At 66.7% G+C, this 113606-nt stretch carries 104 protein-coding genes (2 of these 104 running past the window's edge); 34 read left to right on the top strand and 70 right to left on the bottom strand.

Annotated features, from left to right (window positions below; all coding sequences use genetic code 11):
• Together AC1PLA_RS01465 and AC1PLA_RS01460 are read left to right on the top strand one after the other, a co-directional pair.
• Window positions 1-236: the final stretch of a PepSY-associated TM helix domain-containing protein gene (locus tag AC1PLA_RS01465; protein ID WP_481105423.1), read on the top strand. The gene continues 1381 nt to the left of window position 1, outside the view; only the last 236 of its 1617 coding nucleotides appear in the window; its start codon lies beyond the left edge, outside the window; its stop codon occupies window positions 234-236.
• Window positions 233-568, top strand: a complete 336-nt coding sequence (locus AC1PLA_RS01460) for a DUF3325 domain-containing protein (RefSeq protein WP_016902052.1) — start codon at window positions 233-235, stop codon at window positions 566-568. The genes AC1PLA_RS01465 and AC1PLA_RS01460 overlap by 4 nt, the downstream gene beginning before the upstream one ends.
• 9 nt (window positions 569-577) lie before the next feature.
• On the opposite strand, the gene AC1PLA_RS01455 is transcribed toward AC1PLA_RS01460, so the two are convergent.
• The 3 genes from AC1PLA_RS01455 to AC1PLA_RS01445 all read right to left on the bottom strand — a co-directional run bounded on the left by AC1PLA_RS01455 (window position 578) and on the right by AC1PLA_RS01445 (window position 2183).
• On the bottom strand, window positions 578-1105 hold the full coding sequence (locus AC1PLA_RS01455) for an RES family NAD+ phosphorylase (protein ID WP_104646694.1): 528 nt from the start codon (window positions 1103-1105) through the stop codon (window positions 578-580).
• Window positions 1102-1476, bottom strand: a complete 375-nt coding sequence (locus AC1PLA_RS01450; RefSeq protein ID WP_016902050.1) for a hypothetical protein — start codon at window positions 1474-1476, stop codon at window positions 1102-1104. The genes AC1PLA_RS01455 and AC1PLA_RS01450 overlap by 4 nt, the downstream gene beginning before the upstream one ends.
• Window positions 1477-1562: 86 nt before the next feature.
• Window positions 1563-2183 carry a TetR/AcrR family transcriptional regulator gene (locus AC1PLA_RS01445; RefSeq protein ID WP_481105422.1) on the bottom strand — a complete coding sequence of 207 codons (621 nt, stop codon included), beginning with the start codon at window positions 2181-2183 and terminating at the stop codon, window positions 1563-1565.
• A gap of 128 nt (window positions 2184-2311) precedes the next feature.
• Between AC1PLA_RS01445 and AC1PLA_RS01440 the strand changes: the two genes are divergently transcribed.
• The 4 genes from AC1PLA_RS01440 (at window position 2312) to AC1PLA_RS01425 (ending at window position 9556) form a co-directional block, all read left to right on the top strand.
• Entirely contained in the window at window positions 2312-3475 is a 1164-nt protein-coding gene (locus tag AC1PLA_RS01440; RefSeq protein ID WP_481105421.1) for an isovaleryl-CoA dehydrogenase, read from the top strand.
• A 10-nt stretch (window positions 3476-3485) separates the two neighbouring features.
• The gene (locus AC1PLA_RS01435) at window positions 3486-5096 is read left to right on the top strand and encodes a carboxyl transferase domain-containing protein (RefSeq protein ID WP_481076084.1); all 1611 of its coding nucleotides are present in this window, start codon (window positions 3486-3488) and stop codon (window positions 5094-5096) included.
• A gap of 242 nt (window positions 5097-5338) precedes the next feature.
• The gene (locus tag AC1PLA_RS01430) at window positions 5339-7366 is read left to right on the top strand and encodes an acetyl/propionyl/methylcrotonyl-CoA carboxylase subunit alpha (RefSeq protein WP_481105420.1); all 2028 of its coding nucleotides are present in this window, start codon (window positions 5339-5341) and stop codon (window positions 7364-7366) included.
• Between the two features lie 102 nt (window positions 7367-7468).
• On the top strand, window positions 7469-9556 hold the full coding sequence (locus AC1PLA_RS01425; RefSeq protein WP_481105419.1) for a S9 family peptidase: 2088 nt from the start codon (window positions 7469-7471) through the stop codon (window positions 9554-9556).
• Between the two features lie 149 nt (window positions 9557-9705).
• Here the strand turns inward: AC1PLA_RS01425 and AC1PLA_RS01420 are convergent, their stop codons facing one another.
• On the bottom strand, window positions 9706-10911 hold the full coding sequence (locus AC1PLA_RS01420) for a putative peptide maturation dehydrogenase (protein ID WP_104553344.1): 1206 nt from the start codon (window positions 10909-10911) through the stop codon (window positions 9706-9708).
• A gap of 95 nt (window positions 10912-11006) precedes the next feature.
• On the opposite strand from AC1PLA_RS01420, the gene AC1PLA_RS01415 reads away from it, so the two are divergent.
• Entirely contained in the window at window positions 11007-11345 is a 339-nt protein-coding gene (locus AC1PLA_RS01415; protein ID WP_053051116.1) for an NHLP-related RiPP peptide, read from the top strand.
• Here AC1PLA_RS01415 and AC1PLA_RS01410 read toward each other — a convergent pair.
• The 4 genes from AC1PLA_RS01410 to aceB all read right to left on the bottom strand — a co-directional run bounded on the left by AC1PLA_RS01410 (window position 11285) and on the right by aceB (window position 18430).
• Window positions 11285-13945, bottom strand: a complete 2661-nt coding sequence (locus AC1PLA_RS01410) for a putative peptide modification system cyclase (RefSeq protein ID WP_481105418.1) — start codon at window positions 13943-13945, stop codon at window positions 11285-11287. The two genes, AC1PLA_RS01415 and AC1PLA_RS01410, sit on opposite strands and share 61 nt — an antisense overlap.
• A 3-nt stretch (window positions 13946-13948) precedes the next feature.
• The gene (locus AC1PLA_RS01405) at window positions 13949-15025 is read right to left on the bottom strand and encodes a GGDEF domain-containing protein (protein ID WP_065033135.1); all 1077 of its coding nucleotides are present in this window, start codon (window positions 15023-15025) and stop codon (window positions 13949-13951) included.
• Between the two features lie 313 nt (window positions 15026-15338).
• On the bottom strand, window positions 15339-16634 hold the full coding sequence (gene aceA / locus AC1PLA_RS01400) for an isocitrate lyase (protein WP_481105417.1): 1296 nt from the start codon (window positions 16632-16634) through the stop codon (window positions 15339-15341).
• Window positions 16635-16813: 179 nt separating this feature from the next.
• A complete protein-coding gene (aceB, locus tag AC1PLA_RS01395; RefSeq protein ID WP_481105416.1) occupies window positions 16814-18430 on the bottom strand; it encodes a malate synthase A in 1617 nt (538 codons plus the stop codon).
• Between the two features lie 119 nt (window positions 18431-18549).
• Between aceB and AC1PLA_RS01390 the strand changes: the two genes are divergently transcribed.
• The 4 genes from AC1PLA_RS01390 (at window position 18550) to AC1PLA_RS01375 (ending at window position 22445) form a co-directional block, all read left to right on the top strand.
• Entirely contained in the window at window positions 18550-19506 is a 957-nt protein-coding gene (locus AC1PLA_RS01390; RefSeq protein WP_481105415.1) for a LysR family transcriptional regulator, read from the top strand.
• Between the two features lie 377 nt (window positions 19507-19883).
• Entirely contained in the window at window positions 19884-21146 is a 1263-nt protein-coding gene (locus tag AC1PLA_RS01385; protein WP_481105414.1) for a cation:proton antiporter, read from the top strand.
• A 145-nt stretch (window positions 21147-21291) separates the two neighbouring features.
• The gene (locus AC1PLA_RS01380) at window positions 21292-22020 is read left to right on the top strand and encodes a helix-turn-helix domain-containing protein (protein ID WP_024939022.1); all 729 of its coding nucleotides are present in this window, start codon (window positions 21292-21294) and stop codon (window positions 22018-22020) included.
• Window positions 22021-22097: 77 nt separating this feature from the next.
• Entirely contained in the window at window positions 22098-22445 is a 348-nt protein-coding gene (locus AC1PLA_RS01375; RefSeq protein ID WP_161961376.1) for a VOC family protein, read from the top strand.
• Window positions 22446-22603: 158 nt separating this feature from the next.
• Here the strand turns inward: AC1PLA_RS01375 and AC1PLA_RS01370 are convergent, their stop codons facing one another.
• Window positions 22604-23236 carry a TetR/AcrR family transcriptional regulator gene (locus tag AC1PLA_RS01370; RefSeq protein WP_481105413.1) on the bottom strand — a complete coding sequence of 211 codons (633 nt, stop codon included), beginning with the start codon at window positions 23234-23236 and terminating at the stop codon, window positions 22604-22606.
• Window positions 23237-23337: 101 nt separating this feature from the next.
• On the opposite strand from AC1PLA_RS01370, the gene AC1PLA_RS01365 reads away from it, so the two are divergent.
• The gene (locus tag AC1PLA_RS01365) at window positions 23338-24393 is read left to right on the top strand and encodes an MBL fold metallo-hydrolase (protein WP_104574452.1); all 1056 of its coding nucleotides are present in this window, start codon (window positions 23338-23340) and stop codon (window positions 24391-24393) included.
• Between the two features lie 174 nt (window positions 24394-24567).
• On the opposite strand, the gene lepB is transcribed toward AC1PLA_RS01365, so the two are convergent.
• The 5 genes from lepB to arfB form a co-directional block, all read right to left on the bottom strand.
• A complete protein-coding gene (gene lepB / locus AC1PLA_RS01360) occupies window positions 24568-25194 on the bottom strand; it encodes a signal peptidase I (RefSeq protein WP_047126362.1) in 627 nt (208 codons plus the stop codon).
• A gap of 331 nt (window positions 25195-25525) precedes the next feature.
• A complete protein-coding gene (gene dcp, locus AC1PLA_RS01355; RefSeq protein ID WP_181098372.1) occupies window positions 25526-27694 on the bottom strand; it encodes a peptidyl-dipeptidase Dcp in 2169 nt (722 codons plus the stop codon).
• Between the two features lie 108 nt (window positions 27695-27802).
• Entirely contained in the window at window positions 27803-28819 is a 1017-nt protein-coding gene (locus AC1PLA_RS01350) for an isoaspartyl peptidase/L-asparaginase family protein (RefSeq protein ID WP_481105412.1), read from the bottom strand.
• Between the two features lie 98 nt (window positions 28820-28917).
• The gene (locus AC1PLA_RS01345; protein ID WP_024939028.1) at window positions 28918-29547 is read right to left on the bottom strand and encodes a lysophosphatidylcholine acyltransferase; all 630 of its coding nucleotides are present in this window, start codon (window positions 29545-29547) and stop codon (window positions 28918-28920) included.
• A 2-nt stretch (window positions 29548-29549) separates the two neighbouring features.
• Window positions 29550-29981: an alternative ribosome rescue aminoacyl-tRNA hydrolase ArfB gene (gene arfB / locus AC1PLA_RS01340; protein ID WP_006449817.1), complete on the bottom strand. Its 432-nt coding sequence runs from the start codon at window positions 29979-29981 to the stop codon at window positions 29550-29552.
• 94 nt (window positions 29982-30075) lie between these two features.
• Here arfB and AC1PLA_RS01335 point away from each other — a divergent pair, with 94 nt between their 5' ends.
• On the top strand, window positions 30076-30621 hold the full coding sequence (locus tag AC1PLA_RS01335; protein ID WP_039518342.1) for a DUF2059 domain-containing protein: 546 nt from the start codon (window positions 30076-30078) through the stop codon (window positions 30619-30621).
• A gap of 224 nt (window positions 30622-30845) precedes the next feature.
• On the opposite strand, the gene AC1PLA_RS01330 is transcribed toward AC1PLA_RS01335, so the two are convergent.
• The 4 genes from AC1PLA_RS01330 to AC1PLA_RS01315 all read right to left on the bottom strand — a co-directional run bounded on the left by AC1PLA_RS01330 (window position 30846) and on the right by AC1PLA_RS01315 (window position 34693).
• Window positions 30846-31616: a pseudouridine synthase gene (locus AC1PLA_RS01330; protein ID WP_039517675.1), complete on the bottom strand. Its 771-nt coding sequence runs from the start codon at window positions 31614-31616 to the stop codon at window positions 30846-30848.
• Between the two features lie 76 nt (window positions 31617-31692).
• Window positions 31693-32280, bottom strand: a complete 588-nt coding sequence (locus AC1PLA_RS01325) for an O-methyltransferase (RefSeq protein ID WP_047126715.1) — start codon at window positions 32278-32280, stop codon at window positions 31693-31695.
• Between the two features lie 98 nt (window positions 32281-32378).
• On the bottom strand, window positions 32379-34052 hold the full coding sequence (ubiB, locus tag AC1PLA_RS01320; RefSeq protein WP_024939032.1) for a ubiquinone biosynthesis regulatory protein kinase UbiB: 1674 nt from the start codon (window positions 34050-34052) through the stop codon (window positions 32379-32381).
• Complete coding sequence (locus AC1PLA_RS01315; protein ID WP_046345336.1) at window positions 34049-34693, bottom strand: ubiquinone biosynthesis accessory factor UbiJ; 645 nt, start codon at window positions 34691-34693, stop codon at window positions 34049-34051. Before AC1PLA_RS01315 ends, ubiB begins: the two co-directional genes overlap by 4 nt.
• Window positions 34694-34886: 193 nt before the next feature.
• Here AC1PLA_RS01315 and ddlA point away from each other — a divergent pair, with 193 nt between their 5' ends.
• Entirely contained in the window at window positions 34887-35993 is a 1107-nt protein-coding gene (gene ddlA / locus AC1PLA_RS01310) for a D-alanine--D-alanine ligase (RefSeq protein WP_435003635.1), read from the top strand.
• Window positions 35990-36472 (top strand): GNAT family N-acetyltransferase, encoded by a 483-nt coding sequence (locus AC1PLA_RS01305; RefSeq protein ID WP_440584779.1) that lies wholly within the window; start codon window positions 35990-35992, stop codon window positions 36470-36472. Before ddlA ends, AC1PLA_RS01305 begins: the two co-directional genes overlap by 4 nt.
• A gap of 117 nt (window positions 36473-36589) precedes the next feature.
• Here AC1PLA_RS01305 and AC1PLA_RS01300 read toward each other — a convergent pair whose 3' ends face one another.
• The 3 genes from AC1PLA_RS01300 to oleC form a co-directional block, all read right to left on the bottom strand.
• Window positions 36590-36748 (bottom strand): DUF1328 domain-containing protein, encoded by a 159-nt coding sequence (locus tag AC1PLA_RS01300; protein ID WP_003468167.1) that lies wholly within the window; start codon window positions 36746-36748, stop codon window positions 36590-36592.
• A 64-nt stretch (window positions 36749-36812) separates the two neighbouring features.
• On the bottom strand, window positions 36813-37823 hold the full coding sequence (gene oleD / locus AC1PLA_RS01295; RefSeq protein ID WP_104590710.1) for a 2-alkyl-3-oxoalkanoate reductase: 1011 nt from the start codon (window positions 37821-37823) through the stop codon (window positions 36813-36815).
• Window positions 37824-37913: 90 nt separating this feature from the next.
• On the bottom strand, window positions 37914-39572 hold the full coding sequence (gene oleC, locus AC1PLA_RS01290; protein WP_481105411.1) for an olefin beta-lactone synthetase: 1659 nt from the start codon (window positions 39570-39572) through the stop codon (window positions 37914-37916).
• 311 nt (window positions 39573-39883) lie between these two features.
• On the opposite strand from oleC, the gene AC1PLA_RS01285 reads away from it, so the two are divergent.
• A complete protein-coding gene (locus AC1PLA_RS01285) occupies window positions 39884-40267 on the top strand; it encodes a YkgJ family cysteine cluster protein (RefSeq protein ID WP_039529059.1) in 384 nt (127 codons plus the stop codon).
• A 145-nt stretch (window positions 40268-40412) separates the two neighbouring features.
• Here the strand turns inward: AC1PLA_RS01285 and AC1PLA_RS01280 are convergent, their stop codons facing one another.
• The 4 genes from AC1PLA_RS01280 to AC1PLA_RS01265 all read right to left on the bottom strand — a co-directional run bounded on the left by AC1PLA_RS01280 (window position 40413) and on the right by AC1PLA_RS01265 (window position 44129).
• Window positions 40413-41315 (bottom strand): alpha/beta fold hydrolase, encoded by a 903-nt coding sequence (locus AC1PLA_RS01280; RefSeq protein WP_047127811.1) that lies wholly within the window; start codon window positions 41313-41315, stop codon window positions 40413-40415.
• Between the two features lie 148 nt (window positions 41316-41463).
• Window positions 41464-42603: a protein adenylyltransferase Fic gene (gene fic / locus AC1PLA_RS01275; protein WP_181143323.1), complete on the bottom strand. Its 1140-nt coding sequence runs from the start codon at window positions 42601-42603 to the stop codon at window positions 41464-41466.
• Window positions 42604-42690: 87 nt separating this feature from the next.
• Window positions 42691-43707, bottom strand: coding sequence for a 3-oxoacyl-ACP synthase III (locus tag AC1PLA_RS01270; RefSeq protein WP_016903994.1), 1017 nt, complete (start codon window positions 43705-43707; stop codon window positions 42691-42693).
• A gap of 101 nt (window positions 43708-43808) precedes the next feature.
• Window positions 43809-44129: a DUF4156 domain-containing protein gene (locus AC1PLA_RS01265; RefSeq protein WP_016903993.1), complete on the bottom strand. Its 321-nt coding sequence runs from the start codon at window positions 44127-44129 to the stop codon at window positions 43809-43811.
• A 395-nt stretch (window positions 44130-44524) separates the two neighbouring features.
• On the opposite strand from AC1PLA_RS01265, the gene AC1PLA_RS01260 reads away from it, so the two are divergent.
• Together AC1PLA_RS01260 and AC1PLA_RS01255 are read left to right on the top strand one after the other, a co-directional pair.
• Window positions 44525-44986 (top strand): XAC0231 family protein, encoded by a 462-nt coding sequence (locus AC1PLA_RS01260; protein ID WP_104574456.1) that lies wholly within the window; start codon window positions 44525-44527, stop codon window positions 44984-44986.
• Window positions 44987-45011: 25 nt separating this feature from the next.
• On the top strand, window positions 45012-45488 hold the full coding sequence (locus AC1PLA_RS01255) for a tRNA (cytidine(34)-2'-O)-methyltransferase (protein WP_016903991.1): 477 nt from the start codon (window positions 45012-45014) through the stop codon (window positions 45486-45488).
• Between the two features lie 159 nt (window positions 45489-45647).
• Here AC1PLA_RS01255 and AC1PLA_RS01250 read toward each other — a convergent pair whose 3' ends face one another.
• The 3 genes from AC1PLA_RS01250 to AC1PLA_RS01240 all read right to left on the bottom strand — a co-directional run bounded on the left by AC1PLA_RS01250 (window position 45648) and on the right by AC1PLA_RS01240 (window position 48529).
• Window positions 45648-46871 (bottom strand): MFS transporter, encoded by a 1224-nt coding sequence (locus AC1PLA_RS01250; protein WP_104561102.1) that lies wholly within the window; start codon window positions 46869-46871, stop codon window positions 45648-45650.
• Between the two features lie 104 nt (window positions 46872-46975).
• Complete coding sequence (locus AC1PLA_RS01245) at window positions 46976-47596, bottom strand: hypothetical protein (protein ID WP_104561104.1); 621 nt, start codon at window positions 47594-47596, stop codon at window positions 46976-46978.
• 135 nt (window positions 47597-47731) lie between these two features.
• On the bottom strand, window positions 47732-48529 hold the full coding sequence (locus AC1PLA_RS01240) for a hypothetical protein (RefSeq protein ID WP_481105410.1): 798 nt from the start codon (window positions 48527-48529) through the stop codon (window positions 47732-47734).
• Window positions 48530-48697: 168 nt separating this feature from the next.
• On the opposite strand from AC1PLA_RS01240, the gene AC1PLA_RS01235 reads away from it, so the two are divergent.
• Window positions 48698-48829 carry a hypothetical protein gene (locus AC1PLA_RS01235; protein WP_481105409.1) on the top strand — a complete coding sequence of 44 codons (132 nt, stop codon included), beginning with the start codon at window positions 48698-48700 and terminating at the stop codon, window positions 48827-48829.
• A 135-nt stretch (window positions 48830-48964) separates the two neighbouring features.
• Here the strand turns inward: AC1PLA_RS01235 and AC1PLA_RS01230 are convergent, their stop codons facing one another.
• From AC1PLA_RS01230 to poxB, 3 genes are read right to left on the bottom strand one after another with little or no spacing between them, the layout of a single operon-like run.
• Window positions 48965-50302 carry a sigma-54-dependent transcriptional regulator gene (locus AC1PLA_RS01230; protein ID WP_481105408.1) on the bottom strand — a complete coding sequence of 446 codons (1338 nt, stop codon included), beginning with the start codon at window positions 50300-50302 and terminating at the stop codon, window positions 48965-48967.
• Window positions 50287-51729: a sensor histidine kinase gene (locus AC1PLA_RS01225; RefSeq protein ID WP_481105407.1), complete on the bottom strand. Its 1443-nt coding sequence runs from the start codon at window positions 51727-51729 to the stop codon at window positions 50287-50289. Before AC1PLA_RS01225 ends, AC1PLA_RS01230 begins: the two co-directional genes overlap by 16 nt.
• A 46-nt stretch (window positions 51730-51775) precedes the next feature.
• Window positions 51776-53485 (bottom strand): ubiquinone-dependent pyruvate dehydrogenase, encoded by a 1710-nt coding sequence (gene poxB, locus AC1PLA_RS01220; protein WP_481106139.1) that lies wholly within the window; start codon window positions 53483-53485, stop codon window positions 51776-51778.
• Window positions 53486-53847: 362 nt separating this feature from the next.
• On the opposite strand from poxB, the gene AC1PLA_RS01215 reads away from it, so the two are divergent.
• Window positions 53848-54444, top strand: a complete 597-nt coding sequence (locus AC1PLA_RS01215; protein WP_016904049.1) for an OmpO family porin — start codon at window positions 53848-53850, stop codon at window positions 54442-54444.
• Window positions 54445-54715: 271 nt separating this feature from the next.
• On the opposite strand, the gene AC1PLA_RS01210 is transcribed toward AC1PLA_RS01215, so the two are convergent.
• From AC1PLA_RS01210 to AC1PLA_RS01185, 6 genes are all read right to left on the bottom strand, one after another.
• The gene (locus AC1PLA_RS01210; protein WP_481105406.1) at window positions 54716-55741 is read right to left on the bottom strand and encodes an NAD(P)H-dependent glycerol-3-phosphate dehydrogenase; all 1026 of its coding nucleotides are present in this window, start codon (window positions 55739-55741) and stop codon (window positions 54716-54718) included.
• A 15-nt stretch (window positions 55742-55756) separates the two neighbouring features.
• Window positions 55757-56272: a protein-export chaperone SecB gene (secB, locus tag AC1PLA_RS01205; protein ID WP_016903394.1), complete on the bottom strand. Its 516-nt coding sequence runs from the start codon at window positions 56270-56272 to the stop codon at window positions 55757-55759.
• 110 nt (window positions 56273-56382) lie between these two features.
• Complete coding sequence (locus AC1PLA_RS01200) at window positions 56383-56820, bottom strand: rhodanese-like domain-containing protein (protein WP_016903395.1); 438 nt, start codon at window positions 56818-56820, stop codon at window positions 56383-56385.
• A gap of 76 nt (window positions 56821-56896) precedes the next feature.
• Window positions 56897-57319, bottom strand: a complete 423-nt coding sequence (locus AC1PLA_RS01195; RefSeq protein ID WP_039518349.1) for a hypothetical protein — start codon at window positions 57317-57319, stop codon at window positions 56897-56899.
• Between the two features lie 28 nt (window positions 57320-57347).
• Entirely contained in the window at window positions 57348-57818 is a 471-nt protein-coding gene (locus AC1PLA_RS01190; RefSeq protein WP_026064546.1) for a YiiD C-terminal domain-containing protein, read from the bottom strand.
• 139 nt (window positions 57819-57957) lie between these two features.
• Window positions 57958-58767 carry a glycosyltransferase family 25 protein gene (locus AC1PLA_RS01185; protein WP_102253154.1) on the bottom strand — a complete coding sequence of 270 codons (810 nt, stop codon included), beginning with the start codon at window positions 58765-58767 and terminating at the stop codon, window positions 57958-57960.
• A 212-nt stretch (window positions 58768-58979) separates the two neighbouring features.
• Here AC1PLA_RS01185 and AC1PLA_RS01180 point away from each other — a divergent pair, with 212 nt between their 5' ends.
• From AC1PLA_RS01180 to AC1PLA_RS01170, 3 genes are all read left to right on the top strand, one after another.
• A complete protein-coding gene (locus AC1PLA_RS01180; RefSeq protein WP_481105405.1) occupies window positions 58980-59756 on the top strand; it encodes a uroporphyrinogen-III synthase in 777 nt (258 codons plus the stop codon).
• A 103-nt stretch (window positions 59757-59859) separates the two neighbouring features.
• Window positions 59860-60837, top strand: a complete 978-nt coding sequence (locus AC1PLA_RS01175) for a uroporphyrinogen-III C-methyltransferase (protein ID WP_047126383.1) — start codon at window positions 59860-59862, stop codon at window positions 60835-60837.
• Window positions 60834-62099, top strand: coding sequence for a heme biosynthesis HemY N-terminal domain-containing protein (locus AC1PLA_RS01170; protein WP_481105404.1), 1266 nt, complete (start codon window positions 60834-60836; stop codon window positions 62097-62099). Before AC1PLA_RS01175 ends, AC1PLA_RS01170 begins: the two co-directional genes overlap by 4 nt.
• A gap of 120 nt (window positions 62100-62219) precedes the next feature.
• Here AC1PLA_RS01170 and AC1PLA_RS01165 read toward each other — a convergent pair whose 3' ends face one another.
• Window positions 62220-62825 carry a hypothetical protein gene (locus AC1PLA_RS01165; protein ID WP_260214636.1) on the bottom strand — a complete coding sequence of 202 codons (606 nt, stop codon included), beginning with the start codon at window positions 62823-62825 and terminating at the stop codon, window positions 62220-62222.
• Window positions 62826-62946: 121 nt separating this feature from the next.
• Complete coding sequence (locus AC1PLA_RS01160) at window positions 62947-64242, bottom strand: acetyl-CoA C-acetyltransferase (protein ID WP_104554644.1); 1296 nt, start codon at window positions 64240-64242, stop codon at window positions 62947-62949.
• Window positions 64243-64330: 88 nt separating this feature from the next.
• On the opposite strand from AC1PLA_RS01160, the gene AC1PLA_RS01155 reads away from it, so the two are divergent.
• Complete coding sequence (locus AC1PLA_RS01155) at window positions 64331-65215, top strand: hypothetical protein (RefSeq protein WP_039513967.1); 885 nt, start codon at window positions 64331-64333, stop codon at window positions 65213-65215.
• Window positions 65212-65649: a VOC family protein gene (locus AC1PLA_RS01150; RefSeq protein ID WP_481105403.1), complete on the top strand. Its 438-nt coding sequence runs from the start codon at window positions 65212-65214 to the stop codon at window positions 65647-65649. Before AC1PLA_RS01155 ends, AC1PLA_RS01150 begins: the two co-directional genes overlap by 4 nt.
• A gap of 263 nt (window positions 65650-65912) precedes the next feature.
• Here the strand turns inward: AC1PLA_RS01150 and AC1PLA_RS01145 are convergent, their stop codons facing one another.
• The 7 genes from AC1PLA_RS01145 to glnA all read right to left on the bottom strand — a co-directional run bounded on the left by AC1PLA_RS01145 (window position 65913) and on the right by glnA (window position 73848).
• Complete coding sequence (locus AC1PLA_RS01145) at window positions 65913-66560, bottom strand: superoxide dismutase family protein (RefSeq protein WP_065049999.1); 648 nt, start codon at window positions 66558-66560, stop codon at window positions 65913-65915.
• Between the two features lie 49 nt (window positions 66561-66609).
• On the bottom strand, window positions 66610-67215 hold the full coding sequence (locus AC1PLA_RS01140; protein WP_481105402.1) for a superoxide dismutase family protein: 606 nt from the start codon (window positions 67213-67215) through the stop codon (window positions 66610-66612).
• 401 nt (window positions 67216-67616) lie between these two features.
• Entirely contained in the window at window positions 67617-69047 is a 1431-nt protein-coding gene (ntrC, locus tag AC1PLA_RS01135; RefSeq protein WP_481105401.1) for a nitrogen regulation protein NR(I), read from the bottom strand.
• Entirely contained in the window at window positions 69040-70095 is a 1056-nt protein-coding gene (locus AC1PLA_RS01130) for a two-component system sensor histidine kinase NtrB (protein ID WP_016903409.1), read from the bottom strand. Before AC1PLA_RS01130 ends, ntrC begins: the two co-directional genes overlap by 8 nt.
• Before the next feature lie 263 nt (window positions 70096-70358).
• On the bottom strand, window positions 70359-71801 hold the full coding sequence (locus AC1PLA_RS01125) for an ammonium transporter (protein ID WP_024940499.1): 1443 nt from the start codon (window positions 71799-71801) through the stop codon (window positions 70359-70361).
• 22 nt (window positions 71802-71823) lie between these two features.
• Window positions 71824-72162: a P-II family nitrogen regulator gene (locus AC1PLA_RS01120; RefSeq protein ID WP_002808480.1), complete on the bottom strand. Its 339-nt coding sequence runs from the start codon at window positions 72160-72162 to the stop codon at window positions 71824-71826.
• 276 nt (window positions 72163-72438) lie between these two features.
• Window positions 72439-73848, bottom strand: a complete 1410-nt coding sequence (gene glnA, locus AC1PLA_RS01115) for a type I glutamate--ammonia ligase (RefSeq protein ID WP_016903411.1) — start codon at window positions 73846-73848, stop codon at window positions 72439-72441.
• A gap of 221 nt (window positions 73849-74069) precedes the next feature.
• Here glnA and AC1PLA_RS01110 point away from each other — a divergent pair, with 221 nt between their 5' ends.
• On the top strand, window positions 74070-74864 hold the full coding sequence (locus tag AC1PLA_RS01110; RefSeq protein WP_016903412.1) for an undecaprenyl-diphosphate phosphatase: 795 nt from the start codon (window positions 74070-74072) through the stop codon (window positions 74862-74864).
• A 136-nt stretch (window positions 74865-75000) separates the two neighbouring features.
• Complete coding sequence (locus AC1PLA_RS01105; RefSeq protein WP_481105400.1) at window positions 75001-75813, top strand: META domain-containing protein; 813 nt, start codon at window positions 75001-75003, stop codon at window positions 75811-75813.
• 107 nt (window positions 75814-75920) lie between these two features.
• On the opposite strand, the gene AC1PLA_RS01100 is transcribed toward AC1PLA_RS01105, so the two are convergent.
• The 12 genes from AC1PLA_RS01100 to AC1PLA_RS01045 form a co-directional block, all read right to left on the bottom strand.
• A complete protein-coding gene (locus tag AC1PLA_RS01100) occupies window positions 75921-76532 on the bottom strand; it encodes a YbhB/YbcL family Raf kinase inhibitor-like protein (RefSeq protein WP_047124530.1) in 612 nt (203 codons plus the stop codon).
• A 654-nt stretch (window positions 76533-77186) separates the two neighbouring features.
• Window positions 77187-79259, bottom strand: coding sequence for a tetratricopeptide repeat protein (locus tag AC1PLA_RS01095; protein WP_481105399.1), 2073 nt, complete (start codon window positions 79257-79259; stop codon window positions 77187-77189).
• Between the two features lie 58 nt (window positions 79260-79317).
• Complete coding sequence (locus AC1PLA_RS01090) at window positions 79318-80304, bottom strand: YheT family hydrolase (RefSeq protein ID WP_481105398.1); 987 nt, start codon at window positions 80302-80304, stop codon at window positions 79318-79320.
• A 63-nt stretch (window positions 80305-80367) separates the two neighbouring features.
• Window positions 80368-81267: a lysophospholipid acyltransferase family protein gene (locus AC1PLA_RS01085; RefSeq protein WP_172454346.1), complete on the bottom strand. Its 900-nt coding sequence runs from the start codon at window positions 81265-81267 to the stop codon at window positions 80368-80370.
• A gap of 21 nt (window positions 81268-81288) precedes the next feature.
• Window positions 81289-81717, bottom strand: a complete 429-nt coding sequence (locus tag AC1PLA_RS01080; protein ID WP_016904231.1) for a hotdog fold thioesterase — start codon at window positions 81715-81717, stop codon at window positions 81289-81291.
• Window positions 81718-82045: 328 nt separating this feature from the next.
• Window positions 82046-84067: a phospholipase D family protein gene (locus tag AC1PLA_RS01075; protein WP_126968456.1), complete on the bottom strand. Its 2022-nt coding sequence runs from the start codon at window positions 84065-84067 to the stop codon at window positions 82046-82048.
• A complete protein-coding gene (locus tag AC1PLA_RS01070; RefSeq protein ID WP_039517754.1) occupies window positions 84064-84636 on the bottom strand; it encodes a YceI family protein in 573 nt (190 codons plus the stop codon). Before AC1PLA_RS01070 ends, AC1PLA_RS01075 begins: the two co-directional genes overlap by 4 nt.
• A 3-nt stretch (window positions 84637-84639) precedes the next feature.
• A complete protein-coding gene (locus AC1PLA_RS01065) occupies window positions 84640-85116 on the bottom strand; it encodes a SixA phosphatase family protein (RefSeq protein WP_016904234.1) in 477 nt (158 codons plus the stop codon).
• A 14-nt stretch (window positions 85117-85130) separates the two neighbouring features.
• On the bottom strand, window positions 85131-85763 hold the full coding sequence (locus AC1PLA_RS01060; RefSeq protein WP_016904235.1) for a ParA family protein: 633 nt from the start codon (window positions 85761-85763) through the stop codon (window positions 85131-85133).
• Between the two features lie 152 nt (window positions 85764-85915).
• Entirely contained in the window at window positions 85916-86989 is a 1074-nt protein-coding gene (locus AC1PLA_RS01055) for a hypothetical protein (RefSeq protein ID WP_481105397.1), read from the bottom strand.
• A gap of 66 nt (window positions 86990-87055) precedes the next feature.
• Window positions 87056-87973, bottom strand: a complete 918-nt coding sequence (locus AC1PLA_RS01050) for an AEC family transporter (RefSeq protein WP_481105396.1) — start codon at window positions 87971-87973, stop codon at window positions 87056-87058.
• A 1196-nt stretch (window positions 87974-89169) separates the two neighbouring features.
• The gene (locus tag AC1PLA_RS01045) at window positions 89170-89808 is read right to left on the bottom strand and encodes a tetratricopeptide repeat protein (RefSeq protein ID WP_481105395.1); all 639 of its coding nucleotides are present in this window, start codon (window positions 89806-89808) and stop codon (window positions 89170-89172) included.
• A gap of 193 nt (window positions 89809-90001) precedes the next feature.
• Here AC1PLA_RS01045 and AC1PLA_RS01040 point away from each other — a divergent pair, with 193 nt between their 5' ends.
• Window positions 90002-93709 carry an indolepyruvate ferredoxin oxidoreductase family protein gene (locus AC1PLA_RS01040; protein ID WP_481105394.1) on the top strand — a complete coding sequence of 1236 codons (3708 nt, stop codon included), beginning with the start codon at window positions 90002-90004 and terminating at the stop codon, window positions 93707-93709.
• 255 nt (window positions 93710-93964) lie between these two features.
• Here the strand turns inward: AC1PLA_RS01040 and AC1PLA_RS01035 are convergent, their stop codons facing one another.
• Genes AC1PLA_RS01035 through egtB form a run of 3 tightly spaced genes read right to left on the bottom strand, consistent with a single transcriptional unit; the run spans window position 93965 to window position 96522 of the window.
• Window positions 93965-94234: a DUF3253 domain-containing protein gene (locus AC1PLA_RS01035; protein WP_481105393.1), complete on the bottom strand. Its 270-nt coding sequence runs from the start codon at window positions 94232-94234 to the stop codon at window positions 93965-93967.
• Window positions 94235-94249: 15 nt separating this feature from the next.
• Window positions 94250-95236 (bottom strand): L-histidine N(alpha)-methyltransferase, encoded by a 987-nt coding sequence (gene egtD / locus AC1PLA_RS01030; RefSeq protein WP_481105392.1) that lies wholly within the window; start codon window positions 95234-95236, stop codon window positions 94250-94252.
• Window positions 95233-96522, bottom strand: coding sequence for an ergothioneine biosynthesis protein EgtB (egtB, locus tag AC1PLA_RS01025; RefSeq protein ID WP_481105391.1), 1290 nt, complete (start codon window positions 96520-96522; stop codon window positions 95233-95235). The genes egtD and egtB overlap by 4 nt, the downstream gene beginning before the upstream one ends.
• A 65-nt stretch (window positions 96523-96587) precedes the next feature.
• On the opposite strand from egtB, the gene AC1PLA_RS01020 reads away from it, so the two are divergent.
• Entirely contained in the window at window positions 96588-97769 is a 1182-nt protein-coding gene (locus AC1PLA_RS01020) for an aminotransferase class V-fold PLP-dependent enzyme (RefSeq protein ID WP_481105390.1), read from the top strand.
• Between the two features lie 74 nt (window positions 97770-97843).
• Here the strand turns inward: AC1PLA_RS01020 and AC1PLA_RS01015 are convergent, their stop codons facing one another.
• From AC1PLA_RS01015 to AC1PLA_RS01000, 4 genes are read right to left on the bottom strand one after another with little or no spacing between them, the layout of a single operon-like run.
• Window positions 97844-99316, bottom strand: a complete 1473-nt coding sequence (locus AC1PLA_RS01015) for an ABC transporter permease/substrate-binding protein (protein WP_481105389.1) — start codon at window positions 99314-99316, stop codon at window positions 97844-97846.
• The gene (locus AC1PLA_RS01010) at window positions 99313-100050 is read right to left on the bottom strand and encodes an ATP-binding cassette domain-containing protein (protein ID WP_481105388.1); all 738 of its coding nucleotides are present in this window, start codon (window positions 100048-100050) and stop codon (window positions 99313-99315) included. The genes AC1PLA_RS01015 and AC1PLA_RS01010 overlap by 4 nt, the downstream gene beginning before the upstream one ends.
• A 48-nt stretch (window positions 100051-100098) precedes the next feature.
• Window positions 100099-100443 (bottom strand): EF-hand domain-containing protein, encoded by a 345-nt coding sequence (locus tag AC1PLA_RS01005; protein WP_481105387.1) that lies wholly within the window; start codon window positions 100441-100443, stop codon window positions 100099-100101.
• Between the two features lie 46 nt (window positions 100444-100489).
• Window positions 100490-101695 (bottom strand): DesA family fatty acid desaturase, encoded by a 1206-nt coding sequence (locus tag AC1PLA_RS01000; protein ID WP_016901218.1) that lies wholly within the window; start codon window positions 101693-101695, stop codon window positions 100490-100492.
• Between the two features lie 153 nt (window positions 101696-101848).
• Between AC1PLA_RS01000 and AC1PLA_RS00995 the strand changes: the two genes are divergently transcribed.
• From AC1PLA_RS00995 to AC1PLA_RS00985, 3 genes are all read left to right on the top strand, one after another.
• Window positions 101849-102694 carry an ABC transporter ATP-binding protein gene (locus AC1PLA_RS00995; RefSeq protein ID WP_016901219.1) on the top strand — a complete coding sequence of 282 codons (846 nt, stop codon included), beginning with the start codon at window positions 101849-101851 and terminating at the stop codon, window positions 102692-102694.
• Window positions 102695-102884: 190 nt separating this feature from the next.
• Window positions 102885-103895, top strand: a complete 1011-nt coding sequence (locus tag AC1PLA_RS00990) for a TIGR00266 family protein (protein ID WP_167705013.1) — start codon at window positions 102885-102887, stop codon at window positions 103893-103895.
• Between the two features lie 322 nt (window positions 103896-104217).
• Window positions 104218-105255, top strand: a complete 1038-nt coding sequence (locus tag AC1PLA_RS00985; protein ID WP_481105386.1) for a patatin-like phospholipase family protein — start codon at window positions 104218-104220, stop codon at window positions 105253-105255.
• A gap of 429 nt (window positions 105256-105684) precedes the next feature.
• Here the strand turns inward: AC1PLA_RS00985 and AC1PLA_RS00980 are convergent, their stop codons facing one another.
• Window positions 105685-107901 carry a TonB-dependent siderophore receptor gene (locus AC1PLA_RS00980; protein ID WP_184353010.1) on the bottom strand — a complete coding sequence of 739 codons (2217 nt, stop codon included), beginning with the start codon at window positions 107899-107901 and terminating at the stop codon, window positions 105685-105687.
• A 223-nt stretch (window positions 107902-108124) separates the two neighbouring features.
• Entirely contained in the window at window positions 108125-108607 is a 483-nt protein-coding gene (locus tag AC1PLA_RS00975) for an Lrp/AsnC family transcriptional regulator (RefSeq protein WP_016901223.1), read from the bottom strand.
• Between the two features lie 128 nt (window positions 108608-108735).
• On the opposite strand from AC1PLA_RS00975, the gene phhA reads away from it, so the two are divergent.
• Both phhA and AC1PLA_RS00965 read left to right on the top strand, forming a co-directional pair.
• The gene (gene phhA / locus AC1PLA_RS00970) at window positions 108736-109626 is read left to right on the top strand and encodes a phenylalanine 4-monooxygenase (protein WP_065048170.1); all 891 of its coding nucleotides are present in this window, start codon (window positions 108736-108738) and stop codon (window positions 109624-109626) included.
• A gap of 68 nt (window positions 109627-109694) precedes the next feature.
• Complete coding sequence (locus tag AC1PLA_RS00965; RefSeq protein ID WP_065048172.1) at window positions 109695-110339, top strand: DMP19 family protein; 645 nt, start codon at window positions 109695-109697, stop codon at window positions 110337-110339.
• A 119-nt stretch (window positions 110340-110458) separates the two neighbouring features.
• Here AC1PLA_RS00965 and AC1PLA_RS00960 read toward each other — a convergent pair whose 3' ends face one another.
• The 3 genes in view from AC1PLA_RS00960 to AC1PLA_RS00950 are tightly spaced (at most 2 nt apart) and all read right to left on the bottom strand, a layout consistent with a single transcriptional unit that may run on beyond the window.
• Window positions 110459-112075, bottom strand: a complete 1617-nt coding sequence (locus AC1PLA_RS00960; RefSeq protein ID WP_481105385.1) for a diguanylate cyclase domain-containing protein — start codon at window positions 112073-112075, stop codon at window positions 110459-110461.
• Between the two features lie 2 nt (window positions 112076-112077).
• On the bottom strand, window positions 112078-113544 hold the full coding sequence (locus AC1PLA_RS00955) for an ATPase domain-containing protein (protein WP_047126406.1): 1467 nt from the start codon (window positions 113542-113544) through the stop codon (window positions 112078-112080).
• On the bottom strand, window positions 113541-113606 hold the final stretch of the coding sequence (locus AC1PLA_RS00950; RefSeq protein WP_102583692.1) for a hypothetical protein. The gene runs 369 nt beyond the window's last position; the window shows 66 of its 435 coding nt (coding positions 370-435); its start codon lies off the right edge, out of view — the gene reads right to left on this strand; the stop codon is at window positions 113541-113543. The genes AC1PLA_RS00955 and AC1PLA_RS00950 overlap by 4 nt, the downstream gene beginning before the upstream one ends.

Genomic DNA, 113606 nt, shown 5'->3' with positions numbered 1-113606 from the left:
TGGTGCCGGTGGTCAATGCGATCACCACCGACGTACATCTGGGTGTGACGTTGCCGGCCGGGCAATGGACGCTGGCCGGGGTCGATCTGGTCTGCCTGTTCCTTGGCGTGTCCCTGGGGATCGCGGGATGGCGCCTGCAACACTGGAAGGCGCCGCAACCGGCATCGGCACGACGCGCGCGCGCCACTGCCGCCGCGCCTGCGCAAGGCAGCGTGCCGATGCAGGAGAGCGCATGAGCGTGTGGCTGTTGCTGGCGCTGAATTTTTCCGGATTCGCCGCGCTGTGCCTGGCGATGGACAAGCATCAGCAGGAAGTGCGTGGCCGTACGCTGGGCGCCGCGCGTTCGCGGCAACTGCGCGTGCTGGGTTGGTTGTTGTTGCTGCTCACCTTCGGCCTGGCGGTACACGCGCAAGGCTGGGGCATCGGCCCGGTGTTGTGGCTGGGCACACTGACCGGCGCTGCCGCGCTGCTGTCGCTGTGGCTGCTGCCGTATCGGCGTGGATTGATTCTGCCTACGGCTGTGGCCGCGCCGGTGCTGGCGGGTGCGCTGCAGCTGTTGCTGGGTTGAAGGACCTCGCTACGCCTCGATCGGCGGATCGCCCCAGCTACGCCCGTCGCGCGGCAGGCGGCCATCGTCGAGCACGCGCAACACCTGTTCGGGCTGCAGCATGTCCAGAAACAACACCACGTTGATGCCCTCCGGCAACGCCATGCTGGGAAAGATTACGCCCGGTATCTCCGCCTCGCGCAGCATGTCGCCGAGCACCCAGCTCACCGGTTCGATCTTGTTGACCAGGGCCTTGCGCCAGTCCTCGGTCCAATCGGCCCAGAGCGGATCCCAGCTTGCATCGAGCAGGCGCAGATCGGCCAACGCCGGCAGCTCGGCGGCGTAACTGACCAGGGTCAATGGCGGCAGGAACAGCGCAGCCTGCGCGTATTCGGCGGCAGCGGTTTCCAGCTGCAGCGATAGATACAGCGCCGGCTGCCCGAAACGATTGAAGCGCCCGCCCGAGCGTGCCGCACCGGCGCCGCTCAGCGGTTCGGCGGCCCAGCGTGGGGTGAAGGCGCGATACAGCGCGCAGTGCGCCGGGGCGCTCAGCTTCAACCGGCGGCCCCCGAGGCGACGGTGCGCAGATAGGTCAACGCATCGTCGGTGCGGCCCTGTTTGACCACTTCCAGCAAGGTGGCGAATTCAAACGCGGGGATCGGGGTGTTCTTGAGGTGGAACACCACCTGGCGTTCGTCCGGCTGGAGCTGCGTCATCGCCACCAGCAGGCGCGACAGGTTGCGTAGCAGGTCCTGCACGCGCGGGCTTTCCGGATGCACGCGCAGGCTGTTGCGGTGCACACCGGCCAGCTCGGCCAGCTCCTGCTGCGACAGATCCAGCAGGCCGGCCATGGCCGAGGGCGACAGGATGGTGCGATCCGGCACGCGCAGGCGTTCGGTCAGGGCCAGGGGATTGAGAACGGCGACCATCGCACGACTCCAGCAGGACGAGTGCACAGTATATGCACAGTCAAAAGCATTCATACAGCCCAGCTGGAGGCTTAGTCAGTGCACTGTCAGCCCGTCGGCTGGCGCGCGCCCACCGCGCGCAGGCAGAACCCGCAGATCGCCTCGACCAGTTGCTCGCCCTGCTGCGGATCGCCGCGACTGGGGGCGATCGGTCCCACCAGCGCTTCGGTGAAGGCGCCAACGATGCAGGCCGCCGCCGCGTCCAGCGATTGCGGCGGGAACTCGCCAGCCGCCACGCCTTCGGCGAGCAACTGACGGAACACTTCGCCGAACAGGCGCCGGCCACGGATGCGCTCGGCATCCACCTCGCTTTCCACCGGCTCGGCGATGAAGGCGTACGCCAACGCCGGGCCGGCCAACGCGCGCTGCACAAAGGTGGCGATCGCATTGCGCAGGCGCTCGGCAGCGCTGGCCTGGGTGGTGGTGATGGCGCGCAGGATGGTCATCTCGCGCTGCACTGCCGCGTTGAGAACTTCCACGAAAAGCTCGGCCTTGGACGGGAAGTGGCGGTAAATCTGCCCGGTGGACACGCCGGCGGCAGCGGCGACGGCGGTCACCGGCGCATTGCGGTAGCCGCCTTCGGCGATCAGGGCGCGGGCCGCGTGCAGGATGCGTTCGCGATTGCCGGCCAGGCGTTCTTCCATCAGGGCGGAGCGTCGATAAGCCATGGTGTGATTCTGGGTTCAATAGTTGAATTTTAGTTCACTTTTTCATTGCGGACCGCTAGGCTGCGCACAAACGCCGTGCGGCCTGCCCGCTCCCACCCGGCACATCCCGATCCCTGCGGAGTCGCTCCATGCACGTGCCGTCCCTGAATTTTGCGCTTGGCGAAGACATCGATCTACTGCGCGAAAGCGTGGCAGCCTTCGCCAGCCACCATATTGCCCCGCTCGCCGCTACGGCCGACCAGGACAATGTCTTCCCTGCCCAGCTGTGGCGCCTGTTCGGCGAGCAAGGCCTGCTCGGGCTGACCGTGGAAGAAGAGTACGGCGGCAGCGGCATGGGCTACCTGGCGCACGTGGTGGCGATGGAAGAGATCTCGCGGGCCGGCGGGGCCATCGGCCTGTCGTACGGCGCGCATTCCAACCTGTGCCTCAACCAGCTGCGCAAGAACGCCACACCGGAACAGAAGCAGCGTTACCTGCCCAGGCTGTGCACCGGCGAGCATGTCGGCGCGCTGGCGATGAGCGAGGCCGGCTCCGGCTCGGATGTGGTGTCGATGAAGCTGCGCGCCGATGCGCGCGGCGACCGCTATGTGCTCAACGGCAGCAAGATGTGGATCACCAACGGCCCGGACGCCGATGTGCTGGTGGTGTACGCCAAGACCGACCCGGATGCCGGCGCACGCGGCATCACCGCCTTCATCGTCGAGAAGGGCATGCCGGGATTCTCCACCGCGCAGAAACTCGACAAGCTGGGCATGCGCGGCTCCAACACCTGCGAGCTGGTGTTCACCGATTGCAAAGTGCCGGCCGAGAATGTGCTGGGCACGCTCAACGGCGGCGTGCGCGTGCTGATGTCCGGGCTGGATTTCGAGCGTGTGGTGCTGGCCGGCGGCCCGTTGGGCTTGATGGCCGCGGCGATGGATGTGGTGCTGCCGTACGTGCACGAGCGCAAGCAGTTCGGCGCGCCGATCGGCACCTTCCAGTTGATGCAGGCCAAACTGGCCGACATGTACGTCGGGCTCAACGCCTGCCGCGCGTACGTCTATGCGGTGGCGCGCGCCTGCGATGCCGGGCTGACCACGCGCCAGGATGCGGCCGGCGCGATTCTCTACGCGGCCGAAAAAGCCACCTGGCTCACCGGCCAGGCGATCCAGGTGCTGGGCGGCAACGGCTACATCAACGACTACCCCACCGGGCGCCTGTGGCGCGATGCCAAGCTGTACGAAATCGGCGCGGGCACCTCGGAGATCCGACGCATGCTGATCGGCCGCGAGCTGTTCGAACGCACCGCCTGACGGAGCCACCATGAGCGTGATCACCAGCCAGCTGCAGGTCAGCGGCGAGAGCTTCCAACAAAACGCTGCTGCGATGCGCACCGTGGTGGAGGATCTGCGCCGCACGCTGGCGCAGACCGCGCTGGGCGGCAGTGAGGCTGCGCGTGCCAAGCACAGCGCACGCGGCAAGCTGCTGGTACGCGAGCGAATCGATGCCTTGCTGGATCCGGGCAGCGCCTTGCTGGAGATCGCACCGTTGGCCGCGCACGGCATGTACGACGATCAGGTGCCATGCGCCGGTGTGGTGGCCGGCATCGGGCGTGTGTCCGGGGTGGAATGCGTGATCGTGGCCAACGATGCCACCGTCAAGGGCGGCACCTATTACCCGATGACGGTGAAGAAGCATCTGCGCGCGCAGGAAATCGCGCAGCAGAACCGCTTGCCGTGCATCTACCTGGTCGATTCCGGCGGTGCGTTCCTGCCGCTGCAGGATGAAGTGTTTCCCGACCGCGATCACTTCGGGCGCATCTTCTACAACCAGGCCAACCTCTCGGCCAATGGCATCCCGCAGATCGCCTGCGTGATGGGCTCGTGCACCGCCGGCGGCGCCTACGTACCGGCGATGAGCGATGAAACGGTGATCGTGCGCGAGCAAGGCACGATCTTTCTCGGCGGCCCACCACTGGTCAAGGCGGCCACCGGCGAAGAAGTCAGTGCCGAAGACCTCGGCGGTGCGGATGTGCATACGCGCATCTCCGGCGTGGCCGACCACTTTGCCGACAACGACCTGCAGGCCCTGGCACGCGTGCGCGCCATCATCGCGCAGCTCAACTGGCGCAAGCCGCCTGCGTCGCTGGCGCTGCAGGCACCGCTGCCGCCACGCTACGCTGCCGACGAACTGTATGGCGTGATTCCCGCCGATACGCGCAAGCCCTTCGATGTGCGCGAGGTGATCGCCCGCATCGTCGACGACTCGCAGCTGGACGAATTCAAGCCGCGCTACGGCAGCACCCTGGTCACCGGCTTTGCGCATCTGCATGGCTACCCGGTGGGCATCATCGCCAACAACGGCATCCTGTTTTCCGAGTCCGCGCTCAAGGGCGCGCACTTCATCGAGCTGTGCACGCAACGTGGCATTCCGCTGGTGTTCCTGCAGAACATCACCGGCTTCATGGTCGGGCGCAAGTACGAACATGGCGGCATCGCCAAGGACGGTGCCAAGCTGGTGATGGCGGTGGCCTGCGCCAAGGTGCCCAAGTTCACCGTGGTGATCGGCGGTTCGTTCGGCGCCGGCAATTACGGCATGTGCGGCCGCGCCTACTCGCCGAACTTCCTGTGGATGTGGCCGAATGCGCGCATTGGCGTGATGGGCGGCGAGCAGGCCGCCAGCGTCTTGGCCACGGTGCGCCGCGACGGTATCGAAGCCAAGGGTGGCGCCTGGTCGGGCGAAGAGGAAGCTGCGTTCAAGGCGCCGATCCGTGCGCAGTTCGAGCAGCAGGGGCATCCGTATTACGCCAGTGCACGCCTGTGGGACGACGGCATCATCGACCCGGCCGATACCCGTCGCGTGCTGGGGCTGGGACTGTCGGCCGCATTGAATGCACCGATCGAGACGACACGCTTTGGCGTGTTCCGGATGTGAGGTGGTGATGTCCGCTTGCAGGTGCTGCTCTTCGCTGTCTGGCGGTGCATCCGCACCTGCAAGCAAGGTGTTGCGTGTCGTCTGGAGCATTGCATGAGGGCGCGCGTGTTGCCTGCGTCGAGCAGCGCATCGCGCTGGGGCGCTGCGGCGTCAGCTGTCATCGCACGGCGTGTGGCGCAATCCATGCAACCGTCTTTCCATCGCAGTGCCCGCCAGCATGGCGGCGTGCAGAGAACTTCGTCATGACCCAGCGCGAACTCACCACCGCAGCAAGACCGCCCTATTTCGACAAGATCCTGATCGCCAATCGCGGCGAGATCGCGTGCCGGGTCATCGCCACCTGTCGCAAGCTCGGCATCGCGACCGTGGCGGTGTATTCGGATGCCGACCGCGATGCGCGGCATGTGCGGCTGGCCGATGAGGCGATCCATATCGGCGCCGCACCGGCGCAGCAGAGTTATCTGCGTGGCGATGCGATCCTGGAGGCGGCACGCGCAAGCGGTGCGCAGGCGATCCATCCGGGCTACGGCTTCCTGTCGGAAAACGCGGCGTTTGCCGATGCCTGTTCGCAGGCCGGCATCGTGTTCATCGGCCCACCAGCGGCAGCCATCCGCGCCATGGGCGACAAGAGTGCGGCCAAGGCGCTGATGCAACGCGCCGGCGTGCCGCTGACGCCGGGCTACCACGGCGACGAACAGGCGCCGGCCTTCCTGCGCGCGCAGGCCGATGCGATCGGCTATCCGGTGCTGATCAAGGCCAGCGCCGGCGGTGGCGGCAAGGGCATGCGCCGGGTGGATGCCAGCGCGGCCTTCGAAGAGGCCTTGGCCAGCTGCCAGCGCGAGGCGCAATCGGCGTTCGGCAATGCGCAGGTGCTGGTGGAAAAATACGTCGAGCGGCCGCGCCATATCGAGATCCAGGTGTTTGGTGATACCCGGGGCGAGGTCGTCTATCTATTCGAACGCGATTGTTCGGTGCAGCGCCGGCATCAGAAAGTGCTGGAAGAGGCGCCTGCTCCCGGCATGAGCGAACAACGCCGCGCCGCCATGGGCAAGGCCGCCGTGGATGCCGCGCGCGCTGTGGGTTATGTCGGTGCCGGCACGGTGGAGTTCATCGCCGGCCCGGATGGCGATTTCTATTTCATGGAAATGAACACCCGGCTGCAGGTCGAGCACCCGGTCACCGAGTTGATCACCGGCACCGACCTGGTTGAGTGGCAATTGCATGTCGCCGCGGGAGAGCCGTTGCCACTGCGGCAGCAGGACTTGCGCATCCATGGCCACGCGCTGGAAGCGCGCCTGTATGCCGAAGATGCCGACCGCGGCTTCCTGCCGTCGACCGGCACGCTGCGGCAGCTGCAGTTTCCCGCAGCCGGTGCGCATGTGCGCGTCGATGCCGGGGTGGAGCAAGGCGACAGCATCAGCACGTACTACGACCCGATGATCGCCAAGCTGATCGTATGGGATGTGGATCGCCCCGCTGCACTGGCACGCATGCGCGAGGCGCTGGCGCAATTCCATGCGGTGGGCGTCACCACCAACAGCGCGTTCCTTGCGCGCCTGATCGGCACCGCGTCGTTTGCGTCTGCCGATCTGGATACCGCGCTGATCGAACGCGAGCAGGCCGCGCTGTTTCCCCAGGCGGTCAGTCCGGCCAATGCCTGGTGGTGTCTGGCAGCGGCGTTGAATGCCGACGCGTTGCCGAAGGCCGCCGCCGATCCGGCCGACCCGTTTTCGCCATGGCAACACACCGATGGCTGGCGCATCGGCGCGCATGCGGCGCGCAGCATGACGCTGGAGGCCGCGGGCGAGCGCCGCCAGTTCGGCGTGCGCCCGCTTGGCGATGGCTGGCAGGTCACGACTGCAGGCGATACCCACACGTTGCGCTACCACCTGAAGGGCGATGCGCTGCGCGTGGAAATGGATGGCCGGCAATGGCGCATGCAGGCACTGCGCGACGGCGACACCCTGACGTTGCGCGATGCCACGCAGCGGGCGACCTTCCGCCACCATGACGCGCTGGCCGAAGCAGATCAGCCCGCGCACGACACCGGTGGCCTGACCGCACCGATGCCGGGCCGCATCGTGTCGCTGGTCGCCCCGGTGGGGCAGTCGGTCACCCGCGGGCAGGCCCTGGTGGTGCTGGAAGCGATGAAGATGGAGCACACCTTGCACGCGCCCGGCGACGGCACCGTGGCGGCGTACCTGGTGGCCGAGGGCGAGCTGGTCGCCGAGGGGGTCGCGTTGGTGGAATTTGTGTCCGCGTCTGCGTAGCGGCACCTGCCGGCGTGACCAACGGCACGTCCGCAACGGCCGGCCTTGGCCCTAGCGTGGGGAAAGCGGCTGGAGTGGCCGCGCCCCAGACCGGAGACGTCCATGCAACGCCTGCTTCTTGTTTCCAGCATGCTGCTCGCGCTGTCTGCCTGCAGCGACAACGCCGCGCCCACCACCGACAAGGCTGCCACGCCAGCCCCGGCCGCTACGCAAGCACCTGCGGCGCCACCCGAACTGATCACCCGCGATGCGCTGTTCGGCAACCCGGAACGGGCGAACGTGAGCATCAGCCCGGACGGCAAATACCTCAGCTGGGTCGCGCCGCTGCAGGGCGTGCTCAATGTCTGGGTCGCCCCGGTGGATGCACCGGATCAGGCGCGCGCGATCACCAAGGACACCGCGCGCGGCATCCGCACTTATTTCTGGACCTATCAAGCCAACACGCTGCTGTACCTGCGCGACAACGGCGGCGACGAAGACTTCCATCTGTTCTCGGTGAATCTGAGCGATGGCAGCAGCAAGGACCTCACCCCGTTCAAGAAGACCAACGCCGAGGTGTATCGCGTCAGCGCACAGCACCCCGAGTCGATCATGGTCGGCATGAACGACCGCGATCCCAAATGGCATGACCTGTATCGGGTGGACCTGGCCTCGGGCAAGCGCAGCCTGGTGCAGCAGAACACCGACAGCCTGGATTCCTACCTGCTCGACGGCAACTACCAGCTGCGCTACGCCACGCGCGCCACCGACGATGCCGGCAGAGAGCTGCTGGTGCCGGACGGCAAGCGCTGGAAGAGCGTGGACCGCATTCCGTTCGAGGATGTCAGCAACACCTCGCCCGACGGACTGACCGACGACGGCAAGACGCTATACATGCAGGATTCGCGCAATCGCGACACCGCGGCGCTGTATGCCATCGACACCGCCAGCAATGCGCGCACGCTGCTGTTCGAAAACCCGCGCACCGATGTCGGCGCCACCTTGAACGACCCCAGGACCGGCGTGGTGCAGGCCGTGTCCACCGACTATCTGCGCGAGGAATGGAAGGCGCTGGACAACGGCATTGCCGCCGACCTGCAAAAGCTCAAGTCACTCGGCAGCGGTGATGCCAGCGTTGCCGCACGCACGCTCGACGATCGCATCTGGATCGTGGGGTATTCGGCGGCAGAGACACCGCTGAGCTACTACCGTTACGACCGTGCAGACGGCGGCAAGCTGACCAAATTGTTCTCCGCCCGCCCCGCGCTCGACGGCAAACCGCTGGTCCCGATGTGGCCGCAGGAACTGACCGCGCGCGACGGCCTCAAGCTGGTCAGCTATCTCACCCTGCCCGCCGAGGCAGACGCCAATCACGATGGCAAGGCCGACAAGCCGGTGCCGCTGGTGCTGTTCGTGCATGGTGGCCCGTGGGCGCGCGACAGCTACGGCTACGGGCCGTATGAGCAGTGGCTGGCCAATCGCGGCTATGCGGTGCTGGCGGTGAATTTCCGTGGCTCCACCGGCTTCGGCAAGGCCTTCACCAATGCCGGCAACGGCGAGTGGGCCGGCAAGATGCACGACGACCTGCTCGACGCCGTGCAGTGGGCGGTCAAGCAAGGTGTGACCAGGCCCGAGAACGTGGCGATCATGGGCGGCAGCTACGGCGGCTACGCCACGCTGGTCGGCCTGACCTTCACCCCGGACGCCTTCAAGTGCGGCGTGGACATCGTCGGCCCGGCCAACCTCAACACCTTGCTCGGCACCGTGCCGCCGTACTGGGCCAGCTTCTACAAGCAGCTGACCAAACGCATGGGCGACCCGGCCACCGAGGCCGGCAAGCAGTGGCTGACCGAGCGCTCCCCGCTCAGCCATGTCGACAAGATCAGCAAGCCGCTGCTGATCGGCCAGGGTGCCAACGACCCGCGCGTCAAGCAGGCCGAGAGCGACCAGATCGTCAACGCGATGAAGGCCAAGAACATTCCGGTCACCTACGTGCTGTTCCCCGACGAAGGCCACGGCTTCCGCCGCCCGGAAAACAGCAAGGCCTTCAACGCGGTGACCGAGGGGTTCCTGGGCCAGTGCCTGGGCGGCCGCGTGCAACCGATCGGCGACGACCTGACCGGCTCCAGCATCACCGTGCCGGAAGGCGCCGACAAGGTGAACGGTCTGAGCGATGCGTTGAAGACACATACGCAGGCGATTCGGCGGTAACGCCATTGCGAAGTGCTTGCTTTGGATCTACGTCAGCGTTCGCCTGCAACGACGAGCGCTGACGGTTGTAGCGAGGTTCTCCAACTAGCCGGCATGCCTGACTTCCCTCGCCAAGCGGTCCAGATCGAGAGATGTGTGATGGTCTCTCGCTAATGGGATCCGATGTCCTTGGCCGCTGGGTCACGAACAGACGACCACACTGCGCCACCGGGATCCAGCTCGGTATTGTTCATTTCCTCGCCACGCCAACCGAATCCGCAGATGGCCAGTGGACCGTCCTGCAGGCCGTCCAGGCCAAGCGCCTGTTCGATATCCACCTCGTTGATTGCCGAGGTGACAAACGCTCCCAGCCCCAGGTCGGTTGCGCTCAGATAAAGCGTCTGCGCGATATGGCCGACATCCAGAATCATTGCGCGGTAGGCCTTGGCGTGGTTTCGATACTTCCAGAAACTGCGTAAAAACCGCGGCACCAGGATCACCAGCACCGGCGCATCGGCAAACCAGTGCTGCCCGGACACGGCACGACGCGCGAAGTCCACCAGCGGCTGCGGTGGCGACTGCAATGGCTGCAAAGCATGATCGACAGGGCGATAGTGATAGAGACCGCTCGTCATTCCCTCGACACGCTGGACCAGCAGATAGGTTTCGGTGGGATGGAGACTGCCCCCCGACGGTACCGGCTTCTTCAAGAATGCGGTGTCGTGCCCCACTTCGATGCGCGCGCTTGCCATGACGCTGCGCTCAAGCATCTGGCCAAGCAAGATGGGTGACAGTGGACGCTGCGTATCGAAATTGCGACAGGTGACGCGACGCGACAGCAGCTCATCGAACGTGCCCGGGGTTGACCGCGGCAGGGCAATGCGCGCGTCGATGCCACCCTCGCCTCGGTCTACGATTTCTGCCGGGGGGGCGCCCAGTCGGCCGACCATGCCTTCTGCAGTTGTCAGGCCATGCGCTTCCATGGTGGCCACACTGTCTTCGCCGCTCCAGCGTGCAGATCGATGCCACAACGCGGCCAATGGCCACCAGCGCTGCTGCTGCACGCACTCGTCGTTGCGGCGATGCTGAACATGTTCTGGTTGATCGCTGATCACAAGACCTTGCTCGATCAAACGCTCCGCCCAGATTGGCAACGGCTGCATCTGATCGATGGAATGCCAGCGTGAGGGACTCAACTCGCCCAACCATTCACGCTCTTCCTTTGAAACCTCCACCTCCGCCTCAAGATGAGGCGCGAGCGCCAGCCATCGTGTGCGGCGACGCAGGCCATCGCCCCCGGCAAGCAATCGTGCAAGATCAAACACCGAATCGTCGCGTAGTTCAAAAAACAACGTGGTACAGCGACGAATTTGCATAGGAACATCTCAAGGACGCATGAGCACGGTCGATATTGTGTCAGGTCCCACGTCATACAACAGCACACTCCCTCACTCTCCAGGTAAGCCTCACCATGACCGACGCAGCCAATAACACCCATCTTCCGTTTGATGCATCCACAGCCGACAAGCTGCTGGAGCTACTGGCAACCGACGACGACTTCCGCGACTGCTTTCAATGCAATCCGGCGCAGGCGCTTGCCCAGATCGGTGCACCTGGCGTGAGTGCGGACAACGCCGTCCCCGGCGTGGGAGAGGCTTATTACTGCATGAACACCAATCAGCTCGCATCCAAGCAGGACATTGCAGCGGCTCGTGCCGAGCTGCAAAGCTACCTGACCGAAAAGGCCAATCACACCGTGATCTTCGCCTTCGAGTCGGACAGCATGCGTTCCACCCTGCTGCGTAAATAAGCAGGCAGACTCGGTAAAGGCCAGGCGCGCGCAAACGCCTGCGCCTGTTCGCGCGCCTCCTGGGTACGGCCGAGTGCGTGCAGCGATTCGGCCATCCAGAGCTGGGCCAGACGCGCATCGGCAACGTTGAGCGGCTGCAGCGTTTGCGACGCATTTGCTTCGATGTAAGCACGCCCGCGATGGAGAAGCAGCCAACGTGCCTGTTGCAACGCCTCAGCGTGCCGACCGCTCTCGTGCAGTAGCGTGTAGAGCGTTACGCGTGTCTGAAAAAGATCACCATCGCTGACCGGCAGGCGTGCGATGGCTGCCGCACGGTCGCCCGACAGCGCCAACTGCTGGGCTTCGACAATGGCGCGCAGGTCGGAAAGCACAGGCGTTTCATGCACAAGCGCCGGCTTGATCGCTGCAAGTGCGCGGGCGGTGAGGCTGTCATCGCCGCTCCGCTGCGCCTGGCTTGCGAGGATCAGCACCATCGCGGCATTGTCCTGCAGGTTTACCGTTGCCGATCCATCGTCAATGACAGCAGACACCAGCCGATCAAACGTCGGCTTGAGCGCTGCCGCCGTCGCAAGGGATGGATCGACCAAAGCATCGCTCGTCACCGCAATGACCGAGAATTGGCGATGGTTGAAATCGTCTCCTTGCTTGCTGCGCGCCAAACCTTGTGCGATCGCTGCGCGCGCAGCGGTCCAGTCGGCCTGATCGATTGCGATGCTGGTGCGATCGATCAATGGCACCACATCGTCGTTGGCGTAGCCTTTCTCGACGATCCTGTCGAGCGTTTGCTTCGCTTCGACATGGCGGTTCAACACCGCCAGCGCGTTCGCCTGGCGCCGAAGCGGGCCGGCACGATCGGCATCACCGGGAATGGAAAAACGCTGCAGCGCCGCTTCGGCCTTTCCCTGTGCCAGCAGAATGCGTCCAACCCGATCAGTCGCGATCGCGCGCAGCGGATCCTGCGGAACATCGGCCGCCTGCGCGTATGGCAACGCGTCGGCAAAACGATTGGCAACGAACAAGTGCCACGATGCGTTCGCGGTGCCGGCAAAATTGTCCGGGTAGAGCGACGCCAGCGTTCTCCACAGTGTCAATGCCTTGTCGGGTGCTAGCAGCTCTGCCGCCCACGCATCCATGTACAACTGATCACGCTCAGGCAAACGTTGGCGGAAACGAATTGCCTTCTCCAGATACGGAAGCGCACCACGGCGATCGGAGACCGCCACCTTGATGCGTGCCGCCCCCAGATACGCGAGCGCAAATTCCGGATCTATTGCCACCGCGCGCTCGAACAGCTCCAGCCCTTCTTTCCATTGGCCTTTCGCCGTCGCGTCGACCCCCAGGGCATAAGCCCGCAGCGCATCCAGGCTGGACGTGGTCACGGCGGGTAACGGCACGGAATTCTTGTCGATCGAGGCCACCACTTCACCCAGGCCCTGCCTGAGCTTGCGGGTCACCTGATCCACCGAGGACAGTGCCGATGGCAAGCCATCGCCTTGTACAAACTCCGAGTAGACCGTGGTCTGGGTCCGCGGATCCACCAACTCAACGCTGAAACGAAGCTTGCCGCCAATCTCCGCGACAGTCGGCAGCAGCACAGCGCTTGCACCATCGCGCAGCGCCACTTCCGAGGCGATCGCGCGATCGACGATTACGCGATCAGGATCGCGCTTCATCCGCGCCATGGTGTCGCGCACTTTCATCTCACTCAGGACATTGACGTAGCGCGACTGCTCCAGGCTGATGCGCAGCGCCTGGTCGAGCGAACTGTCGAGCAACGTATTGCCGGTGAGATTACGTAGATCTCCGACCACCACCCACCCACGTTCGGAGAACGCAATGGCAGGCTCGGAACGGGTGAAAAACCACGCCGACACGCACACGGCGACGACCAAGGCAGTTTCCGCCAACAGTGCCGCCGGCCGCCGCCACAGCGGAATATCCCGCCATGCCTTCGGCGAATGCTTCGGCGCGCGTAATGGCGTGACATCGATCTCGCCAACCTCATAAATCTCCATCGGCGTGGGCACGCCCTTGAAGCGCCAGCGGCCGTGAGATTTCCACAGGATGCGTTCGCCGCGGTCGCCCAGTTCGCGTGCGGCGCGGTGGGTCAACGACTCGGCCACTGCCGACAACAGGATCTGCCCGGGCCGCGCCATCGACATCAGGCGCGCGGCGGTGGGCTTGGCCAGGCCTTCGACTTCCAGCGGCTTGGCACCGATGCTGACCGCTTCGTCGCTGTTGCGCCAGGTCAGCACCTCGCCGACGTGCAGGCCCTGGCGTGCGCATAGCGTCAGCGCGCGGGCATCGCCCATCGCTTTCAAACCGCGGGCGTAATCCAGTGCAAAGCCCAGGCCGTCGATGGGGCGGTCGAACAACAGCAGCAATCCGTCCGAGCGGTCGATCAGCCGGCCACGCCATTGCTGCTGCAGTTTGACCACCAGCCGGTCGTGCTCGCGAAACAGCGCGGCGGCGGCGTTGTCACCGATACGCTCGACAAGCGCGGTCGAGTCGCACAGGTCGGTCAGCAGCAAGGTGCGCAAGCGCGGCGCCTGGATCGCTTCCGACGACGCATCCTTGCGTGCGTGGGTGCGGGCGCTCATTGCTCAGCGATTGTCCGACGTGGCTGCGTTGCCGGGTGGCTGCGTGCTGCCCGACCCCAGCGCTTCATGCATGCACAACACATTGCCGCCTTGCCGCTTTGCTTCGTACAGCGCGCTGTCGGCCAGCGTGTACCAATCGTTCCATGCCGCGTCGGCATCGATCATGCACAGGCCCAGGCTCACCGAGCAGCCCTGTTCGCTCTGGCCGTTCCACAGCCGCGCTTCCACTGCGCGCACGATGCATTCGCCGATGTGGTGCAGCAGCTCCCGGGTGCCCTGCGCGACCAGCACGCAGAATTCGTCGCCGCCGAGCCGGCAGGCCAGGTCACCGTCGGCGATCACCGAACGCAGCGCGTGGGCGACATTCTGCAGCACGCGGTCGCCAGCGAGATGGCCGAATTCGTCATTGATGCGCTTGAAACGGTCGCAATCGATCAGGATCAGGCCCACCCCGGGCACGCGACCGGCGCGCCGGCATTCCTGCAGATGCAGGGCGAGCCCGCGGCGGTTGTGCAGGCCGGTGAGTTCGTCGGTGCGGCTGAGTTCTTCGGTGTGGTTGAGCTGGTGCGAGGTGACGTAGAGGTTGTCCAGCGCCGCTTCCAGGTCGTGGTTTCGCCGGCGCAACTGGCGGATCAGCAGCTGCTCGTTGTTGACCACCCGCACGATGGAGCGGCGCAGGAAATGCGCCACCATCGACGGGTCGTGATCGACCAGGCGCTGGAAGTCCTCGTGCGCCAGTTCGATCAAACGGGTGTCGGTGGATGCGCTGGCGCCGGCACTGCGCGCATGGTCGCCGATCAACAGGCCAAGTTCGCCGAAGAATTCGCCCGGGCCCAGGTGCTTGAGCATCAGGTCTTCGCCGAAATCCAGATCGATCTGGCCACTGACCACGATGAACATCTGCGTGCCCACTGCACCGCGCTCGAACAGCGCCTGGCCGGCGGCCAATTCGCGGGCGCGGCCAAAGCGGGCGAAAAACCCCAGCTCTTCGGCAGTCATGAGCGCATGCAGCCCGTCCGACAGCGTCTTTGCAACGCTCCCCGTCGGCTCCACTGCGCCGGCAGTGTTATGGCACGTCATCCCAAAATCCCTTAGACCGACCTGCAGCGCCGGCCTGCCTCAGCATCGTACAGGAGCGTTTTGTTCAGCACCAGGTCACACTCCCTCTCATTAAGCTTGAGACGAAATGACGGGTATTGGCAAAAAAAATCGGGCTCGGTTTCCCGAGCCCTTCTCCCCTGCTCCCGGCAGAGCCCGCCATCCTCTTAGACAGGCCACCACCACCCCCAGCGTTGCTCTGCGGTGCTAGCGGGGGCTTGGCAGTGGGCGAAGCCCGCTGCTCCGTTTCACCCGTCAGCCGGCCGGCACGCGGTCGCGGCGCCTGTGCGCTGGGTTACGCGGCCTTCTCGCCATGAAACTGCTCCTCCTCGGTCGAGCCACGCAGCGCGGTGGTGGACGACTGGCCCTGCTGGATTGCCTGCGTCACCGCGTCGAAATAGCCGGTGCCCACCTCGCGCTGATGCTTGACCGCGGTAAAGCCCATCTCGGCCGCCGCAAACTCGGCCTGCTGCAACTCGACGAAGGCGCTCATCTGGCGGCGTGCGTAGCCGTGCGCCAGGTTGAACATGCCGTAGTTCAAGGCATGGAAGCCGGCCAGGGTGATGAACTGGAATTTATAGCCGTAGCTCGCCAACTCGGTCTGGAACCTGGCGATGGTGGCGTCGTCCAGGTTCTTCTTCCAGTTGAAGCTCGGCGAGCAGTTGTAGGCCAGCAATTTGCCGGGGAATCTTGCATGGATGGCTTGCGCAAAGGCGCGCGCAAAGTCCAGATCCGGCTTGCCGGTCTCGCACCAGATCAAATCCGCGTACGGCGCATAGGCCAGCCCGCGGCTGATTGCCTGATCCAGCCCGTTGCGCGTCTTGAAGAAGCCTTCGACGGTGCGCTGCCCGGTGGTGAACGGCTGGTCGTTGGCATCCACGTCGCTGGTGATCAGATCGGCCGCCTCGGCATCGGTGCGCGCGATCAGCAGCGTGGGCACACCCAGCACATCGGCCGCCAGTCGCGCGGCATTCAACTTTTCGATTGCCTCGCGGGTGGGCACCAGCACCTTGCCGCCCATGTGGCCGCACTTCTTCACCGACGCCAGCTGATCCTCGAAGTGCACGCCGGCCGCGCCGGCTTCGATCATCGCCTTCATCAACTCGAAGGCGTTGAGCACGCCGCCAAAGCCGGCTTCGGCATCGGCCACGATCGGCTGCAGGAAGTCGATGTCGTCATTGCCTTCGGCGTGATGCAGTTGATCGGCGCGCAACAAGGTGTTGTTGATGCGCTTGACCACCGCCGGCACCGAGTCGGCCGGATACAGCGACTGGTCCGGATACATCTGCCCGGCCAGGTTCGCATCGGCGGCGACCTGCCAGCCGGACAGGTAGATCGCCTTCAACCCGGCCTTGACCTGCTGCATCGCCTGGTTGCCGGTCAACGCGCCCAGCGCATTGACGAACGGCGTGGCGTGCAATGCATTCCACAACTTGTCCGCGCCCAGCCGCGCCAGCGAATGCTCGACATGCACGGTGCCGCGCAAGCGCACCACATCGGCGGCGGTGTAGTTGCGGGTGATGCCGGCCCAGCGCGGGTTGCTGGCCCAGTCTTGCTGGATCTGTTCGGCGGTCTGCAGTGTGCTGCTCATGGTGCGTTCTCCTGGCAGGGATACGACGGATGCAACGAGGAAGGAAGGGCGCAATGACACGCGCGCCGGGCATGGCAAGGCCGTCGTTGCGCGCATGGGCGCAACCGGCGGTGTGGTGCATGACGTGGATGGATTGCAGCGACAGCGCGCGTGCGCCGGCGTGTCGCTGCAGCGTTGGCTCAATCGATCAGGCGATACGCCGGCACGGTGAGGAAGTCGGCCAGTGCATCGGCGCGGCTGAGTGTGTCCAGCAGTGCAATGGCGTCGTCGATGCGTGCGGCGCCGGGCAGTGCATCGGTCGCGCCCAGGCGTGCCGGCAGCGCACGCAACGTGGCCTGCAACAGGGGCTGATCGATCGCAGTGCCGTCGTCCAGGTGCTGGCCGTGATGCAACCACTGCCACAGCTGCGCGCGGCTGATTTCGGCAGTGGCAGCGTCTTCCATCAGGTTGTGGATGGGCACGCATCCATTGCCGTCCAGCCAGGCGGCCAGATAACGCACGCAGACTTCGACATTGCCCTCGAACCCGGCGCGGGTGACGGTGCCCGGCGAAGGCGCGATCAGCATGTCGCGCGTCACCTGCACGTCGTTGCGCAAGACATGCTGTTGATGCGCGGTGTGCATGTGCTCGTCGAAGATCTTCATCGCCACCGGAATCAACGCCGGATGCGCCACCCAGGTGCCATCGTGTCCGGCGCTAACTTCGCGCAGCTTGTCGGCACGCACGCGCGCCATCGCCTGCTCGTTGGCGGCCTCGTCGTGATTGATCGGAATCTGCGCGGCCATGCCGCCCATCGCATGGGCGCCGCGGCGATGGCAGGTCTTGATCAACAGTTCCGAATACGCCTTGAGGAAGGGCTGGGTCATGGTGACCTGGCCACGTTCGGGCAGCACGCGGTCGCGATGCGCACGGAAGGTTTTCAGATACGAAAAGATGTAGTCCCAGCGGCCACAATTGAGCCCGACGATGCGCTCGCGCAGCGCGTGCAGGATCTCGTCCATCTCGAACACCGCCGGCAGCGTTTCAATCAGCACGGTCACCTTGATCTGCCCGTGCGGCAGGCCGAGCATCGCTTCGATATGCGCCAGCGCGGTCTCCCACAGCGCGGCTTCTTCCATGCTCTGCAACTTGGGCAGATACAGATACGGGCCACGGTCCTTGGCCAGCAGCGCGCGGCCGTTATGGAAGGCGAACACCGCCGCATCGAACAGGCCGCCGGCCAGCGGCTGCCCATCGATGAGCACGTGCTTCTCATCCAGATGCCAGCCGCGCGGGCGCACGATCAACACCGCGCGCTCGGCTTCCGGGCGCAACGCGTAATGCTTGCCGTTGGGCGCATCGAAGCTGAGATCGCCGCGCACCGCAGCGGCCAGCGTGCGCTGGCCGGCCAGCAGGTTGCGCCAGGTCGGCGCGGTGGAATCCTCGAAGTCGGCCATGAACACCCTGGCGCCGGAGTTCAGCGCGTTGATGACCATCTTCGGATCGGTGGGGCCGGTGATCTCCACCCGTCGGTCCTGCAGCACCGACGGCAGTGCGGCGACGCGCCAGTCGCCGTCGCGGATGGCGCGGGTGTCTGGGCGGAAGTCCGGCAGCTGGCCGGCATCGAACTCGGCCTGGCGGGCGCGCCGCTGGGCCAGGCGCTGCTGGCGACCGGGTTCGATCGCGCGGTGCAACGACACCAGCAAGGCCAGCGCGGCGGCCGGCAGCAGTTCTGCCTGGCCTGCGACCTGCGTGGTCAGCGACAGACCGGGCGTGGCGCGTTCGGTGGGACGTGGGGCAAAAGCGGTGGCAGACATGTCGGGGAGTCCTTGTGCGTCCGGACCTGCACCGTGCGCCGCTGGCAACTATTTGACAAAGCAGTTTTATCAATGCTGTAAATAAGCTTGACTTATATTGCGCTTCAGAACATACCCAGATGGCGCCAACCCCTCGATTTTCCTACAAATCCGACCGGCTCAAGCCGCTGCGCGCGTTCTGCCAGACGGTGCGTCTGGGGTCTGTCTCACGGGCAGCTGAGGCGCTATATGTGAGTCAGCCGGCAGTGACCCTGCAGCTGCAGGCGCTGGAACGCGACCTGGGGGTGGCCCTGTTCGAGCGCTCGGGGCGCCGCATGGCACCCAGCCGCGAGGGCCAGCTGCTCTACGACATGGCGCTGCCGCTGGTGGAAAGCCTGGACGGGCTGGAGACGAGCTTTCGCGAGAAGGTGCGCGGGCTGGACGCGGGCGAGCTCAATATCGCCGCCAACAGCTCCACCATCCTGTACCTGCTGCCGCGCATCGTGGCGAACTTCCGCGCGCGCCACCCGGACGTGCGGCTGACCCTGCACAACGCCATCAGCGCCGACGGCACCGACCTGCTGCGCGAAGACGCGGTGGACCTGGCGATCGGCTCGATGCTGGACGTGCCGGCCGACCTCAACTACGCGCCGGTGTATCGCTTCGAACAGCTGCTGATCACCCCGCCCGACCACCCCTTGGCCAGCAAGTCCACGGTCACGCTGCAGGATCTGTCGCCATATCCGCTGATCCTGCCGCCGCGCCGGCAGGTGACGTATCGCTTGGTCGATTTGATCTTCCAGCAGGCACGCGTGCCCTACACCGTGGCGTTGGAGGTGGGCGGCTGGGAAGTGATCAAGCAATACGTGGCGATGGACATGGGCATCTCCATCGTCACCGCGATCTGCGTCACCGATGCAGACCGCGACAAACTCGCCACCCGCTCGCTGAAGGACTACTTTCCCACCCGCAGTTATGGCGTGGTGGTGCGCAAGGGCAAATATCTGTCGCCGCAGGCACGCGCATTTATCGAGCTGATCCAGGCGGATCTGTTTACCCCGCGCGGGTATGACGAGAGTGGCGATTCGGAGCGGTGAGTCTGCTGCCTGCTGTGCAGGCATGAGCTCGCATCGCACCTGAGCTTGCTCGCCAGGCACGGCGTATGAGGCTGCTACGCGCGCTCCATCTGCGATGCCGTGTGCGACATGCGGGTTGCCGTTGAAGGCGTCGTTCGATCAAGCCGTGCAAGCGCACACAAGCAGCACCGACGGTTGGCTCCTGCTGCAGTACGAATCACTACGCACTGCGCGGCATCATGTCGGCTCGATGCCACTGCACGGCGGCTGTCGTCATAGACTAGGCCGATGCTATGGGGACGGCATGTCTGCTGATCAGTCCGGGGAAACAACTGACCAGATGCGCAGCCGTCCCGCACTGCAGAAGCGAGCCGACTCAACCAACCAAGGCTGACGCAATGAATCCGACCATGCTGTTGCTGGTGCAGTTGGCGCTGATACTGGGCGCAGCGCGTGCATGCGGTGCGCTGCTGCAACGCTTCGGGCAGCCGCCGGTGATCGGCGAAATGGCCGCCGGCCTGCTGCTGGGGCCGATCGCATTCGGCGCGTGGCTGCCGGAGTTGCATGGCATGTTGTTCGCCCCCAGCAGCTTGCCGCCACTGTCGAGCCTGGCCAACATCGGCGTGGTGCTTTTCATGTTCATCGTCGGCGTGGAGTTGCGTGCGCCGGAAGGCACCACTGCGCAGGTGCGCGCGTCGGTGCTGGTGGGGCTGTCCGGTATCGTGCTGCCGTTGCTGCTGGGGCTGGCCGCCGCACCGTGGTTGTTTGCGCGCTTTGCTCCACAAGGCATCGGCTTCTGGCCCTTCGCCTTGTTCATTGCCGCAGCGATGTCGGTGACTGCGTTTCCGGTGCTGGCGCGCATCCTCAAGGACCGCAACATGACCCGTACGCCAGCCGGCCGCCTGGCCCTGGGCGCGGCGGTGATCGACGATGCCACGGTGTGGATGTTCCTGGCGATCGTGCTCACCCTGACCGGCGGCAACAGCCATGGCGGCGTTGCGTTCACTGCGGCCGGTGCCGTGGTGCTGATTGCGGTGGTGTTCGGCGTGTTGAAGCCGGTGTATGCGCGCGTGCTCACCCCGCGCGCAAGCGATGGAGGCTATGCGTCAACGGCGCTGGTGTGGGTGCTGATCGGTGTGCTGGCCTGCGCCGCAGCGGCTGAATGGATCGGCCTGCATGCGATCTTCGGCGCATTCCTGTTCGGCATCTGCGTACCGCGCGATGACCGCCTGCTGGAACACCTGGCCGGGCGCATCGAACCCCTGGCGATCACCCTGCTGATGCCGGTGCTGTTTGCGGTCGCCGGCCAGGCCACCAGCCCCGGTGTGTTTGTCGGCGCAGGTGTGGCGGGCTTTGCGTTGGTGGTCGGCGTGGCGGTGACCGGCAAGCTGGTCGGCTGCACCCTGGGCGCGCGCCTGGGCGGCCACGATTGGCGCGATAGCCTGAGCGTGGGTTCGCTGATGAACGCACGCGGCCTGATGGAACTGGTGGTGATCAAGATCGGCCTGGACAGCGGCGTGATCGGGCCCGACCTGTTCACCCTATTGTTCGGCATGACGCTGGTGACCACGGTGATGGCCTCGCCGATGGTGGCCTGGTTGCAACGCGGCCGGCACACCGTCACCGCCAGCGGGCTGGGTGCGGGTAACCAGCCGCATTGACGAGGCAGCGCCAGCCTGCCGGATGCGGCCACGATGGTTGCGTCGGCGCGGGCCTGCGATGTCGATCGAATGCGGTCGACGCCATGCACTCTCATCGCTGCGGCCACCGAGCCGCACGGCATCCACCTCTTCGCACAACACACTGATGTCCGAACTCTCCGAGTCCTGTTATGCCGAAAGCCCGGCACCGCCGGCGTTACACGCGCAGCTGCAGTGCAGTTGGCGGTTTCGCCAGGGCACGGCCGCAACGGACCCCGTGCTGGTCTTGCCCGATGGCAGCGTCGATCTGATCTGGGATGGCACGCTGCTGTTGGTTGCCGGGCCCGATCGCACCGCCGCCATGGCAGCGCTGGCACCGGGCAGTGCGCTGAGCGGGGTGCGCCTGGCAGCGGGTGCGGCAGCCGGCCTGCTGAAGCTCCCGCTACATGCCATTGCCGACCAACGCGTTGCACTGGAATCGCTGTGGGGCGTGCAAGGGCGCACCTGGCAACACCGCCTGGAAGACGGTGCCGACCCGCTGCACACCTTGCAGGCGCTGTGTCGACAGCACGGCACATCGCAAGACCGCCAGATGGCGTGGCTGTTCGATCGATTGAGTGCCGGTACCCCCGCCCGGCTGAGCGAATTGACCCAGGCCCTGGGTCTCAGCGAGCGCTCGTTGCGCCGTCGCTGCCAGGATGCGTTCGGCTATGGCAGCAAGACGCTGGAGCGGGTGCTGCGTCTGCAGCGCTTTTTGCGTATCGCCGGCCAGCACCGCAGTCTGACCGACGCCGCGCTGGATGCCGGTTACGGCGATGCGCCGCACTTGGTGCGCGATGCGCGCCAGCTCACCGGCCTGAGCCCACGCGTGTTGGTACGGCGCCACGCACGCTGAGTTGGCCGTTTTCGCCAAGCCAGGCACGCGCGCCGACTGCATGCTGTACCTCCACTCCCGGAGGACGCCACGCCATGATCGACAACACGCCGCAGCACCGCATCGACTACCTCGAATTCGCCGTCGACTCGATCGCCATCGCCAAGGCTTTTTACGGGCAAGCCTTCGACTGGACGTTTCAGGATTACGGCCCGGATTACTGCGAATTCCGCGACGGCCGGCTGAGCGGCGGCTTCTTCCACGGCCCCGCCCAGCCCGGTGGTGCGCTGGTGGTCCTGGCCTCCGACGACCTCGCCTACAGCCAGGCACGTATCGAAGCGGCGGGCGGGCACATCACCAGGCCGGTCTTTGCGTTTCCCGGCGGGCGACGTTTTCATTTCACCGATCCGCATGGCTATGCGCTGGCGGTGTGGTCGAAGGACTGAGCGTGCAACATGCGCAGGCTGCAGCGGCATGGGTTGCACAGACAGCGCGGCGCAAGACGCAGTCGTTGCACCTGCAGCGCTGCGGTCGACCTGCAATGCGAGGAAGGTCCGGCCTGCGATGCGGGGCGGCGCTGCGCCGGAACGCGCAACGCATGCCATCACTCGCGCCCGTACAAACCCAGGAACATCGCTACTGCCGATTCGGCCACCTGGGCGCGTTGCTGCGGCGACAGCGGCGGCTGGCCCATGGCGATCTGTGGCCAGAACGCGAAGCCCTTGATCAGTGCCTGCAGTTGCTGCGCACCGACCTCCGGCTCCACGCCCGCCAGCCGGCCGTCGGCCAGTGCGGCGCGCACCCAGGTGGTGGTGCCTTCTTCCTTGCTGCCCAATTGCGCGATCAGCGCACGCGCGCGCTCGGGCGAATGGATGCCTTCGGCAATGGCGACACGCGACAGGTCGATAAACGCCGGGTCGTCGAGCAGGTGCAGCTTCTGCTGCAGCAGCTGGATCAGCTGCGCGCGCAGCGGCTGGTCGGACCGGTAGACAAGATTCACCGCGTCGGCGCTGCGTTGCCACAGCCCGCGCAGGATCTCGCCGAACAGCGCGTCCTTGCTGGGGAAATGGTTGTAGACGGTGCGCTTGGACACGCCCGCGGTGGCCGCCACACGGTCCATGCTGGTGGCCTCGAAGCCATGCCGGCGGAACTCGACAATGGCCGCCTCGACGATGGCGTGGCGCTTGCGGTCGGTCAGCCGCTGCGGCGCGGGCTGGGGGGAAGATGCGCTCGACATCGGATCATGTTACACCGGACAGTTTACTTTCAGCGGAATGAAACTACACTGCTCAGTGTAATTTCCTCCTGCTGTCGTTCCCTGCCCCGGTCGGACTCCCCATGGCTTCCTCTCGCCCCTCCCCGTATGCCGATTCGCCGCAGTTTCGCGGCGGCCGGTTCCGCAATGCGTTGCCGCTGCCGACCACCGCACTCAGCCTGCGCAAGCAAATCGGTCTGATCTGGACGTTTCTCTTCGACAAACCCAGCACCACGGTGCCGTCCGCGCCACTGCCGGTACAGCCGCTGACACGCGCGCAACTGCTTGCCGCGCCCGATCGCAGCCTGTATCGCCTGGGCCATTCCACCGTGCTGATGAAGCTGGCCGGTGGCCTGTGGCTGACCGACCCGGTGTTCTCCAGGCGCGCCTCGCCGGTGCCGTTTGCCGGGCCCAAGCGCTTCCATGCGCCACCGATCGCGCTGGACGAGCTGCCGCCACTGGCCGGGGTGATCCTGTCGCACAACCATTACGACCACCTCGACCGCGCCAGCATCCGTGCCCTGGCCGACCGCGTCGGCGTGTTCGTCGCGCCCCTGGGCGTGGGCGATCTGCTGGTGCGCTGGGGCGTGGAACCGGCCAAGGTGCGCCAGCTGGACTGGTGGGACACGATCAACATCGATGGCCTGCAGCTCACCGCCACCCCGTCGCAGCATTTTTCCGGGCGCGGCCTGTTCGACAGTGGGCGTTCGCTGTGGTGCTCCTGGGCAATCCAGGAACGCGAGCTGCGCGTGTTCTTCAGCGGCGACGGCGGCTATGGCCCGCACTTCAAGACCATCGGCCAACAGCTCGGTCCGTTCGACGTGGCGCTGATCGAAAACGGCGCCTACGACCAGCAGTGGCCGCATGTGCACATGCAGCCGGAGCAGAGCCTGCAGGCCTACCTGGACGTCGGCGGGCAGACCCTGCTGCCGATCCACAACGGCACCTTCGACCTGGCCATGCACGCGTGGCAGGAACCGCTGGACCGGATCGTGGCCTTGGCCGACAGCGCCGGCGTTGCGCTGGCAACGCCGCGCATGGGCGAGCGGGTGGATCTGAATGCGCCCGGCAATCGCCTGCGCTGGTGGCGACAGGATGCTGCGACACAGGCATCGGATGGCTTGGTAGCGCCGCGCTAGCCAGTGCATGGCGGCGCGGCGCATGAGCAGGTGGCGGTCGCGCGGTTGCCCTGCGTCATCGTCATGGTCATCGAAGCAACGTGCGCGGTTGCTGCCGACAATGCCCTGCGCTGCCTCGCTAGCGCAGGGTGCTAACGCCGTCGCTTCTGCTGGCGTCTACGCGCAGACCACGCATCACAGGCGCTGCCACTCCAGCCCTTCGCCACGCCGGTAATACACCGCCACCGCCTTGCCGTAGACAGCCGCTGCATCGACCAATCCAAAGTAACGTCCATCCAGGCTGTTGCCGCGGTGATCGCCCAGCATCAGCAGCTTGCCGGCCGGCACAGTCAGCCCGGCGATGTTCGGGCCGCCGCCATTGCCGAGATTCAACTGCGCCAGGTGCGCGCCGAAGCGTTCGGCATCGCCACCTTCCACTGCCAACGGCTTGTGGTTGATTTGCAGATGGCCATCGATCAGGTCGACCCGGTCGCCTGCCACCGCCACCACACGCTTGATCAGGCGTGTGCCATCGCGCGGCGAATCGAATACCACCACCTCGCCACGCTGCGGTCGATCGCCATCGACGAGGATGCGGTTGCTCAACGGCAATCGCCAGCCGTAGGCATGCATGTCCACCACCACACGATCGCCCGGCTCCAGGGTGGGCTGCATCGAACCGCTCGGCACCTGGTAGTGATTGGCGAACGAGGAACGCGCTGCAGTCATCAGCACCAGCAGCACCAACAACGGCAGCAGTTCCTTGCGCGACCAGTGCGCGGCGCGTTGCAGACGTGAGGTGGTCGCAGTGGCTTGGCTCATGAGGCACCTGTTGGTGTGAATGATGGCGGGGGATGGCCTGCTGAAGATGCGCTTGTGCAGCGGGTCGGTGGAAGTGACGAAAGGCATGGCACCAGTTGGGTGTTACTTCGAATGCTGCTTCGGTCACTGCTCCGCTATTGCCAGTTCCGCTGCGGGCTGGCGGCCCCAAAAGGCAACAGCAAAGCACCACCGGTGAAGGCAATCGCAACACCATCGCCTGATGCACGCATCTACAAACAAAAACGGGATGGCGCGTGGCCATCCCGTTTCGATTGCTGTTGCAGCTACTGCACACGCATGCGCCAACGACGCAGGCGCGTCATCCAGTCGCTCACTCCGTCAGACCGCGATTTTCCAGCAGCGCCTTGACGCTCGGATCCTTGCCGCGGAAATCGCGATACAACGTGGCCAGATCGACGGTATTGCCGCGCGAAAGGATCTTGGCGCGGAAGGTGTCGCCGTTCTTGCGGGTCAGGCCGCCGTTTTCCTTGAACCATTCGAATGCGTCGTCGTCGAGCACTTCCGACCAGAAATACGCGTAGTACCCAGCCGAATAACCGCCGCCCCAGATGTGGTCGAAATAGCTGCTGCGATAACGCGGCGGCACTTCGGCCAGGTCCACCTTGAAGCGCTTCAAGGCGTCGGCTTCGAACTTGCTCACGTCCTGCAGCGGCGCATCGGCCGGCTGGGTGTGCCAGGCCAGATCGAGCAACGCGGCCGACAGGTACTCGGTGGTGGCGTAGCCGCTGTTGAAGGTCTTGGCCTTCTTGATCTTCTCCACCAGCTCGGCCGGCATCGCCGCGCCGGTCTGGTAGTGCTTGGCGTAATTGGCGAAGACCTTGGGATCGGACGCCCAGTGCTCGTTGAACTGCGAGGGGAACTCGACAAAGTCGCGCGAGGTGCTGGTGCCGGCGATCGAGGGGTACTTCACCTTGGAGAACATGCCGTGCAGCGCGTGGCCGAACTCATGGAACAGCGTGGTGACGTCGTCGAAGCTCAGCAGCGCCGGCTGGCCGGCGGCCGGCTTGGTGAAGTTGCAGACGTTGTAGACCACCGGCTTGGCACCGGTGAGACCATCCTGCTCGACGAACACGTCCATCCAGGCGCCGCCGGACTTGCTGTCGCGCTTGAAGTAGTCGGTGTAGAACAGCGCCATCGAGGTGCCGTCCGCGTCGAACACTTCATACACCTTCATGTCCGCGTGATAGGTCGGGATGTCGGTGCGCTGCTTGAAGGTGATGCCGTACAACTGCGTGGCCGCGTAGAAGACGCCGTTCTGCAGCACGTTGTCCAGCTCGAAATACGGCTTGATCTGCGCCTCGTCCAGGTCGTACTTGGCCTTGCGCACCTGCTCGGCGTAGACGTCCCAATCGGAGGCGGCGAGTTTGAAACCACCCTTCTGTGCATCGATCACCTTCTGCATTTCGGCCACTTCGCGGCGCGCCTTGGCGGTGGCCGCCGGCACGGTGTCGGTCAGCAGCTTGAGCGCGGCGTCCGGGGTCTTGGCCATCTGGTCGCCCAGGCTGTAGGCGGCATAGTTGTCGAAGCCGAGCAGCTTGGCCTTCTGTGCGCGCAGCTGCGCCAGGCGCTGGATGGTCTGGCGGGTGTCGTTGGCATCGCCCTTTTCCGCGCGCGTTTCCGAGGCCTTGAGCACGTCGGCGCGCAGCTGGCGGTCCTTCAGCGAGGCCAGCACCGGCTGCTGGGTGGTGTTCTGCAGGGTCAGCAGATACTTGCCGTCGAGCTTGCGCGCCTTGGCCGCATCGGCGGCGGCGGCGATGTCGCCCTCGCTCAGGCCGTCGAGCCTGGCCTTGTCGTCCACCACCACCGCACCGGCGGCCGAAGCGGCCACCAGACGGGTATGGAACTGGGTGGAGAGCGTGGTTTCTTCGATATTGAGCTTGCGCAGGCTGGCCTTGTCGGCCTCCGACAGCTGCGCACCGGCGCGCACCAGCTCTTCGTAGTCGCGCTCGACCAGACGCTTCTGCTCCGGCTCCAGGTTCAGCGTGTCGCGCTGGTCATAGATCGTCTTGACGCGTGCGAACAGCTTCGGGTCGAGATTGATCTCGTCCTGATGCGCAGCCAGCTTGGGCGCGATCTCTTCCTGGATCTTCTGGCGTGCATCGCTGGTATCGGCCTGCACCAGCCCGAAGAATATGCGCGACACGCGCGTGAGCGTTTCGCCGCTGCGCTCCATCGCCTCGATGGTGTTGTCGAAGCTGGGCGGCTCGGGGTTGTCGGCGATCTTGCGGATGTCGGCCAGGTGCAGGCGCATGCCTTCTTCGAAGGCCGGCAGGTAATCGGCGTCCTTGATCTTGTCGAACGGCGGCGCCTGGAACGGCAGCGTGCTGGCGGTCAGCAGCGGGTTCGGCGCGGCATCCGCGGCCGGGGTGGTGGCGGTCTTTTCGGGCACGGTGGTGGACTCCTTACCGGACGAATCTTTTCCAGAACAAGCAGCCAGTGCCAGGGTGATGGCAGCGGCCAGAACGACGGTACGCGACATGGCGTGTGATTCCTGAGTGGGTAGCGCAGCCGGTCACGCTAGCGGGTTTGCGCAGCGTCGGCATGTGCCGTTGGATTGGGAAGATGGGTGCGATTGGGGATGCGCGCGCTACAGCGTCTCGTCCTTGAAGATCGCCACGTGCGGGGTGCCGTCGGCGCCGATCCAGCCGCGGTACATGCCTTCGGTATTGAACGGGAATGCGGCGTTGCCCTGCGCATCCAGCGCGATGGCACCGCCGTCGCCGCCGGCCTTGGGAATCTCCTGGTCGATCACCGTGTCGGCGGCCTGTTGCAACGACTGCCCGGCGTATTTCATGCGTGCACAGATGTCGTAGGCGGCCACCGCGCGGATGTAGAACTCGCCCCAGCCGGTGCCGGACACCGCACACTGGCTGTTTGCATAGGTGCCGGCGCCGATGATCGGCGCATCGCCGACACGACCGTAGCGCTTGTTGGTCATGCCGCCGGTGGAGGTGCCGGCGGCCAGGTGTCCCGCGCGATCCAGCGCCAGCGCGCCCACCGTGCCGAAATGCTTGGCGGTTTCCAGATCCAGTTCGGCCTGCGCCTGGCGGTCGCCGGCTTCGGCCTTGCGCGCTTTCTGCAGCTGCTGCCAGCGCTTGTCGGTGCGGAAATAACTGGGGTCGACCAACGTGACGCCCTGCTCGCGCGCGAATTGTTCGGCGCCGTCACCAACCAGCATCACGTGCTTGGAATGGTCCATGACGCTGCGCGCCAGCTGGATCGGGTTCCTGACCGTGTGCACGCCGGCAATCGCGCCGGCCTTGCCGGTGGCGCCGTCCATGATCGCGGCATCCAGTTCGTTCTTGCCGTCATGGGTGAACACCGCACCGCGCCCGGCGTTGAACTGCGGCGCATCCTCCAGCACGGTGATGGTGGCCGCCACCGCATCCACCGCACTGCCGCCACGTTGCAGCACCGCATGCCCGGCACGCAGCGCGCGTTGCATCGCCTCGCGCGCCTGCGCCTGTTCCTCGCTGGAAAGGCTGGATTTCTCCACCCCGGCGCCGCCGTGGATCACCAGCATCGGCGTGGCCGCCAGCAGCGGGCCGGCAGCAAGCAGGAGGGAGAGCGACAAACACAGTGCGCGTGCGGACAAGCCCATCATGGTGTTTCCTCGGTGGAGGCAGCGAGGTGCCCGGCGGCGCCGGTCATGAATGCAGGCGACCGGCAGCGACAAAACCTTTCAAGCGCGCGGCCGCATCGTCACAACGTATCGCGATGCTTGCCGCGCCATGGCCGGTACCAGGTGCGGATGGCGGCGATATCGGCGGCCATGTCGGTGCCGGTCCAGAACGGTTCGCCGATGCCCACGGTCTTGCTGGGGTAGTCGAAGTACACCGGCAGGATCGGCACCTTGGAATCGGAGGCGATCTTCCAGAAGCCGGCCTTCCAGTGCTCCACCCGCTTGCGGGTGCCCTCGGGGGTGATCACGTACCACATCTGTTCGGAATTGCGGATCAGCCGCACCGCCTGGCCGATGGTGCCCTGCGGCGAGCTGCGGTCCAGCGGGATGGCGCCGAGCTTGCGCAGCAGCGGACCCAGCGGCCACCAGAACAGCTGCGCCTTGCCCAGCACGCGCACGTCGAAGCCCAGCGCGAACTTGGCCGCAAAGCCCAGGAAGCCGTCCCAGTTGGACGAATGCGGGGCGACGATCATCACCAGCTTGGGCTCGTCGGGCAGCCGCCCGAGCAGGCGCCAGCCGGTCAGACGCAGTGCCGTGCGCCCCAGCCAGCGGCCGAAGCGGCCGTGCGCACGTGGCATTCTGGGTGGAGAGGGCTGCAGCAGGATGTTGGCCTGTGTTACCGGTGGCAACGACGGGTCGGTGTGACTCACGCTTACTCCCAGTGGGACGCAGAGCGTCCACGCTTGATATGGCTGCGCTCACGCTTGGCATCCAGCCGCCGCAGCTTGGCACCGTGACTCGGTTTGGTGGCGACCCGGCGCTTGGGCACCGACAGGCAGGCACTGATGATCTCGACCAGCCGCTCGCGCGCATCCTCGCGGTTGCGGTCCTGGGTGCGGAAGCGCTGCGCGTCGATCACCAGCACGCCATCGGCGGTCATGCGCCGGTCGCGCCGCGACAGCAGCCGCGCGCGCAGCGGCTCGGGCAGCGACGGCGACCCGGCCACGTCGAAACGCAGTTCCACCGCGGTGGAGACCTTGTTGACGTTCTGCCCGCCCGCGCCGCTGGCGCGCACGAAGCGCTCGACGATCTCGCTGGGCGGGATCGTCAGGCTGGGGGTGATCTGGATCGGGTCGCTGGCCATTCAACCCGATTGTATCGGCACCGGCATGGACGCGCGCGCGAACGCCGGCTTCCCGTATGCTGCGGCCGGTTCCCCGACTATGCAGGATGCTCCGATGACACCGCCCCGTTCCGTTGCCGCAGCCCGCGCCTTCGCGCGCCGCCTGATCGTGCTGGCCGCGCTGGCACTGGCCACGCCCGCCGCGTTTGCGCAGGCGCCCAGCGATGCCGACATCAACCGTCTGCTGGCCGCCTCACGCGCGCAGACCATGCTGGACACGATGCTGCCGCAGATCGAAGCGATGCAGCAGCAACAGTTCGCCCAGCTCACCGCCCAGCGCCAGCTCGACGCCGACCAGCAGGCCCAGCTGCAGCGTATCCAGGAGCGCACCCGCCAGACCGTGCGCAAGGCGCTGTCGTGGTCGGAACTGCGCCCGATGTATGTGGACATCTACAAGCGCTCGTTCTCGCGCGAGGACGTGCTGGCCATGGCCGAGTTCTACGAGAGCTCGGCCGGCCAGAGCCTGCTGGACAAGACCCCGGCACTGACCCAGAACCTGATGGGCGCGATCCAGCAGAAGATGCTGCCGCTGTTTGCCGACCTGCAGAAGGATCTGGAGAAGATCGTCAATACCCCGGCGGCGGCACCGCAGAAGCCCTGAAGGGCGGGGATTGGGGAATCGGGATTGGGGAATCGGAACAGCGTGCCTGCTGTGGCGGTTGCTGCTTGCGACGGTGGCGTTGATGGCGGCGCCAACCCGCTTGTCCCATTCGGCGAGGGAGCGCTTGGCTCCTCGCCTGCGAGAGAGGGGTTGAGGTGAGGTACGGTTGTGCGGATTTCCAGCAGATCGTGTGGGCTTGTTGACCGTTAGCCGCGCGCACCGCATCAAGCCGTCTGCACCGCTCCCAGCGCGGCCATCTCCCACCCGAACAATGCGCAGGCCTTGGAAAATTCAACATCCAGTGGCGCGGTAACGCTGATGCGCCGCCCATCGGCCGGATGCGGAAACCCCAGCCGCTCGGCGTGCAGCAGCATGCGGTGGATGCCGAGCATGCGGAAGCTGCGGTTGTGCCGGCCATCGCCGTGGCTGGTGTCGCCGATCATATGGTGCGACAGGTGTTTCATATGCCGGCGGATCTGCCGGAACCGCCCGGTCTGCGGCTGGCAGCGCAGCAGCGCATAGCGCGAGGTGGCAAAGCCGGTGGACGGGATCTCCAGCTCGCCGGTGGCCAGGCGCTGGAAGTGCGTCACCGCCGGCTTCTTGACCGGCTTGCCGGGGCCGCCATCCAGATCGTGGTCGACGATGAAGCGCTCCTCGGCCGGCCAGCCGCGGCAGACGGTCAGATAGTCCTTCTCCAACTCGCCGGCCATCAAGGCCTTGCCCAGCGCGCTGGCGGCCTCGCGGTCGAACGCCAGCAGCAGGCAGCCGCTGGTCGCGCGGTCGAGCCGGTGCACCAGAAAGATCGGCCGGCCCAGCTGTTCGCGCAGGCGGTCGGCCAGGAAGTCGTCCTCCCCGCGCGCCAGCTTGCTGTCGTGGACCATCAGGCCGGCGGGTTTGTCGACGACGGCCAGGAGCTCGTCCTGGAAGAGAATCTGCAAGTGCTTGGGGGATGTGCTCACCGGCGGATTATCCGCATCGTCGACACCGCATGCCACTGCGTTGCCGCGCCCTACGGCGCATGCCGACCACGCGCCTTGAGGCCTGAGGGCGTGGCAGCTCGGCGGCGCACGCTCAGGCCGCGCCGCACACCGCCAGCAATTCGCCCTTGCCCACCGGCACCACGCTGCAGGTGACTGCCGGATCGTCAGCCAGCAGCGCGGTGAATGGCGCCAGTTCGTCGGCATGCGACAGCGCATTGTCGACAACCAACAGGCCGCCGCCGCGCAGCACGCGGCGCAGTGCCGGCCACCAGCGCACGTACTCGCCACGCGCCGAATCTAGGAAGACCAGATCGATGCTGGCGCTGGCCGCCTGGGTCAGCCACGTGCCGCCGTCGCCGTGCACCACCTCCACCGACGCGGCCAGGCCGCTGCGTGCAAGCGTGGCCTGCGCCAGGGCCACCTTGTCGGCCGCAAGCTCCACCGTGGTGACATGTCCACCGATTGCGGCGGCCGCTTCGGCTAGCCACAGCGTCGAATAACCGTTGGAGGTGCCGATTTCCAGCACGCGCCGCGCAGCGGTGGCGCGTACCAGCACGGCCAGCAATTGCCCGGTGTCGGGCGTGATATTGAGCATGCGCCGGCCACGCTCCGGCTGGTGCGCATCGTTGTCGCTACCGAACCGTGCCAGTTCGTCCTTCAACGCCTGCAGATCAATCATCACTACCTCGCCGGGGACGGCTTCGTCATCGTGCCGCTGCAGGCGCTGCCGCTCCCCAGCCGGATGCGGCAGGCCACCTGTTGCAGTGCTTGAGTGCTTCAGCGCCGCAGCCAGGCGACCAGCAGGGCCACCGAGCCGGCGCCGCCGCTGACCCAGCTCCATACCGGCACCGTACCCAGGTACCAGCCATTCGGGTGTAGGCCATACAGCACGGCAGCCACCACCAGCAGGCCGCTGCCGGTGATGGCAGTGACCACGCGCGTCTGCAGCTTGCGTAGGCTCAGGTCCAGCGCACGCAGCTCGGCCGAGCGGATGTCGATCTGGTGGCGGCCTTCCACCTGCTGCTTCAACCAGCTGTGCACCAGGCGCGGCATATCCGGCGCATGGGTCATGATTTCCGGCAGGCGCTTGCGCAACTCGCCGAGCACGCGGCGCGGGCTGTAACGCTCGCGCAGGATGCGTTCGAGCACCGGCCGCGCCACCGCCCAGATGTCCAGCCTGGGGTCGAGCTGGCGGCCGACGCCTTCGATGTTGAGCAAGGTCTTCTGCAACAGGATCAGCTGCGGCTGCAGCGTCAGTTCGTAGCGCTGCGCGACGCGGAACAGCTTGATCAGCACTTCGGCCAGCGAAATTTCCGACAACGGGCGGGTGAAGTACGGTTCGCACACCGAGCGCGCGGCCGCCTCCAGTTCGTCGATGCGCACGTTGTCGGGCATCCAGCCCGCCTCCACGTGCAGCTCGGCCATGCGGCGGTAATCCTTGTGGAAGATCGCCATGAAGTTCTCGGCCAGGTAGTACTGATCTTCCTGCGAGAGCTGGCCCATGATGCCGAAATCCAGCGCGATGAAACGCGGATTGAGCCGGCGCTCCGGGTCGCTGTCGACCCAGATGTTGCCGGCGTGCGCATCGGCATGGAAGAAATTGTCGCGGAACACCTGCGTGTAGAACACCCGCACGCCCTTGGCCGCCAGCGCCTTGCGGTCGATACCGGCCGCATCGAGCTTGGCGATGTCGTCGGACGGAATGCCGTACACGCGCTCCAGCGTGAGTGCACGCTCGGCGGTGTGCGACCAGATCACCTCGGGTACGTACAGATCGTCCGAGCCTTCCCAGAACCGGCGCAGCACGCTGGCGTTGGCGCCTTCGCGCTGCAGGTCGAGTTCGGCCGACAGGGTGCCTTCGATCTCGGCCACCACTTCGCGTGGCCGGATCTTGTCCGCGCGCGGGTGGGTGCGTTCGACCAGCGTGGCCAGCGACTGCAGTAACGCGATATCGGCATCGATCTGGCGCTCGATGTCCGGGCGCAGCACCTTGACCACCACCTCGCGGCGCACGCCGTTGGCATCCGGCGGCAAGGTGGCCGCGTGCACCTGCGCGATCGAGGCCGAGGCCAGCGGCACGGTGTCGAACGCGGCAAACGCCACGCTCACCGGCAGGCCCAGCGCGCGCTCGACGATCAGCCGCGCCGCTTCGCCGTCGAAGGGCTTGACGCGGTCCTGCAGCAGGGTCAGTTCATCGGCCACGTCGGCCGGAATCAGGTCGCGCCGGGTCGACAGGATCTGCCCGAACTTGACGAAGATCGGCCCCAGCTCCTGCAACGCCAGCCGCAGCCGCGCACCGCGCGATTGCGCGGCGATTTCGGCACTGGCGCGTGGCACGAACGGCTTGGCCAGGCGCAGCCAGCGCTCGGCCGGCGTGTCCTGCAACAGGTCGTCCAGGCGGTAGCGCAGGATCACCCGGCCGATGCGGCTGGCCCGCAGCAGCGCCTTCATGCCGCACCTCCGGCCGCGCGCAGGCGCGCCACGCGCGCGGCCAGCCGTTCGACGTCGTCGCGCAGTTCGTCGACATCGTCGTGAAAGGCGTCCAGTTCGGCACGCGGCACCACGTCGCGCGATTCCTCGGTCACGAATTCGGCCGCGCTATGCGCCAGATCCACCGCGCTGCGCCGCGCCTGCTGCAGCGCTGCACGCACCGCATTGGCGATCTGCACGCCGAGGATCTCGCCGAACACCGCCACGAACGGCAGCTGCCAATCCGGATCGAAGCGGCCGGCCAGTTGCTGCAGCTGGCGCGCCAGCTCGGCATCGCCGGAGACCTTGAGCCGCCCGGCCGGTGCGCCGCTGCGGCGCGCGTTGGCCAGGAACGGCAGCTGGCCGAGCAAACCGGCCAGGCTGCTGCGCACGGCCAGATCCGGCTCCTGCGCTTGGTCCACCGGGCCGACCAGCAAGCGGCGCTCGTGCACGCGGATCTGCAGGGCCAGCGCAGGCGCCTCCAGGGTCAGTGCGATGCGTTGGCCTTCCAGTGGCAGCAGGGCGTCGCGGGTATCGGGGTCCAGTGCCAGCGCGCGGTTGAGCGCGGCTTGCAGGGCCTGGCCGGCGAGCGGCTTGAGTGAGTTGAACAGGGATCCGGGCATGGGCGCATTCTACCGTCCCCGCATGTCGCCACTGCTTGACGGTGGTGTGGCACGTGCAAGCCGGAGGCCGGGGTGGCGATCATGGCAGGGCGCCTTGTGGCCAGGCCGCGTGCGTCGATCATGCAGGACTTCCTTCGGCACGCCTGCCGCGGGCATGCTGGCGACCTCATCACGCAGGTGGCAGGAGCAGGCAATGCGCAAGATCCGGGTCGGTCTCATCTTCGGCGGCAAATCGGCCGAGCACGAGGTCTCGCTGCAATCGGCGCGCAACATTCTCGATGCGCTGGATCCGCAGCGCTTCGAGCCGGTGCTGATCGGCATCGACAAGCAGGGCCAGTGGCACGTCAACGACCCCGACAGCTTCCTGCTCAATGCCGACGACCCGGCCCGCATCGCCCTGCATCGCAGCGGTCGCGGCGTGGCCCTGCTGCCGGGCGCGCAGCAACAGCAGCTGCGCCCGACCCAGCCGGAGCAGGCGCTGGCACAGATCGATGTGGTGTTTCCGATCGTGCATGGCACGCTCGGCGAAGACGGCTCGCTGCAAGGGCTGCTGCGCATGGCCAATCTGCCCTTCGTCGGCTCCGGCGTGCTCGGCTCGGCGCTGGCGATGGATAAGGACCTGGCCAAGCGCGTGCTGCGCGATGCCGGGCTTGAGGTGGCGCCGTTCGCCTGCTTCAACCGCCACACCGCCGCACACGCCGACGTGGATGCATTGATCGCGCAGTTGGGTTTGCCGTTGTTCGTCAAACCGGCCAACCAGGGTTCGTCGGTCGGTGTCAGCCAGGTGCGCAGTGCCGATGCATTTGCCGACGCGCTCGCATTGGCGCTGGCATACGACCACAAGGTACTGGTGGAAGCGGCGATCGCCGGGCGCGAGATCGAATGCGCCGTGCTGGGCAATGCCACCCCACAGGCCAGCGTGTGCGGCGAAGTGGTGGTGCACGACGCGTTTTACTCCTACCAGACCAAGTACATCAGCGAACACGGCGCCGACATCGTGATCCCGGCTGACATCGATGCACAGACGCAGCAGCGCATCCAGCAGATTGCGGTGCAGGCCTACCAGGCGCTGGACTGCGCCGGCATGGCGCGTGTGGACGTGTTCCTGTGCACCGATGGCCGCATCGTGATCAATGAGGTCAACACATTGCCGGGCTTCACCCGGATCAGCATGTATCCCAAGCTCTGGCAGGCAAGCGGGCTGGACTACCGCCGCTTGATTACGCAGCTGATCGAGCTGGCACTGCAACGGCATGCTGACGATCAGCTGCTGCGCAGCGCGGTCGAGCCAGGCGCATGAGCCAGGCTCGTGTACGTGCGGTGCAACCGCACGACCACGGCGCACTGCTTGCGCTCAACAATGCGCATGCCACCGAGCTGTCGTTGCTGGATGCCGAAGGACTGGCTGCATTGCTGCAACTGGCGTGGCACACACGCCTCGTCGCGCCCGCGGATGGCCTGCTGATCGCGCTGGATCAAGGCGCGGCCTACGCCAATCCGAACTTTGCATGGATGGCGCAACGCTTCGCGCGCTTTGTCTACATCGACCGCATCGTGGTCGCTGCACATGCGCAGCGGCGCGGGCTTGCCAAGCAGCTGTATGACGAGCTCATCCACGTCGCGCGTGCAGCAGGGCAGCCGCGCCTGGTCTGTGAGGTCAACCTGCTCCCACCCAATCCGGCATCGCTGGCGCTGCATCTGCAGCTGGGTTTCCAGACGGTCGGCGATGCGCTGCTGGGCAACGGCAAGCATGTGCAATATCTCGAAAAACTGCTTTGAAACAGAAGCGATTCAACGATGGAGCGTCCACAACGCACATGGCCCGCGTCCTTGCGGAAGCGGGCCATGCGAGCGTCGACCGGCAGCGCCGCTGCCGTGACGTATCGCAGCTAGGCGTTATACCTTGCCGCGACGGAACATCGAGATCACAGCCAGGATCAGGAACACCACGAACAGGATCCAGGCGATGTTGGTCGCCGCACCGGCGATACCGCTGAAGCCCAGCACGGCGGCAATGATGGCGATGACGAAGAAGATGATGGCGTAATGCAGCATGGCAAGGATTCCAGAAGTTGTCGTGCCGAATCGGCGCAGACGTATCCTGAAGATGTGGCGGTCTTTATCGAGTGATGGCGATGTCGTTGGAAGATGAGGATCGCAGCCGTTGCAGCCCCTCTTCGATGCTGACCTGCGGCACATAGCCGAAGTCGCGACGTGCCGGCTCCATGCTGTACCAGTGCGGCGTGCACAGCTGTTCCACCAGAAAACGCGTCAACGGCACTTCGCCAGGCAGACGCAACAGTGGCCACATGGTCTCGCAGATTGCACCGATTCTGTACGCAGTCTTGAACGACAACGAACGCGTCACCGCCGGTGCATCCACCGCAGCCAGCAGGCGATTGAGCAACTCGCGCATCGGCAAGGGCTCGCCGTTGGAGATGAAATACGCCTTGCCCGCACACGCAGCACCTGCAGCGAGATGCGCAAACGCATCGAAATGCGCCTGCGCGGCGTTGTCAATGTAGGTGCTGTCCACCAGGTTGCTGCCATCGCCGACCATGCGCAAGCGGCCGGCGCGCGCACGCGCGGCCAGGCGCGGCAACAGATGATTGTCGCCCGGCCCCCAGATCAGGCGCGGGCGCAAGGCCACCGTCGCCAGTTGCGCATCGTTGGCCGCCAGCACCGCACGCTCGGCGATCGCCTTGGTTGCCGCGTACGCCGCGCGCAGATCTTCGCCATAGGGCACTTCGTCGGCACCCAGGCCTTCCACCGGATTGGTGGCGCGATGGGTCACGCTGGGCGTGGAGGTATAGATCAGGCGCGACACACCGTTGGCCCGACATGCGTCGAGCACATTTTGCGTGCCCACCACATTGGCCTGGTGATAGCTGTCATAGCTGCCCCACGCACCGGCCTTGGCGGCGTTGTGGAAGACCGCATCGATGCCGGCGAAGGCATGCCGCACCGCCTGCGGATCGGCCAGGTCGCCACGGATCTGGCCCACGCCCAAACTCTGCAGCACCGGATAATCGCCGCGCTGGAAACTCACCACCTCATGCCCACGCGCGATCAAGCCGCGGCACAACGCCTGGCCAAGAAAGCCACCACCACCGGTTACCAGGATGCGCACGCATCACCTCCATCGCAAGAGCGCACACGATAACGGGCGCGGCCGGAATTGGCGATGCGGCCACCTGCCTGCGCGATACGCATCGACAGGTCAGCCACGTTGCTGCGCCGCCCAGATCGCCAGCGTTTCGCGGCCGATCTTGGCGTTGTGGCGAATATCCACCGGAAATCCGGAATGGCGCAGGAAACGCGTGATTCCAGCCGTGTGCGGGTGCGCAGCGCCCAGCGCGCGCAATGCGGTTTCCACTTGCGCAAATGCCGATGCCGCCACGCCAGGCTGCAATTCCACGCATAGCACCGGCTGCTGCTGTCCGGGTGCGCCGACACCGACCAAAGCGGTGCGCCGCACCTGCGGATGCACGTTGAAGACCGGCTCCACCTGCTCGGTGTAGAGCGGGCCGGTGGCGGTTTCCACGCGGTGGGTCTTGCGCCCGCAGAACCACAAGCGTCCTTCGGCATCGAAGTAGCCCACATCGCCCATGCGATGCACGATACGTTCGCTGCCATCCGCGTTGCGCTCGCGGATCTTGGCAATCCGCGTGGCCGCGTCGCGGTTGAAGTAGGTGTCGGTGGTGGTGGGGCCGGCGACGGTGATTTCGCCGACCTCGCCCACGGCCAGCACGCGCGCGCCGCTCCACTCGGGAATGGCCGCATCGTCGATGGCGATGATGCGCACCTCGTTCGGCGCGACGACCTGGCCGACGCAGGTGCCGGCACCGGCCTCGGTGGCCGCGCGGGTGGCGTCCAGCGTACGCCCTTCGATCGCTGCAACCGGCAGGCATTCGGTGGCGCCATACGGCGTCCAGAATTGCGCATCTTCCGGCAACAGCGCGCGGATCTTGGCCACCACGTCCGGCGGCACCGGCGCACCGGCCGAGGTGGCCAGGCGCACGTTTGGCAAGGGCTGGCCGTAGTCGGCCAATACGCGCATCAATGCCGGCGAGCCGAACAACTGCGTGACTCCGAAGCGGTCGATCGCATCGTGCAGCTTGCGCGGATCGGCAGTGGCCGGGCGGGTCGGATCCATGTCCGGAATCACCGAGGTCAGCCCCAGTGCCGGATCGAACAGGGCAAACGGCGGGAATGTCGGCAGATCCACGCCGCCGGGCTGCATGCCGAAGGCATTGCGCAGCAATTCGATCTGGCCGACGAAATGCCGGTGGCGGTATACCACGCCCTTGGGCACGCCGGTCGAGCCGCTGGTGAACAGGATGGCGGCCACATCGTCCGGCCCGGTGTTGGCCAGCTGACTGCCGGCGCCGGCGCCATCGCGCTCCACGCGCGCCAGTGTCACCCCGCCCCAGCCGTAACGGCCACCGACGCTGACGATCTGCTTTGCAGAGCGCGCCCACCGCAACAGACGACGCGCCAGATGTGCAAGCGGAATGCCGATAAACGCCTGCGGCTGCGCTTCGTCCAGGCATTGCTTGAGCGCACGTTTGTCGATGCCCGGATCCACCAGCACCGGCACCGCACCGGCCTTGAACAAGGCAAACATCAGCAGGAAGAATTCTGGCGACGGACGCACCATCACCACCGCGCGCGCACCGCGTCCGATGCCGTGCAGGGCCAGGCCGGCAGCGATCGCATCACTGCGCGCGTCCAGCTCGGCATAGCTCAAGGTCACATCGTAGGCGGCAAACCCGTTGGCGCCGCGGCGGCCCGGGCAACGGATGGCGATCTGCTCGGGGCGCTCGCGCGCGAGTTCCGGCAGGGTGGCGGCGATATTGCAGAGAGTCGTCGTAGTCATTGCCGCATTATCACCCATGCGCCGACGGTGCCGGCCGCTTGATCGCGCTCAAGTCGCCTGCGCTGGTGCGTGCTCCCATCGCAGCGATGGCTGACGCGGTGATTGCGCGTCATCGAGCCGCAACGATACAGCGCAGTGCTCGCGTGACATGCTCTGCCCGCGCGAGGCGCGGCGCCTTGCAAACACGCGCTGCGTCGAGCGACGCAGATGAACCACTAACCGGCGCACGGCGGTGCCACTTGTATCGCAGCGTGGTTCGGTCAGAATGCCGCGCTCACCACGTTGTTTCGCCGCGCAAGGCCCGGCATTCCATGGCACATCCCTGCCTTACCTGCGGCGCCTGCTGCGCCTACTTCCGCGTCAGTTTTCACTGGAGCGAGGCCGATCCCGCGTTGGGCGGCAGGGTACCGATCGAGCTGACCGATGCGCTGCGCACGCACGAGCGCGTCATGCGCGGCACCTCGCAATCGCAGCCGCGCTGCATCGCGCTGGATGCGGACATCGGCCGCTACAGCCGCTGCAGCATCCATGATCGCCGGCCTTCCGCCTGCGCCGCCGTGCCGGCTTCGCTGGAATTCGGCCAGCGCAGTGCGCAATGCGACAAATCCCGGCTGGCGCACGGCCTGCACGCGCTGACCGACGCCGACTGGCTGGGCGTGGACGAGGCGCAACGCAATCCGCTGCCGCCGTTGTAACGGCCACCGCTGCGAGTGACTACGCCATCCGCTCGCAACGTCCAACAGAACGACGGCATTGCCGGTCCCATCCACTGGTGCATCCGCGTTCTGCACACCGCAGGCACTCACCTAGCGAGCGCCTGCGCGAATATGCCAACAGCGCTTACAGCGGATTGCGCTCCAGAAACGCACGGATCGCCGGCACCAGCACTTCATGCTTGTCTTCCAGCACGTAGTGATTGGCATCGTCGAACGCGGTGACCTCGGCATTCGGCAATGCCTTGCGGAAGCCGGCCAGGAAGTGCTTGTCGAAACAGATATCGCGCAGGCCCCAGGCGATGAACGCCGGGCGATCGGCGAACGACGGCAATGCCTGCGCCGAGCGCTCCAGCAGTGACCAGGCCTGGTCGGCGGGCGACAGCGGAATATCCTGCATGAAGCGGATGGTGGAGATGCGGTTGCGCCAATTGTTGTAGGGCGCCACATAGGCGCGACGCACCTCCGCCGGCATCCGCCGCGACACTCCGAACCAGGACGCGCCGGAGGAAAACGCATTGAACGTGCGGATGAACCACTCGCCCGGCCCCCAATGCCGGCCCATTGCGATCTGCCACGGCATCGGTTTTTCTGGCGGCAAAGGGAATGCAGCGGTATTGGTGATCACCAGCCGCTTGACCTGCGCATGATGCGACAACGCCCAGCCGAACCCGATCATGCCGCCCCAGTCGTGCACCGCCAGCGTGACCGGACCGGTGATGCCCAGGTGCCGCAACAACGTGTCCAGATCATCCACGCGCGACTGCAGCGTGTAGTCGTAACGTGGCTGCGCGTCGGGCGCATCGTCCGGCTTGTCGGACAGCCCCATGCCGATATGGTCCGGCACGATGCAGCGGTAACGATCCGACAGGCCGCTCACCAGGTGCCGCCACAGATAACTCCACGACGGATTGCCGTGCAGCATCACGACCACCTCGCCATCGCGCGGACCTTCGTCCAGATACGACATCGCAATGCCGGGACGCACCTCAAGGCGCTGGGGAGTGAAGGGATAGCCGGGGTAGTTCATGCCAAACGCATCCGATTCGATTCGAGAGAGCGCACATGGCGCAAGCGTTGGCCTGCCGTGCGTAGAGATTGGACATCATAGTGGTCGCCACGCTGCGACATGCTCAACCCACTACGCGCAAGACGGCTACCTGGATCAGTTACAGGCTTCATCGCGCTTGCGTCGAAGGCATTGGATAAGGCGGTAGTTGATGACCATCGCCGGACAGAAGTTTCAGGAATGCAGGGTGCAGGAACAGTTTTTCCTTGCCCAGCCGCTGCTCTTGCAGCACACCGATGGTCACCAGTTCCTTTAGATGGCGTGCAGCGGTCTGCCGAGTCACGCCCATCACGTCCACGACATTCTGGATGCGGCAATAGGGCTGATTGAAGACCACTTCGACAAGTTCGCGGCTGTAGGCCTTGGGGGCGTGTTCGCGCACATGATCACGCGCCTGCGTCTCCAATCCTCGGATCGCCTGGATCTTCGCCGTCGTCCACGCAGCTGTCTCTGCAACGGCGGCAAGCATGTACTGAATCCACTCGGCCCAGCGACCGTACCGGGTGACATCCAGCAGCAGTCGATAGTAGTCGCTGCGATGGCGAATGATGTAGCGCGACAAGTACAGGACGGGGACATCGAGCAGGCCTTGCTCGATCAGCATCAGCAGATTCAATACACGTCCGGTACGCCCGTTGCCATCGGTGAACGGGTGGATCGCTTCGAATTGATAGTGCGCGACCGCCATCCGGATCAATGGATCGATATCGGTGCATTCATGAATAAAACGCTCCCAATTGGCCAGCTTGTCGCGCAGCAATGTCTCGCCGACGGGCGGGGTATAGATGATCTGCTGGATCTGATCGTTGGCCAGCGCAGTCCCGGGCACGCGACGGATCTGCATTTGCACAGCTTTAATGCGGCTGCACACCACCACGGCGGTGTCTGTACATAGCGGTCGCTGCTGCAGCGACTGGAACCCTTCGTAGAGCGCGCTACGGTAACGCAGGGCTTCCTTGGTTGCCGGATTCTGGGCGCGCTCCTGATCGTCTGCATAACGGAACAAGTCATCCGTGGTGGTGACGATGTTTTCGATCTCCGAACTCGCCTGTGCTTCCAGGATCGGGATCGTATTGATCAGCACTGCCGGATTTGGCAGCAATGCGGTGGCCTGCTTCAGCTCGGCCAACGCAGTGCGCGCCACGATGCAGGCCTTGAGCAAGGCGCGCGTTTCGATATCTCCCGCCGGAGGAAGCGGCGGGAGCGCGTTGTAGGGCTGCTCGGGATTGAACACCAGCGCGTCGTCCATGCCTACACCGGTCATGTTGCAAGAGCGAACATGATGCAATGACGTGTACTAAAAATCCATTTTTCTTAACACGTCACATGTTGCAACTTACCAGACTACTTCCGCCATCGAGCAGTTCAGCCCCGAGCCAATCCCCATCAACGCGATGCGGTCGCCCTTCTTCAAGCGGCCGAGCTCCTTGAGCTTGCTCAGCACGATCGGTACCGAAGCCGGGCCGATGTTGCCGTGTTCGCCGAAGATCGTCATGACCTTGGCCGGGTCGATGCCGAACGATTTCACGAACGAAGCGGTATGCGGGCGGCTGACCTGGTGGATGACGAACTGGTCCAGCTCGTCCACTGCCCAGCCCATTGCCTGCTTGGCGGCCAGGAAGGTCTTCTGCGCCAGCTTGATGCCTTCGATCAGCAACAGGCGGGTGTCGGTGACCATGCGGTCCAGGTTGCCGCGGCACAGCTTGTTCCATTCGGTGGCCGAGCGGGTCACGCCACCTTTGTAGCGCGGGGCGTCGGGCACCAGCTCGGTGCGCGCCATCACCATCGCTGCGGCACCGCAACCCAGGGTCAGCGCAGCGAGTTCATTGCGGAACTCTTCTTCGGTGACGTCGGGCGAGGTCATGCGCTCGAGGGTCTTTTCGTACACCAGGTTGGCGGTTTCGCCATCGACGACCAGCGCATAGTCGATCTCGCCGCGCTCAAGCATGCGGGCGGCGATGTCCATGCCGTTGATGAAGGCAAGGCAGGCGTTGGCGACATCAAAGGTGACGCAGTGGTCGCCGACCCCGAGGTTGCCGGACACGATGGAGGCGGTGGACGGCTCCAGGTAGTCGCGGCTCACCGAGGTGTTGACCAGCAGGCCGATCTTCTCGATGCCGATGCCGGCGTCGAGCAGTGCCTTGCGCGCAGCCTGGGTGGCGGCGTCCGAGGCCTGGACATCCTGGTCCCACAAGCGCCGTGCATGGATGCCGGCAACGTCGCCCAACACGTCGGTTCTGATCCCGAGGCGGTCGTAGGTCGGTTGCAGGCGCTCGTTGATTTCCTTGGAAGTCAGCGTGTGCGGCGCATCAATATGCGCCAGTCCCGCGATGGAGACATTCTGGAAGAGCATCGAAGTAGCGCCATGGCGTCAGGCGAGGGGGCGCTAGTCTAGCCGCTGGCTGGTTTTACCGCATCTTTACAATTGCAGCGGCCGCGCCCCAGCCCAACGGTTCAGCGCGGCGGGCAGCGGAAGGCGTTGAAGCGCTGGCTGCCATCGGCCGGCTGGCCCTGCGCCTGGACCGTATTGGCATTGGCGCCCGGCGCCTCGTTGCGAGCCAGCGTTTCCAGTTCTTCCTGCACCCGCAATGGGTTGCGGTTGTAGAAGCCGACCTTGCTCTTGACCGACACCACCACCTCGCCCTGCTGCTGACAGCCAGCTGGCACAGGGCCTGCGGGCAGCACCTGCACGCCTTTGCCGCTTTGCTCGATCGGCACCCAGGTGCAGGCCGTGGCAGTGGTGGCAACCAGAACAGACAGCATCAGCACGCGCATAAGTCTTAGACACCTGAGGACGAAGCCGGATTGTGCCGCAGTTGCCGGCCGGCGATCGGCATGCGCTGCGCGGCCGCATGCCACGCATTCAGCGCGCTGAACACCAAGCAGATCGTCGTGTTCTCTCGCTTCGGCCGGTGTCCGGCGCCCGCAACCGCGTCCGGGTGTCCGGACGCGGACACCGCTACGGCGCACAAATCCCTTTAAAAACAATCCACTGCAACTGGCACGCGGTTTGCTGCATGGCATGGGCAAGCAGCGGGCAGCGACCTCGATCAATGAAAATGACTGTCAGCTGAATAAATAAAACTGCGCCGCGAAAGTTATTGCACTTACCGAAACGGTGTACTACATTACTACCACACCACTGATCACCCACACCAAGAGACCTCGCCATGAAGACCCAGACCCTGCGCATCGCCCTCTCCGCCGCCCTGTTTGCCGGTACCGCCCTGGCCGGTTTCGCCCAGGCCGCCAGCCTGACCACGCTGGACACCGTGCAGGTCCGCCCGTCGGCCGACCAGATCGCCCAGCAGACGCTGGAGCGCGGCAGCGACATCCCTACCCTGGCCGCCGTGCAGGTGCGTCCATCGGCCGAGCAACTGGCCGCCCTCGCCGCCGAACAGGCCGGCCCGCGCATCCTCACCCTGGCTGCGGTGCAGGTGCGTCCGTCCGCCGACCAGCGCGCCGACCTGGTGACCCGCAACGCCGCTGCCAGCGCGCAGAGCACCTCCGGCCAGGCTGCTGCCGCGATCGGCGCGCTGATGGGCCAGGTCATCGTCAACCTGCCGGTGCCGCAGCTGCAGCCGTCGCCGATCGAACTGGAAGCGCTGGTCAACGCCGCCATCAGCCTTTGAGCACGCGCGCAGCTACACTGCGCGCATGTCAGCCCCCGTCCTCGATGTCATCCTGTTTCAGCCGGAAATTCCGCCCAATACGGGCAATGTGATTCGCCTGTGCGCCAACACCGGCGCGCGTCTGCACCTGATCGAGCCGCTCGGCTTCGACCTCAGCGACAAGCAGCTCAAACGCGCCGGCCTGGACTATCACGAATACGCAAGCCTGCAGGTGCATGCCGACCTGCCCAGCGCCCTGGCCGCGATCGCGCCCAAGCGCGTGTTTGCATTGAGTACGCGCAGCACCGTGCGTTACGACACACCGCAATTTGCCGATGGCGATGCTTTCCTGTTTGGTCCGGAAACACGCGGCTTGCCCGCCGACGTGCTGGAGTCGATCCCGCCACAGCACCGGCTGCGCCTGCCGATGCGCCCGGACAACCGCAGCCTCAATCTGTCCAACACTGTTGCGGTGATGGTGTTCGAAGCCTGGCGTCAGTGGGACTTCAGCGGCGGCCGATAGCCGTGGCAATGCAGACGGCTGGCTGACTGCGGCATCGTCCGCCCCGATCCCGGCGCGCTGCATGGTTCCCGTATCGGTCTGTCACTCAAAGCGTGCTCCGCGCGTATGCCAGTCGCGGGCGCTGCCGTTTACGTGCTGCTCCGCGTCGCTGCCATGACCTCATTGCATCACCTGGGCATCGGTCGCTGCCTGCAACATGCCGCGGCAGCCTGCCCAGAGCGCCACCGCCAGCAAGGCGATGGCACCCAGCGCCAGAAACGCGATGCGATAGCCGAAGGCATGCGCCAGCCAGCCGCCCAACGCCGGGCTCAGCGCCGCGCCCACACCTTGCACCGTCATCACCGCGCCCTGGCCGACATTGACGCGCCCGGTGCCCTGCAGCAATCGCGCCACCAGTGCCGGCACCACCACGGCCTGCAGGCCGGCGCCGAGTCCGTCGAGGATCTGCACCGGAAACACGCCCCAGCCATGGATCAGCGACGCCGCCACCAATGCACGCAGCGGCAAGGCCATGAAGGCCACCAGCAGCACCCACCAATGTCCGTGCACGCGGATCCAGCGCATCGCCAGCAAGGCCACCACCACCATCGTGGCCTGCGCGACCACGATGGTGGTCGCCGTCAGCGCGTTGGCATCGCCCGCATGCGCGGCCACGATGGCCATGCCGTAGAGCGGCAGCATCGCCGCATTGCCCAGGTGGAACAGCCCCAGGGTGATGGCCAGCAAGGCCAGTGGCCGGCAGGTCAACAACACCCGCCACCCGCTGAGGGTGTCCGCGCCGTCGGCATGGCCCAGGCCGCGCGCGGCACGATGGTCGATGGCCGCAGCTGGAATCATCAGCACCGCCGCGATCGCCAGCACACCGAACGCGGCGGTGAGCACGAACACCGCCGCAAACCCGTAGCGCCAGCCCAGCCAGCCGGCCAGTACCGCAGCCAGCATGTTGCCGGCGTGGTTGGCGACCTGATTGCGCGCCAGTTGATGATCGAATCCGCGCGCGTGCACCAGCCCCAAGGTGATGCCGGTGAGTGCCGGGCCGATGCCGGCTGCCGCCAACGCCGAGACGATCTGCGCGGTGACCACACCGGAGGAGGTCGGATGCAGCCAGATTAGCGCCGTGGCCAACAGGATCGCCAGGCAACCGACCACCACCACGGCGCGCTTGCGCCGGGTGCTATCGACCAGTGCACCGGCCGGGGTGGTGGCGAGCATGCCGGCGATGCCGCCCACGCTCATCACCGTGCCGATCGCCGCCACCGACCAGCCCCTGGATTGCAGGAATACGCTGAGAAATGGCCCCAGGCCGTCCTGCACATCGGCCACGCTGAAATGCAGCGCCTCCAGTGCGCGACTGCCACGGGGACGCGGTGTGCTCATGCGCATCGGCGCTCTCCACGAAACGATGAAAGGCGACTGCGCGCGCCGGCCTGCATGTGCGACCCGATTGCGGTCGCACGGCGCCAGCACGGCAGTCGCATTGCAGGCTGCTAGCGCTTCGGCTTCGGCTTCGGCTTATGCGCACCCGGACCATGCGGATGCTCGATCTGCTTCAGCGACGCGGCCTTGGCGCCCAAGGCATGCGCGTGGACCAGCACGCCGTGCGGGGTCGTCCTGGTATCGCCTTCGGCCACCAGCGCCTTGCCGACCACCAGCTGTTTGGCGAAGTCCTCTCCGGCATGCGGTGGGAACCGCACCGTGACCTCGTCGTCCAGCAACACGCCGTGCACCTGCCCGTGCGGGCCGTGCAGCAGGCGCGCGATGGTGCCGCTGTGCTGGGTGAGCTGCGGCTTGGGCGGCTTGCCGGCGGGCGGCTTGGGCTTGGGCTTGGCATGCGGCCCATGCGGGCCTTCATCGACGATGCGCTTGCCACCCTCCGGATCAATCGCCAGGGCCACCAACATGTCCACATCGCGCGGCTTGAGGCCACGCACGCTCAAGGTGCTGCCGGGCTTGAGCGCCTTGAGCAAGGCGGCGGACAGGTGCGGCGGCGTGTGCACCTCGGTGCCGTCGGTCAGCAGCAGGCCGTCGATATCGGCCTTTGGATTGAGCAGAAAGCGCGCCAGCGTGCCGCGGGTTTCGGGAAGGAAATCAGGGTCGACCCAATGCATGAAAAACTCCAGATGAAGTGAGAACCGGCCGATGCCGGCAAGCCGCGCCCGTCGCCACGCATGCGGCGTGGTGAACAGGCGCGTAGAGGGGAACGCGACAGGTAAGCGCCGCCGCGTGGGCGGCGGCGCCCTGGATCAACGCGGCGCCGGAGCCGGCGCTGGCGGTGCGGCCGGCGGGACAGGCGGTGCCGGTGGTGCGGGCGGCACTGGGCCGTCCGGGCGCGGCGGGCTGAACAACGCACGCTGCGAGGCGCGATCGCGGCCCAGTTGGGTGGCTTCGATGGCGCGGCCGTTGGCGGTGGCAACCCCGAAGCCGCTCACGCTCAATGGCGCGCCGGCCCGCAGCAGATCGCCGAACTGCAGCGCCAGATGCGGCGGCATCCGCACCAGCGTGCCATCGCTCAGCAACGCGCCATTGGTCTCGCCACCCGGGCCGTAGACCAAGCGCTCGATGCGTCCTTCCGCCTGCAACGGCGTCAACGCGGCAGGTGCTGGCGGCGCCGGCGGCATGGCGCCCGCCGGCGGCTGGTCGACCACTTCGCGCCCACCACGATTGGAGCGGATGCTGCTGGCGCGCAGCACCGGCAGGTTGCCCAGGCGATAGCCCTGCACGCTCACCGTATCGCCCCGGCGCACCGCAGCCTGCAACTGTGCGGACAGATGCGGTGCAAATGCCACCTGGGTGCCATCGCGCAACCACAGGCCGTCGACCTCGCCATTGGGATTGAGCATGAAGCGCTCGACCGTGCCGGTGATGCGCACCGGGGTGGCGGCCACCGGCGCAGGCGGTGCGGGCGGCACTGGCGGAGCCGGCGGTGGCGTGCCGACCGGCGCACGCGGCGCCAGCGGTGCTGCCGGCGGTGTGGGAGCCTGCGCGGCAGCGGTTGCCACGCTGCAAGCCAGTGCGAAAGCAAGTGCGGTCTGACGAATCATGCGATGTCTCCAACGCGGCAGGAGCGCCGCTCGCCCTGGAGATAAAGCAGCAATCGTGCCAACAGGGAATCCGTTGTTTTACAAGGGTTTTGTGTCTGCACGCGCGCGGACAATCGTCTGCGTTTCATCCACCACTGTCCGCTTTGCAGACACTTTGCAGCTGGTTGCGTGTCACCCCTGCAAGGCAAGAACGTGCCTAGCATCCTCGACGGTAACGTGCGCGTGCCGATGTCCGGGCTGGATTTCGAACGCGTGGTGCTGCGCTTTCCGGCTGCGCCGTTTGCTGGTGGAAGGCCGTAGCCAATGCTGCGAGTGGCAGCGGCGACATGCAACCAACAGGTGCGCATGACAACAGGTGCACGTGCTGCTGCGCGCGTATTGCGTCATGACCGAAGCGGCAGCCTGCAACCATCGCGTCCGGTCTGATCGCTGCAACTACTGCAGGCCGTACTCATCGAGCTTGCGGTATAGCAGCTGGCGATGAATGCCGAGCCGGCGCGCGGCTTCGGCGCGGTTGCCGCCACTGTGCGCCAAGGCGTCCTGGATCATCTGCCTTTCCAGCCGCGCCACCGCCTCGGGCAAGGTGCCTTCCGGTGGCGCTGTCGTCGTGGGCTGCTCGGCATCGTACTCGAGCGCGTCGTCCAGATCCGCGGCAACGATGCTGTGGCCGCGCACCAGCAGCTGGCTGCGTTGCATGACGTTACGCAGCTCGCGCACATTACCGGGCCACGGGTAGGCCAGCAGCCGCGCTTGCGCGTCCGCCGACAGCGTACGCGCCGCGCCTTCGCCGCTGCGCAGAAAATACTGCGCAAGCAGCACGATGTCCTGCCCGCGTTCGCGCAGCGGCGGCAGTTCGATCGGCACCACATTGAGGCGATAGCGCAGATCGCTGCGGAACTGTCCTGCCGCCACCCACGCCGCCAGATCGCGATGCGTGGCCGCCAGCACGCGCACATCCACCTTCTGCGCGCCGCGCCCGCCCAGCGGCGTTACTTCGCCCTCCTGCAGAAAGCGCAACAACTTGGCCTGCATCGGCAGCGGCATGTCGCCGATCTCGTCCAGGAACAACGTGCCGCCATCGGCTTCGCGAATCAGGCCGATGCGGTCGCTGGTCGCCCCGGAAAAGGCGCCCTTGCGATGGCCGAACAATTCGCTTTCCATCAACTCCAACGGGATCGCCGCGCAATTGACCGCGACAAATGCCGCCGCCGCGCGCGCGCTGGCGCGATGCAGGGCGCGCGCGACCAGTTCCTTGCCGGTACCGGTTTCGCCGGTGATCAACACCGGCAGATCAGAAGCTGCCGCCAGCCCGATGCGTTTATGCACGGTACGCATCGCCGGACTGTGGCCGACCAAGCCGTCGTCGTCGGAAGGTTCGCTCGCTGCGGTATCTGCGTTGGCATCGGCACGACTTGCCAATGCACGCTCCACCACATCGACGATATCCGCACGCCCCACCGGCTTGACCAGGTGATCGAAAGCGCCCAGCGTCATCGCTTCGATGGTGTTGCCGCTGGAGGCGTACGCGGTGAGCATCACCAGCGGCACCTGGCGCGCGCGGGGATCGTCTGCACGCGCACGCAGCACCTGGATGCCGTCCATGCCGGGCATGCGGAAGTCCACGAACGCCAGCTCGATGCCGCCCTCGTTCAGGCGCAGCAAACCGTCGGCGCCGTTGTCGACCGCGATCACCGTATGGCCGAGCGAGCGCAGCGTTGCCTGCAAGGTGGCCAGAAACGCCGCATCGTCGTCGATGATCAGGATGCGCGCCATGGCAGCTCCAGAATGAAATGGGTCATACCGTCGGCGTGTGCATAACGCACCTGCCCGCCATGTGCACGGGCGATCTCGCGCACCAGCGCAAGCCCCAGGCCATTGCCGTCGGCGCGGCCGCTGACGAACGGCTCGAACAATTGCGAAGCGATGGCATCGGCGATGGCCGCGCCACGATTGCTCACCCGTAGCTGCAGCAACCCATCGCTGGCGCTGGCCTCCAGTGTCACCGCGCTGCCTGCATCGGCGTGCTGGAGCGCGTTGCGCAGCAGGTTGTGGACGGCGCGTCCGAGTTGCTGCGGATCGAGCATCCACTGCAGCGGCGCGTCCGGGACGCGCAGCTGTGGCGCCGGCGCGCCCGGCGGCAGCACGGCAGGATCGAGCAAGCTCGCCAGCCAGTCCTGCACCACCACCGTCTCCAGCTGCAGCCGGATTGGCTGCACCATGCCGAGCAGGCTTTCGACCACCCCATCCAGGCGACGGATCTGCCCCAGCATCAGCTCACCGTGCGCGGCATCGTCCGGCGTGCCTTGGCGCGTGGCGATTTCGTTCTCCACGGCCAGGCGCATCGTGGCGATGGGGTTGCGAATCTCATGCGCCACCGTGGCGGTCAGGCGCCCGAGTGCGGCCAGCCGCTCGTGCCGTGCCAGCTCGTCGGCCAGCCGCCGCGTCTGCGCCAAGGCCTGCGCATTGCGCTGTGCGTAATCGCTGACCGCAGCGCCCAGCCGGTCCAGCTCGGGTGCGCCGGTGACCGGAATCTGCGGAAGTTCGGTATCGGCGGCCAGCGCCTGCTGGATGCGCTGCAGGCGCTGACTCCAGCGCCGTACCACCACGCCCAGGGCAATCGCCGATACCGCCACCATGGCGAAGATCAACAGCATGCCGATCGCCAGCGGCCGCCAGGCATCGGAGGTGCTGGCCGGCACCCGCGACATGGTCCAAGCGGCGGTGCCCGCGGCCAATGGGCAGGCGCTGATCAACACCACTTCACGGCTGCCGTCGCGACGAAAATCCACGGCCTTGTTGCCCACCGCACTCTGCCGCGCGGTACTGACGATCGTGGTCCACTCGGCGGCCGGGATATCGGTCTTGTGATCGCTGCCGTCGTAGGTGGGATAGGCGTAGGCAACGAATCCCTTGTCGAGATTCCATACCCCGCCCTCCACACCGGGCGCATCGGCCAGCACCAGTTGCACCACCACCGCGGCCAACCCGGCGCCGTTGTCGCCGCTGCGCGCTGCTTCACTTGCGCCAGCGTAGCGCTGCACGATGCGTGCGCATTGCGCGGTCAATTGCTGGCGCGCATCGTCCAGTCGCACGCCTTCGGTCTGTCGGTACAGGCCATACAACATCGTGGCCACGCCCACGCAGGCAGCCAGGATCACCACCCAGATCAGCAGCAACTGGCGCAACAAGGAACGAGGCATGCGAGGGTCCGGTAAAGACGTGCAGTTTCAGAACGCGGTAACTGTGTCAGCGCATGTTGGTCTTGACCAGATCGATCACCTCATCGCCGCGCCCACTCATCACTGCCTTGAGCAGATACAGGCCCATGCCTTTGGCCTGTTCCAGCTTGATTGCCGGCGGCACCGCCAGTTCCTGCGTGGCGATGCGCACATCCACCAGCGCCGGACCGGAATGCGCGAAAGCCTGCCGCAATGCCCGCTCCAGTTGCGCGGACTCATCGACCCGAATGCCCAGGATGCCCATCGCATTGCTCATCGCCGCGAAGTCCGGATTGCGCAGCTCGGTGCCGGTGTCCAGATAGCCGGCGGCCTTCATCTCCATCGCCACGAATCCCAGCGAAGCGTTGTTGAACACCACGATCTTCACCGGCAGACGCAGCTGCGCCAGCGAGATGAAATCGCCCATCAGCATCGCAAAACCGCCATCGCCGGATAGCGCAATCACCTGACGGCCCGGATACGCCGACTGCGCACCCAGCGCCTGCGGCATCGCATTGGCCATCGAGCCGTGGTTGAACGAACCGAGCAAGCGGCGTTGTCCGTTCATGCGCAGGTAGCGCGCGGCCCACACCGTCGGCGTGCCGACATCGCAGGTGAATACCGCATCCTGGTCGGCGATCTGGCTGATCATGCGCGCCACGAATTGCGGATGCAGCGGCTCGCCTGGATCGGCCGGCACCGCCAGATCGTCCAGCCCCTCGCGCGCCTTGCGGTAGTGCGCAAGCGACTTTTCCAGGAAGTCGCGTTTCTCGCGTCGCTGCAGCTGCGGCAACAAGGCGGCAATGGTTTCGCCTACGTCCGCTGCGATGCCCAGCTGCAACGGCGTGCGCCGTCCCAGCGCGCTCGGGTCGCGGTCCACCTGCACGATGGTCGCGTCCTTCGGATAGAACTGCCGATACGGGAAATCCGTGCCCAGCATGATCAAGGTGTCGCAGTTGAGCATTGCGTGGTAGCCGGAGCTGAAACCGATCAGGCCGGTCATGCCGACATCGAACGGGTTCTCCCACTCCACGTGTTCCTTGCCGCGCAAGGCATGCACAATCGGCGCGCCCAGGGTGTCGGCCAATGCCACCACCGCATCGTGTGCGCCCGCGCAGCCGCTGCCGCACAACAGCGTGATCGCTTCACTCTGTTGCAGCAGCTCGGCCAGTTGCTGCACATCTTCGGGAGCCGGCAGTACGCGCGGTTGGCGCAGTTGCGGCCACGCCGTGGGAATGTGCTTGTCCACTTCCAGCAGTGCGATATCGCCGGGGATCACCACCACCGCCACGCCTTGCTGCAGGATGGCCGCACGCATCGCGCGGTGCAGCACTTCCGGCAGCTGCGCCGGATTGGTCACCAACTCCACAAAGTGACTGCACTCGCGGAACAGTTCCTGCGGATGCGTCTCCTGAAAATAGTTCAGCCCGATCTCGGACGAGGGAATATGCGCGGCGATCGCCAGCACCGGCTGGCGGCTGCGATGGCAATCGAACAGCCCGTTGATCAGGTGCAGGTTGCCCGGCCCGCAGCTACCCGCACACACCGCCAGCTTGTCGGTCACCGCCGCCTCGGCGCCGGCAGCGAACGCGGCCACCTCTTCGTGGCGCACGTGCATCCATTCGATCGTCTGCATCTCGCGCAAGGCGTCGGTCAGACCGTTGAGGCTGTCGCCGGTCAACCCCCAAATCCGCTCCACCCCCGCGCTCTGCAGCGTCTCGGCCAGAAACCGCGCCAACGTCTTTTTCTTCGCCACGATGCAGCTCCACGCTTGTTCGACAAGCCTGGCATGCTCCCAGTCACAGTGTCAGCGCAATGTGCTTGCACTGCAGAAGCGGTAGAAATCACTGAAAAACAGCCCCTTCTATACATGCGCGTCACATCGACGCGATGTAACCGCCAATGCATCACGCTTTGCGCGTGCGCTACGCGCATTGCAATTTGATGACAAGGAAGCGGAGCTGAACTGGGCGCGATGATTCATGGACCAGTCAGTCCAAAATTCATGTCGCGTTCCATCGAATAACGGAGAATTTACATCTCGGCAGCGAACGGCATCCGCCTCAGCGCCGGCCCAAACCATAAGTACAGGTATCGATCATGAAGAATTCCCTGCTGGCCCTCGGCCTTCTCGCAGCCCTGCCGTTTGCGGCCTCCGCTGCTGAAAACCTCTCCTACAACTTCGTCGAAGGTGACTACGTGCGCACCCCGACCGAAGGCCGCGACGCTGATGGTTGGGGCGTGAAGGCGTCCTACGCCGTCGCTCCGAACTTCCACGTGTTCGGTGATTACAGCAAGCAGAACGCTGACGACAACGACAACGTGTTCGAAAGCTCCAACTCCGACTTCCAGCAGTGGGGCGTCGGCGTGGGTTACAACCAGGAAATCGCCACCAGCACCGACTTCGTTGCTCGCGTTGCCTACCGCAAGCTGGACCTGGACACCCCGAACATCAGCTTCGACGGTTACAGCGTTGAAGCCGGCCTGCGTAACGCCTTCGGCGAGCACTTCGAAGTCTACGCCCTGGCTGGCTACGAAGACTTCTCCAAGAAGCGCGGCATCGACATCGGCGACAACTTCTACGGCCGCCTCGGCGCCCAGGTCAAGTTGAACCAGAACTGGGGCATCAACGGCGACATCCGTATGGATGGCGACGGCAACAAGGAATGGTCGGTCGGCCCGCGCTTCAGCTGGTAAGCCGCACGTTGACTGCAACGCGACTCTCTCTCCCGCGTTGCATTGGAAGCCCGGTCCCCCGACCGGGCTTCTTTCTTTTGGACGATTGCCTGGCGATGCGCAAGTTGCGCTCTAGCGACATGTGCGCAATGCGGCTGCTGTAGAAGCACGATCCAGCGCGCTCAAGCGGCTACAGCTTGCCGCCAACCTTTGCGATCGACACCAACAAAAAGCCCGGCAATGCCGGGCTTTTTGTTGTTTCTGCGCAGCGCGCCAACGCGCGATGCCACGATCAGGTGAACAAGGTCTGCGGGTACTCGGGCTTGCGCTCGCGTGCCAGCAATTCCTTCAGACCTGCTTCCGGGGTGATCTCGCCATGCAATACCGCACGCACGGCGTTGGAGATCGGCAGCTCGATGCCGTGATGCTCGGCCTGACGCATGACTTCGTCGGCGGTCTGCACCGATTCCACCACCTGGCCGATCTCGCGGATCGCATCGTTCAGGCTCTGTCCGCGTCCCAGGGCCAACCCCAGCCGTCGGTTGCGCGACAGGTCACCGGTGCAGGTCAGCACCAGATCGCCCAGACCCGCCAGGCCCATCAAGGTCTCCGGCCGCGCACCGATTGCCGCCGCCAGGCGCAGCATCTCGTTCAAGCCGCGCGTGATCAGGCCGGCACGGGCGTTGAGGCCCAGCTGCATGCCATCGGCCACCCCGGTGGCCACCGCCAGCACGTTCTTCATTGCGCCACCGAGCTCGGCGCCCACCATGTCATCGCCGGTGTAGGCGCGGAAGGTCGGGCCATGCATCGCATCGGCCACGACCTGCGCAAACGCCGCATCGTCGCCGTGCACGGTGATGGCGGTCGGCAGGCCGAGCGTGACTTCCTTGGCGAAGGACGGCCCAGTCACCACGGCCAGCGGAACGCCGGGACCGAGGATGTCGCGCGCCACTTCGTGCAGGAACCGCCCGGAACCGGGCTCGAAGCCCTTGGTCGCCCACGCAACGCCGGCACCGGCCGGACGCAACGGTGCGATCAACCGGATCGTCTCGGTGAATGCGTGCGAGGGCACCACGACCAGGATCCAGCCGGCATCGGCAATGGCCAGTTGCAGGTCGGTGGTCGCGCGCAGGCTCTCGGGCAGTGCAATCCCCGGCAGATAACGCGCGTTTTCGTGGGTGCGGTCGATGGCATCCACCATCGCCGCATCGCGTCCCCAGAGCACGGTCGGGTGACCGTGCCTGGCGAGCAGCGCGGCCAGGGCCGTGCCCCAGGAGCCGGCGCCGAGAACCGCGATCTTCTGCGTCGAATCGCTCATCGGCGCACGCAAGGCTTAGGCGTTGCCAGCCGGCTCGGAATCGGCCAGCGAGGTGCCTTCGCCCTGCGAACGCTGGCGCAGGGTTTCTGCATACAGCGCTTCAAAGTTGATCGGCTGCAGGTAGAACGGCGGGAAGCCGCCGGCCTGGATCAGGTCGCTGACCAGGGTACGCACATACGGGAACAGGATGTTCGGGCACTGGGTGCCGAGCAGCACGTCGATCGCCTGCGGCTCCAGGCCGACCAGGCCGAACACGCCGGCCTGCTGCACTTCGGCCACGTAGGCGGTCTTGCCACCGGCGGTGCAGGTCAGGGTCACGGCCAGCACCACTTCGAAGGCGTTGTCGTTGAGGCGCTGCACCTTCTGGTTGAGGTTCAGCTGCAGCTCGGGCTGGTTGGCGTCATTGAAGACGGACGGCGCGTTCGGCGATTCGAAGGAAACGTCCTTGACGTAAATCTTCTCGATGGTGAAAGCGGGGCCAGCAGCGGCGTCGGCCGGCGCAACCGCGCCGTTGATGATTTCGTCGGACATTCCTAACTCCAGAAACGGTTCGGTGGATGCAGCGTTGAATGATGCAGACGTGAAAGTGCGAGTCTCTCACGCCAGCAATGGGGACTTGCCCGGCGCCTCACAAGGTGCGGTCAGGCGCGGCCCTTGACCAGCGGCAGCTCGGCCATCTGCCAGGCGGCCACGCCGCCATCGAGCCAATAGACCTGCTCGAAACCGGCTTTCTTCAGCGTCTTGGCCGCGCCTGCGGAGGCATTGCCGTTGCGGCACACCACCACCACGGGCGAGGACTTGGCGTTGGCGAGCAGCTTGCCGGCCGGGTCGAACTTGGCCAGCGCCACGTTGCGGCTGCCGGCGATGTGGCCTTTTTCGAAATCGGCGGTCGGCGACAGGTCGATCACCAGCGCGTTCTCGCTGTTGATCAAACGGGTCAGCTCGGCCGGCTTGAGTGCGCGATACCCACGGAACAGGCGCGCGACCTCGGTGACGATCAGGGCGATGGTCAGGCCCACCAGGGCCAGTGACAACATGGGGTTGCGGCCGACAAAGGCCTGCAGCTCTTCGAAATTCACGGGGTCAGGGTCAGTCAAGCGGGCGGGAATTGTCGCACAGCTGGCGCGCGCGACGGCCAGGCACCGGTGGCACGGGCTACTGGCCCTGCCACAGATCGGGCAGGCCGCTGGCCAGCCACCAGCGTTTGCGCTCGGCATCCCAGCGCCACAGCTCGATGCTGCGCACCAGCCGCTCGGCCTGGGTATTGCGGTTGATCACCCGCAGCTCGACCTCGCGGCGCAGGTCGCCGTTGCCATCTTCGCCCACCCGCAGCTCGCGGTAGCCGGAGATCTGCACCTGTTCGTAGCGCGAGCGTTCCAGATCGCTGAGCGGATGCGCCTGGGCGTAGGTCGGCTCGACAAAGCCCTGCGCGGCATCGAAATCGCTCCAGCGCACCGCGGCAGTGTAGGCGGCCTGGGTGGTTTCCAGCGCGCGTGCCTGGGCACGGCTGCCGGCAGACGCCACCCCGCTGACCATCGCCAGCCCGAGCAACAGCATTGCCCCGATCACTGCACGCATGCGCATTCCCCCAAGTCCAGCGCGCATCCTACCGTTTTGGAAACGCCACGAAGCGCCCGCTCAGGGTGGCCGCCGCCGCACCGGATCCCAGCGCGATCTGCGCACGCATGCCGATGCGCGCCTTGCCGCGCTGCCGGAAGGTGGCCAGGAACGCCTCCCAGCTGCCGAGTTCGGACGGCTCGGCATTGGCCACTAGGTCCTCGTAGACCGGGGCGACGTAGCGCAGCTGGCTGTCGGCCACGTAGACATCGGCGCTGTGCCCGGCCAGTTGCAGTTGCAGCGTCAGCCAGCCCCAACTGGCCAGCGTCATCAACGAGGCCAGGCTGCCGCCGAACGCGTTGGCCTTGTCGTTGACGTTGGCCTGCAGCGGCGCACGCAAACGCAAGGCGCCGTCATGCAAGCCGTCGACGGCAATGCCCATCGACAGGACCGGCGGCATGGCGATGAACTGTTGCTGCAGCGATTGCAGGGCGGATGCGAGCGTGCACGAAGGAGTCATCGGCGAAGGCTGGAAGACGGCGAAGGGCGGCATCATGCCGCAATGTTCCGCGAGCGTCTTGTGCACTGGAATGACATGCGGTACCGCATGGTGAACGCGTACGGCATCGCGTCGCCGCACGCCTGGTTTCTCGCCCGGCTCAGGGCGCGAACACGACCTTGCGATAGCCCTGCGCCACCCGCAGCAACGCAGTGGCCTTGGCCTTCCAATGCGCGCTGCGCTGCCTCTGCGCGTGCGTCAACGGCGCATCGATGGTGCTGGTGAACACGATCTGCTCCGGAGCGGCGTGGAAGAACTTGTCCTGGATGCAGGCGGCCGGCGCCAGCTGATAGGTGGACAGCTGCTGTGCGACCGGCGATTCGTTCCAGCCGAACAGGAAAATGTCGGCCATGGTGTGCCAGCGTGCGTCGGCCGCCAGCAGCAGGCGCGCCGCATCGCGGCTGAGGATCAACGCCCCGGCGCAGACCGGCCAGCAGTGTTGGTGGGTCGAGGGACGCACCAGGCGCAGCTGCCGGCCACCGACTTCGGCGACCTTGGCATCGAGTTTGATGCGGTTGTAGGACGGCTCCAGCCGCACGATGCTGTTGCCGCCCGGCAGCCACTCGCTGCTGCGCAGCAGCGCCGGCAGCGCATCGGACAGATGCATGTCGTCTTCGAAGATGGCGGTGTAGGCGTCGTCAGAGTCGGCTGCGATGCGCCACGCGGCCTGATGGCTCAGGAAGCACCCGATGTTGGAGGCGGTCCACTTGCGCGGGCCGGTGCTGAAGGCATCCCCGGAGCCTTCCAGCGGCCGCTCGCGTGCGAAGTCGGCAATCTGCGCAGGCGTCAGGGTGGCGCCATCGACCGCGGGAATCCGCTCGAACGGCAGGCCCAGCGCCCGGAACTGCGTCGACATCGCCTGCAGGCGCTCGCCGCTGCGCTGCATGTTGATGAGGTAGGACTTGATCACGGCGCCACTCCAGCTCGATTGTCGTGGCGGATCGTGGGCGGTAGCGGTCATCGGCACAGACCCGGGGACGAGGTTCTGGCCGCAGAAACGCAGGCATCGCGTCGAGCAGGCACGCAAAGGCCAGACAGCGCGCGAGGATCGAATCGCCGCCAGCGCCATCGCAGCGCGCGACACCCACCCCCGATAATGCACGGCTCTCGCATAATCACTGGATGACACCTCCCGCCCCAGCTGCCGACGCCTGGACCCTGATTTCGCTGCGGCCCAGCGGTGAACACGCGCCGCTGCGGCGGGCCGCCGCGCGGCACGGCGGACGGCTGCTGGCGCTGTCGCCGTGGCGGCTGCAGACCAACGACACCCCGCAGGCACGGGCTGCATTGCGGCAGGCCTTGCACGCACCGATCGCGGTGTTCACCAGCCCGGCCGCAGTGCACGCGGCGCATCGCCTGGCGCCGCTGCAGCGGCCGGCGCAGGCGCAGTGGGTGAGCGTGGGAGACGGCACTGCGCGTGCGCTGCAGACCTGCGGCATCGACACGGTGATACGCCCGGAGCGCATGGACAGCGAGGGCCTGCTCGCATTGCCACTGTTCCGGCAATCGCTGCAGGCCGTCGGGCTGATCACCGCCCCGGGCGGGCGCGGCATGCTGGCGCCAGCCCTGGAGCAACGTGGCGCCCGCATCCTGCGCGCCGACGTCTATCAGCGCGTGCCGTTGCGCCTGCGCGCATCGGCAGTGCGTGCGCTGGCGGACGCGCTGCCCGCTAGCGTGCTGGCGCTGAGCAGCGCCGAAGCGCTGACGTTGGTGCTGCAGCAACTGCCCGGACCGCTGATCGACGCCTTACGGCAACGCCCGCTGGTGGCCTCCAGCGAGCGCATGCTGCAAGCCGCACACGCCGCCGGCTTCCAGCATGCGGTGCGCGCTGTGGGTCCCTTGCCCGAGCAATTGGCCGCTGCCGCTGCCGCGATCGTGACACCATCGCGATCTTGCTGAACTTCGAACTCAAGCACGGCTTGCGGCTGTCTGCCGCTGCACGCCATGCTGTGGCAGATGACTGCGGCACCTGCACCCGTCGTGACCGCGCGAGGATGGACGAATGACCGAAATGCCCGCTTCCACGCGACGCTTTCCCCTGGCATGGCTGCTGCTCGTCGTCGCGCTGGCCGCCGTGGGCGTGGCGCTGTTCTTCGGTTGGCGCGCATGGCAGGGCTATCAAAGTGCGCAGCTGCAGGCCGCCGAGGCGCAGCAGCAGCGCTGGGATGGCACGCAGCAGATGCTGGAGACCTTGCGCCGCGACCAACGCCTGGCCAACGAACGCCTGGCGGATGCGGCAGCGACCAACCGCGTGCTGCGCGACGAGATGCTGGGCCTGAGCCAGCGCAGTGCCTTGCTCGAAGAAACCGTGCAAAAGCTTGCCGATCCCAACCGCCACGGTGCGCAGGCGCTGCGGCTGGATGAAGTGGAGCTGCTGCTGCGGCTGGGCCAGCAGCGGCTGAGCATCGCCGGCGACGCCGACGGTGCTCGCCACGCCTACGCGCTGGCCAATGCCGCGCTCAATGGCATCGACGATCCCGGCTATCTCAATCTGCGTCAGGCGCTGGTGCAGGAACGCGATGCATTGGATCGCCTTGGTGCCGGTCCACAGGCGCAGGCCGGCCACACCCTGGACCAGTTGGCCGGCGACCTGCTGCGCCTGCCCGAACAGACCGCTCAAGAGAGCGAAGCAGCGCAGCCGTGGTGGCAGAAAGCACTCACGCCGCTGGTAGACATCCGTCCCAGCCGTGGCGATGCACTGCTGACCGGCGGCGATCGCCACGCCGCGCGCGACGCCTTGCAGATCGAGGTCAGCCTGGCCCGCGCTGCGGCCGAGCGCGGCGATGCCGCCGGCTTTGCGCAATCGCTGCGCCGGGTGGACACCTGGACCACCCGGCTATGGCCGGATTCGCCACAACGTCGCCAGGCACGTACCCGCCTGCGCACGCTGCAACAAGCGCCACTGCGTCCGCGCCTGCCGGAACTGGGCACCACCCTGCTGCAACTGCAGGCCATGCGTGAAGGGAGATCCACCCAATGAAAGTGTTGCGTACCGTCTTGATCCTGTTGGTTGCCGTGGCGCTGGGCGTGCTCGGTGCGCAATGGCTGTCGCATCAGACCAGTTACGACCTGGGCAATGTGGTGGTCAGCGTCGGCGGCAACGACTACCGCGCCGCCATGCCGCAGGCGCTGCTGATCCTGGTCATCGCGCTGCTGGTGCTGTGGCTGGTGTGGACGCTGGTCAGCCTGCCGTTCCGGGTCTGGGGCAAGTACCGCCGCAGGAAGGGCCGCGCCCGCCTGATCGAAGGCCTGCGCGCAGCCGATCACGGCCAGTGGCAGCGTGCCGAGCGCCTGTTGGTCAACGCCAGCGAAGATGCGGAGGTCAGCGGCATCGCCCTGGCCAGCGCAGTGCGGGTTGCCGATGCACGCGGCGATGAGGTGGCGGCCAACGCGCTGGCCCAGCAATTGGCCGAGTGCGACCCCACCGCGCATGCGTTGCTGCAAGGCGAGCGGCATCTGGCGCGGCAACGCCCAGTCGAGGCGATCAACGCGCTCGATCATGCCAACGCGCAACCGCTGCCGGCGCGCGGCCTGCTGCTGCGCACCCATGCCCTGGCGCAGATCGGTCGCGCCGACGAGGCCTACGGCCAGCTGGGCGCATTGCGTCAGCAGTCGGTGCTGGCACCGGAGGCCTACAGCGCACTGGAAGCCACGCTGGCCGAGCAGACGCTGTTGCAGGCCGGCGATGCCAATGCCCTGGCCGAACGCTGGGAAGCGCTGCCCAAACCGCTGCGTACCTATCCCGCGGTGGTGGGTGCCTATGCACAGCGCGCGGCAGTGCTGCACTGGGACGATGCGGCGGTGCATAGCCTGGAGCAAGCGCTGGATACGCAGTGGGACGAATCGCTGGTGCGCCTGTATGGCGTGCTGCCGCTGGAAAAATACGATTCGCGCCGCGCCAGTGCGCAGCGTTGGCTGACCCAGTACCCGGACAGCCCGGGCCTGTTGCTGACCCTGGCACGTCTGGCACGCCACCAGCAGCAGTGGTCGCAGGCCGAGGAGTTCCTGCATCGCGCAGTGGCCAATGGCGCGGGCAGCGAGGCCTGGGAAGAACTCGGCCACGGCTTTGCCGCCGCCGGGGATCTGCTGTCGGCGCAGCATTGCTATGCCAACGCCCTGCGCGCCGCACGCGGCGAGCCGGTGCACGAGGGCTTGCCGCAGCAGTCGCTGCGCGGGCCGATCGTATCGGCGTATGCAACGCCGCCGGCCGATCCGCTCGCACCGGACGATCGCTTGCTCTGATCTGAGGTCTGATCGCCGCTGCGGCGATGCGTGGATTCACCAGGAGCCCCGGCATGTCCGGGGCTTTTGTTTTTCTAGATCCGAGCAAAAGCGCTACCGGCAACATTTGCCGGTCTGTCATCACACCTGCAGGGATGGCAACGCATGGACGTTACGAAGGTATCTGCAAACGCAGCGGCGCAGATCACCAATCGCGCGATTCCCGGGGCGGCGCCGGCAATGCCGCAAAAACGCGTCACAGGCACCGAGATAACGAGCCTGCTCGTGATCAACCGATTGCGCCGACAACACGCGCGAACCGCGTCTGCCGATCAACAGCATCACCGCCATCACACCGGCACCGGTCAGCCAGCCGGTCGCGCTACCGATCCACAGCACCCCCACCAGCAACGGCACGATCGACGCCATCGCGATGGCGACACACTGCACGCGGCGGCGCTCATGCCACTCGCACAGGCTCAGCAGGTGCGCACTGCGCTTGCGCAGCACGATGGCCAGGATCAGATACGGCAGCACCCCCATCAATAGGGCCAGATAGATCGCCGGGTGATGCCAATGGAAGATGTAGCGGCGCGGCGAGATGTCCGCCGGCGCATTGCACTTGACGCAACGCGGCGGCAGATCGGCGCCCGGCGTGCACACCAGTACATCGCCCTCGCGCCACACGGCGCCGTGCGTCGGAGGTAGATAAAGCGTAGGGGGCTCGCGTGAATCAACGTTCGACATCCATGCGTCCTTGCAGGTTGGGGATTCGGGATTTGGAATTGGGGATTCGTAAAATCAGGAGTCCGCAGCTGCTTTGCGAATCCTCAATGCCGAATGCCCAATCCCACGCTGCGCAGCAGCGTCAGCGCTCGACGATGGCCACCACGCCCATGCCGCCGGCGGTGCAGATCGAAATCAACGCACGGCCGCCGCCGCGTTCTTCCAGCTGCTTGGCGGCAGTGGCCACCACGCGCGCGCCGGTGGCGGCGAAGGGGTGGCCGGTGGCCAGCGACGAACCCAGCGGGTTGATCTTGTCCGGGTCGATACGCCCGAGCGGCGCTTCCAGCCCCAGGCGATTGCGGCAGTAATCCTCGCTTTCCCAGGCGCGCAGCGTGCACAGCACCTGCGCGGCGAAGGCCTCGTGGATTTCGTAGATGTCGAAGTCCTGCAGGGTCAGGCCCTGACGCGCCAGCATCTGCGGTACCGCGATGGTCGGCGCCATCAACAGGCCTTCGCCATGCACGAAATCCACTGCCGCCACCTGCGCATCGCGCAGATAGGCCATCGGGGTGTGGCCATGCGCCAGCGCCCAGGCTTCGCTGGACAGCAGCACCGCGGCCGCGCCATCGGTGAGCGGGGTGGAATTGGCCGCGGTCAACGTGCCGCGGCCGGAGGTCTTGTCGAAGGCCGGGCGCAGCGTGGCCAGCTTTTCCAGCGAGGTGTCGGCGCGCAGGATGTTGTCGCGCGAGACGCCGCGGAACGGCGCGATCAGGCTGTCGAAGAAGCCGCGCTCATAGGCGGCAGCCAGCTTGTGGTGCGAGGACACCGCCCATTCGTCCTGCGAGTCACGCGAGATGTTCCATTCCTTGGCCATGTCCTCGCAGTGGTCGCCCATGCTCTTGCCGGTGCGCGGCTCGGCCACGCCGGGGAATTCGGGCTTGAGCTCGCTCAGCTTGAAGCCGCGCAGCAGGGCCTTGAGCTTGTCGCCGGTGGCCTTGGCGCGGTTGGCGGCCATCAGCCGCGCGCGCAGCTTCTTGCCGTAGACGATCGGCACTTCCGAGGTGGTGTCCGAGCCGCCGCCGATGCCCGAATCGATCTGGCCCAGCGCGATCTTGTTGGCGATGGTGATCACCGAATCCAGGCTGGTGCCGCAGGCACGCTGCAGGGTGATGCCCGGCGTCAGCGGCGACAACCCGGACGACAGCGCCGCCTCGCGCGCCAGATTCCAGTCCGAGGAGTGCTTGATCACCGCCCCCATCGCCACTTCGCCCAGTTGCTGCCCGTGCAGCCCGAAGCGCTCGACCAGCGCGCCCAGCGTGCGCACCGACATGCCCAGGTTGCCCACGTCCGCGTAAGCGGTGTTCTGACGACAGAACGGAATACGGACGCCGCCCAGAATGGCGACGGGACGGGCTGCGGGCATCGGTTGACCTGGCATGGAGGACTCGGGGACATGGCCTGCACAGGGCCGGCAGGCATAATGGCCGCAGTGTAGCTTCGACCCCGTGATGGGCCAACCGCGAATCATGAGCAAGACCGAACACGGCGTGACCGCCATGGGTGTGATGGCGCTGGAATTGACGGGCGGCACCGCCCCCGAGCGCGGCGCCCTGGCGCCCGAGCAGGCCGGCATGCTGGCCGAACGCATCGGCCGCGACCTGGCGCAGTGGATCCCCGAAGTCCGCGAGCTCGAGCTCAGCGTGGCAATGGCGCACTTCGACCCAGCCGAAGTGCTGCGGCCGGGCTGGCCGCTGCACCGCCGGCTGGACGAGCTGCATGCGCGCGCGCCCGGGCGCGATCAGGGCCCGCGCGTGCTGGCGTTCGGCGCCGATGCGCAGGGCGAGATCCCCCTGCCCTTCCAGGCCGACGCACAGCTGACCGGCGGCGGCCTGCGCGTGCTGCCGTTCCTGCTCTCCGGCGATCCGCAGATTGTGGCGACGGTGGCCGATGCGATGGAAGAAGTGCTACTGGCCCAGGGCATGGCGCAGGCCGATACCGCGCTGCTGGCGCAGGAAAGCTTCGGCGCACGCATCGAACACGCGCGGTATCTCACCGCGAACGATCTGGCGGCGATGATTTCGATGCAGTACGACAACCAGGGCCTGGCCCCGTTGTGGCCGCTGATCGAAGCTGCCCTGCTGGCGCCGCATACCGAAGAGTGGCTGGAACAGCCGCCCGAGCCGGTGCTGCGCTATGTCGATGGCGAAGTGCGCATCGCGCTGTTCGACCCGGCCGGCTGGTGCGATTACTACGCGCACGACCGCGAGAATTGCGAGCGCCTGCGCGGCGTCTATGAACAATTCCTTTCGCGTCAGCGGCAGATGGCCGCAGTGCTGGAAGCGCACGGCCTGCCGGTACTGTACGTGCATGTGGAACCGGGCCAGGATCCGCGCCAGGCACTGGCCGCGTGAGCCAGACGCCGGCGTCCACGGCGCCGGCGTTGCAGGGCGTACTGGAAACCGGCGTGTATGTGGCAGATCTGGAGCGCGCCTGCGCGTTCTATGCCCGCGTACTGGGATTGGCAGCAATGTATCGCGACGCGCGCATGGCCGCGTACGCAATCGCGCCCGGGCAGGTGTTGCTGCTGTTCCTGCAAGGCAGCACCGCCACCACGGTCACGCTGCCGGGCGGCACGATTCCGCCGCACGATGGCAGCGGCCGCGCGCATTACGCGCTGGCCATCGCCAGTGATGCGCTGGCCGGATGGGAGGCACATCTGCAGGCCTGCGACGTGCCCATCGAGGGCCGCACGCAGTGGCCGGGCGGCGGGCACAGCCTCTACTTCCGCGATCCGGATGCGCATCTGCTGGAGCTGGCGACGCCGGGGCTGTGGCCGAATTATTGAGTGCCGATGACGCGGATCTTGCGCAAGCCAACAAGCCAACGACGTTGGTCGCCTGTGCGGTGTACCCGGTGTGCGGTGTATCGACGGTTCGAGATGTACCGACAATTCAACAGGAAGCATGCAGCGCGCGACATGCGGCGTACCAGATGCGCTGCGCGCCCGCGCCATGCATGACCGGATCGCTCCCCCACCGCAGCCCACAAACAACAACGCCGCGGTGATCGATCACCGCGGCGTTTTGCCTGACAGCTGGCCTGTCCTGCTTACTTGGCTGCAGCTGGCGCGTTATCGGTGGTGATCACACCGCAGGCCAGACGGCCGCCGGCGTTGCCGGTGGGCTGGGTTTTGTAGTCGTCCGCATCGGCATGCACGATCACCGCGTGGCCGGCGATATCGAACTGGTCGGCCTTGCCCAGATTGACGTTGCTCGACACCGGGCCATCGATGCTGGCATTGCCCTGCGCATCGGCCTTGATGTTGGGCATGTCGCCGCCGTGGTGCGGGTCGGCACTGACGGCGCCATGGTCCGATTGGGCCGGGTTGAAGTGGCCGCCGGCGCTGCTGCCGTCCGGTGCACTGCAATCGCCCTTTTCGTGGATATGGAAGCCGTGTTCACTGTCGGGCTTGAGGCCACTGAGCTGGCCGGTGACGCGCAGCGCGCCGTCGACGATCTTGAAGCTCACCGTGCCTTTGACGTCGCTGCCCTTGGTCGGCTTGAGCTCGGCGGTGGCGGTGGTGGTGGCTGTCGCTTCGGTGACCATGGACGCGGCGTGCTCGCCGCCATGCGCCGCTTCAGCCGCTGCGCCGGCCTGCGGTGCGGGTGCAGGATCGGCCGGAGCAGGTTCGTCGCGCTTGCACGCGGTCAGCACCAGCGCGGTGGCCAGGAACAACGTCGTTGGAAGAATGCGCATGAGAAAACTCCTGTAGAAAGGCCGCAGCTGCAGCCAGGGGTGCCCCGACTCAGGGCTGCGAAGGGGGTGTGCGCCACTGGGTGACGCGGATGACGCCGCAGGCCAGACGTGCGCCGGCATTGCCGCTGGGTTGGCTGCGATAGTCGTCGGCATCGGCATGCACCACCAGCGACTTGCCGACCACGTCGGTAGGCGCGGCATCGCCCAGGGTGATGCCGGCAACGATCATGTCCAGATGCGCGACACCTTCGGCATCGGCACGCAGGTTGTCCATGTCGCCGGCGTGGTGGGGAGTGTTGCCGGCACGTCCATGCGCCGCACCGGTCGGATTGAAATGCGCACCGGCACTGCTGGCGTCGGCGGCGCTGCAATCGCCGCGTTCGTGCACATGGAAACCGGCCACGCCGCCCGGGCGCAGGCCACCAACCGTGCCGGTGATGCGGATACCTTGCAGCGCGGGGACCAGCACCACCCGACCGCTGACCAGGCTGCCCGACGCCGATGCCAGCGCCGCTTCGGCCTGCTGGACCGGACGCACGGGCACCACGCGCGCCGCCGGGGGCGGTGGTGGCGGAGGCGGTGGCGGTGGCGTGCTGCTGCAGGCGGCAAGCGCCAGCGCGGTGAGGGCAACGATCGTGGACGACCGGTAACGCATCGAGCTGTTCTCCTGATCAGGCTGAAAACCTATGCGGGCGCATGTTCACATGTCATGAAATGCGCCGCTGGCAGCACAGGAGTTTACGGGGTTGGTGTGGATGCTCGGGCTGCTGGAGGTGCGGGTCGATGGGACGCGGGTTGTTGGGATGGTGTGCGAGGCGCCGAGTACACGTGTCGTGAGCTGCTTGGACGATGGCGTCGGCACGTTAGAACTGCGATGGCGTCATCGAGAGCAAGGATGCGGCGGCGTGCCACTCAGTAACGCTTGCCGCGGGCAATGTCGGCAGCCTCAGCTCGATCAAGGCATCGTTGCAATAGATGCGCGTGCAGCAGCGCTTCCATCGGCACAGGGACCCTCACCCCAACCCCTCTCCCATGGGAGAGGGGCTTAGATTCAGATCAGCGGCGTTTGCGGCCCGGGCCGAGTTTGCGGGTGACGGTGTTGCGGCCCAGACCCAGTCGGGCGGCGGCTTCGGCACGGCGGCCCTGGGTGAGTTGCAGGGCGGCTTCGAGCAGGGTCTTGTCCAGGCGTTCGCGGGCTTCGGCGTGCAGCCCCTGGGCATTTTCGCTCAGGCGTTGCGCGGCCCAGCTGGAGAGCATCTCGTCCCATTGCCCGTCGCCGCGGCCGGCACGCTGGCGGCGGCCGCCGCGCGCCAGTGCCGATTTCACGTCGACCACGTCGATGATGTCGGCAGTGGCCAGGGCCGCCAGGCGCCAGCAGACGTTTTCCAGCTCGCGCACGTTGCCGGGCCAATCGTATTGGCGGAGTTGTTCCAGCGCGGCCGAGGACAGCCGCTTGGGCAGCATGTCGAGCTTGCGCCCGGCCATGGCCAGGAAATTCTCGGCCAGCTGCGCGATATCGCCGCGGCGCTCGCGCAGCGGCGGCAATTGCAGGCGTACCACGTCCAGGCGATGCAACAGGTCGGCACGGAAGCGGCCTTGTTCCACCAGCGCCTCCAGGTCCTGGTGGGTGGCGGCGATCACGCGTACATCGACGCGGATCAACTCGCGCCCACCGACACGGAAGAATTCGTTCTCGGCCAGCACGCGCAGCAGGCGGGTCTGCAGCGGCAGCGGCATGTCGCCGATTTCGTCCAGGAACAGCGTGCCGCCGTCGGCCTGTTCGAAGCGGCCGATATGGCGTTTGGTGGCGCCGGTGAAGGCGCCGGTTTCGTGGCCGAACAACTCGCTTTCCAGCAGTTCCGCGGGGATGGCGGCGGTGTTGAGCGCGACGAAGGGCTTGCGCGCGCGCGGCGATTCGTTATGCAGCGCGCGCGCCACCAGTTCCTTGCCGGTGCCGGTCTCGCCGTTGATCAGCACCGACAGCGGTGCCTGCGCCAGCCGGCCGATCGCGCGGAACAGCGCCTGCATCGCCGGGGTGTCGCCGATCAGCGAGGCCGAGCCTTCTGCAAAGGGCGTCCCGATGATCTCCTCGACACCGGCATCGGCATCCGGCAGCGCGCGTGCGGCCAAGGCCACCGCATCGTCCAGATCGAAGGGCTTGGACAGGAACTCGTGCGCGCCGCCGCGGAAGGCGCCGGCGGTACTGGCCACGTCGGTGTAGGCCGACATCACGATCACCGGCAGTTGCGGGTGCCTGGACTTGAGCTTGTCGAGCAGGCTCAGGCCGTCTTCGCCGGGCATGCGCACGTCGGTGAACAGCAGATCCGGGGTGGGCCGCATGGCCAGTGCCTGCAGTGCGGCGGCGGCACTTTCGAAGCCATCCACGGCGTAGCCGGCATCGCGCAAGGCGGTGGACAGCACGAAGCGGACCGAACGGTCGTCGTCGACCACCCAGATGTGGTGGGATGCGGCGGCGGCCTCAGCCATGCAGATGCTCCTTGTCGTGATCGCCGGCCAGCTCGGGCAACAGCAGGGTGAAAACGGTATGTCCCGGCCGCGAGCGGTAGGTCAGCGTGCCGTGGTGCTCGCGCGAGACCTGCTGGGCCAGCGCCAGGCCCAGGCCGCTGCCTTCGGCGCGGCCGCTGACCAGCGGCAGGAACAGGTGCTCGGCCAGTTCCTCCGGCACACCTCCGCCGTCGTCGATGATCTCCAGCCGCAGCGACATCGCATGCACGCGGTCGCGGATGCGCTGGCCGTGCTCGACCCGGGTGCGCAGGGTCACCCGCGTGGCGCCGGCCTGGAACGCATTGCGCACCAGATTCCACACCGCCTGGGTCAGGCGGTCGCCATCGCCGAGGATGTCGGGAATGCTGGGGTCGTAATCGCGCTGCACCTGCACCGACCAGCCGCCCTCGGCCTCGGCCAGGCGCAGCACACGCTCGAGCACGACGTGGATGTTGAGGCGGTCGTGCGGGCGCGCCGGCGTGGGCGAGAGCAGGCGTTCGAGCAAGGTATTGAGGCGTTCGATCTCGGTGCCGATCAGCTCGATCAGCTCGCGCTCGTCCTCGTCGCGCCCGGCCGAGCGCCGCGCCAGCAACTGGGCCGCGCCCTTGAGCCCGGCCAGCGGATTGCGCAGTTCGTGCGCCAGGCCCTTGAGCGCGGCGCTCAGGGCATTGGGCAGCGCATGGGTGGGATCCAGCGCGGGGAATTCGTCGACCGGGTGGGTTTCCAGTAGCCAGCCGCCGTCGTCCAGCCGCGACAGCCAGCCTTCGGCAAAGCGCGGCGCGTCGTTGGGCAGGCCCAATGCCAGCCGATGCAGGCGCAGCACGTCGCGCTCGTCGTTGAGCAGGAAACGGGCCAGCGCATCGCCCTGCACTTCCAGCGCGGCCAGCGGTTGATCGACCAGACGCCGCGCACTGACCCCGAGCCAGCGCGCGAAGGCCGGATTGACGCCCAGCACGCGACCCTCGCGGTCGGCCCAGGCCACCGGTGTGCCCAAGCTGTCCAGCGACGGGAGGATGGACGACATCAGCATTGCACCAATTTAGTGCAAGCACGATCGGCCTGCGCATATGGCGCGCAGAACGAAGCATGCAGGCAAGGAATCGGGGCCGGACGGCAGCAGGTCGCACCGATCCAGCGGACATCCGCGCCGACAGTCACAAGCGTGGGGCTGGTCATGCAGGCACCTCGGCAGTTGGTCCGCGCCCGATGGGGCAACGGGGAAAACGGACCCGGCACGGCTGTTCCGGCCGTGTCGTTGCGCCACCCGCGGAGCGTGGCCGCGGGTGTGCATGCTCAGGACTCGTATGCCGCTTCGCCGTGCGAGGTGATATCCAGGCCCTCGCGCTCGGCTTCTTCGGTGACGCGCAGGCCGAACACCAGCTTGGCGACCAGGAAGCCCACCACCGACACCACGCCGATCCACACCAGGGTGATGCCCACGCCCAGCGCCTGGATGCCGACCTGATGCACGATGTCGTAATCGCCGCCCTTCTGGCCGCCCAGCGAGGCCGCCGAGAACACGCCGGTCAGGATGGCGCCGATGATGCCGCCCAGGCCATGCACGCCGAACACGTCCAGGCTGTCGTCGGCGCCCAGCAGGCGCTTCAGGCCGGTGACGCCCCACACGCACAGCACGCCGGCGGCCAGGCCGATGACGATCGCACCGAACGGACCCACCGTGCCACAGGCCGGGGTGATGCCGACCAGGCCGGCGACCATGCCCGAAGCCACGCCCAGCGCGGACGACTTGCCCTTGATGATCTTCTCGGTCAGCGACCAGCCCAGGATGGCAGCGGCAGTAGCCAGCAAGGTGTTGAGGAAGGCCAGCGCCGCACCGGCATTGGCTTCCAGGTTGGAGCCGGCGTTGAAACCGAACCAGCCCACCCACAGCAGCGAGGCACCGACGAAGGTCAGGGTCACGTTGTGCGGCTTGATCGCCTCGCGGCCCAGGCCGGCGCGCTTGCCGACGAAGTAGGCGCCGACCAGGCCGGCGATACCGGCGTTGATGTGCACCACGGTGCCGCCGGCAAAATCCAGCGCGCCCAGGCCGAACAGGTACCCGCCGGTGGCCCAGACCATGTGCGCCAGCGGCAGGTAGCCGAAGGTGAACCAGATCACCGAGAACAGCAGCACCGCAGCAAACTTGGCACGTTCGGCAAAGGCGCCGACGATCAGCGCACCGGTGATGCCGGCAAAGGTCGCCTGGAACGCCACGAACACGTATTCCGGCAGGCTCACACCCTTGGTGAAGGTGGCTGCCAGCGTCTCGATGGTCACGCCCTTGAGCAGCGCCTTGTCCAGATTGCCGATCCACGGGCCTTCGCCGGAGAACGCCAGGCTGTAGCCGTACACCACCCACAGGATGGTCAGCAGCGAGAACACCACCGCGACCTGGATCAGCACCGACAGCACGTTCTTGGCGCGCACCATGCCGCCGTAGAACAACGCCAGGCCCGGCACCACCATCAGCAGCACCAGCAGCGTGGAGGTCAGCATCCAGGCGACATCGCCCTTCTCCACCACCGGCGCGGCTTCGGCGGCGGCTACCGGTGCGGCGGGCGGCTGCGCCGACGGCAGCGGTTCGGTGGTGACCGGCTCGGTCGGCAGCGGGGTGACCTGCGGGGTGGACTGCGCGTGCGCGCTGCCCATGCCGCCCACCACCAGCGCGCTGAACAGCATCAGCATGCAGACACTGTAGAACCGGGCTTTCCACCCGGCAAAAAGGGCTGTCTTCATAAGAACTCCGGGGGTGGGGGACTCAGAGCGCATCGGCGCCGATCTCGCCGGTGCGGATGCGCACGACTTGCTCGATCGCGGTCACGAAGATCTTGCCGTCGCCGATCTTGCCGGTGCCGGCGGCGTTCTGGATCGCCTCGACCACTGCGTCCAGCCGGTCGTCGGTCACCACCGTCTCGATCTTGATCTTGGGCAGGAAATCGACGACGTACTCGGCGCCGCGGTACAGCTCGGTGTGGCCTTTCTGGCGCCCGAAACCCTTGACCTCGGTCACGGTGATGCCCGACACGCCTGCTGCGGACAGGGCCTCGCGGACCTCGTCGAGCTTGAACGGCCGGATGATGGCGGTGATCAATTTCATGCGCATACCCCGAATGGTGGAAAAGACCGGCCGGCATTGCGCCGCCCGGCGGTGTCATTCACCTGGATGCCAACCCCGGCATCCGCGCGTTCGCGATTACGCAGACCTCGGCCGATGCAGATGCATCCGCCCCGTGGGAGAGGTCAGGCCCGCGCGTCGCGAACTGTGTGCTCTCTCAATACCCCTTCGCTCCCCGGCCGGTGCCGTGGAGCGATCAAACATGTGCGGCGATGGCGGAGGTGGGAGGGGGGGCCTCCGCCATCACCGCGGTGGAACTCAGTTGCCGTAGTACAGCTGGTACTCCAACGGGTGGGTCGCAGCACGGAACTTGGTCACTTCCTGCATCTTCAGCGCGATGTAACCGTCGATGAAGTCGTCGCTCATCACACCGCCGGCCTTGAGGAACTCGCGGTCCTTGTCCAGCGCTTCCAGCGCCTGATCCAGGCTGGAGCAGACCTGCGGGATCAGCTTCTCTTCTTCCGGCGGCAGGTCGTACAGGTCCTTGTCGCTCGGCGCGCCCGGGTCGATCTGGTTCTTGATGCCGTCCAGGCCGGCCATCATCAGCGCGGTGAAGGTCAGGTAGCCGGACTGCAACGGATCGGGGAAGCGCATTTCGATACGGCGCGCCTTCGGGTTGGTGACCCACGGAATGCGGCACGAGGCCGAGCGGTTGCGGGCCGAATAGGCCAGCATCACCGGCGCCTCGAAGCCCGGGACCAGGCGCTTGTAGCTGTTGGTGCCGGAGTTGGAGAAGGCGTTGATCGCACGTGCGTGCTTGAAGATGCCGCCGATGTACCACAGCGCCATCTGCGACAGGCCGCCGTAGCCGTCGCCGGAGAACAGGTTGACGCCGCCCTTGGTCAGCGACTGGTGCACGTGCATGCCCGAGCCGTTGTCGCCCACGATGGGCTTGGGCATGAAGGTCGCGGTCTTTCCGTTGCGGTAGGCGACGTTCTTGATGATGTACTTCATCGTCAGCAGTTCGTCGGCCTTCTGCACCAGCGAGCTGAACTTGGTGCCGATCTCGCACTGGCCGGCGGTGGCCACTTCGTGGTGGTGCACCTCGGTCTCGATGCCGACCTGTTCCAGCGTCTTGATCATTTCCGCGCGCAGGTCGTGCAGCGTGTCGGTCGGCGGGACCGGGAAGTAGCCGCCCTTCACGCCCGGACGGTAGCCGCTGTTGCCGCCGTCGTACTTGGCGCCGGTGTTCCAGGCAGCCTCTTCCGAGCCGACCTGGAAGAAGGTGTGGCCCATGTCGTTGGCAAAGCGCACCGAATCGAAGATGAAGAATTCCGGCTCCGGGCCGAAGAACGCCTGGTCGGCGGTGCCGGAGGACTTCAGGTAGGCCTCGGCACGCTTGGCGATGCCGCGCGGGTCGCGCTCATAGCTCTGCATGGTGGCCGGATCGAGGATGTCGCAGGTCAGCACGATGGTCGGATCGGCGAAGAACGGATCCAGATACGCAGTGCCGGCGTCCGGGAGCAGAACCATGTCCGACTCGTTGATGCCCTTCCAACCCGCGATCGAGCTGCCGTCGAACATCTTGCCTTCTTCGAACAGCGCCGGCTCGATGATGTTGGCCGGGAAGGTGATGTGCTGCTGTACACCACGCATATCGACGAAGCGCAGGTCGACAAACTCGACCTTGTTGTCCTTGATCAGCTTTTCAACATTTTCCACGGACATCGGAAGAAACCTCTGCAGGAGTTAAGTGGCTCGTGAGCGGAACTACAGCAGGGACCATGCCAAGCGCCGGATCTTCACAAGTCCTTGATTTTGCTTGCATCGCTTGAGGCCGCTCACGTCTAGCTAGCACCCTTTAGGTGCTAAGCAATCGCATGGTGCACCGATATGGTGCATGCCGCAATGCACTATCCTGACGCCTCCCCCATCCCCTCTCCAGTCCGATGTCCGATCTGATTTCCGCCCTGCTGTTGGGCATTCTCGAAGGCCTCACCGAATTCCTGCCGATCTCCAGCACCGGCCACCTGCTGATCGCCGAACAATGGCTCGGACGCCGTTCTGACTTCTTCAACATCGTCATCCAGGCTGGCGCAATCCTGGCGATCTGCCTGGCGCTGCGGCAGAAGCTGTGGACCCTGGCCACCGGCCTGGGCCAGCGCGACAACCGCGACTACGTGCTCAAGATCGGCGTGGCCTTCCTGGTTACCGCGGTGGTCGGGCTGATCGTGCGCAAGGCCGGCTGGCAGCTGCCGGAAACCGTGCAGCCGGTGGCCTGGGCGTTGCTGATCGGCGGGCTGTGGATGCTGGTGGCCGAGCACTTTGCCGGCAAGCTGCCCGAGCGCGATGTGGTGACCTGGAAGGTCGCCATCGCGGTCGGTCTGGCGCAGGTCGTCGCCGGCGTGTTCCCCGGCACCTCGCGCTCGGCCTCGGCGATCTTCCTGGCCATGCTGCTGGGCCTGAGCAAGCGCTCGGCGGCGGCGGATTTCGTGTTCATGGTGGGCATCCCGACCATGTTCGCGGCCAGCGGGTATGCCCTGTTGGAGATGTACAAGGAAGGTGGCTTCGGCAGCGAGAACTGGGCCGATGTGGCGGTGGCCTTCGTGGCGGCGACCATCACCGGCTTTGTAGTGGTGAAGTGGCTGCTGGGCTACATCAAGAAGCACCGCTTCACCGTATTTGCGGTCTACCGCATCGTGCTGGGCGCGGCCCTGCTGCTGTGGCTGCCGGCGCTGGCCTGAGACGGCCACGCGGTCGCGTGTCGTGCCGGCTGAGCCGGCGCGGCATGCGAGGCACATGGCCGGGCAGTGACTTGCGTCATTGCCCTGGCCGTGCGGTGGCGGTATCACTGACATATCGATCACCGGGAGCCGCCGCATGCGTGCCGTGTTGTTTGCCCCTGCACTGCTGGCAGCGGGCGTGACGGCCTGCGGGTCGAGCGCGCCGCCGCAGGCGCCCGGATCCAGCGCCGACGCCGCTGCCGCCGAGCCGGCGGCGACCAGCTCGATCGCCGCCGACTACGCGCCACTGCAGGCCGCGTTGCGGGCGCAACACTGGCAGCTGCAGCAGGCCAGCGATGCGCACGGCACCGCCTTGGGTAGCCTGTTCGTCGCCGGCACACCGCCCTTGCAGCTGGATTTCAGCGATCACCGCATCCAGGTCAGCCAGACCTGCAACGCATTGGGCGCCGATTACAGCGTAGCGCAAGCGCATTTGCAGATCGGCCGGGTGGTGTCGAGCAAACGCCTGTGCGCGCAACCGCGGCGGATGGCCCAGGAGCGCGCTGCCAGCGAGTTGCTGTCCGGCCGCTTTGCGGTGGCGCTGAACACCGCGCAGACCTCGCCGCAGCTGACCCTGACCCGCAGCGACGGCACCCGCCTGGTGTTCGGCGGTGTCGCCACGGCCGACACCCGCTACGGTGGACCCGGCCAGACGCTGCTGATCGAAGTGGCGGCCGACACCGTGGCATGCGGGTCCGACCCAGCGCGCCAATGCCTGCAACTGCGCGAGCAGGATGCGGCAGGGCAGCCTGTCACCCAGACCTGGCAAGTCTTCGAGGGCAAGATCGAAGGCTTCGAGCACGAAGCCGGCATCCGCACCCTGCTGCGGGTCACCCGCTACCCGGCGGCCGCGGGCACGGACGGCGCGCCGGTCTACGTGCTCGAGCAGATGATCGAAGCCAACGGTTGACCCGGTGTGGCAGCGATCGTGCGATTGACGCCGCACGCACCAGGTCACCATGCGCCGCAACCGGCCCCGCGCCGACCTGACCGGTGGCGCAGGACCGTTCGTTACCGTCAGCGCAGCGCCGGATTCAACGTGTAGGTGCCGTGCAACGCCGCCTCGGCCAGCACATGGCCTTGGATCGCCGACAGCACATCGGCCGCGGTGAAGGTCTCGGGCAGGCTGAGCTGCGCCACGTCCAGCGCAAACACGCGGAAGAAATAGCGGTGCACACGCAGGTCGTTGAACGGCGGGTACGGGCCGTCGTAGCCCAGATAATTGCCGGCCATGTCGGCATTGCCGGCAAACCATTCGGTATACGAGTTCAGGCCCTGGCGCGCACCGGCCGGGCCGGCCGGCTGCTGCTTGCCCTTGGGCACGAAACCGTCGCTGCAGCTGCCTGCGGCGATCTCATGCACGTCGGCGGGGATATCGGCCATCGCCCAATGCACAAAATCGGTGCGTGGCTGATCGACCGGAATCTGCACATCGTCGCGGCCCACGGTTTCCGGCACGGTCGGCACATCCGGGTCCAGGCACAGCAGCGCGAACGAGCGTGTGCCGCCAGGCACCTCGCTCCAGGCCAGATGCGGGTTGCGGTTGGGCGCAAAGCCCTCGGGCGTTCCGGCGGCAAATTCCACAGCGATGGGCTTGCCGTTTTCGATGCTGTTGCTGGTCAGGCGCATGCAGGAGTCTCCGAGGCAATGAGGCCGACCAGGGTGCCTGGGTCCGCGCCGCAGAGGAAGCCATCGGCATGGAACCCTCTGGTGCGCCCGGCCGGGTTTATCGCGGCCGGTTCACCACGCCAGAGAACGCGGCGGCCGCGTGATCGTGCGTCTGCAGCGTGGACGTGCGGCGTGGGCGTGCCGCGTCGTGCATCGTCCGCGTGCGCTTGGCAGGGAGCGCAAATATTCAGTCAGTGCTGGCGCTGACAAATGTGCATTGACCGTAGGAGCGGCCCTGGCCGCGATGGGGCTTTATCGGTAACGCCTCATCATCGGCGGCGACGCATCGTCGGTAACGCCTCATCGCGGCCAAGGCCGCTCCTACAGGGCGTTGCGAGCCGCGCAGCCAAATGCAGCGGTTGGTGGTGCATGCCGCGTCAACCGCCGGCCGCGCCCACTGGGCAGTGAGCGCCATTCGGTTGCTGACCAATCTGCACCGACTGTAGGAGCGGACCTGGCCGCGACGGGACCTCCCGGTAACGCCGCGTCATCGGTAACGCCTCGTCGCGGCCGGGTCCGCTCCTACCGGGAAGTGCGAGCTGCGCTGCCGATGGCATGCCGCACCGGGCGTCGGCCGCGCCCACCGACAGTGAGCGCAGCCGTGCTGAGCGGCGCTCAGTCCTGCGGGTAGCCGAAGCGCACCGCGATCAGCGTGAGCAGATCGAATTGCGCGCCCAGTACGTTGCGGTAGTTGCGCCAGCGACCCGCGGCCAGGCGGGCCGGGCCGCGCGGTTCGACCAACGGAAAGCGCAGGCCGAACGCCTGCTCCAGCGAGGTGGAGATGCCTTGCGGGTCGCTCTCGATGCCGTCCAGGCGGATGATCCGGTGCGGATACAGATCGCGCTCGTGCAGTACGGCGAGCTGTTCCAGCGCGGTCAGCAGCCAGTCGGCGGCCTGCTGCGGCGATTGCACGGCCAGCGGAGCCGGCGCGCCGGCCGACAGCCAGTCCAGCAGCATGTCGCGCGGGTCGCGCAGCGCAATCGCCAGCCGGCCTTCGGGCAGGTGCGGGCGCAGCGCGGTCAGCAAGGTGTTGTCCCACCACAGCAGCCAGTCGATGACGTTGCCGTCGTCGATGCCGCGCCGCGGCAGCTGCGCCTTCCAGCCCTCCACCAGCGCCATCGGTGCCAGCTCGCCCGACGCCAGCTGCTCGACGGTGCGGTAGCTCTGCAGCGCATCGGACGGCGGCGTGCTGCCATAACGGTCGTCGCGCACCAGCGGGGTGGCCGCGCCCATCACCGCGACCAGGCGTTCGACATGCGAGCCGGGCGTGCCCCATACGAACAGCGGCCGTGCCGTCACGCTCTCGGGAATGGTCCCCAGCTCCGGCCACTGCATCGGCTGCTTGGCGGCCAGCGGCGGCAACGGCAGACGGTGCTGGGCCTGTTCGCGCTGGAACTGCATCCAGGTCGCCACGGCCGCCTCGGGCTGGCCGGCGCGGTCCTGCACATTGCCCAGCCACGGCCGCAGCACGGTCTGCTGGGGCTCGGGCAGCGAGTCGATCAGCGATTGCACGCAGGCGATCGCCGCCGGCGGGTCGCGCTCCAGCAGCGCCTCGACGATGCGCTGCTCGCCGCTGATGCGGCCCGGCTCCACCGCCACGATCTGGCGCGCCACCATCTCCGCCTGTTCGGCATGGCCCTGCATGTCGTGCACGCGCATCAGCGCTTCCAGTGCCGGCAGATGCTCGGGCATGGCCAGCAGCCAGCGCTCGATCACCGCCTGCGCCTGCGGCCCGCCGACCGGCTCCACCGCCAGCCGCGCCAGCCACAGGTCGTGCGCATTGGCCGAGGTGGCCAGCGCCGCGTCCAGGGTGTCGCGCGCATCGTCCACCGCGCCCAGCCGCTCCCAGGCGGTCAGCAAGGCATGCAAGGTGCGGCGGTCGGCCGGCCAGTGGGCCAGCGCCAGGCGCAGATGCGCGGCGGCCTGGTCGGGGCGGCCGGCCTTCAATTCCATCTCGCCGGCGAGGCGGCGCATGGCCGGGAGATCGCCGCCGGGCTGGGCGAACACACCCTGCATCGCGGCCAGCGCATCGTCCAGGCGGCCCTGGCGCTGGGCCAGTTGGGCAATGAAGGCACGCAGCGCGGTGCCGGGCGGATTGAGCTCGACCACGCGCTCGAAGGCGCGCTCGGCAAACGCAAAATGCTCCTTCTGCAAATACGCAAAGCCCAGCGCGAACATCACCCGCGGGTCGTCAGGCAGTTGCTCGGCGGCGCGGGTCAGCAGCGACAGCGCGCGGTCGCCCTGGCCGCGGCGCAACTCCACCACGCCATCGACAGCCAGCAGCTGCGGGTGCTCGGGCGCCAGACGCGCGGCGGTGCGGCTCAGCCGCTGCGCCTCGTCCAGATCGCCGCGCGCCACCGCCAGATGCGCCTGCATCACGTAGGCGTTGAACTGGTTGGGGTCGAGCGCGGTGGTGCGCGACAGCGCATCGTCCGCGGCGGACAGCTCGCGCATCGCCAGCAGCAGGCCGGCGCGCAGCAGATGCAGGTCGGCATCTTCCGGCGTCAGCGTCAGCGCGGTTTCGATGCTGGCCAGCGCCAGTGCCGGTTGACCCTGCTGCTGCAGGGCCAGGCCCAGCCAGCGATGCGTGGCGGCGTTTTCGGGCGCGCTGAGCACCCACTCGCGGGCCAGCGCCACCGCATCGTCGGCCGCATTGCGGCGCAGGGCTTGGAGAATGGCGTCTTGCATGGCGGAGGGCGTGTCCAGGACAAACGCCTATTGTAACGATGCGCGGGGTGGCGCCGACCTACGCCTGCGCCGCCAGCCGCTCGGCCACCCAGCGTTCGGCGAATCCATCGCCGCGGGCGTTTTCCAGAAAACCGCAGTGGCCGCCCCAGCGCGCGATTTCCAGCTGTGCATACGCCGGCAGCTGCCAGGCGGCGAAATCCTCAAACGGAATGACCGGGTCGTCCTCGGCCATCAGGATGTCCACCGGCACCTGCAGGCCGGCCAGGCGCTCGCCGGCGATCGAATAACTGTCGAAATACGCTTCCAGCGAGCCATGCCCGGTGTGCTGCTCGGCCAGCCAGGCCATCAGCCCGCGCATGTCCAGCGCCAGCGTGGCGTCGTCGTAGCCGTGCTGATCGGGGAACAGCTTGCGCTTGCGCAGCAGCGACTCGCGCCACTTGCGGCGGAAATACCAATCGTAGAACTGCGGGCCCTTTTCCAGTTGCAGCATGGTCGCCGCCGGATCCAGCAACGGGCACACCGCCGCCACGCGCGCCAGCGGCAGCCCGGCCGCCGGTGCCCGCAGCGCCAGCCGCAATGCGAAATTGCCGCCCAGCGAATAGCCCGCCGCCAGCAGCTGCGGCGCGGGAAACCGCCGCCACAGATCGCCCGCCGCATTGACCACTTCCTCGATGCGATCGGAGTGGAACAGGTCCACGTTGAGATGGTGCGTGCCGCCGTGGTCGCGGAAATTCAGCCGGAACACCTGATAGCCCAGGCCGAGCAGGCGCGCGGCGGTCAGCCGCATGTAATTGGAATCGGCGCTGCCTTCCCAGCCGTGCAGCAGCAGCACCGTGCCGCGCACTGGGGCATCGCCGGGCGGGATGCTCATCCAGCCCTGCAGGCGCACGCCGTCGCCGCCGTCGAGAATGTGTTCGCTGGTGACCGCGCCGCTGGCGGCCAGCAACTGGCGGCTGCGGAGCCGGCGCAAGGCACTGCTGCCCAGCACCGATTGCACATGCGGATTGCGCAGCCAGCGCGGCGGCAGATAGTCGGAGGCGTTCATGCGCTCATCGGGCCAGACAAGGGGGTTCTGGCCGCAGGGGTGATGAGCGCTTGCATCGTCGGCTCAGGACTCCATTGCCGCAATGATGCGTTGCCGCGAGGTATCGGCCAGGCGGCGGCGGCCTTCGATATCCAGCGCGCGGATCGGCTCGAGAAAATGCACCTCGGCCAGTCGCGACGGCTCGCCGAGCAGACGCACGATATTGGCGAAGAAACTCTCGCGCTCGCCGAACGCCACTACCGCCTGCGCATTGCCGCGCTCGCCGTAGCGCAGCGCTACCGGCTGCACCGGCACACCGGCCTCGACCGCGGCCTGGAAGATGCGCGCATGGAACGGGCCGACTTCGGTACCGCCACGGGTGCGACCTTCGGGGAACACGCCCACCGGCTTGCCACTTTGCAGCCGCAGCAACATTTCCTGCAGCACCCCGCCCAGCGATTCGGTATTGCCGCGCTGATGGAAGATGGTCTGGCCCTTGGTCGCCAGCCAGCCGACCAGCGGCCAGCCGGCGATCTCGCGCTTGGCCACAAAGCCCATCACGCGCTGGCTGTGCAGCATCGAGATGTCGACCCAGCTGACGTGGTTGGCCACGAACAGGGTTGCGCCCGGCAGCGGGGTGCCGAAGCGCCGCAGGCGGAAGCCGAAGATGCGCATCAGGTTGCCCTGCCACCAACGGATCATCAGCTCGTCCAGGGTGTCGTCGCGCCCGGTACGGATGCGCGCCAGCGGCGGCGCCACCACGCACAGCATGGTGATCGGCAGGCAGATGCTCAGATGCATCAGCAACAACGGCACCCGATACAGGTACCGGAACCAACGCAGCACGCTGCCAGCGTCGCGCGTGGCGTCCAGGGATGACTCGCTCATTGACGGAACGGGACCGGTACCAGGGGAAGGAAGCGCAACTATTGTGACAGCAGCGTGGCCTGCGCGCAGTGCCCGCAGCGGGTGGCGCTGTTCCACCCATGCACTTGCACGGCGTGCTCAGCCATTGCTGCGCGGGACCACGGCCAGGGTCAGCCGCGAGACGCAGACGCGCTTGCCGGCCGGATTTTCGATGGTGATGTCCCAGACCTGGGTGCTGCGCCCCACATGCACCGCGCGCGCGGTGCCGGTGACCAGGCCATCGGTGGCGGCGCGCAGGTGATTGGCATTGATCTCCAGCCCGACGCACATCTGCGCGGTCATATCCACGCACAGGTTGCCGGCGCTGCTGCCCAGGGTTTCGGCCAGCACCACCGACGCACCACCGTGCAGCAGGCCATACGGCTGCTTGGTGCGCGCATCCACCGGCATGGTGGCGCTCAACCAGTCGTCGCCGGCGGCGGTGAACACGATGCCCAGATGTTCGATCAGGGTGTCACGGCTGGAGGCGTTGAGGGCGGCCAGGTCGACGGGTTCGCGGAAGGTCATAGGCTGGGGATTGGGGATTGGGGATTGGGGATTGGGGATTGGGGATTGGGGGAATCGGGAATCGGGAATCGGGAATCGGGAATCGGGAATCGGGAATCGGGAATCGGGAATCGGGAATCGTGACAGCATCTGCGGCGCTGGAGTCTGATGCAACTGCCTTTGGCTGGTGCTGCACGCCAGGCCGCGATGGTGACTTCGGCGGATGGCAGTGTGTGGCGCGCCGCCCCATTACTGCAGCGCACCGCGCCATTGCAGCGGTGCGGCACTCCACGATGCACCGGCTGCCACGCGCCGTCTCGATGCCGGCCCCGGGCCGGCACCGCTGCGATCAGAGGATCGGCACCAATCCCGCACCGAAGGCGGTCAGCATCCGCACCAGCAACCACTTCGGGCCGACGTTGACCTCGGGGAAATCGCCTACCGCCACATAGCACTGCCGGAACTGCGGGTCCTGGCGCTTGAGCGGGAACGGGCAACCCGGCCCCGGCTGGAACTCGTAATTGGTGGCGTAGCGCCAGGGCCAGAAATCCAGCACCGGCAAGGCTTCGGACACCTTGCCCACGCTGTAGTTCAATCCGCTCAGCACCGGCGGCTTTTCGCGCGGGGCCACGGTCCAGGCGTTTTCCGGCGCCATGTCGCGCTCGATGCTGGCCGCCAGCGCCTGCGCAAAGCGTGCATCGTCGATCACCACCGCCGCTTCGGTGTTGTAGTTCTCGCTGCGCGGATCGAAGTTGTGCGTGCCGATCACGCCGATGCGGCGGTCCACCACCAACGACTTGGCATGCAGGCCCATGCGCGCACCGGCACGGGTCACCGGCAGCGGCTTGTTGACCGCGCGCGTGCCCAGGAACGAAGGCCGTGTCTCGGTGCGCAGCACGCGCCGATCGACCTCGCTGCCGCCGGGCGCACGGCCTGCGCCACCCCCGCTGCCGCGGATCGCAGTGCCGGCTGTGCCACCGCCACCGCCACCACTGCCACGCATGGCGTTGCCAGCCGCACTGCCGCCGATCACGCGGTTGACCCGCCCATCGTCTTCGGCCGGCTCGGCCGCCGCGGGATTGAGCGGATCGGGCACCAGGTTGGCGTACTCCACCGGCGCGTTCAGCGGGAACGGCTTGAACTCGTAGACGTTGAAGCCCAGCTCGCGCATGTTGCGGCGTTTGAACTTGTACGACAGCGCATACACGATCGGGTTGTCGGTGGCGGCCAGGCTATTGGTCGACACCACGATCCGCGGCGGTTGCGGGCGCTGGCGCAATGCGCGGAAGATCGCCTGCGCCTCGTCGGACAGCACCAGATACGGCGTCTGCAGCAGCACTTCCTGCTGCGCGCCGGCAATCAGGCCGTCCAGCTCGGGCGCGGTGGACACCGCCTTGGCGGCGTGCTCCTTGCGGTGCTTCTGCGGCAGATCGGCCACATACAGCACGCGCTGCACCGGCATGGCCGGGGTCACGAACGCATCGCGCACGAACTGCGGATCGCGCGCCTCCTGATCGACCCGCTCCACCCGATCGGGGCGGCGGAACGTGGCCGGCGGCATCTTGGGCGCGCCCTGCTCCAGCAGCAGGCGCCCGACATCGTTCAGACGTTCGGCCGGCACGCTGCGGCGCGCACGCCAGAACGCATCGAAATTGGCCGCCATCGCGCGCACTTCCGGCCCGGCCAGGATCACGTCGCGGTCGCGGAAGTTGTACTCGCTGTCCCAGTCGTAATAGTCGTCCTGGTAATTGCGCCCGCCGACCACGCCGAGCACGTCGTCCACCACCAGCAGCTTGTTGTGCATGCGCTGGTTGAAGCGGCGGAAACAGCACACCACGCTGCCGGCATAATCGAAGTAATTGAGTTTGACCTTGCCGAAGGTCGGGTTGTAGATGCGCAGCTGCAGGTTTTCATGGGTGCTGGCCAGCGCACCGAGAATCTGCAGATCGGCGATCGCCGAGAGCTGATCGATCAGGATGCGCACCTTGACCCCGCGCTGCGCCGCATCGGTCAACGCATCCAGCACCATCCGCGCGCTGTCGTCCTTGTCGAAGATGTAGGTCTGCAGGTCGATGCTGCGGGTGGCGCTGCGGATCAGGTTGAGCCGGGCCACCAGCGATTCTTCGCCGTGATCAACGATGGTGGCGTAATGCCGCGGCGCGGCCGGCGTGGAGGCGGTGATCGCCTCGCCGCCCAGCGCGCGCAGCGGCGAGAGCTGGGCGCAACGATTGGCCTGCGCGCAGCTGACCACGGTGCTGCGGGCAGCGGCCGCCACCCCGGCGGCACGGTTGCGTTCGATTTGCGACAGGCCGGCGCATCCGGTGCCGAGCAACAGCGTTGCCAGCACAAGCACCCTCAACAGGAACCTCACGGGCGCCGCGCCTCCTGCAACCGCCCACGCAGAATGAACGTCACCCTGTCGCCCAGGGCCATCTGCCACGCATTCATTCCGTAACGCCCACGCAGGACCGTACCTCGACTGATTACATCGCAATCATAGCCCGCCCGCGCGCATTCAGCCGGCACCACGTGCAGGGTCTCGACGTGGGTGATTCCGCGAATGGTCAGGTTGCCGGTGATGTCGCCGCCCTTCTTCACCACCTCCGCGGTATAGGGAAACGACTCGAATTCCACCACCGGATACTGCGCGACGTCGAAAAAATCCTCGCCGCGCATCCACGCCGTGTAGCGGTCCTTGCCCGGAATTTCCACCTGCGTGGCATCCAGACGGAAGCGCACCTGCTGGCGCCCGTCGGGCAATTCAGCCAATTCACCCCGAAAGCGCGGGAAGAACCCCTCGATCTTCATGCCGAAGCGCGTCCTGATCTCGAACCCGAAGCGCGATTGCACCGGATCGATGGAATGCAGCTTCTGCTGCGCCATGCACGGAAGAGCGACCCAGAGCGCGAGCCAGGCAAACCAGCGCAGCGACGATGACACGGATCAAGGCCACCAGAAGGCGGTCAGGCGGGCGATGCCCGGTTCGATGGCCGCATCCAGCGGCAGTGCCAGCAGGGCGATCGCGGCGGTCGGCATACCGCGGTAGTCGCCGGTCTGGCCGCTGTGCATCAAGGCGGCCAGCCGTTCCAGGCCCGGGTTGTGGCCGACCAGCAGCAGGCGCTCGGCATCGCGGTGTTCGTCCACCAGGCTGGCCAGGGTGCCCGGCGTGGCGTCGTAGATCCGCTCGTCCAGGCGTTGTTCGATATAGCCGGTGAGTTCCAGCACCGCTTCCAGCGTCTCACGCGCACGTCGCGCCGGCGAGCACAGCACGCGGTCGGGCACCAGGCGCTGCTCGCGCAGCCAGCGGCCGGCAGATTCGGCCTCGGCGATGCCGTGCGGAGACAGCGGGCGATCCAGATCGGCCTGGCCGGTATCGGCCGGCTCGGCGTGGGCGTGTCGCAGCAGTATCAGTTCGCGCATGAAAACACTCCGGTCTAGGACTTCTTGAGCCACTTGAACAGCGGCTCCCAGTCCTGTTGATGGTCGCGCACCTGCGCCGAGCGGTAATCGAACAGGCTGCGCCCCAACCCGGCCATCACCACATAGGCCTGGGTGTCGCGCAGCTGGGTGACCAGGGGATAGGGCCAGGCGCCGATCATCTCGGCAGCTTGCTGCGAGGTCTGGGTCCAGGGACGGGCGCGGTTGAGCACCAGGCCCACCGGCAATTTGCGCTGATGCACTCGCGGCACCTTGGCCAGCGTGTTGAGAAAGCCGACCACCGCTTCGATATCCAGCGCCGAGGACAATACCGGCACCACGATGGCATCGACGTGGTCGAGGAAGCCGCTCAGGTCGTCGGCCATCGCACCGGCCGGAGCATCGATAACCAGCTGGTCGGTACCATCGGGCACCGCGGCCTGCCAGTTGCGCCGGCGGGTGGCGTCGATCGGCAACACCGCACTTTCCAGGCTGGCGCGACGCTGCGCCCAGCGCGTGGACGAGCCTTGCGGATCGGCGTCCGCCAGCACGGTGCGCTGGCCCTGCAAGGCCGCATGGGCGGCCAGATTGGTGGCGATCGTGGTCTTGCCGACGCCGCCTTTGGAGCCGGCCACCAGGACTGTCTTCATGCACGCCTCGCTTCCGGGAGCAAGCCGGCAGCGTACACCGCGACGAAGTGAGGAAGTAGTCGAAAGGCGTTAAACGTCCGCCAGCGATCGCTCTCGCACTGCAGCATCGTCCGCTGGCAGATGGCCGACGCGACATGCGCCGGCCAGGCGGATTAGCGGGTCTGGTGGCCCGGTGCGCCCGGCTGCCAACCCGCTGGCGGCTGCACTGCAAGGCCTTGACGCTGTAACCGCGCACGCAACGCCGGCACTTCGCCCTGCGTCAGGACGGCCTCCAGCTTGTCGGCTAGGCCATCGACGGTGGACGCGCGGGGCTGCTCCTGCTGCTGCAGCCACTGCAGCTCCCGCACCCGCGCCTGCCAGCGCGTGGCATCGGCGCCGCTGCTCAGTGCCGCCATGCCTCTGCTGCCGATCATGGCGGTGGCCAAGGTGGACTCGTCATTGGCCACGTTGTTCAGCACCGCCATGCACTCGTCGCGTAACGCGGGCGTGGCAACGGTGGGGCTGCAGCGCCGCATCAGATCGCCCAGCGCAGGAAGTGCATGTGCAGACCAAGCACCCATCACGAACATCGCCGCCATGCCCGCGCCCGTAGAGGGCATGCCTTGCGCGTCGAGTTGCGCGCGCAAGCTGACCGAGGCCAGCGATGGCCATTGCACGCCGTCGTAGCTGGCATGCAGGGCCTTGCCGAGTGCCAGCGCACCGCTGTCGAAATGATCGGACTGCACGGCCGCCTGCCAGGCGCGTTCGGCAGCCGCCTGGTCGCCGCGGCGCTGCGCTGCCGTATAGGCACGTAGATGCACACTGGCGTTGCCGGCATCGGCCTGCTCCAGGAAAGCCAGCGCAGCGCCTGGGTCACAGCGCAACGCAGGTGCGCAACCGGTGGATTCCATGCGCGCTACCAACGGATCGCGCGGCCGCGCGTCCAGGGCACGCTGCAGCCAGACCCGCTGGATGGGGGCATAGCCTCCGTCTGCGGCCGACGCCGCGTCAGCATCGGCATCGACCCACAACAGACCGGCCAGATACAACTGCCTGGGCTCGCCGCTGGACGCCATGCTGCGCAGGCGTGCCTGCATGGTCTGGCCGACCTGGCGCGCCCATTGATCCACCAGCGGATCGTTGGCCGCAGCCGCTGTGCTCGCAGGCGCTGCCGCCATGGCCGGATGTGCCACGCAGACGCTGCCAAGCCATAGCAACGCCGTGGTGATCAAGCGATATCCGTGCATGTGTTGCTCCTGTCCGTATTGGGCGCGCAGTGTTGCGGGCCAGCATTTCATACGGACCAGGCCCTATCAAGCCACCAGGCGCGCCAACAACCAGGCCCATGCGGGCAGGGTTAGCAGCGACAGCAGGATGCTGTAGCCGACCATCGCTGCGGCCAGGCGCGGTGCCAGCCGATGCGAGATGGCCAGCGCGGCGGCGGTGATCATGGTGGGCATGGCCGATTCGAGCACGTTGGTCTGCAGCATCGCGCCATGCAGGCCGAGCGCCAACGACAGCGGCAACGCCAGGATCGGCATCACTGCCAACTTGAAGGCCAGGCCCACGGCCAAGGGTTTGAGTTCGTCCGCAGGCAGGCGCAACTGCAGCGAAAAGCCTACTGCCAGCATCACCAGCGGCAGCATCGCGTCGGCCAGGCTCTTCAAGCCCGCGCCGATCCAGGTCGGCGGCTGTTCCGGCATCACGGTCAATGCAAACAGCAATGCCCATAGCGGCGGGAAGCGCAGCACGCGCAACAGGATCAGCTTTGCGGTCGGCGGAGTGTCGCCGCTGTAGCGGGCCAGCACATACAGCCCGAACGTCGATAACAGCACGAAGGTGCCGAACTGGTCGTAGACCACCGCATACGGCAGGGCATGATCGCCGATCAACGCGCGCACCATCGGAAAGCCGATGAAGCTGGAGTTGGTGAACACCACGCACATCAGCAACGCGGCGTATTCCTCGCGCTTGAACCGGAACAGGCGACTGCAGCTCCACAGCAGCGGCACGATGATTGCGGTCAGCAGCCACGGGGTGGCGATCACTCCACCCAGCGAGGCATCCAGGTGCAACCGCGGCACATAGGTCAGCACCGAGGCTGGCAGGCAGATGTACAGCACGATGCGATTGAGTACATCGGCGCTGTTGTCCGGCAGCACCCGCAAGCGCGCGAACAGCAGGCCGAGCCCCAGCATCGCCAGAATCAACGCAAATGCATCCACCGCCATGGCGTGGTCAGGTCCGTGGGAAAGCGGCACTCAGCATCGCATAGTGGGCGTGTCGTGCCTGGATTAGCGACGGGCTGGATCGACGACGGGCTAAATCGGCGAGCACGCCCACGCGTGCCGCAGATCGTTCGCTCAACGCCTGGCAACAGGCATGTCGAGGCTTGCCGCTTCTGGGATGTTGCCAAAGCTAGTCAGTCGAGGGCTCGGTGGTCGAATGAAAAGCTGCTTGCTAGACATGCATCGGCCACTGAGCCATTGAGCCGGCCCATCATTCTCCAGCGATGCACATCGCGCACCGCTCTTGACCGTGCACACCGACCATCTCAACTGGTCCTTGCCCGCCTACCGTCGCGGGACCTTACGCGGCATGGATGCCGCGTAAGAGCCGACACGGACGTACTTGCGGCGTGTCCCGCGATGGTGGGCGGGCAAGGGCCCTGCAACCCAGCCGCAGATCATCCGCTCTGCGATTGAGCTATCGCACGGGCGGCTGCTTCAAAAGACCGATTATCTCAACTGGTCCTTGCCCGCTCACCGTCGCGGGACCTTACGCGGCATGGATGCCGCGTAAGAGCCTACAGGGACGTACTTGCGGCGTGTCCCGCGATGGTGGGCGGGCAAGGGCCCTGCAGCAAAGCCGCAGATCAACCGCTCTACGATTGAGCTATCGCACGGGCGGCTGCTTCAAAAGACCGACCATCTCGACTGGTCCTTGCCCGCTCACCGTCGCGGGACCTTATGCGGCATGGATGCCGCGTAAGAGCCTACAGGGACGTACTTGCGGCGTGTCCCGCGAGGGTGGGCGGGCAAGGGCCCTGCAACCCAGCCGCAGATCAACCGCTCTACGATTGAGCTATCGCACGGGCGGCTGCTTCAAAAGACCGACCATCTCGACTGGTCCTTGCCTGCCTACCGTCGCGGGACCTTACGCGGCATGGATGCCGCGTAAGAGCCTACAAGGACGTACTTGCGGCGTGTCCCGCGAGGGTGGGCGGGCAAGGGCCCTGCAACCAAGCTGCAGATCATCCGCTCTGCAACTGGTCCATCAGCGCTGACCAATCCTTCCAAGCACGACACCCGAAGCAATCGACTTGGAGCGTGGCCGCGTTGCCCGCTGGCGCCGGCCACAAAAACGACGTGCGACGTGATGCATAGCGACGCGCTACGGGGCTTTCTGCAGCGCGCCCGCAGTCGAGTTACGGAAACGCAGGCGGGTTGGCCTGCCATGCCGCAAAGACCTCGGCCAGGCTGGCGCGTTCGGCCTCGCGCCAATCCGGCAGCAAGGTGGCGTAGCTGGCGGTGCTGCTCCAGCGATCCGGCCAGGTGCGCACTGCGGCGGCATACCAATCGACCGCTTCCTGCTTACGCCCGGTGCGCCATAGCGCCAGGGCGGCGGTGGTCGGCAACCAGGCCGGCGCGGCCGGGCGGCCGTTGGCCAGGCTGGCCCACTGCTGCAAGGCCTTGTCGGGCTGGTCGGCGCGCAACAGATCCCAGCCGTAGTTCCAGGTGATGGCGCGGTATTGCTGGCTGCCGTTGGAGACCAGCCCCAGGGCACCCTGGTAGAGCTCGTCGCCCAACTGCGTGCGTCCCCCGGCATAGGCCAGCGATGCCAGCTGCGCGCGCGGCTCGGCCGCGCGGGCGTCACGCTGCACCATCGCCGCCAGGCGGTCGACCACCGCATCGCCCTGCCCCTGTACCGCGACCACGGCCTTGGTGGTGCCGCGATCTTCGTCGAAATAGAACTCCTTGGGCTTGGGCAGGTTCTGCGCCTGCGCCATCGACCACACGCCCCCGAGCAGGGCCAACATCGCGGCCCATGCGTATTTCCTTTTCACTGGCTTTATCCCCTGACAGCAAACGACCCTTCCCGTCCCCATCGTAACCGCAGCGCGACGGCTGTGCATCCGCATGCAACGGGCGCGTGAAGGGCGACTGTTACACTTTGCACCGCCGTTTTGGAATCCGTCGGGCGGGTCATTGGTTTCAGATGACACGCACCGGGTCCCAGCCACCCTTTCCGGGCACGCCATGACCAGTACTGCTGCACTCTCTTCTCCCGACTCTGCCAACACGCCGGAGCTCGGCCAGGTGGATGCGGATTACACGCTGGAGCACAAGTACACGCGTGCCGACGGGCGCATCTACCTGTCCGGCGTGCAGGCGCTGGTGCGGCTGCCGTTGATGCAGCGCCTGCGCGATGACGCCGCCGGCCTTGCGACTGCCGGCTTCATCAGCGGCTATCGCGGCAGCCCGCTGGGCGGTTTCGACCTGGAGCTGTGGCGTGCGCGCAAGCATCTGGACGCGGCCAGGGTGACCTTCACCCCCGGCCTCAACGAAGACCTGGCCGCCACCATGGTCTGGGGCACCCAGCAGACCAACCTGTTCCCCGGTGCCAAGGTGCAGGGCGTCTACGGCATGTGGTACGGCAAGGGCCCGGGCGTGGACCGCAGCGGCGATGTGTTCAAGCACGGCAACGCCGCCGGCACCTCGCCGTATGGCGGCGTGCTGGCACTGGCCGCCGACGACCATGCCTGCCGCAGCTCCACCCTGCCGCACGGCTCGGAAGAGGAATTCGTCAGCGCGATGATGCCGATCCTCAACCCGGCCGGGGTGCAAGACATCCTGGACATGGGCCTGCTCGGCTGGGCGATGAGCCGCTATACCGGGCGCTGGGTTGGCTTCAAGACCATTGCCGAGACGGTGGAGTCGTCGGCCTCGGTGGATGTGGATCCGTTCGCCCGCAGCATCGTGTTGCCGGAGGACTTTGCGCTACCGCCGGGCGGCCTGAGCATCCGCTGGCCGGATCCGCCGGTGGACCAGGAAATGCGCCTGCACCGCTATGCGATTGCCGCCGCACAGGCCTTTGCACGCGCCAACCAGATCGACAAGGTGGTGCTGGATTCGCCGCATGCGCGGCTGGGCATCGTCACCACCGGCAAGAGCTATCTGGACGTGCTGCAGGCGCTGGAATACCTGGGCCTGGATGCGCAGGCCTGCGCGCAGATCGGCATCCGCGTGTACAAGGTCGGCATGACCTGGCCGCTGGAGCCGGTGGGCATCAGCGCGTTCGCGCGCGGGCTCGACGACATCGTGGTGGTGGAAGAGAAAAAGGCCTTCATCGAGCGCCAGATGAAGGAGCTGTTCTACAACTGGCCGGCCAGCGCCGGTGCGCGGCCGAGCATCGTCGGCAAGTACGACGAGCAGGGCGAATGGATCCTGCCGTCCACCGGCGAGTTGACCCCGGCCACGATCGCCGCGGTGATCGGCAAGCGCATCCAGCGCTTTGCACTGCCGTCCAGCGCGATGACCGAGTCGATCGAACAACGGCTGCGCTGGATGGACAGCAAGGAGGCCGAAATGGCCTTGCCGCGCGCGCTGTTTCCGCGCGTGCCGCATTACTGCTCCGGCTGCCCGCACAACACCTCCACCGCGGTGCCGGAAGGCTCGCGTGCGCTGGGCGGCATCGGTTGCCATTACATGGTGACCTGGATGAACCGCTCCACCGACACCTTCACCCATATGGGCGGGGAAGGCGTGACCTGGTCGGGGCAGGCGCCGTTCACCGAAACGCCGCACGTGTTCCAGAACCTGGGCGACGGCACCTATTTCCACAGCGGCTCGCTGGCGATCCGGCAGTCGGTCGCCAGCGGCGTCAACATCACCTACAAGATCCTCTACAACGATGCGGTGGCGATGACCGGCGGCCAGCCGGTGGACGGCACGCTCACCGTGCCGGACATCGCGCAGCAGCTGCGCGCCGAAGGCATCCACACCATCGCGGTGGTCAGCGACGACGTCGGCAAATGGACGCGCCGGCGCGAGCGCTTCCCCAGCGAGGTGACGTTCCACGATCGCAGCGAACTGGATGCAGTGCAGCAGCAGTTGCGCACGATCAAGGGCGTGTCGATCCTGATCTACGACCAGACTTGCGCCACCGAAAAGCGCCGCCGCCGCAAGCGCGGCAAGCTGGTCGACCCGCCCAAGCGCGTCATGATCAATTCGCTGGTGTGCGAAGGCTGCGGCGATTGCGGCGAAAAGAGTTTCTGCGTGTCGGTGTTGCCCAAGGAGACCGAATTCGGCCGCAAGCGACAGATCGACCAATCCAATTGCAACAAGGATTATTCCTGCGTGTCGGGCTTTTGCCCGAGCTTTGTCACCGTGCATGGCGGTGCGCCGCGCAAAGGCAAACAGCGCGATGCCAGCGCCTTGCTGGGCAACCTGCCCGCGCCGCCGCAACGCACCACGCTGCAACAGCCCTGGAACATCCTGATCACCGGCGTCGGCGGTACCGGCGTGGTGACCATCGGCGCATTGCTCGGCATGGCCGGGCACCTGGAAGGCAAGGGCGCCACGGTGCTGGACCAGACCGGCCTGGCGCAGAAGGGCGGCGCGGTGACCACGCATATCCGCATCGCACGCCGACCGGCCGATATCCACGCGGTGCGCATCGCGGCCGGCGAAGCGGATCTGGTGCTGGGCTGCGACATGGTGGTGGTCAACGATTACTGGGCCTTGTCCAAGGTGCGCGACGGCCGCACCCAGGTGGTGCTCAACACCTACGAAGCGATGCCTGGCAACTTCACCACCCAGCCGGATCTGCAGTTCCCCGCCGCCGAGATCATTGCCGGCGTGCGCACTGCATTGGGCGGCCAGGAGCCGTTGTTGCTGGATGCCACGCAACTGGCGACCGCACTGCTGGGCGATGCGATCGCCAGCAACCTGTTCGTGCTTGGCCATGCCTGGCAACACGGGCTGGTGCCGTTGTCGCACGCCGCGCTGATGCGCGCCATCGAGCTCAATGGCGCGGCGGTGGCGATGAACCAGCAGGCGTTTGCGTGGGGGCGCCTGGCCGCGATCGACCTGCCGGCGGTGCAGCAGGCCGCAGGACTGCGCAAGGGTGGCGAGCGTGCGCATGCACAGGGCGATACGCCGCCAGCGCGCGCACCGGGCAGCTGGGAAGAACATGATCTTGGCGGGCAGACCGCACCGCATGCGCTGGCGCAAGGCGACGGCAACACGCTGCATGGCGATGTCGATGCGCCCACGCATCCGCTCGACGACGAGCAACTGGCGCAGTCGCTGGACGAAGCCATCGCGCGACGCGTTGCGTTTCTGACCGACTACCAGGATGCCGCCTACGCACAGCGCTATCGCAGCCTGGTCGAGCGCGTACGCACGCGTGAAGCGCAACAGGCACCCGGCAGCAGCGCATTGAGCGAGGCGGTGGCGCGTTACTTCTTCAAGCTGATGGCCTACAAGGACGAATACGAGGTGGCGCGGCTGTATACGCGTGGCGACTTCCAGCGCCGGCTGCAGCAGCAGTTCGAAGGCGACTACACGCTGCGCTTCCACCTGGCACCGCCGCTGCTGGCCAGGAAGGATGCGCACGGCCACGCGATCAAGCGCGAATACGGGCCGTGGATGTTCACTGCCTTCAAGCTGCTGGCGCGGCTGAAGTTCCTGCGCGGCGGCAAGCTGGATGTGTTCGGCTACAGCGCCGAAAGACGTGGCGAACGTCAGCTGATTGCCGACTACGTGGCGACAGTGGACACGCTGCTGCAACGGCTGGATGCCGACAACGTCGGCCTGGCCGCGCAGATCGCCAGCATTCCCGAACATATCCGCGGCTACGGGCACATCAAGCACGCGCATCTGGAAGAAGCCAAGGCACGCGAAGCGGCGCTGCTGGTGCAGTGGCGCAATCCCAAGGCCCTGCATGTGGTGCAGGCGGCGTAGGTCTGGCGGATCAGCGTTGCAGAATCAACGCGTTGCGCGCCGATCCAATGGGGCGTTGCCGGTAGTGCGGCAGTGACGGGCTGATGTGTCGTGGCACAGGTGCCACGCAACGGCCACTGCTACGGCGCCTGACCGCGTTGCCGCATGACGGCGGTCAGTGCCGGCTGGGGCGATGGGCTGCCGGCGTCACGATCGGCTCGCCAAGGTGCCCCTGCAGCGCACGCGAGCGGTGTTGCGCATGCAGCGCCCCACCCGTCATTCGAAATGCCGGCCGCGCCGCAGGCGGACCGGGCCATGCACAGTTCGCACATCGACCACGTCGCCACGTTGGGTGATCTGCACCACGTCGCTGCCGGCCAGATCAGCGGCAACGCTGCGGATCTGCGGCATCAGCGCGCGCCAGCGCGCTTCGTCCCCGCTGAGTGCGCGCGCGACCTCGGACGGGCAGATCGATTGCTCCGGCCGCCGGCGCGCCAGTAGCGCGCGGATGGTCGCGACGATCTGCGCATCGTCGATCCGTTGCACGCCAGACGCCAGAACTCAGAGCGGGCGCAACACGCGCAGGCCGAACCAGTCCTTGGCATCGTTCCAGCCGTGGGTGACCTTCAGCCCCGCAGCGGCGGCAAGTTCGGCAAAGCGCGCGTCGGTGTACTTGTAGCTGTATTCGACCTGCATCGCCTCGCCTTCGGCAAATTCGAATGCCTTGCCGCCCACCTGCACGCGCTGGGCGCGCTGGCTGATCAGGAAGGTCTCGATGCGGCCGCGTTCGCGCGCATACACCGCGTGGTGGCGGAAGCCGTCCAGATCGAAGTCGCTGCCGATCTCGCGGTTGAGCCGCGCCAGCAGATTCAGGGTGAACTCGGCAGTGACGCCGGCCACATCGTTGTAGGCGGCCTCGATCAGGCCGGCATCCTTGTCCAGATCGATACCGATCAGGGCGCACCCGTCGCTGCCCATGGTCTGGCGCATCGCATCGAGCAACTCGACGGCGGCATCATCGGTGAAATTGCCCAGCGTCGAACCGGGGAAGAACACCAGATGCCGGCGCGCCGGGCGCTGCGCCTGCGGCAGCTGCAGCGGCTTGGTGAAGTCGGTGCATACCGGCAGCATCTGGATCTGCGGGAACTGCTGCGCCAGCCGCGCGGTGCTCTCAAGCAAGGCAGTGCGCGAGATTTCCAGCGGCGTGTAGGCCACCACATCGCGCAGGCCCTGCAGCAGCAATTCGGTCTTGCGCCCGCTGCCGCTGCCGTATTCGACCACGTGCACGCCAGCGCCGATCGCCTGCGCGATCGAGGCCATGCTGGCCTCCAGCAAGGCCAGTTCGGTGCCGGTGAGGTAGTACTCCGGCTGCCGGGTGATCGCCTCGAACAACTGCGAGCCGTGCGCATCGTAGAAATACTTCGACGGCAGCGTCTTGGGCGTTTGCGACAGCCCGGCCAGCGCGTCGGCGGTGATGTCGTCCGGTTGCGGGCGCAGGTCGGTCAGCGCGGCGTGCGCGCGTTGCATGGCATGGGCGGCGGCGTTCAAGGCAGATCCTTGGCAAGGCGCACGCCGGCAAACTGCCAACGCGCATCGGAGGGAAAAAAGTTGCGGTAACTGGCGCGGACGTGGCTAGCCGGCGTGGCACAGCTGCCACCGCGCAGCACCCATTGCGCATTCATGAATTTGCCGTTGTATTCGCCCAGCGACCCGGGCCACGGCGCAAAGCCGGGATACGGCAGGTAGGCGCTGCCGGTCCATTCCCAGACATCGCCGAACAACTGCTGCAGGCCGGTATCCACCGCGTCGGCGCCGCGCGGATGCAAGGCGTCGCTATCGACGAAATTGCCCTGCACCGGCACACCGGTGGCGGCCTGTTCCCACTCGGCTTCGGTGGGCAGGCGTGCGCCGGCCCAGCGTGCGAACGCATCGGCTTCGAACAGGCTCAGATGGCATACCGGCGCATGCGCGTCGCGCGGGCGCCAGCCATCCAGGGTGAACTCGCGTCCGTCCGCGTCCCAATAGAGCGGGTGCTGCCAGCCTTGCGCCTGCACCATCGCCCAGCCATCGCTGAGCCAGGCACCGGCACTGCGGTAGCCACCGGCGTCGATGAACTGCTGGAACTCGGCGTTGCTGACCACCCGATGCGCCAACGCATGCGCACCGACCAGCACGCGATGACGCGGCGACTCGTTGTCGTAGGCGAAGGCATCGGCCTGCGGCCATGCCGCTGCGCCGATCTCCACGATCTGTTCGTCGCGTGCCTGCCAGCGCAGCGTGCTGGCGACGGCCGCAGGCGGTGCCGGCGTATCGCGATACGCCGGCTGCAGCGGATTGCTCCACAGCGCGTGCTTGATGTCGGTCAACAACAATTCCTGGTGCTGCTGCTCGTGCTGGATGCCGAGCTGCACGATGGTGCAAGCCTGCGCCTCCAACACCCCGTCACGCAGGCGCTGCTGCATCTGCGCATCGACTGCGGCCCGGTAGTCGCGCACCTGCTGCAACGACGGCCGCGACAACACTCCGCGACGCGCGCGGGCGTGCATCGGGCCCACGCTCTGGTAGTAGCTGTTGAACAGGAAATCCCAGGCCGGGTCGAACACACGGTAGGCCGGATCGGCCTGCAGCACGAAGCGTTCGAAAAACCAGGTGGTGTGCGCCAGATGCCACTTGCTGGGGCTGGCGTCGGGCATGCTCTGCACCATTGCGTCTTCAGCGCTCAGGGGTGCGGCGAGGCGATCGCTCAGCGCGCGGGTCTGCGCGTAGCGTTCCAGCAGCGTCAGCTGCTGTTGCTGGTGGTGGCCCAGCAGAGATGAGAGTGCAGACATCGCCATATGCTTGAGGAGCGCCTGTGAACGCGCCGTGTCGGCAGCGTGGCAGCCAGCGGTAAGCTGTCGCCATGCCTTCTTTTTCTCTGTCCAGCCTGCTCCCCGCGCCCGTCGAATGGGAACACCGCCAGCAGGCATTTGCGTTACCTGCCGACATCACCTATCTGGATGCCGCCTCGCGCGGCCCGCTGCTGCGCGCGGTGCAAGCGGTCGCGCATCAGGCGGTGGATGCGCTGGCCACCCCGTGGCAGCTGCCGTTCGATGCCTGGCTGCAGGACATCGAGCATTTGCGCATGCTCGCTGCAGGCCTGTTTGACGCCGATGCCGACGGCGTGGCGATGCTGCCCTCGGCCGCGCACGGCCTGGCGACTGCCGCACGCAACCTGCCGCTGCAACGCGGCGAGGCGGTGCTGCTGCTGGAAGGCCAGTTCCCTTCCAACCTGCTGATCTGGCAACGCCGCTGTGCCGAGGTGGGTGCGCACATCGTGGCGGTGTCCACGGCCGGTGGCGATGCCTTGACCGCAGCGGTGCTGCAGGCCATTGCCCAGACACCGGCCTTGCGCATCGTCACCTTGCCGCATGCGTACTGGCTGGATGGACGACAGCTCGATCTGGACCGCATCAGCGCCGCGGTGCACGCACGCGGTGCGGCGCTGGTGCTGGATCTGAGCCAGAGCCTGGGCGTGCTGCCGACCGACCTGCCGCGCTGGCGGCCGGATTTCGTGGTCAGCGTCGGCCACAAATGGCTGCTGGGCCCGATGGGGCTGGCCTGGCTGTGGGTGGCCCCGCAATGGCGGGTGCACGGCGTGCCGATCGAAGAACACTGGATCGGCCGCGATGCCGGCAGCAGCTGGGAATTTCCGGTCGCCCAGGCGCCGTCCTATCGCAGCGGTGCGCGCCGGTTCGATGCCGGCGGCGTTGCCGATCCAATGAGGATTGCGATGGCGACGGTGGCCTTGCAGCAGGTCGCTGCCTGGCGACCGGCGCACATCGCGCAGGCGCTGGGCGCGCTCACCGCACGCTGGGATGCGGCGCTGCAGGCACGCGGTCTGGGCAGCTGGTGCACGCCGGCCCACGCGGCGCATCTGACCGCGTTGCAGCCGCCAGCCAATCAGCTGGATGCGGTGGCGGCGGCGTTCGGCGCACGCGGGGCGATCTGTACACGCCGGCACGGACGTTTGCGTATCGCACCGCACCTCAATGTCACCGAGGATGCGCTCTCAGCCCTGATCGCAGCGCTGCCAACCGCCTAACCGTAGGAGCGGACCAGGCCGCGACGGGGCGTTACCGGCTAAGCCACATCGCGGCCTGGTCCGCTCCTACGGGCTCAGCCGCGCTGGCGGATGCGCAGCCCACGCGGGGTGACCCAGCGCTCCAGGCCTTCGAACAGCGCCTGCACGATCAGTGCGAGCACCGCCGCAGGAATCGCGCCTTCCAGGATCAAGCCGATGTCGTCCAGGCGGATGCCGGTGAGGATCGGTTGGCCGTAGCCGCCTGCGCCGATCAACGCGCCCAGCGTGGCGGTGCCCACGTTGATCACCGCCGCGGTCTGGATGCCGGCCACGATGGTGCGACGCGCCAGCGGCAGTTCCACCCGCCACAGGCGCGTCCATGCCGGCAGCCCGATCGCCTCGGCGGTCTGGCGCAACTCGCGCGGGATCGAGGTCAGCCCGGCATGCGTGTTGCGCACGATTGGCAGCAGGCTGTAGAGAAACAACGCGGCAATCGCCGGTTTGGCGCCGATGCCGAACAACGGAATCATGAAGACGAACACCGCCAGCGACGGCAAGGTCTGCAGCACGCCGGTCAACGACAGCACCACCTGCCCGAGCCGCGGCCGCCGGGCCGCCAGTACGCCCAGCGGCAACGCGATCAGCAAGGCGAAGCCCAACGAGATGCCGACCAGGGCCAGATGCTCGCGCGTATGCCGCAGCAAACGCGCCACACGCGAGTCGGCTGCCGATGCCGGCGCAACGCCCAGCCACTGCGCAGCCACCGCCGCCTCGGACTGACGCTCCAGCTTCACCTGTGCGTTGAGCCGCTGCATGGTCGCCTCGTCGATGCGCCCATGCAGCCCCTGCAATGCCTTGAGCATCGCCGGTGAGCGCTGCGCCAGGTCCTTGCGATACAGGAACACCGCCTGGTAATCGGGAAAGTAATGGCGGTCGTCGCGCAGCACCTGCAGCCGGTAATACGGAATTTCCGCATCGGTGCTGTACAGATCGGTGACCTCGATCGCTCCGCTCTGCAGCGCGCGATAGGCCAGATCGTGATCCAGCCCGGTCGCGGTCTGCGGCAGTGCATAGGCGACGCGCACGCCCGGCCAGCCATCGGCGCGCTGCATGAATTCGTTGCTCAGCCCGATCTTGAGCGATGGATGCCGTGCCAGATCCGACATCGATGCGATGCCAAGCGCCTGCGCGCGCTCGACGCGCATGCCGAAGGCATAGGTGTTCTGGAAGCCGAGCGAGTCGGTCATCGCCAGCCCGCGCGCATCCAGTGCGGCGCGCAGTTCGGCCTGGCTGGCCTTGGGCAGCTGCAGCAGTTCCTGCGCCAGCGTGCCGGTGTATTCGGCGTACGCATCGATCTGCCCGGTTTCCAGCGCGCGCCACAGGATGCGCGTGCCACCGAGCTGCGCGCGGTGTTGCACGTCCACGCCGTCGCGCTGCCCGGCGGCGGTGGCGATCTCGCCCAGCAGCACGGCCTCGGTGAAGTTCTTCGAGCCGATCGTCACCTGCGCGGCCTGCGCACCGACGCTGGCGATCAGCAGGGCAACGGCCAGCAGCACGCGCGCGATCATGCGGCGTCGCCGATGCTGCGCTGCGCAGTGAGAAAGCGCTGCACGAACGGATCGGCCGGCTGTTCCAGCAGGCTGCGTGCACTGCCCTGCTGCACCACCTGGCCGGCCCGCATCAGCACCAGGGTGTCGGCCAGGTAGGCGGCTTCGGCAACGTCGTGGGTCACCAGCACCACGGTCTTGCCGAGCTGGGCGAACAGCGCGCGCATCTGCGCCTGCAGGTCGTAACGCACGATCGGGTCGAGCGCGCCCAGCGGCTCGTCCAGCAGCAGGGCCGGTGGATCCAGCATCAGCGCACGGATCAAGCCCACGCGCTGGCGTTGACCGCCGGACAGCTCGGCCGGATAACGCGCCAGCAGCTCCGGCGGCAGCTGGCAGAGCGCGCACAAGGTTTGCAGGCGTTGGTCGATGCGCTGCCGCGTCCAGCCCAGCGTCTGCGCCAGCAACGCCACGTTGCTGCGTGCATCCAGATGCGGGAACAGCCCGCCCTCTTGAATCACATAGCCGATGCGCTGGCGCTGCGCCTGCAGGCCGGCGCGTTGCAGCGGCGCGCCATCGAAGGCGACCGTGCCGCTGTCCGGCCACTCCAGCCCGACCAGCATCCGCAACACCGTGGACTTGCCGGCGCCGCTGGGGCCGATCAAGGCGGTGGTGATGCCGCTGGCGAACTGCAGGGAGACGGAGTCGAGGGCGATGGCCTGGCCGTAGCGCCGGCTGACCTGGTCGAGAGTGAACATGCGCTCGAGCTTGCCGAACGCAGCGTCAGACGCGCGCGAAGGTAGGCATCAGCGCGGCGGCGCCAGCAACTCGCGCGCGCTCAGATAGCCGTCGCCGTTGGCATCCTGCCGCGCGAAGCGCTCGATCAGCGTGGCGCGATGCGCGGCGCGGGTAACCGGCTTGCCGCGCCGGCCAGGCAGTTCATCGCCCTGCAGCACGCCGTCATGGTCCAGGTCGCGCTGCTCGAAGGCATAGCTCATCCAGGCCAGATATTCGTCGCGGCTGACCCGGCCATCGCCGTCGGTATCCATGCGTTGCAGATACTGCTGGCTGTCCTGCACCTGGGCCTGCGCCTGCGCAAGAAAAGCCGGAGCGCATACGGCACCCGCCAGCAGCAGGCCGCGCGCGACCAAGCCATGCGATCCATGCACACGCACAGCAGTGCGCGTGCCGCAATGCTTACGACCCACTCAGCGCATAACCCTTCAGCCGCGCCGCATAAGCCTGTAGGGCGGCATTGCCGCTGGCTTCGGCCTCATGACACCACTGCTGCAGGTGCTTGAGCCGTTCGGATGCATCGTGGCTGCGCGCCTCCAGCACCGCAGTCAGGCGTGCGCGGTACTCGACCAGCGTGCGCATGCGCGGGCGCTCGGCCACCCAGTGCTGCAGTTGCGCGCGCGCATCGGGCTTGAGCCAACGCCCGTCATCGACCAGGCCCTTGCGCAGCCGCCGCGGCAACAGCTGCCGCAGCTTGGCGCCGGTGGCCGCGGCCTCTTCGCGCAGCGCCGGGGTGAACACATTGCGCTGGTAATCGGTCATCGCCTGGAAGCGATGCGAGAGCAGGGCCTTGAGCGTGTCGGCATCGGGCACGGCGATGTTGGGGCGGATGTCCAGCGACGGAGCCACCCGCAGCACCTTGGCCAGACCGATCGCCTGCAGCCCGCGAATGGCGACCCAGCCGATATCCAGCTCCCAGCGCCGCATCGAAAACCGCGCCGAGCTTGGGAACGCATGGTGGTTGTTGTGCAGTTCTTCGCCACCGATCCACAGCGCCCACGGCGTCAGGTTGGTGGAGGTGTCGGCCGACTCGAAATTGCGATAGCCCCACCAGTGGCCCAGGCCGTTGACCACGCCGGCGGCCCAGAACGGAATCCACGCCATCTGGATCGCCCACAGCGCGATGCCGGGCAAACCGAACAGCACCGCGTTGATCACCAGCAACGCGATCGGGCCGGCATTGGCATGCGGGGTGTACAGATGCCGCTCGATCCAATCGGTGGGCGCGCCCTTGCCGTATTGCTCGATGTCAGCACGCTGCGCGCGTGCTTCGCGGTACAGCTCCACGCCACGCCAGAACACCTGGCTGATGCCCTTGGTCTGCGGGCTGTGCGGGTCTTCCTCGGTCTCGACCTTGGCGTGATGCTTGCGATGGATCGCCACCCATTCGCGGGTGATCATCGAGGTGGTAAGCCAGGTCCAGAAGCGGAAGAAGTGCGCCACCACCGGATGGAAGTCCACACCGCGATGGGCCTGGCTGCGATGCAGGTACAAGGTCACCGCGAAGATGGTCAGCTGGGTGAACACCAGCAGCACCGCCAGCATGCCCCATACGCCCAGCCCGGCCACGCCGGAAGTCAGAAGGTCGATGATCGGGTCGGACAACATCGGCATTTCCACAGCGGCGCCATCGGGTTGGGTCGATGGAGACATGATGGGGGCGATGGCGGCAAACTTCACCCTTCGCATGCGTAGGGTGCGCCCTACATTTCTAAAGCGGTTCACACGCTCCCCTTCCCCACTGCGCCTGATGTCACCCGTATGACGGTTACTGCCGAAATGTCCACCGATCCTGCTGCTGTTGCCAACGCCATCCCGTTGATCGAGCTCGACCAGGCCAGCGTGATGCGCGGCCAGGTGCGCGTGCTGCATGCGCTCAGCCTGCGCATTGCGCTGGGGCAGCACACCGCCATCCTCGGCCCCAATGGCTGCGGCAAGTCCTCCTTCATCAAGCTGATCACCCGCGAGCTGTATCCGCTGGTGCGCGCCGACGGCCAGGCGGCGGTGAAAGTGCTCGGGCAGGTGCGCTGGCAGGTGGATCGCCTGCGCTCGCAGCTGGGCATCGTCACCGGCGACCTCAGCGTCAACCTGGCCGACATGCCGGGGCTGGATGTGGAAAGCGCGGTGCTGTCCGGTTTCTTCGCCAGCTATGTGGTGCCACCGCATCGGGAGATCAGCGACGACATGCGCGCGCGGGCACGGGAGGCCTTGGCCCTGGCGCGCGCGCTGCCGTTGCTGGACCGGCAATTTGCCGAACTGTCGGCCGGCGAAACCCGCCGCGTGCTGATCGCGCGCGCACTGGTCAACCGCCCGCAGGCGCTGCTGCTGGACGAGCCGTCCACCGGCCTGGACCTGGTGGCGCGACAGCACCTGCTCGACACCATGCGTCACCTGGCCCGGCAAGGCATCACGCTGATCCTGGTGACCCATCACATCGAGGAAATCGTGCCGGAGATCGCGCGGGTGATCCTGCTGCGTGCCGGCACCGTCGTGGCCGATGGTCCGCGCGATGCGCTGCTCACCGACGCCAGCCTGTCGGACGTGTTCGGCGGCCCGGTGCGGGTGCAGCGCGACGGCGAGCGCTATTGGGCGACGGTGGGCGAGTAAGCGCCCCCCGCCCCGCCGTGCGCGCAGGCCGAGGGGCTTGCGCAAGCTGCGCGACGACAGCCGGCGGCCACGCGCTCCTTACAGCCCACAACCGCGCCCAACCGCACCTTCCGGGCATGACCTTGGACACGGGACGCCGTCACCGCGGCTGCGCTTAGACTCGGCGCACGCACAGACAGGAGTCGTCCCGATGGCCCAGTGGTATTTCCATGTTCCCGGACAGGCCGATCGCATCGGCCCGCTCGACGATGCCAGCGCCCGCGCATATGCCCAGCGCCAGCCCGACGCGCTGGCCTGGCGCGACGGACTCGATGGCTGGACGCCGGCCCGCCAGCTGGCCGAGCTGCAGGGCGGCAGCGGCCTGCCGCCACCGCTGACCGGCGCGGCCGGGCGCGCCGACGAGATCGACTACCGCATCGTCGGCAACGACATGCAGTTCGTCGAGGTCGAGCTGGACCCGGGCGAAAGCGCCATCGCCGAGGCCGGCGCGCTGATGTACAAGGACGCCGCGGTGCAGATGGACACCGTGTTCGGCGACGGCTCGCATGCCGGCCAGAGCGGCGGCGGCGGGCTGATGGGCAAGCTGCTGTCGGCCGGCAAACGCGTGGTCACCGGCGAGAGCATGTTCACCACCGTGTTCACCCATGCCGGCAGCGGCAAGGCCAGGGTCGCATTCGCCGCGCCCTATCCGGGCACGGTGCTGGCGCTGCGCCTGTCCGAGCATGGCGGGCAACTGATCTGCCAGAAGGACAGCTTCCTGGCCGGCGCGCGCGGCGTGTCGCTGGGGATCGCGTTTCAACGCAAGATCCTCACCGGCCTGTTCGGCGGCGAGGGCTTCATCATGCAGAAGCTCGAAGGCGACGGCTGGGTCTTCGTGCATGCCGGCGGCACCGTGGTGGAACGCGAACTCGGCCCCGGCGAACGCATCGATGTGGACACCGGCTGCGTGGTCGCCTACCACGCCGGCGTGGACATGGACGTGCGCCGCGTCGCCGGGCTGAAGAGCATGTTCTTCGGCGGCGAAGGCGTCTTCCTGGCCACCCTCACCGGCCCCGGCAAGGTGTGGCTGCAATCGCTGCCGTTCTCGCGCATGGCCGGCCGCATGCTGCAGGCCGCCCCGCAGGCCGGTGGACAGCAACGCGGCGAAGGCTCGGTGCTGGGCGGCCTGGGAAGGTTGCTGGATGGCGACAACCGGTTTTGATGGGGTGACGCGGCAGGCGGGTGTGCGGGCCCTCTTCTCCTGCCGGGAGAAGGTGGCGCGTCGCGCCGGATGAGGGGACCGGCGAAGCCTGCTGCGATCCCATGTGGCCTCGCTCCTTACCCTCCCCCGCTCCGCGCCCCCGGCCCGTGCAGGTGGCTGCGGTCATCGCCCGAACGAACCGGCTCGCCCTTCTTGCCGGGACAACGCAGTGCAACGCCTGCAAACGATGCCGTTCTGAACAATCTCCACGCACGCCAACCATCAGCGCCACCGTGACGGCACGCGTGTATTCTCCCTCGCCTTTCCCATCGACGTTTTCGCCATGACTGTGCTCCGCCGCCCACGCTCGCTTGCCCTGTTGTCCATGCTCGGTCTGCTCTCGGCCTGCGGTGGCGAGCCGCGCCCGGCAGCACCGGCGCCGGTGGTGCAGGCACCGTCTGCCGGCGCGGTCAAACCGGTGAAGATCGGGGTGGCGCTCGGTGGCGGCGCGGCCAAGGGCTTTGCGCATATCGGCGTGATCAAGATGCTCGAGGCCAACGGCTTTGCGCCGGTGGTGGTGTCGGGCACCAGCGCCGGCAGCGTGGTCGGGGCGCTGTATGCCAGCGGCATGGATGCGTTCCAGATGCAGGAAAAGGCCGTCGCGCTCGACCAGACCAGCATCCGCGATGTGCGGATCTTCTCCGGCGGTTTGGTGCAGGGCCAGAAGCTGCAGGACTACGTCAACGAACAGCTCGGCGGCAAGCCGATCGACAAGTTGCGCAAGCCGTTCGCGGCGGTCGCCACGCGGCTGGAAGACGGCGAACGCACCGTGTTCGTGCGCGGCAATGCCGGCCAGGCGGTGCGCGCGTCCAGCAGCATTCCCGGCGTATTCGAGCCGGTGACCATCGGCCAATACCACTATGTGGACGGCGGCGTGGTCAGCCCGGTGCCGGTGGATGCGGCGCGCCAGCTCGGTGCGGAATTCGTGGTGGCGGTGGATATTTCCAGCAAGGCCAGCGGCAAGAATCCCGGCGATCTGCTCGGCACCGTCAACCAGTCGATCTCGATCATGGGCCAGCGCCTGGGCGAGGCGGAACTCAAGCGTGCCGATGTGGTGATCCGCCCCAAGGTCAACGACATCGGCTCGGCCGATTTCAACCAGCGTGGCGCCGCCATCCTGGAAGGCGAGCGTGCCGCGATGGCGGCGATGCCGCAGATCCGCGCCAAGATCGCGCAGTTGCAGGCGCAGCGCAGCAGTGCCACCCGCACCGCCGCCGAGCAGGCTGCCGCCGCCAAGGCGGAAGCGTATCGGCGCTGCCTGCAAGAGCGCTCGCGCTGGCAGAAGCTGCGCGGCAAGGACGAGGCTTGCGTGGCGCCGTGAGATGGAGGCGGTGCGAGGCAATACGCAGCTGATGCGGGCACCGCGCGAGGTCCTGCGGAGCTGAGCGGGCGTGGGCGCCTGTTCCGAGACGCGCGCATTTAAAGCCGATGCGTAGGGCGACTGCGTTGTTGATGCCTTGTGTTGATGCACCGAGGGTGTGCCGGACAAGGTCGCGGCCTGGGCGGCGGTTCTTTTCGGGTGCGCTGAGATGTGCCGCGGAGGGGGTCGCGGCCTAGGCCGCTCCTAAGACGGTGTGGCATTTTTTTCAGGTGCGCTGAGGCGGGATCGGGTCGCGGCCGGGTCCGCTCCTACGATGGCGGGGCGGTCTTTGGTGTATTGGGTAACGTCGGCACGGCCAGCACCGCTCCTGTAGGAGCGGCCCTGGCCGCGATGCCTTACCGGTAACACATCCGCTTCATCGGCAATGCCTCAATAGCGCCAACGCAACGACACGCTGACAAACCGCGGCTCGCCGTAGTTCTGGTAATCCAGGTTGGCCCAGTAGGTCTTGTCGAAGGCGTTGCGTACCGCCAGCGTGGCGGTCCATTGCTCGCTGATGCGGTAGTTGGCGTTGAAATGCACCAGTGCATACGGGTTCTGCACCACGGTCACCGGCGTGGTGGCGCCGGTGCCGTCGCCGGTGGGGCGCTCGATGTTGAAGCCGCGCACCGCGCTCTGCCAGCTGACGCCGCCGCCGATGCTCAGGCGCTCCCAGGCGCCGGGCAGGCGCAGCTGGGTGGACAGCTGCAGGTAATCCTCGGGCAGGTTGGCGTAGATCGCATCGGTGGGCGGGCGCGTCACCTTGACGTGGGTAAAGCCGGCGTTGACGGTCCAGCCTGGCAGAATTTCGCCGTTGAAATCCATTTCCCAGCCACGGCTCTTGGTGCCGTTGATGCCGATATAGGCCGAATTGCCGTCCGGCAGCGAGGATTCCGGCTGGGTCATGTCGCGCACGGCGAAGTTGTCCTGCTTGGCCTCGAACACGGCGGCGGTGGCCATCGCACGGCCGTCGAACAACTGCGCCTTGATGCCGGCTTCCAGGTTGGAGCCTTCCACCGGGGCGAGCAGGTTGTTGTCCTTGTCGCGGTAATTCTGCGGGTTGAAGATCTCGGTATAGCTGGCGTAGAGCGACACATCCGGCACGATGTCGTAGACCAGTCCCACATACGGGGTGACCTCGTCGCTCACCTCGTACCGGCCGCTGGTGCCGGTGTAGGCGCCGCTGGCGTCGAAGGCCTGGGTGCGGGTTTCCCAGGAGCTCAGGCGTGCACCGGCAATCAGCGACAGCGGGTCGGCCAGACGCAACCGGGTCGAGGCATACACGCCGCGCTGCGTGGTGCGCGCTTCGCTGCGGCGGCCGGTCCGCGCATAGGTCACTTCGGAGATATCACCATCCCAGTTGCGGATATTGGGGATGAAATAACAGCGCTCGGGCGGGCCAAAGTCGTTAGGGCAGCTCGCCCAGTCATCGGGATAGGTCTGCGCGACGCCGTAGGAGGTCGACTGCAGATCCTGCCAGCTGCCGCCGACCACCACATCGTGCTGGCGGCCGAACAACGAGAAACCGCCGGACAGGTACACGTCCACGCCATCGCGCGCGTCGCTGGTTTCGCCGGCTCCGGTGCGCAGAAAGATGCCGCTGCCATCGGCGGCCGGATAGCCGGTGCCGTACACGCGCAGGCTCTGCACATCGCCCTTGGTGTGCGCGTAGTTGACGCGCAGCAACCAATCCTCGCCGAAGCGTTGTTCCAGGTTGGCGAAGGCGGTGCTGGTCTCGCGCTGCCAGCGGCTCCACTTGGGCGCCATGTTGGTCGAGCGCGGCAGGTTGGCCGGCGAACCATCGGCGGCGAAGAACGGCACCGTGCCCCAGGTCGAGCCGATCGGGCTATTGTCCTGGCGCTGATAGCCGACGGTGAGCGTGGTGCTGTCGGTCAGGTCGCCTTCCAGCACCGCCATGCCCGACATCTTGTTGTCGTGGTACCGGTCGTAGTAGTAGTCGCGGTCCTGCCAGGCCGCAACCACGCGGCTGCGCCAGCGCCCGTCTTCGGTCAGCGGCGCATTGACATCGGCCTGCATGCGGCGGAAATCCCAGGTGCCGGCACTGACTGCGAACGAGGCATCGAACTCCTTGCCCGGGCGCTTGCGCAGCAGGTTGACCGTGGCCGAGGGAATGCCGGCGCCGGTGAGCAGGCCGTTGGCGCCGCGGATCACCTCGATGCGGTCGTAGAAGACCGTGTCGTATTCCTGGTTGGTCGCACCGCTGTAGGTAGGCAGGCCATCGACCTGGAAGTCGGTGATCTGGAAGCCGCGCGCGAAATACAGCGGGCGCTGGGTGTCGTAGAACGACACGTTGACGCCGGTGACGTTGCGCATCACATCGTCGATGCTGAACAGCGATTGCTCTTCCAGCCGCTGCAGCCCGATCACGCTCACCGATTGCGGCGTTTCCTGCAGGGTCAGCGGCAGGCGCGTGGTGGTGGCCGGCTGTGCGCGGCTCACCGCGCCGTTGACGTTGACCTGGTCCAGCGTCTTGGCGTTGCTTGCATCGGCGGCGGCACTGTCGGCACGGGCAGCGCAGGGCGTCAGCGCCAACGCGCACAGCAAGGCAGCGGACAACGTGGCCAGGGGAGCGGAAATCGCGGGCATTGGAGGGTTCTCGTCGATCGGTGCGGGACGCGCGGCGTCACCGGGCAAAAAAACGCAGGCATGCGCGGCGCGTCCCACTCGGGCGACGAGCTGGCTGGCCCTGTCGGGCTGGCGGATCGACGAGAAGACATGCCGGGCGCAGCCGGATGTTACGCAAATGTAAATCGTTATCGTTTGAGAGGCAAGTCACAGTGCACGTGTGCCTGCCTCACAGCTCGCCGGATCAGCCCAGATGCGAGAGCGGCAGGCCTTCCGGTGCCTTCACCGTGCGCAGCACGAAGCTGGAATTGACGTCGGACACGCCGGTCGCATTGAGCAGGCGGTCGAGCAGGAAGCGCGAGAAATGCTCCAGGTCGCGCACCTGCACCTGCAGCAGGTAATCCATGTCGCCAGTGAGCGCCCAGCAGGCCACCACCTCGTCCCAGCCGCGCACGCCGTCGGCAAAATGTTCGATATCGGCCTGGCCGTGCTGCTCCAGCTGCACCCGCACGAAGGCCTGCAGCCCCAGCCCCAGCGCCTTGGCATCCAGGCGTGCGCCGTAGCCGGCGATGATGCCGGCCGCCTCCAACCGCTGGGTGCGGCGCAGGCAGGCCGAGGCCGACAGATTGACCTGCACCGCCAGCTCCGCATTGCTGCTGCGGCCCTGCGTCTGCAGCAGGGCGAGCAGGCGCAGATCGGTGCGGTCCAGGGCGATTGGCTGGTCCATATGTTGCGCAGCAGCAGAGGATGACGCACGAATCTTGCGCCTGGAAGCATCGGACACGCAAGATTCGCAATCCCGTTGCGCGACCATCCGGCTAAGGTAAAGCGCTGATCATCGGGAACCGCCGCCGCATGAACATCGCACCGCAACGCGTCGAGAATCAGCTCACCGACAAGGGCTATGTGCCGGTCTACACCACCGCCGTGGTCGAGCAGCCGTGGGATGGCTACAGCGCCGACGACCACGCCACCTGGGGCACCCTGTATCGCCGCCAGCGCGCGCTGCTGGTCGACCGCGCCTGCGACGAGTTCCTGCAGGCGCAGGATGCGATGGGCATGGGCGAGACCCATATTCCGCGTTTCGATGCGCTCAATGCGGTACTGCAGGCAGCCACCGGCTGGACCCTGGTCGGCGTGCAGGGCCTGCTGCCGGAGCTGGATTTCTTCGAGCACCTGGCCAACAAGCGCTTCCCGGTGACATGGTGGATCCGCCGCCCCGATCAGATCGACTACATCGCCGAACCGGACCTGTTCCATGACCTGTTTGGGCACGTGCCGCTGCTGATGAATCCGCTGTTTGCCGACTTCATGCAGGCCTATGGCCGTGGCGGGGTCAAGGCGCACGGCATCGGCGCGGACGCGCTGCAGAACCTCACCCGCCTGTACTGGTACACGGTGGAATTCGGCCTGATCGCCACGCCGCAGGGGCTGCGCATCTTTGGTGCCGGCATCGTGTCGTCGAAGGGCGAATCGCTGCATTCGCTGGAATCGCCGGCGCCCAACCGGATCGGCTTCGACCTGCGACGCATCATGCGCACGCGCTACCGCATCGACAGCTTCCAGAAGACCTACTTCGTCATCGACAGCTTTGCGCAGTTGATGAGTGCCACCGCGCCGGATTTCACCCCGATCTATGCCGATCTTGCGCAGCAGGCGCAGGTGCCGGCCGGCGAGGTGCTGGACACCGATCGGGTCATCCAGCGCGGCAGCGGCGAAGGCTGGAGTACAGACGGCGACGTGTGAGGCTGCACCGACTCGACACCACCGCCGAGCCGGACTATGGTCAAACCTCCCCATACCGCCTTCGCTCAATGGACCTGACGCAGCTTCGCATCCGGCGCTTGGAGCTGGACGACACCCGCCTGCTGTTCACCCTGGCCAACGGCATCCGTATCGACGAGCCGATCAAGGCGCAGCGGCTGTTGTTGAAGGCAACGCCGCCGCAGCGTGCGCAATGGCAGCTCACCGACGACGGCTTCGGAGTGAACTGGCCGGCGGTGGCGCCGCCCACGGAAGAGGGGCTGCTCAACATGCCCGAGTTGCTGTGGCGCCGCCGCAGCGCACGCGCGCAAACCAAACTGACCGCGCTGCGCGGACGCATGGATGCCTTGTCGCCGGGCGAGCGCGAGCTGGTGGCATTGGCGCGGCTGGATGCGGACATGAGCGAGAGCGGCTATGCACGCTACTTCGACCGCTGGGACGCCGCCACCCGGCGTGACGCATTGCAGGGGCTGGGCGCAATGGGCGCGGTGCAGGCGCGCCAGGCGATCGAAGGCCTGGGCACGGTATTCGAACGCCTGGAAGAAGACCCCAACCTGCTCAGCATCGAAGACATTCTCGACGCGATGAGCGAGACCGATCGCCAGCGCGTGGATGGCTGGGAAGAGGTCTACTACCGCCGCTCCGGCGAACTGGCCCGGCTGGGGCTGACCCACTACGGGGTCGACAAGGCGTAAGCACGCGTGCGTTCGCTGCCGCACAGGCGCGGGCGCTGTGCAGCGACGCCGCGGGTGTTGCCAGGCACACACCTTTGGTCGCCGTCAGCTTGCGCGCGCCGCCGCGTCCCTGGGCAGGCTCACTGGCTGCGCGGCACCCGTGGGCTACGCGGACGCCGGCCCAATGGCAGGGATAGCGTGAAGGTGCAGCCCTTGCCGATGCCGTCACTGCTGGCGACGACGCTGCCGCCGTGCACCTCGACAATCTGCCGCACCACTGCCAGGCCGATCCCCAGCCCCGCACCGTTGAATCCGATCGCGTGGTTGTCCTGCATGAACGGCTCGAAGATGCGCTGTAGCGCGTCGTCGCCGAAACCGATGCCGTTGTCGCTGACCACGATGATCGCGCGGCGTCCGTGCAGGCTCAGCTGCAGGCCGATGCGGCCGCCTTCGGGAGTGTATTTGGAGGCGTTGTCCAGCAGGTTGCGCAGCACTTGCGACAGGCGCACACCGTCGCCGCGCAGCAGGGTCGGCTGCGGCGGCAAACGCAGCGCGAACGATTGCTGGCGTGCTGTGATCAGCGGCAGACACGCCGCCGCGGCTTCTTCGATAACCGCATGCAGGTCGATGGATTGCTTGAGGATGCGCAGCTTGCCGGTGCGCACGCGCGACAGATCGAGCAGGTCGCCGATCAGGCGCGTCATGTGCTGCACCTCGTGCTCGATGATGTGCCGCATCCGCGGCAACTCCGCGCCGGGCAGGCTGTTGAGCATCGAACTGGCGACCAGGATCGGGGTCAACGGATTGCGCAATTCATGCGCGACAAAGGCCAGCATCTCGTTCTGTCGTTGCACCCCTTGCTCGGCTGCCGCATGCAACTGCTGGGCGCTCAACGCAGCCAGGATCAGGGCGCTGTTGGCCTGACGCAGCGCATCGTGCGGATCCTCCGGCAGCGGTCGCGGATCGGCAGCGGCCGGCGCCGGAGCGGCATGCGCCAGGTCCAGGGCGATGCAATCGCGGTAGAACATGAAACGCGCCGCGACGTTGCGCTTGGCGCAGTACATCGCATCGTCGGCATGCTGCAGCAGCGTCATCCCGGTCTCGCCATCGTCCGGGTACACGCTGATGCCGATACTCGCGCCCAGGTGCAGCTCGTGCTTTCCGACCAGGCAGGGCGTATCCAGGCTTTGCACCAGCTGGCGGGTGATGGTGGCGGCCGCATCGTGGCTGTCGACGCCGTCCAGCAACACCACGAATTCGTCGCCGCCATAGCGCGCCACGATGCCCGAGGGCGCCGCCGCCGCGGTGAGCCGCTGCGCGGCCAGGCGCAGGAATTCATCGCCGGTGCTGTGCCCGAACAGATCGTTGATGCGCTTGAAATCATTCAAGTCCACAAACAGCAAGGCAATCCGCGTGCTCTGGTGCTGCGCGGCGACGATGGACTGTTCCAGCCGCTCGAACAGCAGCGCGCGGTTCGGCAATTGCGTCAACGGATCGCGGTTGGCGTTGCGCGCCGCTTCGCGCAATGCGTGCGCGTGGTCGTCCAGCTTGCTGTGCGCCAGCAACGAGGACAGCACCAGCTGTTCGTTGGCGGCCTGCAGGTCGGTATGCAGCGCAGGCGGCAACTGGCTCTTCAGACTCGCCAGGTCCTGATGCAGATGCCGCAGTTGCAGCCGGACGCTGCGCGTCTGGCGCCGCAGCTCCGATAGCTCGCGCCTGGCGAGGTCCGTATCGGCGTTGCGGGGCGGCTGCTCCATGCTCATCCGCCGTCGGCGGCAGCCGGCTTGCGGGTGGACCTGCCGCTGAGCAGGCCTTCCTGCTGCAGCAACGGCGCACCGAGATGCAGACCGGCCTGGTCGATATGGAACTCGCGCAGCTCGTCCGAATGCGCGCTGGCCCGCACCTTGACCACCGCCAGGATGCGCCGCAGCCGGCTGTCCACTTCGACGTAGCGCTGCACGATGATGGCGTCGGTCATGAACGCGGTGCCGTAGGGGCTGAAGCGCAGATCGGTGTAGCGGTCCTCCAGCTCGGAGGTCATCACCACGGTCACGCCGGTGCCGGCCAGGGCCACCACCAGGCGCGACAGCGATTCGCGGAAGTCTTCGCGGAAGGTGGGCGCCAGCGCCAGCTCGAATGCGGACAGCGAATCGATCACCACGCGCGAGGCGCCGAGTCGCGCGATTTCCTGCAGCAGCAGCGCCAGGATCTCGTCGATCGACAGGTCTGGCGCGCGGCTGTCCACCACCCCGACCTGACCACCGGCGATCAGCGCCGACAGCGCCGGGATGCGCGAACGCGGGCCATGCTGCTCGAAGCGCGCCAGCACCCCGGTTTCGCCGTTGCGCACGCCTTCGATCAGGAAGGCCGCTGCCAGCAGGCTCTTGCCCGACCCGGACGGCCCGGCCACCAGCAGCGAATAGCCCTGCGGCAATCCGCCGCCGAGCATGGCATCGAGCCCGTCGATTCCCATGCCCAGACGCGGTGCCACGTGCGCCGGCAACGCGTCCTGGCGGCCGCCCACGCTGGGGATGGGGGCGAACACGCGCAGGCCTGCGCTGTCGATGCGGAAACTGTGCAAGCCCGGCAGGGACGGCCTGCCGCGCATCTTCATGACCTCCAGCTTGCGCACCATCGAATTGCGCTGCACGCTCTGGCGCAGCCAGATCAGCCCGTCGGCGACCGTGAATACCGGGTTGGCATCGGTCTCCACGAAGTACTCGCCGATCAGGAAGGTGGTGGATTGCCAGCTGGTCATCAGCATGCCCAGCTGCTGCACGAAACGCTGCAGGTTGTTGTGCACGTTGCCGTCGGCATTGCTGGCCAGCACCACCGAACGGAACGAATCCACGAACACCATCGCCGGCCGATGCGCCTGCACCTCGGCCACGATGCGCAGCAGCACCTGGTCCAGATCGCCGGCCAGGGTTTCTTCGGACAGATTGATGAAATGGATCGCGCTGTTGATCGCCTCGGCGTCGAAGAAGTCGAACTGCTGCTGGTAGCGCAGCATCTTCAACGGCGGCTCACCCAGCACGGTGAAATACAGTGCGGGACGCTCCGGCGTTGCCAGTGCGAACATCAGCTGATGCGCCAGCGTGGTCTTGCCACATCCGGGCGGGCCGGCGATGAGATTGAACGAAAACTCGGGCAATCCTCCACCCAGCACCTCGTCGAGCCCGGGTACGCCGGTCTGCAGGCAGTGGATGGCGACTTTGCTGCTCATGGAATGTCCTGCGCGGAAAATCCGCTGGAAAAAGTGACCCAGACCGAACGCAACAAGCGCTC

The organism is Xanthomonas sp. NCPPB 1826 (assembly GCF_056725285.1).
Note: the sequence above shows the minus strand (reverse complement) of the source record. Positions and strands in the feature narration are given on the sequence as shown.

Bases quoted from the DNA above. Each gene is read 5' to 3' on its own strand.
- AC1PLA_RS01210 (WP_481105406.1), bottom strand. From the start codon at position 55,741: ATGAGCGATTCGACGCAGAAGATCGCGGTTCTCGGCGCCGGCTCCTGG.
- AC1PLA_RS00985 (WP_481105386.1), top strand. From the start codon at position 104,218: ATGACTGTGCTCCGCCGCCCACGCTCGCTTGCCCTGTTGTCCATGCTC.
- AC1PLA_RS01060 (WP_016904235.1), bottom strand. From the start codon at position 85,763: ATGAAGACAGTCCTGGTGGCCGGCTCCAAAGGCGGCGTCGGCAAGACC.
- AC1PLA_RS01240 (WP_481105410.1), bottom strand. From the start codon at position 48,529: ATGATTCGTCAGACCGCACTTGCTTTCGCACTGGCTTGCAGCGTGGCA.
- AC1PLA_RS01325 (WP_047126715.1), bottom strand. From the start codon at position 32,280: ATGATTGATCTGCAGGCGTTGAAGGACGAACTGGCACGGTTCGGTAGC.
- AC1PLA_RS00980 (WP_184353010.1), bottom strand. From the start codon at position 107,901: ATGCCCGCGATTTCCGCTCCCCTGGCCACGTTGTCCGCTGCCTTGCTG.
- aceA (WP_481105417.1), bottom strand. From the start codon at position 16,634: ATGAGCAGCACACTGCAGACCGCCGAACAGATCCAGCAAGACTGGGCC.
- AC1PLA_RS01420 (WP_104553344.1), bottom strand. From the start codon at position 10,911: ATGCAAATTCGTCGCTGTACCACGTTGTTTTTTGAACTACGCGACGAT.
- AC1PLA_RS01280 (WP_047127811.1), bottom strand. From the start codon at position 41,315: ATGAACTACCCCGGCTATCCCTTCACTCCCCAGCGCCTTGAGGTGCGT.
- secB (WP_016903394.1), bottom strand. From the start codon at position 56,272: ATGTCCGACGAAATCATCAACGGCGCGGTTGCGCCGGCCGACGCCGCT.
- fic (WP_181143323.1), bottom strand. From the start codon at position 42,603: ATGGACGACGCGCTGGTGTTCAATCCCGAGCAGCCCTACAACGCGCTC.
- AC1PLA_RS01105 (WP_481105400.1), top strand. From the start codon at position 75,001: ATGCGTGCCGTGTTGTTTGCCCCTGCACTGCTGGCAGCGGGCGTGACG.
- AC1PLA_RS01165 (WP_260214636.1), bottom strand. From the start codon at position 62,825: ATGTCGAACGTTGATTCACGCGAGCCCCCTACGCTTTATCTACCTCCG.
- AC1PLA_RS01445 (WP_481105422.1), bottom strand. From the start codon at position 2,183: ATGGCTTATCGACGCTCCGCCCTGATGGAAGAACGCCTGGCCGGCAAT.
- AC1PLA_RS01380 (WP_024939022.1), top strand. From the start codon at position 21,292: ATGTCCGAACTCTCCGAGTCCTGTTATGCCGAAAGCCCGGCACCGCCG.
- oleC (WP_481105411.1), bottom strand. From the start codon at position 39,572: ATGACTACGACGACTCTCTGCAATATCGCCGCCACCCTGCCGGAACTC.
- AC1PLA_RS01195 (WP_039518349.1), bottom strand. From the start codon at position 57,319: ATGCGTGCAGTGATCGGGGCAATGCTGTTGCTCGGGCTGGCGATGGTC.
- AC1PLA_RS01245 (WP_104561104.1), bottom strand. From the start codon at position 47,596: ATGCATTGGGTCGACCCTGATTTCCTTCCCGAAACCCGCGGCACGCTG.
- AC1PLA_RS01265 (WP_016903993.1), bottom strand. From the start codon at position 44,129: ATGCGCGTGCTGATGCTGTCTGTTCTGGTTGCCACCACTGCCACGGCC.
- AC1PLA_RS01130 (WP_016903409.1), bottom strand. From the start codon at position 70,095: ATGCTGATGTCGTCCATCCTCCCGTCGCTGGACAGCTTGGGCACACCG.
- AC1PLA_RS01180 (WP_481105405.1), top strand. From the start codon at position 58,980: ATGACACCTCCCGCCCCAGCTGCCGACGCCTGGACCCTGATTTCGCTG.
- AC1PLA_RS01225 (WP_481105407.1), bottom strand. From the start codon at position 51,729: ATGCCTCGTTCCTTGTTGCGCCAGTTGCTGCTGATCTGGGTGGTGATC.
- AC1PLA_RS01260 (WP_104574456.1), top strand. From the start codon at position 44,525: ATGAAGACCCAGACCCTGCGCATCGCCCTCTCCGCCGCCCTGTTTGCC.
- AC1PLA_RS01175 (WP_047126383.1), top strand. From the start codon at position 59,860: ATGACCGAAATGCCCGCTTCCACGCGACGCTTTCCCCTGGCATGGCTG.
- AC1PLA_RS01305 (WP_440584779.1), top strand. From the start codon at position 35,990: ATGAGCCAGGCTCGTGTACGTGCGGTGCAACCGCACGACCACGGCGCA.
- AC1PLA_RS01055 (WP_481105397.1), bottom strand. From the start codon at position 86,989: ATGCACGGATATCGCTTGATCACCACGGCGTTGCTATGGCTTGGCAGC.
- AC1PLA_RS01215 (WP_016904049.1), top strand. From the start codon at position 53,848: ATGAAGAATTCCCTGCTGGCCCTCGGCCTTCTCGCAGCCCTGCCGTTT.
- AC1PLA_RS01335 (WP_039518342.1), top strand. From the start codon at position 30,076: ATGACACCGCCCCGTTCCGTTGCCGCAGCCCGCGCCTTCGCGCGCCGC.
- AC1PLA_RS01015 (WP_481105389.1), bottom strand. From the start codon at position 99,316: ATGATCGCGCGCGTGCTGCTGGCCGTTGCCCTGCTGATCGCCAGCGTC.
- AC1PLA_RS00960 (WP_481105385.1), bottom strand. From the start codon at position 112,075: ATGGAGCAGCCGCCCCGCAACGCCGATACGGACCTCGCCAGGCGCGAG.
- AC1PLA_RS01120 (WP_002808480.1), bottom strand. From the start codon at position 72,162: ATGAAATTGATCACCGCCATCATCCGGCCGTTCAAGCTCGACGAGGTC.
- AC1PLA_RS01425 (WP_481105419.1), top strand. From the start codon at position 7,469: ATGCAACGCCTGCTTCTTGTTTCCAGCATGCTGCTCGCGCTGTCTGCC.
- AC1PLA_RS01065 (WP_016904234.1), bottom strand. From the start codon at position 85,116: ATGCGCGAACTGATACTGCTGCGACACGCCCACGCCGAGCCGGCCGAT.
- ubiB (WP_024939032.1), bottom strand. From the start codon at position 34,052: ATGAAGGCGCTGCTGCGGGCCAGCCGCATCGGCCGGGTGATCCTGCGC.
- dcp (WP_181098372.1), bottom strand. From the start codon at position 27,694: ATGTCGCGTACCGTCGTTCTGGCCGCTGCCATCACCCTGGCACTGGCT.
- AC1PLA_RS01430 (WP_481105420.1), top strand. From the start codon at position 5,339: ATGACCCAGCGCGAACTCACCACCGCAGCAAGACCGCCCTATTTCGAC.
- AC1PLA_RS01285 (WP_039529059.1), top strand. From the start codon at position 39,884: ATGGCACATCCCTGCCTTACCTGCGGCGCCTGCTGCGCCTACTTCCGC.
- AC1PLA_RS01370 (WP_481105413.1), bottom strand. From the start codon at position 23,236: ATGTCGAGCGCATCTTCCCCCCAGCCCGCGCCGCAGCGGCTGACCGAC.
- AC1PLA_RS01315 (WP_046345336.1), bottom strand. From the start codon at position 34,693: ATGCCCGGATCCCTGTTCAACTCACTCAAGCCGCTCGCCGGCCAGGCC.
- AC1PLA_RS01100 (WP_047124530.1), bottom strand. From the start codon at position 76,532: ATGCGCCTGACCAGCAACAGCATCGAAAACGGCAAGCCCATCGCTGTG.
- AC1PLA_RS01415 (WP_053051116.1), top strand. From the start codon at position 11,007: ATGACCGACGCAGCCAATAACACCCATCTTCCGTTTGATGCATCCACA.
- AC1PLA_RS01080 (WP_016904231.1), bottom strand. From the start codon at position 81,717: ATGACCTTCCGCGAACCCGTCGACCTGGCCGCCCTCAACGCCTCCAGC.
- AC1PLA_RS01270 (WP_016903994.1), bottom strand. From the start codon at position 43,707: ATGCTCTTCCAGAATGTCTCCATCGCGGGACTGGCGCATATTGATGCG.
- AC1PLA_RS01350 (WP_481105412.1), bottom strand. From the start codon at position 28,819: ATGATGGGCTTGTCCGCACGCGCACTGTGTTTGTCGCTCTCCCTCCTG.
- AC1PLA_RS01050 (WP_481105396.1), bottom strand. From the start codon at position 87,973: ATGGCGGTGGATGCATTTGCGTTGATTCTGGCGATGCTGGGGCTCGGC.
- AC1PLA_RS01170 (WP_481105404.1), top strand. From the start codon at position 60,834: ATGAAAGTGTTGCGTACCGTCTTGATCCTGTTGGTTGCCGTGGCGCTG.
- AC1PLA_RS01365 (WP_104574452.1), top strand. From the start codon at position 23,338: ATGGCTTCCTCTCGCCCCTCCCCGTATGCCGATTCGCCGCAGTTTCGC.
- AC1PLA_RS01155 (WP_039513967.1), top strand. From the start codon at position 64,331: ATGAGCAAGACCGAACACGGCGTGACCGCCATGGGTGTGATGGCGCTG.
- AC1PLA_RS01160 (WP_104554644.1), bottom strand. From the start codon at position 64,242: ATGCCAGGTCAACCGATGCCCGCAGCCCGTCCCGTCGCCATTCTGGGC.
- AC1PLA_RS01460 (WP_016902052.1), top strand. From the start codon at position 233: ATGAGCGTGTGGCTGTTGCTGGCGCTGAATTTTTCCGGATTCGCCGCG.
- AC1PLA_RS01250 (WP_104561102.1), bottom strand. From the start codon at position 46,871: ATGCGCATGAGCACACCGCGTCCCCGTGGCAGTCGCGCACTGGAGGCG.
- AC1PLA_RS01095 (WP_481105399.1), bottom strand. From the start codon at position 79,259: ATGCAAGACGCCATTCTCCAAGCCCTGCGCCGCAATGCGGCCGACGAT.
- AC1PLA_RS01125 (WP_024940499.1), bottom strand. From the start codon at position 71,801: ATGAAGACAGCCCTTTTTGCCGGGTGGAAAGCCCGGTTCTACAGTGTC.
- AC1PLA_RS01405 (WP_065033135.1), bottom strand. From the start codon at position 15,025: ATGACGTGCCATAACACTGCCGGCGCAGTGGAGCCGACGGGGAGCGTT.
- AC1PLA_RS01450 (WP_016902050.1), bottom strand. From the start codon at position 1,476: ATGGTCGCCGTTCTCAATCCCCTGGCCCTGACCGAACGCCTGCGCGTG.
- AC1PLA_RS01440 (WP_481105421.1), top strand. From the start codon at position 2,312: ATGCACGTGCCGTCCCTGAATTTTGCGCTTGGCGAAGACATCGATCTA.
- AC1PLA_RS01020 (WP_481105390.1), top strand. From the start codon at position 96,588: ATGCCTTCTTTTTCTCTGTCCAGCCTGCTCCCCGCGCCCGTCGAATGG.
- AC1PLA_RS00965 (WP_065048172.1), top strand. From the start codon at position 109,695: ATGGACCTGACGCAGCTTCGCATCCGGCGCTTGGAGCTGGACGACACC.
- AC1PLA_RS01410 (WP_481105418.1), bottom strand. From the start codon at position 13,945: ATGAGCGCCCGCACCCACGCACGCAAGGATGCGTCGTCGGAAGCGATC.
- AC1PLA_RS00975 (WP_016901223.1), bottom strand. From the start codon at position 108,607: ATGGACCAGCCAATCGCCCTGGACCGCACCGATCTGCGCCTGCTCGCC.
- arfB (WP_006449817.1), bottom strand. From the start codon at position 29,981: ATGGCCAGCGACCCGATCCAGATCACCCCCAGCCTGACGATCCCGCCC.
- ddlA (WP_435003635.1), top strand. From the start codon at position 34,887: ATGCGCAAGATCCGGGTCGGTCTCATCTTCGGCGGCAAATCGGCCGAG.
- AC1PLA_RS00990 (WP_167705013.1), top strand. From the start codon at position 102,885: ATGGCCCAGTGGTATTTCCATGTTCCCGGACAGGCCGATCGCATCGGC.
- AC1PLA_RS01145 (WP_065049999.1), bottom strand. From the start codon at position 66,560: ATGCGCATTCTTCCAACGACGTTGTTCCTGGCCACCGCGCTGGTGCTG.
- AC1PLA_RS01010 (WP_481105388.1), bottom strand. From the start codon at position 100,050: ATGTTCACTCTCGACCAGGTCAGCCGGCGCTACGGCCAGGCCATCGCC.
- AC1PLA_RS01000 (WP_016901218.1), bottom strand. From the start codon at position 101,695: ATGTTGTCCGACCCGATCATCGACCTTCTGACTTCCGGCGTGGCCGGG.
- AC1PLA_RS01040 (WP_481105394.1), top strand. From the start codon at position 90,002: ATGACCAGTACTGCTGCACTCTCTTCTCCCGACTCTGCCAACACGCCG.
- AC1PLA_RS01090 (WP_481105398.1), bottom strand. From the start codon at position 80,304: ATGAACGCCTCCGACTATCTGCCGCCGCGCTGGCTGCGCAATCCGCAT.
- AC1PLA_RS01190 (WP_026064546.1), bottom strand. From the start codon at position 57,818: ATGACTCCTTCGTGCACGCTCGCATCCGCCCTGCAATCGCTGCAGCAA.
- lepB (WP_047126362.1), bottom strand. From the start codon at position 25,194: ATGAGCCAAGCCACTGCGACCACCTCACGTCTGCAACGCGCCGCGCAC.
- AC1PLA_RS00955 (WP_047126406.1), bottom strand. From the start codon at position 113,544: ATGAGCAGCAAAGTCGCCATCCACTGCCTGCAGACCGGCGTACCCGGG.
- AC1PLA_RS01300 (WP_003468167.1), bottom strand. From the start codon at position 36,748: ATGCTGCATTACGCCATCATCTTCTTCGTCATCGCCATCATTGCCGCC.
- AC1PLA_RS01385 (WP_481105414.1), top strand. From the start codon at position 19,884: ATGAATCCGACCATGCTGTTGCTGGTGCAGTTGGCGCTGATACTGGGC.
- glnA (WP_016903411.1), bottom strand. From the start codon at position 73,848: ATGTCCGTGGAAAATGTTGAAAAGCTGATCAAGGACAACAAGGTCGAG.
- AC1PLA_RS01230 (WP_481105408.1), bottom strand. From the start codon at position 50,302: ATGGCGCGCATCCTGATCATCGACGACGATGCGGCGTTTCTGGCCACC.
- AC1PLA_RS01435 (WP_481076084.1), top strand. From the start codon at position 3,486: ATGAGCGTGATCACCAGCCAGCTGCAGGTCAGCGGCGAGAGCTTCCAA.
- AC1PLA_RS01390 (WP_481105415.1), top strand. From the start codon at position 18,550: ATGGCGCCAACCCCTCGATTTTCCTACAAATCCGACCGGCTCAAGCCG.
- egtB (WP_481105391.1), bottom strand. From the start codon at position 96,522: ATGGCGATGTCTGCACTCTCATCTCTGCTGGGCCACCACCAGCAACAG.
- AC1PLA_RS01110 (WP_016903412.1), top strand. From the start codon at position 74,070: ATGTCCGATCTGATTTCCGCCCTGCTGTTGGGCATTCTCGAAGGCCTC.
- AC1PLA_RS00995 (WP_016901219.1), top strand. From the start codon at position 101,849: ATGACGGTTACTGCCGAAATGTCCACCGATCCTGCTGCTGTTGCCAAC.
- aceB (WP_481105416.1), bottom strand. From the start codon at position 18,430: ATGTCTGCCACCGCTTTTGCCCCACGTCCCACCGAACGCGCCACGCCC.
- ntrC (WP_481105401.1), bottom strand. From the start codon at position 69,047: ATGGCTGAGGCCGCCGCCGCATCCCACCACATCTGGGTGGTCGACGAC.
- phhA (WP_065048170.1), top strand. From the start codon at position 108,736: ATGAACATCGCACCGCAACGCGTCGAGAATCAGCTCACCGACAAGGGC.
- AC1PLA_RS01140 (WP_481105402.1), bottom strand. From the start codon at position 67,215: ATGCGTTACCGGTCGTCCACGATCGTTGCCCTCACCGCGCTGGCGCTT.
- AC1PLA_RS01255 (WP_016903991.1), top strand. From the start codon at position 45,012: ATGTCAGCCCCCGTCCTCGATGTCATCCTGTTTCAGCCGGAAATTCCG.